Source organism: Clostridium sp. CM038 (assembly GCF_055081105.1).
Map to the genome: position 1 here is coordinate 2,136,933 of NZ_CM143651.1, position 115,343 is coordinate 2,252,275.

Annotated in this window: 111 protein-coding genes, 1 pseudogene and 1 other annotated feature (1 of these 113 only partly in view); of the genes and pseudogenes, 21 read left to right on the forward strand and 91 right to left on the reverse strand. The window is 31.5% G+C overall.

What is annotated here, in order from left to right; genetic code table 11:
- Nucleotides 1–89 precede the first annotated feature (89 nt).
- Together ACWJKS_RS09845 and ACWJKS_RS09850 are read right to left on the reverse strand one after the other, a co-directional pair.
- Nucleotides 90–233 (reverse strand): hypothetical protein, encoded by a 144-nt coding sequence (locus ACWJKS_RS09845; protein ID WP_462959479.1) that lies wholly within the window; start codon nt 231–233, stop codon nt 90–92.
- Between the two features lie 78 nt (nt 234–311).
- Entirely contained in the window at nt 312–551 is a 240-nt protein-coding gene (locus ACWJKS_RS09850) for a helix-turn-helix domain-containing protein (RefSeq protein WP_462959480.1), read from the reverse strand.
- 205 nt (nt 552–756) lie between these two features.
- On the opposite strand from ACWJKS_RS09850, the gene ACWJKS_RS09855 reads away from it, so the two are divergent.
- Nucleotides 757–1,122 carry a helix-turn-helix transcriptional regulator gene (locus ACWJKS_RS09855; RefSeq protein ID WP_462959481.1) on the forward strand — a complete coding sequence of 122 codons (366 nt, stop codon included), beginning with the start codon at nt 757–759 and terminating at the stop codon, nt 1,120–1,122.
- 12 nt (nt 1,123–1,134) lie between these two features.
- Complete coding sequence (locus ACWJKS_RS09860) at nt 1,135–2,625, forward strand: recombinase family protein (RefSeq protein ID WP_462959482.1); 1,491 nt, start codon at nt 1,135–1,137, stop codon at nt 2,623–2,625.
- Nucleotides 2,626–2,664: 39 nt separating this feature from the next.
- Here ACWJKS_RS09860 and ACWJKS_RS09865 read toward each other — a convergent pair.
- The 14 genes and pseudogenes from ACWJKS_RS09865 to ACWJKS_RS09930 all read right to left on the reverse strand — a co-directional run.
- Nucleotides 2,665–3,063 (reverse strand): annotated as a pseudogene (locus ACWJKS_RS09865) (sigma-70 family RNA polymerase sigma factor); the annotation flags it as partial.
- Nucleotides 3,064–3,213: 150 nt separating this feature from the next.
- Nucleotides 3,214–4,971 (reverse strand): penicillin-binding transpeptidase domain-containing protein, encoded by a 1,758-nt coding sequence (locus ACWJKS_RS09870; protein WP_165412734.1) that lies wholly within the window; start codon nt 4,969–4,971, stop codon nt 3,214–3,216.
- A 62-nt stretch (nt 4,972–5,033) separates the two neighbouring features.
- On the reverse strand, nt 5,034–5,669 hold the full coding sequence (gene udk / locus ACWJKS_RS09875; RefSeq protein ID WP_165412735.1) for a uridine kinase: 636 nt from the start codon (nt 5,667–5,669) through the stop codon (nt 5,034–5,036).
- The gene (locus ACWJKS_RS09880) at nt 5,669–6,901 is read right to left on the reverse strand and encodes a peptidase U32 family protein (protein WP_216302808.1); all 1,233 of its coding nucleotides are present in this window, start codon (nt 6,899–6,901) and stop codon (nt 5,669–5,671) included. The genes udk and ACWJKS_RS09880 overlap by 1 nt, the downstream gene beginning before the upstream one ends.
- Nucleotides 6,898–7,566, reverse strand: coding sequence for an O-methyltransferase (locus ACWJKS_RS09885; protein ID WP_216302807.1), 669 nt, complete (start codon nt 7,564–7,566; stop codon nt 6,898–6,900). Before ACWJKS_RS09885 ends, ACWJKS_RS09880 begins: the two co-directional genes overlap by 4 nt.
- Before the next feature lie 100 nt (nt 7,567–7,666).
- Nucleotides 7,667–8,665, reverse strand: a complete 999-nt coding sequence (mltG, locus tag ACWJKS_RS09890) for an endolytic transglycosylase MltG (RefSeq protein WP_462959483.1) — start codon at nt 8,663–8,665, stop codon at nt 7,667–7,669.
- Nucleotides 8,666–8,686: 21 nt separating this feature from the next.
- Nucleotides 8,687–10,510, reverse strand: a complete 1,824-nt coding sequence (gene typA, locus ACWJKS_RS09895; protein ID WP_165412739.1) for a translational GTPase TypA — start codon at nt 10,508–10,510, stop codon at nt 8,687–8,689.
- Nucleotides 10,511–10,758: 248 nt separating this feature from the next.
- Nucleotides 10,759–11,211, reverse strand: coding sequence for a Fur family transcriptional regulator (locus tag ACWJKS_RS09900; RefSeq protein ID WP_165412740.1), 453 nt, complete (start codon nt 11,209–11,211; stop codon nt 10,759–10,761).
- Between the two features lie 183 nt (nt 11,212–11,394).
- Nucleotides 11,395–11,652: a DUF1292 domain-containing protein gene (locus ACWJKS_RS09905; protein WP_165412741.1), complete on the reverse strand. Its 258-nt coding sequence runs from the start codon at nt 11,650–11,652 to the stop codon at nt 11,395–11,397.
- A 71-nt stretch (nt 11,653–11,723) separates the two neighbouring features.
- Nucleotides 11,724–12,143 (reverse strand): Holliday junction resolvase RuvX, encoded by a 420-nt coding sequence (gene ruvX / locus ACWJKS_RS09910; RefSeq protein WP_165412742.1) that lies wholly within the window; start codon nt 12,141–12,143, stop codon nt 11,724–11,726.
- Between the two features lie 76 nt (nt 12,144–12,219).
- Nucleotides 12,220–12,477 (reverse strand): IreB family regulatory phosphoprotein, encoded by a 258-nt coding sequence (locus ACWJKS_RS09915; RefSeq protein WP_165412743.1) that lies wholly within the window; start codon nt 12,475–12,477, stop codon nt 12,220–12,222.
- A gap of 183 nt (nt 12,478–12,660) precedes the next feature.
- Nucleotides 12,661–15,306, reverse strand: coding sequence for an alanine--tRNA ligase (gene alaS, locus ACWJKS_RS09920; RefSeq protein ID WP_462959484.1), 2,646 nt, complete (start codon nt 15,304–15,306; stop codon nt 12,661–12,663).
- 120 nt (nt 15,307–15,426) lie between these two features.
- Nucleotides 15,427–15,620 (reverse strand) — a binding site (T-box leader).
- Between the two features lie 80 nt (nt 15,621–15,700).
- Nucleotides 15,701–16,729 carry an AI-2E family transporter gene (locus tag ACWJKS_RS09925; protein ID WP_462959485.1) on the reverse strand — a complete coding sequence of 343 codons (1,029 nt, stop codon included), beginning with the start codon at nt 16,727–16,729 and terminating at the stop codon, nt 15,701–15,703.
- Nucleotides 16,716–17,222, reverse strand: coding sequence for a PRC-barrel domain-containing protein (locus ACWJKS_RS09930; RefSeq protein WP_165412746.1), 507 nt, complete (start codon nt 17,220–17,222; stop codon nt 16,716–16,718). The genes ACWJKS_RS09925 and ACWJKS_RS09930 overlap by 14 nt, the downstream gene beginning before the upstream one ends.
- A gap of 253 nt (nt 17,223–17,475) precedes the next feature.
- Between ACWJKS_RS09930 and nagZ the strand changes: the two genes are divergently transcribed.
- Nucleotides 17,476–18,696, forward strand: coding sequence for a beta-N-acetylhexosaminidase (gene nagZ / locus ACWJKS_RS09935; protein ID WP_462959486.1), 1,221 nt, complete (start codon nt 17,476–17,478; stop codon nt 18,694–18,696).
- A 73-nt stretch (nt 18,697–18,769) separates the two neighbouring features.
- Here the strand turns inward: nagZ and nifU (ACWJKS_RS09940) are convergent, their stop codons facing one another.
- The 5 genes from nifU (ACWJKS_RS09940) to ACWJKS_RS09960 all read right to left on the reverse strand — a co-directional run bounded on the left by nifU (ACWJKS_RS09940) (nt 18,770) and on the right by ACWJKS_RS09960 (nt 22,465).
- Complete coding sequence (gene nifU / locus ACWJKS_RS09940; RefSeq protein WP_187351419.1) at nt 18,770–19,165, reverse strand: Fe-S cluster assembly scaffold protein NifU; 396 nt, start codon at nt 19,163–19,165, stop codon at nt 18,770–18,772.
- A 165-nt stretch (nt 19,166–19,330) separates the two neighbouring features.
- Entirely contained in the window at nt 19,331–20,407 is a 1,077-nt protein-coding gene (gene mnmA / locus ACWJKS_RS09945; RefSeq protein WP_165412749.1) for a tRNA 2-thiouridine(34) synthase MnmA, read from the reverse strand.
- Nucleotides 20,408–20,417: 10 nt separating this feature from the next.
- Complete coding sequence (nifU, locus tag ACWJKS_RS09950; RefSeq protein ID WP_165412750.1) at nt 20,418–20,846, reverse strand: Fe-S cluster assembly scaffold protein NifU; 429 nt, start codon at nt 20,844–20,846, stop codon at nt 20,418–20,420.
- A 1-nt stretch (nt 20,847) separates the two neighbouring features.
- Nucleotides 20,848–22,032, reverse strand: coding sequence for a cysteine desulfurase NifS (gene nifS, locus ACWJKS_RS09955; RefSeq protein WP_216302804.1), 1,185 nt, complete (start codon nt 22,030–22,032; stop codon nt 20,848–20,850).
- On the reverse strand, nt 22,025–22,465 hold the full coding sequence (locus ACWJKS_RS09960) for an RrF2 family transcriptional regulator (RefSeq protein ID WP_165412752.1): 441 nt from the start codon (nt 22,463–22,465) through the stop codon (nt 22,025–22,027). Before ACWJKS_RS09960 ends, nifS begins: the two co-directional genes overlap by 8 nt.
- A 340-nt stretch (nt 22,466–22,805) precedes the next feature.
- Between ACWJKS_RS09960 and hisS the strand changes: the two genes are divergently transcribed.
- On the forward strand, nt 22,806–24,122 hold the full coding sequence (gene hisS / locus ACWJKS_RS09965) for a histidine--tRNA ligase (RefSeq protein ID WP_165412753.1): 1,317 nt from the start codon (nt 22,806–22,808) through the stop codon (nt 24,120–24,122).
- Nucleotides 24,123–24,309: 187 nt separating this feature from the next.
- Complete coding sequence (locus ACWJKS_RS09970) at nt 24,310–25,659, forward strand: aminotransferase class V-fold PLP-dependent enzyme (protein ID WP_462959487.1); 1,350 nt, start codon at nt 24,310–24,312, stop codon at nt 25,657–25,659.
- Between the two features lie 118 nt (nt 25,660–25,777).
- Here ACWJKS_RS09970 and ACWJKS_RS09975 read toward each other — a convergent pair whose 3' ends face one another.
- From ACWJKS_RS09975 to ACWJKS_RS09985, 3 genes are all read right to left on the reverse strand, one after another.
- Nucleotides 25,778–26,584 carry an AEC family transporter gene (locus ACWJKS_RS09975; RefSeq protein WP_462959488.1) on the reverse strand — a complete coding sequence of 269 codons (807 nt, stop codon included), beginning with the start codon at nt 26,582–26,584 and terminating at the stop codon, nt 25,778–25,780.
- Between the two features lie 100 nt (nt 26,585–26,684).
- Complete coding sequence (locus ACWJKS_RS09980; RefSeq protein ID WP_462959489.1) at nt 26,685–27,449, reverse strand: histidinol phosphate phosphatase; 765 nt, start codon at nt 27,447–27,449, stop codon at nt 26,685–26,687.
- Between the two features lie 199 nt (nt 27,450–27,648).
- Nucleotides 27,649–28,050 (reverse strand): hypothetical protein, encoded by a 402-nt coding sequence (locus ACWJKS_RS09985; RefSeq protein ID WP_216302799.1) that lies wholly within the window; start codon nt 28,048–28,050, stop codon nt 27,649–27,651.
- A gap of 135 nt (nt 28,051–28,185) precedes the next feature.
- Here ACWJKS_RS09985 and ACWJKS_RS09990 point away from each other — a divergent pair, with 135 nt between their 5' ends.
- Nucleotides 28,186–29,481, forward strand: coding sequence for an ABC-2 transporter permease (locus ACWJKS_RS09990; RefSeq protein ID WP_216302798.1), 1,296 nt, complete (start codon nt 28,186–28,188; stop codon nt 29,479–29,481).
- Nucleotides 29,482–29,620: 139 nt separating this feature from the next.
- Here ACWJKS_RS09990 and ACWJKS_RS09995 read toward each other — a convergent pair whose 3' ends face one another.
- On the reverse strand, nt 29,621–30,850 hold the full coding sequence (locus tag ACWJKS_RS09995; protein WP_462959490.1) for a serine hydroxymethyltransferase: 1,230 nt from the start codon (nt 30,848–30,850) through the stop codon (nt 29,621–29,623).
- A 418-nt stretch (nt 30,851–31,268) separates the two neighbouring features.
- Between ACWJKS_RS09995 and ACWJKS_RS10000 the strand changes: the two genes are divergently transcribed.
- Both ACWJKS_RS10000 and ACWJKS_RS10005 read left to right on the forward strand, forming a co-directional pair.
- Entirely contained in the window at nt 31,269–32,042 is a 774-nt protein-coding gene (locus ACWJKS_RS10000) for a threonine/serine exporter family protein (RefSeq protein ID WP_462959491.1), read from the forward strand.
- Nucleotides 32,039–32,464 (forward strand): threonine/serine exporter family protein, encoded by a 426-nt coding sequence (locus tag ACWJKS_RS10005; RefSeq protein WP_216302795.1) that lies wholly within the window; start codon nt 32,039–32,041, stop codon nt 32,462–32,464. The genes ACWJKS_RS10000 and ACWJKS_RS10005 overlap by 4 nt, the downstream gene beginning before the upstream one ends.
- Nucleotides 32,465–32,495: 31 nt before the next feature.
- On the opposite strand, the gene ACWJKS_RS10010 is transcribed toward ACWJKS_RS10005, so the two are convergent.
- From ACWJKS_RS10010 to ACWJKS_RS10100, 19 genes are all read right to left on the reverse strand, one after another.
- Nucleotides 32,496–32,783, reverse strand: coding sequence for a metal-sensitive transcriptional regulator (locus tag ACWJKS_RS10010; protein WP_216302794.1), 288 nt, complete (start codon nt 32,781–32,783; stop codon nt 32,496–32,498).
- Between the two features lie 73 nt (nt 32,784–32,856).
- The gene (gene aspS / locus ACWJKS_RS10015) at nt 32,857–34,638 is read right to left on the reverse strand and encodes an aspartate--tRNA ligase (protein WP_462959492.1); all 1,782 of its coding nucleotides are present in this window, start codon (nt 34,636–34,638) and stop codon (nt 32,857–32,859) included.
- A 57-nt stretch (nt 34,639–34,695) separates the two neighbouring features.
- Entirely contained in the window at nt 34,696–36,123 is a 1,428-nt protein-coding gene (locus tag ACWJKS_RS10020) for a coproporphyrinogen III oxidase (RefSeq protein ID WP_216302792.1), read from the reverse strand.
- A 56-nt stretch (nt 36,124–36,179) separates the two neighbouring features.
- Nucleotides 36,180–36,788 carry an MBL fold metallo-hydrolase gene (locus ACWJKS_RS10025; RefSeq protein ID WP_216302791.1) on the reverse strand — a complete coding sequence of 203 codons (609 nt, stop codon included), beginning with the start codon at nt 36,786–36,788 and terminating at the stop codon, nt 36,180–36,182.
- Nucleotides 36,789–36,798: 10 nt separating this feature from the next.
- Nucleotides 36,799–37,245, reverse strand: coding sequence for a D-aminoacyl-tRNA deacylase (gene dtd / locus ACWJKS_RS10030; protein WP_165412766.1), 447 nt, complete (start codon nt 37,243–37,245; stop codon nt 36,799–36,801).
- A gap of 36 nt (nt 37,246–37,281) precedes the next feature.
- Nucleotides 37,282–39,465 (reverse strand): RelA/SpoT family protein, encoded by a 2,184-nt coding sequence (locus tag ACWJKS_RS10035; protein ID WP_165412767.1) that lies wholly within the window; start codon nt 39,463–39,465, stop codon nt 37,282–37,284.
- Between the two features lie 128 nt (nt 39,466–39,593).
- Complete coding sequence (locus tag ACWJKS_RS10040; RefSeq protein ID WP_165412768.1) at nt 39,594–40,112, reverse strand: adenine phosphoribosyltransferase; 519 nt, start codon at nt 40,110–40,112, stop codon at nt 39,594–39,596.
- 76 nt (nt 40,113–40,188) lie between these two features.
- The gene (locus ACWJKS_RS10045; RefSeq protein WP_216302789.1) at nt 40,189–41,067 is read right to left on the reverse strand and encodes a DHH family phosphoesterase; all 879 of its coding nucleotides are present in this window, start codon (nt 41,065–41,067) and stop codon (nt 40,189–40,191) included.
- 245 nt (nt 41,068–41,312) lie between these two features.
- The gene (gene secF, locus ACWJKS_RS10050; RefSeq protein ID WP_462952967.1) at nt 41,313–42,179 is read right to left on the reverse strand and encodes a protein translocase subunit SecF; all 867 of its coding nucleotides are present in this window, start codon (nt 42,177–42,179) and stop codon (nt 41,313–41,315) included.
- 4 nt (nt 42,180–42,183) lie between these two features.
- Nucleotides 42,184–43,422, reverse strand: a complete 1,239-nt coding sequence (gene secD, locus ACWJKS_RS10055; protein WP_462959493.1) for a protein translocase subunit SecD — start codon at nt 43,420–43,422, stop codon at nt 42,184–42,186.
- Nucleotides 43,423–43,502: 80 nt separating this feature from the next.
- Nucleotides 43,503–44,867, reverse strand: coding sequence for a thioether cross-link-forming SCIFF peptide maturase (gene scfB, locus ACWJKS_RS10060; protein WP_216302786.1), 1,365 nt, complete (start codon nt 44,865–44,867; stop codon nt 43,503–43,505).
- A 56-nt stretch (nt 44,868–44,923) separates the two neighbouring features.
- Nucleotides 44,924–45,064 (reverse strand): six-cysteine ranthipeptide SCIFF, encoded by a 141-nt coding sequence (gene scfA, locus ACWJKS_RS10065; RefSeq protein WP_165412773.1) that lies wholly within the window; start codon nt 45,062–45,064, stop codon nt 44,924–44,926.
- 68 nt (nt 45,065–45,132) lie between these two features.
- A complete protein-coding gene (locus ACWJKS_RS10070) occupies nt 45,133–45,501 on the reverse strand; it encodes a TIGR04086 family membrane protein (RefSeq protein ID WP_165412774.1) in 369 nt (122 codons plus the stop codon).
- 92 nt (nt 45,502–45,593) lie between these two features.
- Entirely contained in the window at nt 45,594–45,884 is a 291-nt protein-coding gene (gene yajC, locus ACWJKS_RS10075) for a preprotein translocase subunit YajC (RefSeq protein ID WP_165412775.1), read from the reverse strand.
- A gap of 133 nt (nt 45,885–46,017) precedes the next feature.
- Nucleotides 46,018–47,142: a tRNA guanosine(34) transglycosylase Tgt gene (tgt, locus tag ACWJKS_RS10080; RefSeq protein ID WP_216302785.1), complete on the reverse strand. Its 1,125-nt coding sequence runs from the start codon at nt 47,140–47,142 to the stop codon at nt 46,018–46,020.
- Between the two features lie 25 nt (nt 47,143–47,167).
- The gene (queA, locus tag ACWJKS_RS10085) at nt 47,168–48,193 is read right to left on the reverse strand and encodes a tRNA preQ1(34) S-adenosylmethionine ribosyltransferase-isomerase QueA (RefSeq protein ID WP_216302784.1); all 1,026 of its coding nucleotides are present in this window, start codon (nt 48,191–48,193) and stop codon (nt 47,168–47,170) included.
- An 83-nt stretch (nt 48,194–48,276) separates the two neighbouring features.
- Complete coding sequence (ruvB, locus tag ACWJKS_RS10090; protein WP_216302839.1) at nt 48,277–49,275, reverse strand: Holliday junction branch migration DNA helicase RuvB; 999 nt, start codon at nt 49,273–49,275, stop codon at nt 48,277–48,279.
- 23 nt (nt 49,276–49,298) lie between these two features.
- Entirely contained in the window at nt 49,299–49,898 is a 600-nt protein-coding gene (gene ruvA, locus ACWJKS_RS10095) for a Holliday junction branch migration protein RuvA (RefSeq protein WP_165412779.1), read from the reverse strand.
- 206 nt (nt 49,899–50,104) lie between these two features.
- Nucleotides 50,105–50,881 (reverse strand): hypothetical protein, encoded by a 777-nt coding sequence (locus tag ACWJKS_RS10100; RefSeq protein WP_216302783.1) that lies wholly within the window; start codon nt 50,879–50,881, stop codon nt 50,105–50,107.
- 220 nt (nt 50,882–51,101) lie between these two features.
- Here ACWJKS_RS10100 and aat point away from each other — a divergent pair, with 220 nt between their 5' ends.
- From aat to ACWJKS_RS10115, 3 genes are all read left to right on the forward strand, one after another.
- Nucleotides 51,102–51,770, forward strand: a complete 669-nt coding sequence (gene aat, locus ACWJKS_RS10105) for a leucyl/phenylalanyl-tRNA--protein transferase (RefSeq protein WP_462959494.1) — start codon at nt 51,102–51,104, stop codon at nt 51,768–51,770.
- A gap of 169 nt (nt 51,771–51,939) precedes the next feature.
- The gene (locus ACWJKS_RS10110) at nt 51,940–53,001 is read left to right on the forward strand and encodes an IS30 family transposase (RefSeq protein ID WP_462959495.1); all 1,062 of its coding nucleotides are present in this window, start codon (nt 51,940–51,942) and stop codon (nt 52,999–53,001) included.
- A 232-nt stretch (nt 53,002–53,233) separates the two neighbouring features.
- Entirely contained in the window at nt 53,234–54,571 is a 1,338-nt protein-coding gene (locus ACWJKS_RS10115; RefSeq protein WP_462959496.1) for an MATE family efflux transporter, read from the forward strand.
- 184 nt (nt 54,572–54,755) lie between these two features.
- Here the strand turns inward: ACWJKS_RS10115 and ltrA (ACWJKS_RS10120) are convergent, their stop codons facing one another.
- The 6 genes from ltrA (ACWJKS_RS10120) to ACWJKS_RS10145 form a co-directional block, all read right to left on the reverse strand.
- Nucleotides 54,756–56,165, reverse strand: coding sequence for a group II intron reverse transcriptase/maturase (gene ltrA, locus ACWJKS_RS10120; protein ID WP_258280593.1), 1,410 nt, complete (start codon nt 56,163–56,165; stop codon nt 54,756–54,758).
- Nucleotides 56,166–56,706: 541 nt separating this feature from the next.
- Entirely contained in the window at nt 56,707–57,717 is a 1,011-nt protein-coding gene (gene splB / locus ACWJKS_RS10125; RefSeq protein WP_462959497.1) for a spore photoproduct lyase, read from the reverse strand.
- A 249-nt stretch (nt 57,718–57,966) separates the two neighbouring features.
- A complete protein-coding gene (locus tag ACWJKS_RS10130) occupies nt 57,967–58,200 on the reverse strand; it encodes a hypothetical protein (RefSeq protein ID WP_462959498.1) in 234 nt (77 codons plus the stop codon).
- A gap of 139 nt (nt 58,201–58,339) precedes the next feature.
- A complete protein-coding gene (locus ACWJKS_RS10135) occupies nt 58,340–58,819 on the reverse strand; it encodes an LURP-one-related/scramblase family protein (protein ID WP_216302780.1) in 480 nt (159 codons plus the stop codon).
- Between the two features lie 136 nt (nt 58,820–58,955).
- The gene (locus tag ACWJKS_RS10140; RefSeq protein WP_462959499.1) at nt 58,956–59,816 is read right to left on the reverse strand and encodes a methyltransferase domain-containing protein; all 861 of its coding nucleotides are present in this window, start codon (nt 59,814–59,816) and stop codon (nt 58,956–58,958) included.
- Nucleotides 59,817–59,820: 4 nt separating this feature from the next.
- Complete coding sequence (locus ACWJKS_RS10145) at nt 59,821–60,873, reverse strand: AI-2E family transporter (RefSeq protein WP_462959500.1); 1,053 nt, start codon at nt 60,871–60,873, stop codon at nt 59,821–59,823.
- 238 nt (nt 60,874–61,111) lie between these two features.
- On the opposite strand from ACWJKS_RS10145, the gene ACWJKS_RS10150 reads away from it, so the two are divergent.
- A complete protein-coding gene (locus ACWJKS_RS10150) occupies nt 61,112–61,372 on the forward strand; it encodes a glutaredoxin family protein (protein WP_165414609.1) in 261 nt (86 codons plus the stop codon).
- Nucleotides 61,373–61,690: 318 nt separating this feature from the next.
- On the opposite strand, the gene ACWJKS_RS10155 is transcribed toward ACWJKS_RS10150, so the two are convergent.
- A complete protein-coding gene (locus ACWJKS_RS10155) occupies nt 61,691–62,965 on the reverse strand; it encodes a DEAD/DEAH box helicase (RefSeq protein WP_216302777.1) in 1,275 nt (424 codons plus the stop codon).
- Nucleotides 62,966–63,372: 407 nt separating this feature from the next.
- Between ACWJKS_RS10155 and ACWJKS_RS10160 the strand changes: the two genes are divergently transcribed.
- From ACWJKS_RS10160 to ACWJKS_RS10180, 5 genes are all read left to right on the forward strand, one after another.
- Nucleotides 63,373–64,242, forward strand: coding sequence for an SDR family oxidoreductase (locus ACWJKS_RS10160; protein ID WP_462959501.1), 870 nt, complete (start codon nt 63,373–63,375; stop codon nt 64,240–64,242).
- 387 nt (nt 64,243–64,629) lie between these two features.
- Complete coding sequence (locus tag ACWJKS_RS10165; protein ID WP_462959502.1) at nt 64,630–65,508, forward strand: M15 family metallopeptidase; 879 nt, start codon at nt 64,630–64,632, stop codon at nt 65,506–65,508.
- A gap of 15 nt (nt 65,509–65,523) precedes the next feature.
- The gene (locus ACWJKS_RS10170; RefSeq protein ID WP_462959503.1) at nt 65,524–66,639 is read left to right on the forward strand and encodes an amidase domain-containing protein; all 1,116 of its coding nucleotides are present in this window, start codon (nt 65,524–65,526) and stop codon (nt 66,637–66,639) included.
- A gap of 41 nt (nt 66,640–66,680) precedes the next feature.
- Nucleotides 66,681–66,980, forward strand: coding sequence for a hypothetical protein (locus tag ACWJKS_RS10175; protein WP_165414604.1), 300 nt, complete (start codon nt 66,681–66,683; stop codon nt 66,978–66,980).
- Nucleotides 66,981–67,115: 135 nt separating this feature from the next.
- Entirely contained in the window at nt 67,116–67,562 is a 447-nt protein-coding gene (locus ACWJKS_RS10180; RefSeq protein WP_165414603.1) for an RrF2 family transcriptional regulator, read from the forward strand.
- An 84-nt stretch (nt 67,563–67,646) separates the two neighbouring features.
- Here ACWJKS_RS10180 and ACWJKS_RS10185 read toward each other — a convergent pair whose 3' ends face one another.
- The 12 genes from ACWJKS_RS10185 to hflX all read right to left on the reverse strand — a co-directional run bounded on the left by ACWJKS_RS10185 (nt 67,647) and on the right by hflX (nt 79,669).
- A complete protein-coding gene (locus ACWJKS_RS10185) occupies nt 67,647–67,859 on the reverse strand; it encodes a DUF3006 domain-containing protein (RefSeq protein ID WP_216302774.1) in 213 nt (70 codons plus the stop codon).
- A gap of 313 nt (nt 67,860–68,172) precedes the next feature.
- Nucleotides 68,173–69,234 (reverse strand): hypothetical protein, encoded by a 1,062-nt coding sequence (locus ACWJKS_RS10190; protein WP_462959504.1) that lies wholly within the window; start codon nt 69,232–69,234, stop codon nt 68,173–68,175.
- Nucleotides 69,235–69,486: 252 nt separating this feature from the next.
- Nucleotides 69,487–69,954 carry a hypothetical protein gene (locus ACWJKS_RS10195; RefSeq protein ID WP_462959505.1) on the reverse strand — a complete coding sequence of 156 codons (468 nt, stop codon included), beginning with the start codon at nt 69,952–69,954 and terminating at the stop codon, nt 69,487–69,489.
- A gap of 263 nt (nt 69,955–70,217) precedes the next feature.
- Nucleotides 70,218–70,958 carry a YebC/PmpR family DNA-binding transcriptional regulator gene (locus ACWJKS_RS10200; protein WP_462959506.1) on the reverse strand — a complete coding sequence of 247 codons (741 nt, stop codon included), beginning with the start codon at nt 70,956–70,958 and terminating at the stop codon, nt 70,218–70,220.
- A gap of 217 nt (nt 70,959–71,175) precedes the next feature.
- Complete coding sequence (gene ltrA, locus ACWJKS_RS10205; RefSeq protein WP_258280593.1) at nt 71,176–72,585, reverse strand: group II intron reverse transcriptase/maturase; 1,410 nt, start codon at nt 72,583–72,585, stop codon at nt 71,176–71,178.
- 487 nt (nt 72,586–73,072) lie between these two features.
- The gene (locus tag ACWJKS_RS10210; protein ID WP_462959507.1) at nt 73,073–73,738 is read right to left on the reverse strand and encodes a YigZ family protein; all 666 of its coding nucleotides are present in this window, start codon (nt 73,736–73,738) and stop codon (nt 73,073–73,075) included.
- A 59-nt stretch (nt 73,739–73,797) separates the two neighbouring features.
- Nucleotides 73,798–74,457, reverse strand: coding sequence for a HEAT repeat domain-containing protein (locus tag ACWJKS_RS10215; protein ID WP_220319532.1), 660 nt, complete (start codon nt 74,455–74,457; stop codon nt 73,798–73,800).
- A gap of 33 nt (nt 74,458–74,490) precedes the next feature.
- On the reverse strand, nt 74,491–75,897 hold the full coding sequence (gene pdxR / locus ACWJKS_RS10220; RefSeq protein ID WP_462959508.1) for a MocR-like pyridoxine biosynthesis transcription factor PdxR: 1,407 nt from the start codon (nt 75,895–75,897) through the stop codon (nt 74,491–74,493).
- Between the two features lie 26 nt (nt 75,898–75,923).
- The gene (locus ACWJKS_RS10225; RefSeq protein ID WP_462959509.1) at nt 75,924–76,820 is read right to left on the reverse strand and encodes a nucleotidyltransferase domain-containing protein; all 897 of its coding nucleotides are present in this window, start codon (nt 76,818–76,820) and stop codon (nt 75,924–75,926) included.
- A 73-nt stretch (nt 76,821–76,893) separates the two neighbouring features.
- A complete protein-coding gene (locus ACWJKS_RS10230) occupies nt 76,894–77,115 on the reverse strand; it encodes a hypothetical protein (RefSeq protein WP_165413405.1) in 222 nt (73 codons plus the stop codon).
- A gap of 154 nt (nt 77,116–77,269) precedes the next feature.
- The gene (locus ACWJKS_RS10235; protein ID WP_216302768.1) at nt 77,270–77,770 is read right to left on the reverse strand and encodes a hypothetical protein; all 501 of its coding nucleotides are present in this window, start codon (nt 77,768–77,770) and stop codon (nt 77,270–77,272) included.
- Between the two features lie 111 nt (nt 77,771–77,881).
- A complete protein-coding gene (gene hflX, locus ACWJKS_RS10240) occupies nt 77,882–79,669 on the reverse strand; it encodes a GTPase HflX (protein ID WP_220319531.1) in 1,788 nt (595 codons plus the stop codon).
- A gap of 121 nt (nt 79,670–79,790) precedes the next feature.
- On the opposite strand from hflX, the gene hpt reads away from it, so the two are divergent.
- Entirely contained in the window at nt 79,791–80,315 is a 525-nt protein-coding gene (hpt, locus tag ACWJKS_RS10245) for a hypoxanthine phosphoribosyltransferase (protein WP_165413402.1), read from the forward strand.
- A gap of 181 nt (nt 80,316–80,496) precedes the next feature.
- On the opposite strand, the gene yunB is transcribed toward hpt, so the two are convergent.
- Nucleotides 80,497–81,174 (reverse strand): sporulation protein YunB, encoded by a 678-nt coding sequence (gene yunB, locus ACWJKS_RS10250; RefSeq protein ID WP_165413401.1) that lies wholly within the window; start codon nt 81,172–81,174, stop codon nt 80,497–80,499.
- Nucleotides 81,175–81,392: 218 nt separating this feature from the next.
- Here yunB and ACWJKS_RS10255 point away from each other — a divergent pair, with 218 nt between their 5' ends.
- The 3 genes from ACWJKS_RS10255 (at nt 81,393) to ACWJKS_RS10265 (ending at nt 87,112) form a co-directional block, all read left to right on the forward strand.
- On the forward strand, nt 81,393–83,774 hold the full coding sequence (locus tag ACWJKS_RS10255; protein WP_220319530.1) for a transglycosylase domain-containing protein: 2,382 nt from the start codon (nt 81,393–81,395) through the stop codon (nt 83,772–83,774).
- A gap of 237 nt (nt 83,775–84,011) precedes the next feature.
- On the forward strand, nt 84,012–85,472 hold the full coding sequence (locus ACWJKS_RS10260) for an IS1182 family transposase (RefSeq protein WP_462952569.1): 1,461 nt from the start codon (nt 84,012–84,014) through the stop codon (nt 85,470–85,472).
- A 221-nt stretch (nt 85,473–85,693) separates the two neighbouring features.
- Nucleotides 85,694–87,112: an IS1182 family transposase gene (locus ACWJKS_RS10265; RefSeq protein ID WP_268064117.1), complete on the forward strand. Its 1,419-nt coding sequence runs from the start codon at nt 85,694–85,696 to the stop codon at nt 87,110–87,112.
- A 98-nt stretch (nt 87,113–87,210) separates the two neighbouring features.
- On the opposite strand, the gene spoVAE is transcribed toward ACWJKS_RS10265, so the two are convergent.
- The 27 genes from spoVAE to ACWJKS_RS10400 form a co-directional block, all read right to left on the reverse strand.
- Nucleotides 87,211–87,570, reverse strand: coding sequence for a stage V sporulation protein AE (gene spoVAE, locus ACWJKS_RS10270; RefSeq protein WP_165413399.1), 360 nt, complete (start codon nt 87,568–87,570; stop codon nt 87,211–87,213).
- Nucleotides 87,571–88,587, reverse strand: coding sequence for a stage V sporulation protein AD (spoVAD, locus tag ACWJKS_RS10275; protein ID WP_216303694.1), 1,017 nt, complete (start codon nt 88,585–88,587; stop codon nt 87,571–87,573). It abuts the gene before it with no gap.
- A 6-nt stretch (nt 88,588–88,593) separates the two neighbouring features.
- Nucleotides 88,594–89,046 (reverse strand): stage V sporulation protein AC, encoded by a 453-nt coding sequence (gene spoVAC / locus ACWJKS_RS10280; protein WP_165413397.1) that lies wholly within the window; start codon nt 89,044–89,046, stop codon nt 88,594–88,596.
- Nucleotides 89,047–89,252: 206 nt separating this feature from the next.
- On the reverse strand, nt 89,253–90,005 hold the full coding sequence (gene sigF / locus ACWJKS_RS10285; RefSeq protein WP_165413396.1) for an RNA polymerase sporulation sigma factor SigF: 753 nt from the start codon (nt 90,003–90,005) through the stop codon (nt 89,253–89,255).
- 10 nt (nt 90,006–90,015) lie between these two features.
- The gene (gene spoIIAB, locus ACWJKS_RS10290) at nt 90,016–90,444 is read right to left on the reverse strand and encodes an anti-sigma F factor (protein WP_165413395.1); all 429 of its coding nucleotides are present in this window, start codon (nt 90,442–90,444) and stop codon (nt 90,016–90,018) included.
- A gap of 13 nt (nt 90,445–90,457) precedes the next feature.
- Complete coding sequence (spoIIAA, locus tag ACWJKS_RS10295) at nt 90,458–90,793, reverse strand: anti-sigma F factor antagonist (RefSeq protein WP_165413394.1); 336 nt, start codon at nt 90,791–90,793, stop codon at nt 90,458–90,460.
- Between the two features lie 249 nt (nt 90,794–91,042).
- On the reverse strand, nt 91,043–92,344 hold the full coding sequence (locus ACWJKS_RS10300) for an acetyl-CoA hydrolase/transferase family protein (protein WP_216303695.1): 1,302 nt from the start codon (nt 92,342–92,344) through the stop codon (nt 91,043–91,045).
- A gap of 563 nt (nt 92,345–92,907) precedes the next feature.
- Nucleotides 92,908–94,281 (reverse strand): hypothetical protein, encoded by a 1,374-nt coding sequence (locus ACWJKS_RS10305; RefSeq protein WP_216303696.1) that lies wholly within the window; start codon nt 94,279–94,281, stop codon nt 92,908–92,910.
- A 470-nt stretch (nt 94,282–94,751) separates the two neighbouring features.
- Nucleotides 94,752–95,390 carry a nitroreductase family protein gene (locus ACWJKS_RS10310; protein WP_220285843.1) on the reverse strand — a complete coding sequence of 213 codons (639 nt, stop codon included), beginning with the start codon at nt 95,388–95,390 and terminating at the stop codon, nt 94,752–94,754.
- A gap of 72 nt (nt 95,391–95,462) precedes the next feature.
- Nucleotides 95,463–96,581: a 4-hydroxybutyrate dehydrogenase gene (locus tag ACWJKS_RS10315; RefSeq protein WP_216303698.1), complete on the reverse strand. Its 1,119-nt coding sequence runs from the start codon at nt 96,579–96,581 to the stop codon at nt 95,463–95,465.
- A gap of 76 nt (nt 96,582–96,657) precedes the next feature.
- Nucleotides 96,658–98,028, reverse strand: a complete 1,371-nt coding sequence (locus tag ACWJKS_RS10320; RefSeq protein WP_165413389.1) for an aldehyde dehydrogenase family protein — start codon at nt 98,026–98,028, stop codon at nt 96,658–96,660.
- Between the two features lie 100 nt (nt 98,029–98,128).
- Nucleotides 98,129–99,607 carry an acetyl-CoA hydrolase/transferase family protein gene (locus ACWJKS_RS10325; protein WP_216303726.1) on the reverse strand — a complete coding sequence of 493 codons (1,479 nt, stop codon included), beginning with the start codon at nt 99,605–99,607 and terminating at the stop codon, nt 98,129–98,131.
- Nucleotides 99,608–99,687: 80 nt separating this feature from the next.
- Complete coding sequence (locus ACWJKS_RS10330; protein WP_462959510.1) at nt 99,688–100,605, reverse strand: DMT family transporter; 918 nt, start codon at nt 100,603–100,605, stop codon at nt 99,688–99,690.
- Nucleotides 100,606–100,628: 23 nt separating this feature from the next.
- A complete protein-coding gene (locus ACWJKS_RS10335) occupies nt 100,629–101,936 on the reverse strand; it encodes an acetyl-CoA hydrolase/transferase family protein (RefSeq protein ID WP_462959511.1) in 1,308 nt (435 codons plus the stop codon).
- Between the two features lie 18 nt (nt 101,937–101,954).
- On the reverse strand, nt 101,955–102,227 hold the full coding sequence (locus ACWJKS_RS10340) for a hypothetical protein (protein ID WP_216303701.1): 273 nt from the start codon (nt 102,225–102,227) through the stop codon (nt 101,955–101,957).
- On the reverse strand, nt 102,227–102,514 hold the full coding sequence (locus ACWJKS_RS10345; RefSeq protein ID WP_216303702.1) for a NifU family protein: 288 nt from the start codon (nt 102,512–102,514) through the stop codon (nt 102,227–102,229). The genes ACWJKS_RS10340 and ACWJKS_RS10345 overlap by 1 nt, the downstream gene beginning before the upstream one ends.
- Before the next feature lie 93 nt (nt 102,515–102,607).
- Nucleotides 102,608–104,062, reverse strand: a complete 1,455-nt coding sequence (locus ACWJKS_RS10350) for a 4-hydroxyphenylacetate 3-hydroxylase family protein (protein ID WP_216303703.1) — start codon at nt 104,060–104,062, stop codon at nt 102,608–102,610.
- Nucleotides 104,063–104,392: 330 nt separating this feature from the next.
- Complete coding sequence (locus ACWJKS_RS10355) at nt 104,393–106,198, reverse strand: sigma 54-interacting transcriptional regulator (protein ID WP_216303704.1); 1,806 nt, start codon at nt 106,196–106,198, stop codon at nt 104,393–104,395.
- 157 nt (nt 106,199–106,355) lie between these two features.
- Entirely contained in the window at nt 106,356–106,766 is a 411-nt protein-coding gene (locus ACWJKS_RS10360) for a MaoC family dehydratase (RefSeq protein WP_165413382.1), read from the reverse strand.
- Between the two features lie 28 nt (nt 106,767–106,794).
- On the reverse strand, nt 106,795–108,099 hold the full coding sequence (locus ACWJKS_RS10365) for an acyl-CoA reductase (RefSeq protein ID WP_216303705.1): 1,305 nt from the start codon (nt 108,097–108,099) through the stop codon (nt 106,795–106,797).
- Nucleotides 108,096–109,208: a LuxE/PaaK family acyltransferase gene (locus tag ACWJKS_RS10370; protein ID WP_216303706.1), complete on the reverse strand. Its 1,113-nt coding sequence runs from the start codon at nt 109,206–109,208 to the stop codon at nt 108,096–108,098. Before ACWJKS_RS10370 ends, ACWJKS_RS10365 begins: the two co-directional genes overlap by 4 nt.
- 25 nt (nt 109,209–109,233) lie before the next feature.
- On the reverse strand, nt 109,234–110,592 hold the full coding sequence (locus tag ACWJKS_RS10375; protein WP_462961067.1) for an AMP-binding protein: 1,359 nt from the start codon (nt 110,590–110,592) through the stop codon (nt 109,234–109,236).
- The gene (locus tag ACWJKS_RS10380) at nt 110,589–110,711 is read right to left on the reverse strand and encodes a hypothetical protein (protein ID WP_258280665.1); all 123 of its coding nucleotides are present in this window, start codon (nt 110,709–110,711) and stop codon (nt 110,589–110,591) included. The genes ACWJKS_RS10375 and ACWJKS_RS10380 overlap by 4 nt, the downstream gene beginning before the upstream one ends.
- A complete protein-coding gene (locus ACWJKS_RS10385; RefSeq protein ID WP_462959512.1) occupies nt 110,708–110,950 on the reverse strand; it encodes an acyl carrier protein in 243 nt (80 codons plus the stop codon). Before ACWJKS_RS10385 ends, ACWJKS_RS10380 begins: the two co-directional genes overlap by 4 nt.
- A 75-nt stretch (nt 110,951–111,025) precedes the next feature.
- A complete protein-coding gene (locus ACWJKS_RS10390; protein WP_462959513.1) occupies nt 111,026–112,780 on the reverse strand; it encodes an Eco57I restriction-modification methylase domain-containing protein in 1,755 nt (584 codons plus the stop codon).
- 27 nt (nt 112,781–112,807) lie between these two features.
- Complete coding sequence (locus tag ACWJKS_RS10395) at nt 112,808–113,668, reverse strand: DMT family transporter (protein ID WP_165413377.1); 861 nt, start codon at nt 113,666–113,668, stop codon at nt 112,808–112,810.
- Between the two features lie 582 nt (nt 113,669–114,250).
- Nucleotides 114,251–115,343, reverse strand: the 3' portion of a protein-coding gene (locus ACWJKS_RS10400) for a transposase (protein ID WP_462959514.1). The gene runs 443 nt beyond the window's last position; 1,093 of the gene's 1,536 nt are visible here — the last part of the coding sequence; its start codon lies off the right edge, out of view; the stop codon is at nt 114,251–114,253.

Consider the following 115,343-nt stretch of genomic DNA (forward strand, 5'->3'; position numbering starts at 1 on the left):
TCCATTTTTCATTATATATTCAGCAAACCGTTCTTTGCTTCTTCTCATTGTTAAATGAAACAACCAATTTCTAATCTTTAGTGTGCTATTCATTGTGCTATTTTTTCTTTTTCTAACTGCCCACAACAATATTTATGTGCAATTTCAGTCAGTACATCATTTATTTCCCCAATCCTTTTTTGACGTTCTTCATCTGTTATATTGGGTTTTATTATTGTTATGGTCGGTGGCATATTAAACACCCCTATAATTGTTTACTTTTTATTTTTATGTTACGAGGAGTATGTTTATTCACTAAAAAATCAATCTCATCAAGAAGTTGTTGCTGTTTTTTTAATATCTCTGCATTCTTCATCTTTGCCCTCCTCATACATTGTTTTAATAATATTAATATCTATATCGTAAAATTGGGAAAGTCTTACTGCGTACTTCTCTGTTAAGCTAACCCTACCGGCTTCAATATCATTCAAATGTTTGCCGCTTATAACAACTTTGGCAACTACGAATTTTCGTTGAAACCCCTTGATATCTCGAAACTCTTTTAAATTCATTGTTGCGTTCACCTCCTATAACTATATTCTCACATATTGAAAGAAAAGTAAAATTGAATATTGTGTCATTTAAACAGAACAACACTCTGTCTCTTTAATTTAATACATTTTTCTACATTTCTCACATTATGAAAGAAAAATTTGTCACACGTATTCTCTTGAAATGTGAGAAAAAATAATATACTATAGTTATGAGGTGTTTAATATGAATAAGATATTTTCTGAGAAATTAAAAGAATATAGAACTGAATTAGGAGTTAAAAGAAATGAAAAAGTTGGTCAAGTGAAGCTTGCTCTTGAACTAGGCATAAGCAATGGCAGTATTGGGAATCTCGAAAGTGGTAAAAGAGTGCCTTCAAAGAAATTATTAGTGAAATTAGCCCAGCACAGTGGAAAGTCTTTAAGCTACTGGATGGATGGGGTTGAAGAATATGAAGCTCCAAACAGCGTGGACTTAGTTTTAGATAAAATGATTGAAAAAGGATTAATAAAAGATATCGAACTAAGTGAAGAGATATGGGATATATTAAAAAAAGCAATGATATTAGAAATTGAAAGGAAATTAAAATAAAAGGAGTTTAAAATGAAAATAGCACTTTATTTAAGAAAATCAAGAGCTGATGAAGAGATGGAACGCCAAGGTCAAGGTGAGACTCTGTCTAAACATAGAAAAGCTCTTTTAAAATTTGCAAAGGAACGTCAATTTAATATAATTGAAATAAAAGAAGAAATAGTCAGTGGAGAAAGTTTATTCCACAGACCTAAGATGCTAGAACTCTTGAAAGAAGTTGAATCCAAACTATACGAGGGCGTACTAGTAATGGATATGCAAAGATTAGGTCGTGGAGATATGCAGGACCAAGGGCTTATCTTAAAAACTTTTAAAGATAGTGGTACAAAAATTATTACTCCCCAAAAAACATATGATCTATCTGATGATTTTGATGAAGAGTACAGCGAGTTTGAAGCCTTTATGAGCAGAAAAGAATTGAAGATGATAAATAGACGTATGCAAGGCGGTAGAGTGCGCTCTGTTGAAGACGGAAATTACATAGGTACTAATCCTCCTATTGGGTATGATATAGACTTTATAGGCAGAGCTAGAACTTTAAAAGCTAATGCTCAAGCTGAAATAGTTAGGATGATATTTGATATGTATGTTGGCGGTAATGGTGCGGGTATGGTTGCAGAAAGTTTAAACAATCTAGGGTATAAAACAGCTAAGGGAAATGAATTTGAAAGATCGTCTATATGTTTTATAATAAAAAATCTTGTTTACATAGGTAAGCTAACTTGGAAGAAAAAAGAATTTAAAAAATCTATGATTGAGGGTAAAAAAAGAGATGTTAAAACTAGAGATAAAAAGGATTGGATAATAGTCGACGGTAAACACAAAGGAATAATTGAAGAATCTGTTTTTTATGCGGCACAGGAAATTATAAACGGTAAATACCACGTACCCTATAAGTTTATTAATGGTATGGCCAACCCTTTAGCCGGCATTGTTATTTGTGGAATATGTGGAAGTAAAATGGTGTTGAGAAAATATTGTGAAGGTAACCCGCATATTATGTGTAATAAAAAATGTGGCTGTACATCTGCTAGATTTGATTATGTTGAAAAAGCCATTTTAGACGGTTTAGAAGAATATTATAATGATTTTAAAATTACTATTGGAAACAAACAACAGAAGGATACAACAAAAGTTTATGTAAAACAAATCGGAGCACTGTCAACTGAATTGGAAATATTAAATAATCAAAAATTAAGGTTATTTGATTTACTCGAACAGGGCGTTTACGATAATAAAACTTTTCTCGAAAGATCTAATAATGTAGCAGAAAGAATAGATGATGATTTAAAACAAATAGAAAATCTTAAATCTATAATCAATAAAGAGAGAAGTTCCAAGGACATTACAAGGGAAATCAAATCAGTGCTAGATGGATACAATTCAGCGGATATAGAACTAAAAAACAAACTTTTAAAAAAAGTTTTATTAAAAGTTGAATATAAAAAGGTAAGGCCTCAAAAAAATGATAACTTTGCAATCAAGCTGTTTCCAAGGACTTAGATCTATTTTTATCCTTTATGTCTAACATGTAGGATACTATTCATTACCCTCTTTATCAATACCAATAGGGTCTTGCAGGTAAACCTCCCCTTTTGTTTTCTTATTATTGCGAATAAGCATAAGTATCTCGTTTTCTATGCACCTTGCAGCATAGGTGGCAAGCCTTGTTCCCTTACTTATATCAAAGGAATCAATGGCTTTAATAAGACCTACAGTTCCAATAGAAATCAGGTCATCTACATCCTTTCCTGGATAGGAATATTTTTTTACTATATGTGCAACTAGTCTTAGATTTCGTTCAACTAATACACCTTTAGCTAGTAACTCGCCGTCCTTTAACTTTTTTAAATAGGATTTCTCCTCTTCTTCACTTAATGGTTGAGGGAATGAACTACTTCCAGTTATATAAGCCGTCAAAAGTGTAACATTTCCAATCATATCTAATAAACAATTTATGAAAAACACAGATGTTCCTCCTAATAGAGCTTATAATATAATATGATTTATTTTACTAAAAGTGCCTGTACATGGAAATTTATTTTATTATTTTATAAATTTCTTTAGCTAATAACTTTCCTTCCGAAGTCCTTAATGCAGCCTCACAGGAGATGTTTTAATGGCGTTAACTACTTTTTTAAATATCGGAGCCGCTGTACCTCCACCTTCTTCATCTGCTACACCTTTTACATTACTCATCTCAATATTATTTACATAAACAACCATGGAATAATTTTTCCCGTTTAAATTGAAAAAGCCAACAAACCATCCATCGGAACACTTCTGACTTTCTTTTTTCCCATTTACTAATTTATTTACATAGTATGTAGTAGTGCCCGTTTTCCCACCTATATCCATGCCTTTAATTGAAGCCTGGGTTCCTGTGCCTTTGTTTACTACATCCATCATATGAAGTTTCACAGCTTCTGCAGTTTCTCTTTTTAATATGGTCGTATTTTTAGGGGTAATTTCCCCTAGAATTTTATTATCGTCATTTACGTATGCATCTATTATGCTTGGCTGAACATACACTCCATTATTTATAATAGTATTAGGAATACTCATGGCTTCTAGCGGCGTTATTCTAACATTCTGACCAATAGCTGTTTGACTTGTATCACCATCCGTAGGGTGTAATAAATCCGCCATGTCAAACTTACCACTGGCCTCTTGATGAATATTTAATACTTTATGTAACATCCCTTGTTTTTCTGCATAATCATATATATTTTTAAAACCTATTTTCCAACCTAGTTGAGCAAATATGTTATTAGAAGATTTGGCTAGCGCCTCTGCAACTGTAAATGTTTCTCCCTTAAAAGGCTCTTCTAGAAATATTTTAGGACTTACTGTATATTTTTTATAGTTATCTATTTTGTTCGTGTCTAAACCAGCTTCATCCACAATAACTTTAAAAATCGATCCCGGCAAAGCTCCATTAGTACTTGGATATCCTAAGTTCGCATTATAAGCGTTATCATCCTTTTGTACCATCGCCCTTATCTTTCCATTATTGCTCTCCATTACTACAACACCAATTTGACTATACTTTTTGTAGATTCCCTCATGAATAACAGCACAGGCTTTATCTTGGATTTCTTTATCTAAGGTAAGTCTTACATTAACATTGTTTTTAGGATTAATAATTTTGCCCGCAGCTATTTCGCCATTAACCCCTTTAGCAAATCTAATTTTTGTATAATCATTATTTTTAGTTTTATTGTATATTTCCATTTCCAAAGAATCAGTACCTTTGAATACATAATCACTAACGACTTTTTTAGATACAGGATCAACGTGTTCTTTATTGTATTTCGGGTCTATCAATACATTTTCAATTTTCCAATTCCTATCCTTGATCACTTCATTAGCTACATAGGTATAAAATCCTTTTACTTTTTTAATATCTTTAAGTTTATTATAAGTCACTTCATCAATTTTATATCTTATTTTCTCTCCATTACCATTACCTTTTATTTTTTCTAAATCATAGCCTTTATCATAGTTTCTTAAAGTAATAGTTAATGCTTGCATGTCATATTTGCTAGTATATTCATTAAATCTCAAATAATCGACAGGATCAATAATCGCATAGTAACTCACAGCATAATTCAAAAGATCTCGCCCATTACAGTCAGTTAAACTATATAGCGACCCATATTGTTCATCTATTGTATATTGTGAATTAAACATAGTTTTCAAGGGTTCAGATTTAAAATACATGTAATTCATGATTCTCCAAATTAAAAAACAAAATAATACCGTAAACACACCCATTACCGTCCAAGTTCTTTTTTTAATTTCACTTCTTTGATTTGAGTAACCAAAGATATTATTTCTACTACTCATAAAAAAACACCTCACCTAGGCTAATTCTCGCCTAGATTGAGATGTTTTATACTTCAAATATGTTATTTTTTCTTTTGCTGTTTCTGCAGTATTTGGCTTATATTAGCTGTAATTATATCTATAGCTACCTTATTATGTCCGCCTTCAGGTATAATAATGTCAGCGTGTCTTTTGGTAGGTTCAATAAATTGTTCGTGCATTGGTTTAACAACATTTAAATATTGATTTATAACAGAATCTGTTGTTCTACCTCTCTCGGTAATATCTCTTGTAAGTCTTCGTATAAACCTAACATCTGCATCTGTGTCTACATATATTTTAATATCCAGCATGTCACGAAGAACCTTTTCCTGGAGTACAAGAATCCCTTCAAATATAATAATTTCCTTTGGCTGCACGGAAACTGTTTCTTCTATTCTATTATGCATTTCAAAATTATATATAGGCTTTTCAATAACCTTTCCTTCTAAAAGAAGGTTTAGGTGTCTCACTAATAGTGAAGTATCAAAAGCATCCGGATGATCATAATTTGTTTTTATTCTTTCTTCAAAAGAAAGATTACTCTGATCCTTATAATAAGAATCTTGTGCAATCATTGTAATACATGTCTCATCAAAATGTTTATAAATTTCTCTCGCTATAGTGCTTTTTCCTGAACCCGTTCCTCCGGTTATCCCTATTAAAACCGGGCGATACATTATTCTTTCTCCTTAGATTTGATAAGTATATCATTCTCATGTAGTTTTTCTTTGACATTTACAGTGAATAACATCTGGGCACTTGGTGCAGCAGCTATGCTTTCGCCCTTAGAATTTCTCATATCATTAAGCACAATTAAAACATTATCTCCTACAGGCCTTAATACTTCAACAGTATCACCCTGGAATACTTTATTCCTTTGTTCCACTAATGCAATATTATTTTCCGAATGGTATTCGCGTACAATTCCAACTATATCGTAATCTCTAATATATGAAGAGGATTCATGTATCTGTTTATTGGGATCTCCAAAGTAGAACCCAGTATAATATTGTCTGTGACTCGGTTTCAAGAGGTTATCCATCCATTTTTTTTGAAATTTATAATTTACTGAATCCTTCATATATGTATCCAAAGCTTCTCTATAGGATTTACATACAGAAGCAACATAATATGAGCTTTTCATTCTTCCTTCTATTTTAAATGACGTTATCCCTGATTCTACAAGTTCCGGTATATGTTCTATCATGCATAAGTCCTTTGAATTCATTATGTAAGTGCCTTTATCATCTTCTATTATAGGAAAGTACTCACCATCTCTTTTTTCTTCCGTTAAGAAATATTTATATCTACATGGCTGGGCGCATTGTCCACGATTTGCATCTCTTCCCGTCATATAATTTGACATAAGACATCTTCCCGAATAGGCCATACACATAGATCCATGGACAAAAGCTTCAAGTTCACAACTATCCGGCAACTTTGCTCTAATTTCTTTAATTTCACCTAGAGACAATTCTCTTGCAAGAACAATTCTTTTGACCCCTTGCTTATGCCAAAAAATAGCTGATTTGTAGTTTACATTGTTAGATTGGGTACTCAAATGAATTTCTAAATTTGGTACAACTTCTCTAGCCGTCATAATAATTCCTGGGTCAGAAACAATAATAGCATCTGCACCTAGTTCATATATTTCTTTTAGATAACCTTCTAGGCCTTCTAAATCGTCATTATGAGGAAATACATTTAATGTAACATATACTCTTTTACCTTTGGAATGTGCAAAGTCTATACCTTCTTTTAATTGAACATTGCTAAAATTATCCGCAAAAGCTCTTAAATTCAATTTACTTCCGCCTAAATAAACTGCGTCTGCTCCAAAATTTATAGCTGCTTTTAATTTCTCCAAATTACCTGCCGGTGCTAATATTTCTGGTTTCATTAGTTTCATGCCTCCTTACTTCCCCCTGCAAACTTTCTTACTGTAACTGAGATACCATCACCCATTGGTATTACAGAAGTTACAAGGTTATCATTATTAGATACTAGTTCTAAATAGCTTTTCATACGTTTTATTATAGTGATTTTTCTACGTGTTGCGAGTTCTTTCGATGCAACCATTCCTCGAAAAAGTACATTATCAGCAATAAGAACTCCCTCTCTTTTTAAGAGTCTCAAGCAGTGAGGAAGAAAATGATTATAGTGACCTTTACCTGCATCCATAAAAATCATATCATATTCATCTTGGAGACTTTCTAAAATCTCTAAACAATCTCCTTTTAGAACAGTAATTTTATTCTGCATTCCGTATTTTATTATATTCGCATTTGCAATTTCTATCATTTTTTCATCTCTTTCAATAGTCGTAATTTCACTTAACCCACCGGAAGTTAAATTCATTAAAATAGAAGAATATCCTATAGCCGTGCCCAGCTCTAAAATTTTTTTAGGTCTATTTATAGTTATCATTAATTCCAAAAATTTAGCAGTTTCTTTTTGAACTATAGGGACTCTATTCTCGAGAGCAAATTTCTCTAGCTCATCTAAAATACCAACATTACTTGGAATGAGATCTCTTAAATATTGTTCCATATAATCATATGTTATCCCACTCATTTAATTTCCTCCAAAATTCATTAATGCACATAAAAACAAATAACAAGTCAACGATATAATTATACTGACTTGTTATTTATTCTCATGTGACTAACACTAACTAAAATCCTTGTGTTACATCTTTGACCTTTAAAAATTCATTATAGTCATCTGTAAAAAAATGCTTTCCATCATTACTTAAAACAAAGTATAAATAATTTGTTTTAGTAGGAGATAAGGCTGCTTTAATAGATTCTTTTCCTGGGTTACATATTGGACCTACAGGAAGTCCTGTCACCTTGTAGGTATTATAAGGTGACTTAACCTCTAAATCTTTATTGTATAATTTTTCCTTATGTTTACCTAAAGAATATAAAACAGTTGCACAAGATTGTAACTTCATGTCTTTTTTTAGCCTATTATAAAAAACTGATGCCACTTTAGCTTTTTCATTTTTATCACTAGTTTCTCTTTCAACAATTGATGCCATTATTATTATATCATCTAATTTCTTCATCTCTATAGGCGTTTCTATATTTATTTCATTTATAGTACTATAAAACTTATCCACCATTAATTTTATTATTGCATTTCCACTCATACCGGCTTTAAGATCATATGTAGATGGAAAAAGAAAACCTTCCAAATTAAATTTTCGGTTTTCTTTTTCCGTAATATAAGTAGGCAGCTTGTAAGTTTTACAGCTATCAATAAATTTTTCTTTGTTTATTATGCCTTTTTCTTGTAGCATATTTGCAATACTATTTATATCAAATCCCTCAGGTATTGTTACTTTAATAATGTCTTTTTCATTTCCTACAGTTGATAAAATTTTTATAAACTCCACAACTGTAACATCCTTTGGTATCAAGAACTTTCCTGTATGAACATTAGATTTTATTTTGTTTGATTTGATATAAAATTTTATAATACTTGCATTTTTTATAGCACCAATTTGGTTTAAATCATCTAGTACACTATACAAAGCGTCTCCATTTTTCACATTAACATAGATATCTTTATTAGTTTTAATAGGATGCTGTATTATCTTTTTATACTGAAAATTACCAGCTAATACGCAAACTATTGAAACCATAATTAATAGCACTATCTTTTTCATTAAACCACCCCATAATTTATGCTATTTGCTTTTTTTGCTAGTTGCTCTTTTTCTTTCTCCTGAATCTAATATTCTTTTTCTCATTCTGATATTTAGAGGAGTAATTTCAACTAACTCATCAACAGCTATAAATTCTAAGCATTGTTCTAGTGTCATTTGTTTTACTGGAACTAGTTTTGGTGATTCATCTGCTCCTGAAGATCTAGTATTTGTTAATTGTTTCTTTCTACAAATATTTATCTCCATATCTCCAGCTCTTGCACATTCTCCTGCAATCATTCCTGCATATACAGGCACTCCTGGTTCTAGGAAAAGAGTACCACGATCCTGAGCATTAAATAATCCGTAAGTAATTGATTCTCCTGTTTCAAATACAATTAAAGAACCTCTACTTCTATCTGGTATTTCACCTCTGTATTTATCGTAACCATCTAGAACGTGATTCATTATACCATTACCCTTGGTATCAGTCATAAGTTCACTTCTAAATCCAATTAATCCTCTTGATGGTATTTTAAATTCTAATCTAGTGTATCCATTTATAGCTGAAGTCATATTTACCATTTCTGCTTTTCTAGGTCCCATTTTCTCCATTACTACGCCCATAAATTCTTCTGGTACGTCAATTGTAAGGTACTCAATTGGCTCTGTTTTATGGCCATTTTCTTCTTTAAATATAACATTTGCTTTTGACACTTGGAATTCATATCCTTCACGTCTCATAGTTTCAATTAGAACTGAAAGATGAAGTTCTCCTCTTCCACTTACTTCAAAACCATCATCAATTTCTTTTACTCTTAAACTAACATTGGTTTCAAGCTCTTTGATAAGTCTATCTCTTATGTGTCTTGATGTAACATAAGTTCCTTCTTTTCCTGCAAAAGGAGAATTATTAACCATGAAATTCATAGTTAGTGTAGGCTCATCAATTTCAACGAATGGAAGAGCTTCTGGTTCATTAATATCAGCTATTGTCTCTCCGATGTTAATGTCTGGAATACCAGAAACTGCTACTATATCACCAAGCATTGCTTCTTCAGTTTCTTCTCTTTTAAGACCTTTGTAAACAAAAAGAGCTGAAACTTTAACATTGTTTATTGTGCCATCTTTTCTTATAAGTGCGATAGGTTGATTTCTTTTGATTGATCCTCTTTCGATCTTTCCTATTCCAATCTTACCAACATACTCATTATAATCAATAGTTGAAATAAGCAATTGAAGTGGCATATCTAAATATCCTTCTGGTGCCTTTACATTCTTTACTATAGAATCAAATAATGGTTCCATGTTGTCACTTACATCATCAACATTTAATTTAGCAAATCCTTCTCTAGCAGAAGCATATACCACTGCAAAATCTAATTGTTCATCATCCGCTCCAAGTTCAACAAATAGGTCAAAGACTTCATCAAGAACATGTGTAGGACGACCATCTTTTCTATCAATTTTGTTTATAACAACGATTGGCTTAAGGTTTAATTCTAATGCCTTTTTTAAAACGAATTTAGTTTGTGGCATTGGACCTTCATATGCATCAACTACAAGAAGTACGCTATCAACCATTTTAAGTACTCGTTCAACCTCTCCACCGAAGTCAGCGTGGCCAGGAGTATCAACTATATTTATTTTAATTCCATTATGCATTATTGCAGTATTTTTAGAAAGAATTGTTATTCCTCTTTCTTTTTCTAAATCGTTAGAGTCCATTACTCTTTCTTGCACTTTTTCGTTTTCTCTAAAAACATGGCTTTGTTTAAGTAAACAATCCACTAGTGTTGTCTTACCGTGATCTACGTGAGCAATTATTGCTATATTTCTAACATCATTTCTTGTAAATAAATTCATATTAATCCTCCAATTTTTTTTCGTAAGTTAAACATATTACACAAACAAAAATTGGATACGTCTTTAAGTACCCAACTTTCGCATTTACTATACTTATTTTAATGTTATCTTGCAAAAAAGTCAACTATGTATAGCATTCATTATTAAAAAAACGATACATTTACTTAAATTACATCATTTACTTGGTTTTTTCATCACATCATCCCACATAAATACAAATGCTTCCTCTGTAGGATTTATCGTTTACATTATTTACAAATACACTTGTCACAAACACCATAGAATTTCAAACTATGATCTTCAATCTTAAAGTTATATTTTTTTTCAACAATAGTCTCTAATTCCTCTAGTAAATCTCCCTGCACCTCTAATACTTTACCACAGCGATTACATATTAGGTGATGATGTTGATGTCTCTCATTTTCATGGTTAAGTTCATATCTACTACAGCCATCATCTAAATCAAACTTTCGAATTACACCCATTTCTTCTAAAAGTTGAACTGTTCTATAAATTGTAGCAAGACCTATTTCTGGACAGTCAGATTTAACCAAGTCATATAGTTCTTCCGCAGTAAGATGGCTACCTTCACTCTTAATTATCCCATTTAAAATAGCCCTTCTCTGCGGAGTAAGCTTATAGCCCTCTTGTTTTAGAGTTTCTTTTAAACTCTCAACGCTCTCTGGAGATACCTTTGACATATATATACCCCTTTTCTACAAACATCATTTGACTCATAGATAAAATTATATTAAGTATACTTTTATTTTAATCCTTTATTATAATATTGTCAATTGATAATCATTTAGTTTTAAGAAAATAGGTTAATTAGTTTGAAAATATATTAAAATGTCTTAATTTAGAATCTTTTTGCTTAAATACTATTATAGTTCTCCTGAAGAAATTGCGTCATACGCCTCTGAAATCATTTCAAACTCTTCATCATCATCTATTGTAACTAAAATATCCTCACCCTCTGCGTCCTTATCTATTCTTAGTGCAATTGCATCAATATCTTCTTCACCAGTTGGCGCAACTATAACATATTCCTTATCTTTAATGTCCAATTTCGTTAGTACGTCAAATTCTATTTCTTTACCCTCTTCATCATATAATAATACGGTTTCAACATTGTTATCCATTTTATTTTCTCCTTTCAATTTATGCAATCAATAATATCTTAATACCCGTTGCATATTTTTGTAAATTTCTTTTATAGATGTGTGCCTAAACTATCTAAATATCCTTGTAAAATGAATGTAGCCGCAATTTTATCTACAATCTTTTTTCTTTTTGATCTAGATAAATCGCCCTCGAGCATTACTCTATTAGCAGCTACTGTTGATAATCTTTCATCCCACATTTTCACTTCTAAATTTAATGTTTCTTTAAGCTTTTCACAAAAACGCTGAACCTTTTCCCCTTGTGGTCCTATAGTTCCATTCATATTTTTAGGGAGGCCTGATACAAAACTTTCTACATTGTATTCCTTACATATTTTAGAAAGTTCCTCTATATCTAGAACTATGCTTTTCCTTTTAATTGTTGTAATTCCCTGTGCTGTTAATCCTAACGGATCGCATACAGCTACCCCTATTGTTCTGTCTCCAATATCTAACCCTAATATTCTCATCCAAATGCTCCTTTAATAATAGCCTAGCTAATGTACACCATTAACTTTAAAAAATAAAATGCCCCCTATGGGCATTTTACTTTTTTATGTCTAGATAAGATTTCAAAACTTCTTCCAATATCTCATCTCTCTCTAGCTTTCTTACCATCGCTCTTGCTCCATTGTAGTTCGTTATATATGTCGGATCTCCTGAAATTAGATATCCTACCATTTGGTTCACTGGGTTATAGCCCTTTTTTATAAGTGAATTATATACGTCAGTCAAAATAGTTTTTGTTAAATCTTTTTTATCTTTTACAAAATCAAATTGGACTGTATTTTGATTATTATCCATTATATACACCCCTTTCCTCATCATACGCTAAACACTAAAATTTATCCCATTTGAATACGCTAGGAAATCATTTGGTAATATAGTAAATTTTTTCAGTTGTAATAAGTTCCATAATTACATACTAACTATAATTAAATTACTTATTATTAATTATATTATAAAACAACTATTGCAAAAAGTATACTATTTTACCAATCTTTCAATTATAGAGCATACATTCGTTATTGCTTCATCTAATTTTTCGGGAAGCTTTCCACCTGCCTCTGCCATGTCAGGCCTTCCACCACCGCCACCACCAGCGATTTTAGCAACTTCTTTAATTATTTTCCCACAGTGTATTCCTTTATCTATTGCTGACTTAGACGCCATTGCAACAAATTGTACTTTATCGTCTGTACAGCTCCCTATTACCACTACACCATCAACAATCTTATTACGAAGTTTATCAGCTAAATCTCTTAAAGCATCTCCGTTTATATTTTTTACAGCTCCCGAAATCACTTTAACACCTTTGACCTGTTTAATATTCTCTAAAATTTCATCTACTGAAGAACTGGCTAATTTTTCTTTTAATAATACTATTTCCTTTTCTTTGTATTTTAATTCTACCAATTGAGTTTGTAATTTATTTATTATGTCTTTTTCTGAACATTTTAATGTACTTCCAATATATTTTAATAAATTACTTTTATCTTCTACATATTTTATAGATTCACTACCAGTTATAGCTTCAATTCTTCTAACCCCTGCCGCTACTCCTGCTTCAGATAAAATTTTAAATAATCCGATTTCGCCTGAATTTCTAACATGAGTACCGCCACATAATTCCTTACTATACTCTCCTACAGATACTACTCTAACATCTCCTTGATATTTTTCATCAAATAATGCTATAGCTCCAGTTTCCTTAGCTTTCTCAATGGTCATAACCTCAGTCTCCACCTTATACGCCTTCATAATATTGTCATTTACAATTTTCTCAACTTTAGCAATCTCTTTCTCAGTTAGTGCAGAAAAATGAGTGAAGTCAAACCTTAATATATCTTCATTTACATAAGAACCTGATTGATGAACGTGATCACCTAAAACTCTTTTCAGCGTTTCTTGTAGCATGTGAGTTACAGTATGATTTTTACAAATTTGAGCTCTCCTATCTTCGTCAACCTTAAGAGTTACTATTTCATCTGCTATCACTATTCCTTCTAACACCTCAATAAAATGTATTATTTTTCCAGAAATATCTTTTTGGCAATCGTATACTTTTGCTTTAAAATTATCATTAAAAATTATTCCCTTATCTCCAATTTGCCCTCCCATTTCTGCATAGAAAGGAGTATCTTCGGTTACAATAATCCCTTTTGAACCCTTTGAAAGGTCCGTAACATGCTCTTCGCCACTAATTAAAAATTTAGCCTTAGATTCCAATTGTATTTTATCATATCCATCAAATTTTGTTTCTATATTTTTAGGAATTAAGTTCATTGAACTTTCTCCACTGCCCATATAATTTGACTGTACTCTAGCAGCTCTTGCCCTTTGCTTTTGACTTTGCATTGCAGCATTAAATCCTTCTAAATCAATTTTTATACCAGCATCGCTAAGTATTTCTTCTGTAAGCTCATATGGAAAACCATAGGTATCGTATAATTTAAAAGCTTTATCTCCACCTAAAATTTTATTGTTATTTTTTTGAAGCTCTTCTATGTAAACTTTTAAAATATCCATACCAGAATCTATAGTTTCTAAAAATCTTTCCTCTTCAATTTTTATAACTTTCTTAATATAGGATGATTTTTCTTTTAATTCTGGGTATGCTTTAGAGGAGTTTTCAATAACAGTATCGCAAAGTTCACTTAAAAAAGTATTTTTAATTCCAATTAACCTACCATGCCTTGCCGCACGCCTTAGTAGTCGCCTAAGAACATAACCTCTTCCCTCATTAGACGGAAGTACACCATCACTTATCATAAAGGTTGTGCTTCTAACATGGTCTGTTATAACTTTTAAAGATATCGACTCATTACAGCTATCGCCACATTTCACGCCTGAAATTCTTGAAACTTCTTCTAAAATATTTTTTATAGTATCTACTTCAAATATACTATCTGTGCCTTGCATTATGCCAGCTATTCTCTCGAGACCCATACCTGTATCTATATTAGGATTTTTTAATTTGTTGTAGTTACCATGCTCATCCTTATTAAATTGAGTGAACACTAAATTCCAAAATTCTATTACTCTATCTTCATTGCCTGCCTTAATAAACTCTTCTTCCGTTTTTATTTGGCCGAGTTCTACATTTCTATCGAAGTGTATTTCTGAACTCGGTCCACAAGGTCCTTGACCTATTTCCCAAAAATTTTCTTCTTTTCCTAATCTAAAAATACGTGAAGGATCAACATCAGTATTTTTAATCCATACATCAAAAGCCTCATCATCCTCTAAATATATAGTTATATATAAATTTTCTTTTGGTATTTTCAAAACCTCTGTTGCATATTCCCAAGCCCATGGTATAACCTCTTTTTTGAAATAATCACCAAAAGAAAAATTTCCAAGCATTTCAAAGAAAGTGCCATGTCTTGATGTCTTTCCTACATTCTCAATATCTCCTGTCCTAATACATTTTTGACAATTAGTTATTCTAGTATTAGGTGGTGTTTTAATTCCTGTAAAATATGGTTTAAGTGGTTGCATACCCGCATTTACAAGCAATAAACTGCTGTCATTCTTAGGTACTAGAGGAAAACTTTCTAGTCTAAGATGCTCTTTACCTTCAAAAAAATTTAGAAACGATTCCCTAATTTCATTTAATCCTAATTTTTCCATAATATCTCCTCCGATTGTTTATAGACTGTGTTAACACGATCTATTTATGCTAATTTTATATATAGAATTTTAAAATTCATAATTTTCTAAAATATAAAAAAAAACCTTCACTTCCCTAAAGCAAGGGACGAAAGTTTTCCGCGTTACCACCCTAATTATATCACTATATAATTAATAACAATTAATTACACTGCAATATCTCTCAACAAAATAAGGTTCAAAGACAGCTTCAATATGGCTATCAAGAAGTTTTCACCCTCCACTTCCTCTCTAAATGACTAACTATATTTACTAATTCTTATCATTACCTGATATTAACTTATATATACTATAGTACATTTTACCTTAATACTTCAAGATATGCAAATTATAAATAAAAATATATTGCTTATTCCTAGAATAGATAATAGTTTAAGTCCTCATATATAACTTTTATCACTACTCCTAGTGGCACTGCTAGTATCATACCTAAAATCCCTCCAACCTTCCCACCTATAACCAACAATAATATTACTGTTAATGGGTGCATACTTATACTATCTCCAATTATTTTTGGTGACAATATACTTCCTTCGATTTGTTGAAGTGCAAATAGCCACAACGCTGTATATAAAGCTATTTTTGGAGAGTCAAGCAGAGCTATTAAAATGATAGGTATTACCCCAAATATAGGTCCAAAGTAAGGTATTATATTAAAAATTCCATTTATCAATGAGAGCATCAAAGGAAAATCAACTTTCATAAACATTAATATCAAAAATGTAGCAATGGTTATAATTCCACATAAGATAAATTGACTTATAATATACCTTCCTAATACTTTATCAATATCCGCTATGATTCTCTTTATTATATTTCTGCTCTCTGGTGGAAAAACTATCAATGCCTTATTTATCATATTTTCACTATCGCATAAAAAGTAATATACTATTAAAGGCGAAACCATGTAAGTTAATATATTCTCACCGATGCCCATGATAGAATCTAATATTTTATCAAATATTAGAAGTATTTGAGCATTTGATTTTTGGTATATAGTAGTCATAATACTACTCATGACTCTGCTTCTATTTAATACTTTTATTTTCATATTTGCATTAATTAAATATTTTTGCAAATCATTTATTGCCTTATTTATGTCTAAACTTTCTCTAAATATTGATGGAATTACCACTATAAACGTTAATAATACTAAACTTAATAAACCGACTATTATTAAACAAGCAGAAGCTTTTTTATTTACTCCTTTTCTAATTAAAAGCATATATAATGGTTTTAGTATATATGCCACAATGAAAGAAATAAAGACTAAATTTATTAATTGTTTAACAATAGGGATTTTTATTAACATAAAGAGTACAACTACAAAAATAATAATACTGAGAATCGTAATAGCTAACTTCTTTTTGCTAATTTTTTTCATCGGCTTTTCCCTCCACAAAGAAGTTATGTGGCATACTTTTAAAACATGATTCATCAAAATTGGGAATGTAGAGAATATTTTCTTCTCCAAGTATTAGTTCATTTATTAGCATTATTCTTTTCCCTCTAAGTAAATTTGTAATAAATCCAGAAGACACTATAATTCCTTTTATTTCAAATGTATCACATGAAAAAGTAATATCCTCCACCATACCAAATACATTGCTACATTTATCTATTACATCCATATTAATAAAGCTATGTAAACATAGATATTTATTTTTCTCTACTTTTTTAACTACCATATGCTTATTAAAATATATGATGTCTTCTTTTAATACACTTAAATTTTTATGGAAAAGTTTATAAGGAGATATTACAAATCCGATTACCTTTCCTTTATTAAAATCCATTAACAAATCTCTGATAAACCCAATTTTCTTGCCATCCATACTAACAACATTCATAAATATAAAATCTCTGCTTTTAAACATATTATCTCCTAAATGAAAAAAATTTAATTATTATTTATTTATAGTTATATTCTCCAAATAATCTAAGAATTATTACATATACTAAAAATAATGTTAAAGATTAATATTTTGTAATTTTACAATTTCTTATATTAAATTACTGTTAGCCCTATTTTTTATATTTGCTCTAAATAATATTTTTAATAATAATTTTACTCTTTAATGACTTCTTTACCCTATTAATTTTATTAAAAGAAAGTGGTGAAATTTTGTAATGAAAAAATTAGTTATAAGTATATTGTTAATTGGTGGTTTATTTTTATCTGGCTGTAGTAATTCAAATTCTAACCTTAGCCCTAATATTAATTCTAAGGATGAGGTTGTTAATCCTAAGCCTGAAAATATTGATGTAGTTCAAAACAAGATTGATGCTATGAGTTTAGATGACAAGATTGGTCAGTTAGTAATTGTTGGGCTTGATGGTTATACAATGAATAATAATATAAATAATTTGATTAAAGACCATAAAGTTGGTGGATTTATTTTATTTAGAAATAATGTAGCTACTTCTAATCAATTAGTTATCCTGATTAACTCACTAAAAACTACTAATTCACAAAACAAAACGCCTCTATTTATTTCTGTAGATGAGGAAGGTGGACGGGTATCACGAATTCCAAATGAAATTAAAAAGATTCCATCCAATCAAGTTATAGGGGAAAAGAACGATGGTGCCTTAAGTTACAACATTGGGAAAATTATTGCAGAAGAACTTAAAACCTTTGGATTTAATATGAATTTTGCTCCAGTACTCGATATAAATAGCAACCCTAATAATCCTGTAATAGGAGACAGAGCTTTTGGGAGTACCACTGATATTGTTAATAAACTAGGCATTAAAACCATGGAAGGTATGATAGATAACAATATAATTCCTGTGGTAAAACACTTTCCTGGCCATGGGGACACTTCAGTTGATTCCCATGTAGGCCTGCCTGTAGTAAATAAGGATTTAACAAAACTTAATGCTTTTGAACTGACTCCTTTTAATGAAGCTATAAAGAATAATGTGGATGCCATTATGGTATCACATATATTACTTAATAAAATAGATTCTGTTTATCCTGCGAGTATGTCAAAAGTTATTATAACCGATATATTAAGAGGAACTTTAAAGTTTAGCGGTGTAGTCATTACTGATGATATGACCATGGCGGCCATTACAAAATATAATGACATTGGCGATGCTGCCGTTAAATCATTTAATGCTGGAAGTGACATTATCTTAGTATGCCATGAATATGACAACGAGCTAAAAGTAATTAATTCACTAAAAGCTGCAGTACAAAATAATGTAATATCAGAAAATAGGTTAAATGAGAGTGTATATAGAATACTGAAACTCAAAGAAAAATATATTATTAATAACGCTGCAATAAGTTCAATAAACATTCATGAAATTAACAATAAAATAGAAAACTTATTGAAAGAGTAAATCAAAATCAAACTACATGGGATTAACACCAATGAAGTTTCATTAAATCATCTCCTGCGTAGCTGAAATATATTTATTTTAAATCATTCTTCCAAGGCTCAAGCATGCATGACTCTCTATAATTATTTATCGCATTATGTATAGTTTGTTCTGCAAGCACTGAGCAATGTTGTTTTAAAGCCGGTAATCCTTCCAGAGCTTCAATAACTGACTTGTTGGTTAATTCCCATGCCTTCTCTAAGTTTTTACCCTTTATAAGCTCTGTCGCAATGCTAGATGATGCAATAGCTGAGCCACACCCAAAAGCCTTAAACTTAACACTAGTTATTATATTATCCTCAACCTTTATATAAATCTTCATTATATCCCCGCAATTAGGGTCCCCTGCCTCTCCAATACCGTTAGCATCACCTAATATACCCATATTTCTTGGACTATAAAAATGCTCCATAACCTTATCACTATACATCATAATATTGCTCCTCCTTTTATAAACAAAATAATAAAATTATCACCTTCAAAGCTGAAATTTCACTATTTAAAATAGTTACAATTATCCACTATAAATACAGAGGGATACCTAGTTTTTTAACTAAATATCCCTCTGCCTAAATTATAAACTAAATTAGTACACCTATAAAATTTCCTCGATTATCCCTCCGCCAACTACTAAGTTTTCTGAATAGAAAACTACTGATTGGCCTTTGGTTATAGCTCTTTGTTTCTCATCAAAAACGACCTTCACTCTATTATTTTCCAAAGGAATTAAATTAGCTAATTGAGGTTTTGCAGAATATCTAATCTTAGCCGAAACTCTTAAATTTGAGGTGAGCTTATCGAAGAGAATGAAATTTAAATCTTTTGCTATAAGCTCAGTTTTAAAAATATCCTCCTCATCGCCTATTATTACTTGATTAGTTAGAGGGTTAATGTCAGTAACAAAAACAGGCTTACCTACCGCTATCCCAAGTCCTTTTCGCTGTCCTATAGTATAATACACTATTCCCTTGTGTCTTCCCATAATTTCCCCTTGCTTATTAACAAAGTTACCTGGCTTTATTTCTCTACCACTATACTTCTTAATATAAGCTCCATGGTCATTATCAGGTATAAAGCAAATTTCTTGGCTGTCCCTTTTTTTAAAAACCTCTAGTCCAATTCGCTCTGCAATATTTCGTATTTCTGGTTTAGCATAATCTCCACAGGGCATTAAAGTGTGACTTAATTGCTCTTGAGTTAATGTATACAATGCATAAGTTTGATCTTTTCTATCATCTTCTGATTTTCTAAGAATATATCGATCGTCTTGTTTTTCAATTTTAGCATAGTGACCTGTAGCTATATAATCAGCCCCAAGCGCCTTCGCTTTTCTTAAAAATTCTTCGAATTTAATCATCTTATTACATACAATACATGGATTAGGCGTTCTACCTTCCATATATTCATCAATAAAGTTATCAATAACATTTGTCTTAAAAACATCCTTAAAATTCATAACATAAAAGGGTATATCTAGTACGTCTGCAACGCGCCTTGCGTCATTTGCTGCAGAAATAGAACAACATCCGCCTTCATTTTCTTCATAATCCTGATTATCTGGTGATAGCTTCATCATAATTCCTATAACTTCATATCCTTGCTCTTTCAAAAGATATGCAGCTACGGAACTATCTACTCCACCACTCATTCCGATAACTACTTTTTTCTTCATTTAATATCACCTATTCTCCGTGTACTTCACCATGTATATCGTCATGTTCTACGAAATCCCATACTTCAAGTCCAGCCTTACTTCTATAATCATTAATTGCTTTGTGAATAGCTTCTTCAGCAAGTACTGAGCAATGCATTTTTATTGCTGGAAGTCCATCTAACGCTTCAGCCACAGCTAAATTTGTAAGTGTCCATGCATCATCTACAGATTTACCTTTAATAAGCTCTGTTGCCATACTTGAAGATGCTATAGCTGATCCACAACCAAAAGTTTTAAACTTTGCATCTACTACTATATTTTCTTCTACTTTTAAATAAACTTTCATAATATCTCCACATCTAGCGTTACCAACCTCACCAATTCCACTAGCATTTTGAATTTCTCCTACATTTCTTGGGTTAGTAAAATGGTCCATAACTTTTTCACTGTACATCATATTAATTTTCCCCTTTCTTTAAGTAGTCATCCCATAGCGGGGACATATCTCTTAATCTTTGGATTATTTTTGGTATTGTTTCTAATGCAAAATCTACTTCTTCCTCTGTGGTAGCATCACCTAATGTTAATCTTAAGGATCCATGTGCTATCTCATGCTTAAGGCCTATTGCAAGTAACACGTGAGATGGGTCTAAGGAACCCGATGTACATGCGCTTCCACTTGACGCTGCAATGCCTTTTGCATCTAACATCAATAATATAGATTCACCTTCTATAAATCTAAAACATATATTCGAATTACCTGGGAGCCTTTTTGCTCCTATTGGTCCATTTAATCTTGTGTAAGGTACTTCTAATAATCCATTCATAAGCTTATCTCTTAAATACACTAGCTTTTTATTATTTTCTACCATGTTTTCTACAGCTAGTTCAAGAGCTTTACCAATTCCCACTATGCTAGCTACATTTTCAGTACCTGCTCTTCTATTTCTTTCTTGTCCACCACCATGTATTAAATTATCTATTTTAATTCCTTTTCTTACATATAAAGCTCCTATGCCCTTAGGTCCATAAAATTTATGACCAGCAAGGGATAATAAATCTATATTCATTTCTTTTACATCAACTGGAATATGGCCTACTGCTTGAACTGCATCCGTATGAAAAAGTATTTTTTTACTTCTACATAATGCGCCTATTTCTTTTATTGGTTCTATTGTTCCAATTTCATTGTTAGCGAACATTACAGATACTAGAATAGTTTTATCTGTAATAGCATTTTCTAAATCTTTAATGCTAATAAATCCGTATTCGTCAACTGGTAAATATGTAATTTCAAATCCATTCTTAGCTAAATATTCGCAAGTATGTAATACTGCATGATGTTCAATTGTTGTTGTTATTATATGATTTCCCTTTTGCTTATAAGCAGAAGCTATCCCCTTTATTGCCCAGTTATCTGCTTCAGAACCTCCACCAGTAAAGTAAATTTCATTTTCGCTGGCGTTTAGCGCTTTTGCCACCTTGTCTCTTGCGACATCAATAGCTTTTTTAGTTTCTCTTGACAAAGAGTAAATTGATGAAGGATTTCCAAAGTATTTTGTAAAATAAGGAATCATCGCGTCCAAAACTTCTGGTTTAGTATAAGTGGTTGCAGCGTGGTCCATGTAAATTGATTTATTCATTATCTTTCACTCCTTTAATTAATGTAATTTCATTGTAATCATCTACAATATCTTTTAAAGTTATTGATGACGTTACACTATCTATACTATTTTTTAATTTCTTCCATAATAATCTAGTAGCACAACAATCAATATTATTGCATGCTCCGTCTTCTAAACAATTTGACACCTCAATTGGACCTTCAAGTACATCAAGGACGTCTTGTATAGTTATTTCCTCTGGTTTTCTATTTAGTATGTATCCACCCTGAGCTCCCCTTATACTTTTAATAAGTTTAGCGCGCCTTAGTGATGAAAATAATTGTTCTAAATAATATTCGGAAATATTTTGTCTTTCTGATATGCTTTTTATAGATACAGGTTGTTCTCCATAATTTATTGATAAATCCACCATGGCTTTAACCCCATATCTTCCCTTAGTAGATAATTTCATTTAATCACTCCTTCAAAGTAGAGTGTTTTGCTATACTTTCTAAAATAATGATATCAAATCCTAGTAATGTTGTCAACTATAAATAACTCAATTTTTCATTATTATTCCTATTTATAAGCTAAATCATTGAATTATTCATTAATAATCCATATATATATCCATAATGCTCAAATTTATATATTATGAGACGTATTTAATCTTATAACTAAAAAAGTTCATATTCATCCTTGAAGTATTTAATTATATATAGTATAATTTAAAAAAAGCTTTGGAAGAATATCACCCACGTAGGTACATCACTTGCGTGGGGTTTTTTATATTTTTATAGGAGGTATTAAAAATGAAAAATGAAATTGTAAAACCATCAATTTTACCTGGCTTCATGGAGTTACTGCCAGCAGATCAAATTCAATTCAACAAATTAGCAGATACAATAAGGGAAACATATGAGAGCTTTGGGTTTATGCCCATAGACACACCAGTAATAGAGAAATCAGAAATACTCCTAGCAAAGGGAGGCGGAGAAACCGAAAAACAAATTTATAGATTTTTAAAGGGTAGTAATGATTTATCCCTTAGATTTGATTTAACAGTGCCACTCGCGAGATATGTGGCTCAAAATTTTAGTTCTTTAACTTTCCCATTTAGAAGATACCAAATCGGTAAGGTATATAGAGGAGAGAGAAATCAAAAAGGACGTTTCCGTGAATTTTACCAATGCGATATTGATATTGTTGGAAGCAACAGTTTAAGTATTTTGAATGATGCTGAAATACCTAGCATTATTTATTCAATATTCAACAATCTTGGATTTAAGAATTTCACAATAAAAATAAACAATAGAAAGTTATTAAATGGTTTTTTTGAATCTTTAGAAATCCAAGATAAATCTGAGGTTTTAAAGACTATTGATAAAATAGATAAAATTGGAGTAACAACCGCAACCGAGGAACTCTTAAATAGTGGTTTAAGTAAAGAAGTCGTAGAAAAAATTCTTGAATTCATTAATATCAGTGGAAGCAACGATGATATTTTATTATTATTAAAGAATTTAAACATTTCTAATTCAAACTTTAAAGACGGTGTATGTGAACTTTCAACAGTTACTAAATACATTAAATTATTTGGAGTTCCTGATGATAATTTTAAAATAGATTTAAAAATATCCAGAGGCCTCGATTATTACACAGGCACTGTTTATGAAACATTTTTAAACGAATACCCTTCTATAGGATCTGTATGCTCAGGTGGACGCTATGATGATTTAGCAGGGTATTATACAAAACAAAAACTACCAGGAGTAGGGATATCAATTGGTCTTACTAGATTATTTTATCAATTAAATGAAGTTGGATTCTTTAAAAATAGCACTACCTCTTCAATAACAAAAGCACTAGTAATACCATTAGATAATAATATTGATTATGGAATTTCTCTTGCAAATGCGTTAAGAGATAAGGGCGTAATCACAGAAATATACCTTGAGGATACTAAACTTGTAAAGAAGCTTGGTTATGCAAATAAACTAAACATCCCTTTTGTACTTTTAATCGGTGAAACGGAAGCTCAAAATAAAACTGTTACTATAAAGAATATGCTCACTGGTGAGCAAATAACTTCTGATTTTGATGGTGCTCATAAAATAGTTAATATATAAATCATTAACTCACAAAAAGTAATATATTTTCGCAAAATATATTACTTTTTTTATGAAACGATCGTAGACTTTAAATCATTACCTACAAAGCTGCAATAGCTCCTCCTGAAGTTTTCTCTTTTTTTAGTCACCTTTTCTTCGTAAGACTAATACTATATACTGTAAATAATTTTACGAGGAGGATTATATGTCTAGTAAAGATAATAGTCCAAGCTACAGGGGTTTGATACTTGGCATAAACAAAAAGGTACCCCTTATATCCGGAAAAAATGTTACTGCAATTAATTTTGATAATGCAGCAACTACACCTCCCTTTAAATCTGTCATGGAAGATATTATTGATTTTGCTCCGTGGTATTCCTCCATTCACCGTGGTGAAGGGTATAAGTCTCAACTAACTACTAGATTATATGACGATTCTAGAAATATCGTCAGCAAATTTGTTAATGCTGATTTTAATAATACAGTCATTTATGTTAAAAATTCCACAGAAGCCTTTAACAAGCTTTCCACCCTATTATACGATCCATATGAAAAAAATGTTATTCTAACAACGGATATGGAGCATCACTCAAACGACCTACCTTGGAGAGATAAATTTATTATCGATTATATATCCGTAGATGCGGATGGTCGCTTGTCCTTAGATGATTTAGAATCTAAGTTAAATAAATATAATAATCATATAAAATTAGTTACAATTACAGGTGCTTCAAATGTAACTGGATATAAAAACCCTATTTATGCTATCGCTAAATTAGTTCATAAATTTGGTTCAAAACTACTTGTGGACGGTGCACAATTAATACCCCACGCTCCTTTTATTATGAGTAATAAGAATTCAGAATATAATATAGATTTTTTAATATTCTCTGCTCATAAAATGTATGCCCCTTTTGGCACCGGTGTATTAATCGGTCCTAAAAATTTCTTAGATAAATGTGAGCCCGATTTAGTAGGCGGTGGCACAGTAGATATTGTTACTCATGATTTTATAAAATGGGATGACTCTCCTCAAAGGCATGAGGCTGGTTCCCCCAATGTTATAGGATCTATAGCTCTAGCATCTGCCATTAAAACATTGAATAAAATTGGTATGGACAACGTGGAATGTATTGAAAAAAAATTGACCGCATACGCTATTTTGAAAATGAAAAATATTCCAAACTTAAAAATCTATTGTGATACTTCTAAAGGAGTTGGCCGGGTTAGCATAATCCCCTTTAATATTTGCGGAATTCACCACGCCTTAGTTGCAAAAATACTTTCCTATGAATGGGGTATTTCAGTGAGAAGTGGGTGTTTTTGTGCTCAGCCATACCTTGCTAAGCTATTGAATATTTCTAATGAGTTTACACTTAATCTCATAACAAATCCTGATTTATGCCGTCCTGGAATGGTTAGAATCAGTTTTGGACTGTATAACACTTACTCAGAAATTGATACCCTAGCTTATGCTCTAAAGAAAATTTCATTAAACAAAAATTTTTATGTTACCAAATATGAAAATATGAAAAAAACCCTTTTTGATGTATAACTTCTAAACTCATTTACCGGTAAATAAAAATAATATACTTTAGTTTTTATCTGAAATTACAAAAAGACAAGTCTCATTATGCGGAGCTTGTCTCTTCTTAATTTTGTTTTTATTTACCCTATAAAAATAATATTACTATAGGTATAGTTATCCCAGAAATTATTGTAGTTATAAATACGCACTGTGATGCTAGCAACCCATCTCCACCGTATTTTTCAGCCATTATTCCAGTTATTACCGCTGCCGGCATTGCTTGCAGTATAACACATATGTTAAGTAACAATTCATCTACCTTTGAAAATTTTAACACTACGTAAACGATCATTGGAACTATTAAAAGTCTAACTACTGTAGCATAGTATATAGAAAAATCAGAAAAGATATTCTTAAATTGCATTTCCGCAAGCATTGAGCCAATAATTACTGCTATAAGCGCTGGATTTACCACTTCTTTCCTCATTGATTTAAAATCTTTTTCGCCAGTGTATAGCGTTATCCCTACTGTCCACACTAAAATGTTAAATGCAATATTGAAAATTGCTGCATAAAAAATGCCCTTTCCTCCATAAATGCTTTCAAGCACTGGATAACCCATAAACCCCGTATTAGAAAAAATTGTTATGAACCTAAATACTTGCTGTTTGTTTTTAGGAAGCTTAACGAAAAATATCTTACTAATAAATATTAAACTTATGTGTATTAAAAAAGAATATATTAAAATCTTTTGGGCATTATTAACCATCTCTGCTTCATATTTAATATTAAATGATGTAACTATCATAAATGGCAAAGTTATATTCAATAATAATTCCGATAGACCTTTATCAACTGCCTTATTAAGAAACTTCTTTTTCTTAGCATAAAAACCTACCGCCATAACAAAGAACAATGCGATAACTTGATTAATTAATTGGCTATTTTTCATTTTTGTCCTCCTTAGTTCAAAACATATCAGTAATTTACTATTAACCAAATAAAGGGGGACACTTATCAACTATTCATTAAAATAAAATACTTTTTCGCATTTAAATGTATTCCATTTTTCTTTTTTTAAAATACACCGGCTTGAGGTTACATATCTCGCATATCCTAGTAGCTTCTAAGAATCTTTTCCCAATATCCTCTGCATGATGAGCATCTGATCCTATGGTTACATATTTTCCTCCTATTTGGTTGTATGCTTTATAAATATTAAGCAAATTAATATATGCTTCCTTATTTCCTAATCTTCTAGTATTGATTTCCATTATTTTTCCATTATTTACTATAGCTTTTAAAACGTCATTTATATATTGATTAAATTCATGATAATGTATTTCCTTATCATTGAAAGTGGCATATCTAGATATATAGTCAATATGTCCTAAACTATCAATAAAGTCGTACTGTTTTATGCAATCAATCATACTTGAAAAATATTGCTCAAAAGCTTCTTTTTTAGTTTTACCTTCATAAAATTTCGGATTGAAAACATCTTCTCCTTTGGCTACATGTATAGATCCAATTATATAGTCAAAAGGATATTTACGAGCTATTTCTCTATTTTCCTCTAGGCAGATTAGTTGCATACCTATTTCAATCCCAAGCATAAACTTGCTACTTCTATACTTTTCATAATCATTAAGATATTTATTTATATCAAAAACAAAACCTGTTCCTGTTGGAAATTTCAAATCTAGATGCTCTGTAATAGTCATTCCTATTCCATTTTTCCTCGAATGCTCTAGAGCATACTGAATCTTCATTTGGGAGTCTGAAGAAAATTCTGTATGTATATGTGAGTCATTCATAAGCCATCCTCCTAGTATTCCTATATATAATGTAAAAGCTATTATTTACTTTTATCTATTTAATTGTATCATAGTTTATAAATATATAATTTTCAGTTAAATCATCTCCTGAGATTATGCACTAAAAAAAGGGATTATAAAATGTAATCCCTTCGTCTTCTTATGACTATTTAAATTTTAATAATCTACAATAAAAACTTTACCCTTTAACTCTATGATTCGTTTTTAATGTATCTCCTCCACCAGAGATTGTGGCATCATATGTTCCAGCCATAGTTCCCATGCTAACAACCCAATCAAATGTAGTAACCCCTGTACCATCAGTAGTACGCCATTGAATGACAGAGACTGTTTTATTTGCTAATTTATAAGAAGTCTTTATGTTGTATAATGTATTCGGTGTTCCTTGTATTGTTATAACACCTGTTTCTCCACGCTTAACAACTGATACCTCACTTATAATTTTTAATTGACTTTGAGATATTACAGATTGTTTTTGTGACATATTTAAATCTTCTACCATTGTTGCTACCTCAGTAGTACGATTGCACCCTATCATACACATACCTATTAATAAAACACATGCTATCTTAATTTTCATAACTCCACCTCTTCTTATATATTAAGATGCCCATATTCTTAATTATATATTTCAGTAAAATATTTTATAATTTGTAAATATATGTTATAATTTCATTTGCAGGAACAATAAAATTATAATGGGAGGATCATGTAAATGATTGAAATTTTAGATCAATTTAGCTCTACGTCTGGCCAATCTATTAAACTTATTGCTATCACATTATTTATTTTTGGAATTTTACAATGTTTCCTAGGGTATAAGATATTAAAATTTTGGATTGCTGTTTTTGGATTTTTAATATTTGGTATGCTAGGGGGATTAGTCAGCGTATTTATTATAGGAAGCTTAGGAGCGGGGATATTTTTCGGATTGCTATTCGCTATAGGAGGAGCTTTTATATCATTAAAGATATATAATGTAGGAGTTTTTACTCTTTGTGGTCTTATGGGATTTTTATTAGCTTATATGCTGACACAAAGTATTGCATTATCAATATTTACATCATTAGTGGTAGGTATTTTAAGTATATTTTTTGTAAAAACTGTAATTATTCTCTCCACCAGTGTTTCAGGTGGCTTCGCGGCTGGCATGAGTTTACTTATAATACTTAAAGCAGATAGTGATTTAGCTAATATACTTCTTAGTGTAGCCATTTCTATAGTTGGAGTATTGGTACAATTAACTTTACACAAAAACGCGACTAATTCAAATTCATGCTTCTCAAAAATTAACTCATCGCAGCCTAAAAGTCTTCCACTAGGAAATACTTTCTCTTCGAATATAAAAAACATAATAGAAATGGATAATTCCCTTGTGGCAAAAGAAGCAACTGGGGTAACTTTTGATGAAGTTTGTCAAAATCTTCTTGAAGTGCTTTATTCCTTTAAAGTCTTAAAAACTATTATGCCATTTATAGATTTCATTTTATATTTTGTAAGTTTTATATCCATTGCAATATCCATTTTCACTGACTTTATATGGATTAACAGTAGCGTAACAATATTATTGCTTGTAGGTGCCTTGTGCTTTATAAATAAAAAGTACATTGCTCTTTCTCTATCATTTGTAGTTATTACTATCTCGAAATTAATCATGTTAGCTAGCTCTTTGCCAAAAATACAGCATTCCAAATATAGTACTCCTTATGAATTAATAGACACGGCAATTATAGGATATATTGCATTTGAATCAATAAAGCACCTTTTAAAATCAGACGAGGGGATTTTATTAAAGAATAAACTACAAAATTTATTTCAAAAGCGAAATCACACTAACCATAATACTAACACATCACCTCAATCTGCAAATGGAATTAAAATCATGATAAGATGCCCAAATTGCACCGCACTTAATAGTGAGACTTCTGAAATCTGTAATAGTTGTGAATCAGTATTAATAGTTAACGATACTGCTGTGAACGACGCTGAAACCCAAGATATAAATGTGTAAAATCACAGAAACTAAAATATAAAAGTAATCAATAGTAATGTATAATGGAGTTAATATTTCTACTGCCATATTTTAATAAAGGGCACCTGCCAATAAGCATATGCCCTTCTCTACACACAAATATTATGTTTCTATTCCCCTAGTATAACGGGAATTTGCTACATAATTGTACTACTTTTTCTCTAATTGGTTCTAAGTTTCCTTCTCTATTTTCTAGAGTTTCATTTATAAGTTCAGCTATTTTTTTCATTTCTTCTTCTTTAAATCCTCTTGTAGTTACAGCAGGCGTACCAATTCTTATGCCGCTTGTAACAAATGGACTTAAAGTTTCATTTGGTACAGTATTTTTATTTACAGTAATACCTACAATATCTAATAACTTTTCAGCTGCTTTTCCAGTAATATCTTTGTTTGTTAATTCAATAAGTAAAAGATGGTTATCTGTACCTCCAGATACTAATTTAAATCCATATTTTGAAAGTTCTTCTCCCAATACCTTTGCATTTTTAACTACTTGGTCAATGTAAACTTTGAATTCTGGTTTAAGAGCTTCTCCAAAGCAAACAGCTTTAGCTGCAATAGTATGCATTAATGGTCCACCTTGCATTCCTGGGAAAATAGACTTGTCTACTTGTTTTGCATATTTTTCTTTACATAAAATTGCTCCACCTCTAGGTCCTCTTAGTGTTTTATGTGTTGTAGTAGTAACAAAATCAGCATATGGCACTGGAGACTCATGTGCTCCTGTTGCAACAAGTCCTGCTATATGAGCCATATCAACAAACATATATGCGTTTACTTCATCGCAAATTTCTCTAAATGCTGCAAAATCTATAGCTCTTGGGTAAGCAGACGCCCCAATAACTATCATTTTAGGGTTACGCTCTTTAGCTAAAGCTCTCACTTTTTCATAATCTATAGTTTCTGTTTCTAAATTAACACCGTAAGGAACGAAGTTATATAAAATCCCTGAAAAATTTACTAAACTACCATGAGTTAAGTGTCCACCATGACTCAAATTCATACCTAATACTGTATCTCCTGGCTTAAGCACTGAAAAATATACAGCCATGTTAGCTTGAGAACCTGAATGAGGTTGCACGTTAGCATGTTCTGCTCCAAAAAGTTCCTTCATTCTATCACGAGCTAAATTTTCTATTTTATCAACTACTTCACAACCACCATAATATCTTTTAGCAGGATATCCCTCTGCATATTTATTAGTTAATATAGAACCATTTGCTTCAAGTACAGCTCTGCTAACAACATTTTCAGAAGCTATTAGTTCAATATGATCCTCTTGCCTCGCATTTTCCTCTTTAATAATATCGTAAACCTTCAAATCATTGTTTTTTAAATATTCCGTCATGTCATATCCTTCCTCTCATCTTTTAGATTAAACAATTCACTAAACCGGTTTCATTAATAATTTAAAATAAATAAGAATAATACTCTAAAATTATATAAATATGTATTATACTTATATTATAAAAGTTAATGGCATATTTATCAACAAGAATATGAAAATCTTCTAATTTTTTTAATAACTATAATTATTATAGGATTTTCACACTTCTAATTCCATGGTCATATTATACACGTTTATGTATACGTATCAATTTACCTACTACAACTGCTAATAAATAATAATAATTTTTCAACTAATAATTATTTAATAGATTTATGGTATATAATAGTGTAGAAATTTTATTATATGCAATACAAAATTAAATATTTAAGCCTTATAATAGTCTACAAAAACTAATTTTATATTGAAAGGAGATAACATGCATATTGATGATATCATTCATGTAGCTACTGAAGCTGGTAAAATCATATTAGAAAATGGTGGAGAAACCTACAGGGTCGAGCAAACAATCACTATGATATGTAAATCCTATGGCATACCAATCACTGAAAGTTTTGTTACCCCTACTGGTATTATGGTTTCCATAACCAATAGTGAAAATAAAACTATATCATTAATTAGAAGAATAAATGTTAGAGCAATTAACCTTGGTAAGGTTGCCATGATTAACAATCTATCTAGAGAATTAGTTTCTAATCCATTATCTATGAGTGATATAAGAAAAAAAATTGATTATATAAATAATTTACCACCTTATTCTCCGAAGACCACCACATTTTTTTCTGCTATCTGCGCAGGATTTTTTACTTTACTTTTTGGTGGAAATTATAAGGACTTTTTTGTAGCCCTTATAATTGGGGCACTTATAAATTGTTTAAGTTTATTTTTAGAAAAATTAGATGTAAATAGCTTTCTAAAATACATGCTTGGTGGTTCTTTGGCTTCATTCATAGCCCTCTTAGCCAAGTCTTTATGTCTAGTAGGTAATATGGATACTATAATAATAGGATCTATAATGATACTAGCACCTGGCATTGCCATAACAAATGCAATAAGGGATACTATTGCTGGTGATTTAGTTTCTGGTATCTCTAGGACAATAGAATCTTTATTTATAGCCATTGCTATAGCTGCAGGCACAAGTATAGTTTTCAAAACATGGTTCTTATTATTTGGAGGTACTCTTATATGATTGTTAATTCTTTTTATGCTTTTTTAAGTTCTCTTAGTTTTGGAATACTATTTAATATTAGAGGTAAAAACTTAGTAATCGCCGCCCTTGGTGGAGGCATAAGCTGGTTCACCTATCTTCTTGCCTCAAGACTACAAGCTTCCATAGTTTTCTCATTATTCTTTGCCTCCATGGTTGGAAGTATTTACTCAGAAATAATGGCAAGAATATATAAAAATCCTGTGACTATATTTGTAATCTGCGCAATTATACCACTTGTACCCGGTGGTGGAATGTATTATTCTACTCTCGAGGCCGTAAAGGGTAATTTTAATGCTGCTCTATCCAAAGGTGCTGAAACTTTATTTAGCGCAATTTCAATTGCAATTGGAATTGTATTCGTATCCTCCATAAGTTCAATTTTCAAAAAAATAAAGAAGTAAAATTTAGTATCAAATTTTACTTCTTTATTTTTTACTTTAAAAACATAAGGAAAGTTGAAACTAACTCTTCGATTTTTTTTTCCTCTATTGCATCCTCTTCATGTATAAGACAGTTTTTTGTATATCTCTCTAAAACAAGAGCACCAACTTTATTCATAGCAGCTCTAGCTGCAGCAACTTGCACCAATATGTTTTTGCAGCAAGCTTCGCTGGAAACCATCTTTTCAATACCTTTAACCTGACCTTCAATTTTTCTTAGTCTCACTTGGATATCTTTTACTAATTCATCATTCATTGTTTTTTCTTTTTCATTTATCATTTTACCACTCCCCTATACAATATAGTGGACAATTGACAGTTAGTCACAAACAAATAAAAAATAAGCCAGTATCCTATTTCTCCGTGGCTTTTTTGATACCAAGTTCTTTAAGCTGTTTATCATCAACCATATTTGGAGCTTCACTCATTGGACAGTAAGCATTTTGATTCTTAGGAAATGCTATTACATCTTTAATGTTTTCAGTTCCTGCTAAGAACATTATCATTCTATCTAGTCCAAAAGCAAGGCCGCCGTGTGGTGGTGGACCGTATTTGAATGATTCTAGTAAGAATCCGAATCTTTCCCATGCTTTTTCCTGCGTAAATCCCAAAACTTTAAGCATAGTTTCTTGCAGTTTAGAATTATGTATTCTAATACTTCCTCCACCTAATTCTTCTCCGTTTAAGACTATATCATAAGCTTTAGCACGAACTCTGCCTGGCTCACTTTCTAGATACTGTAAATCTTCATCCATTGGCATCGTGAAGGGATGGTGTGCAGCAACATATCTATTTTCTTCTTCGCTATAATCAAATAATGGGAACTCTGTAACCCATACAAAGTTAAATTCTTTATTATCTTTTAAAATTTCAAGATCTTTAGCTACCTGTAATCTTAATGCCCCTAAAGACTGCAATGCAACGCTATCTTTTTCTGCAACAATAAGTACTAAATCTCCAGTTTTGGCGTCTACCTTATTTATAACAGATTGCATTTCTTCATCACTTAAAAATTTAGATATTGGCGATTTAATTCCATCTTCTTTATATGCAATCCAAGCAAGTCCTTTTGCTCTATAAGTCTTAACAAATTCACCTAATTTGTCTAACTTCTTTCTTCCCATATCTGCAGCATTACTAACCTTTATAGCTCGTACGCTGCCGCCATTATCTATGGCACCTTTAAATACTACGAATTCACATTCTTTTACCTCTTGGGTAATATCTTTTATTTCCATTCCAAATCTTAAATCTGGTTTATCTGATCCATATTTATCCATAGCTTCTTTATATGTAATTCTTTTTATAGGAAGTTTAACATCCTCATTTACAACTTCTTTAAATACTTTTTTAATTAAAGCCTCATTAACAGCTATAACATCTTCTTCTTCAACAAATGACATTTCTATATCTATTTGTGTAAACTCTGGTTGTCTATTTGATCTTAAATCTTCATCTCTAAAACATCTTGCTATTTGGAAGTACTTATCATATCCAGACACCATTAATAATTGTTTAAACAATTGTGGTGATTGTGGAAGTGCATAGAACATTCCTTTATAATTTCTGCTTGGGACTAAATAGTCGCGAGCACCCTCTGGAGTACTTTTTGTGAGCATAGGTGTTTCTATTTCTAAAAAACCATTCTCATCTAAAAAATCGCGAACAACCTTAGTTGTTTTATGGCGTATCATAAATATTTTTTGCATATCTGGTCTTCTTAAATCAAGATATCTGTATTTTAGACGTACGTTTTCTGAGGCATCTAAACCTTCTTTTATATATATAGGCGGAGTTTCTGATTCCGATAATATCTTTATGTTTTCACCTTTAACCTCTACAAGTCCTGTAGGCATATTTTCATTTGGAGACTGTCTTCTAATAAGTTCCCCAGTTACAGCAATACAGTATTCTGGTTTCACTAAATCTGCCTTTTGAAAAGCCTCTTTATTTATTTCTTCTCCAAATACTAATTGTAATAAACCTGTTCTATCTCTTAAGTCTATAAAAACAAGTCCTCCTAGATTTCTTTTTCTTTGAACCCAACCCATTACTGTTATTTTATTTGATATATGCGATTCCCTAAGATCACCACACATATTGGTTCTCTTTAAACCATCTAATGCTTCTGCCATTTTACTTCCTTCCTCTCTAAATACTATTTTTATTACTTATTTGTCAACTCTCAATTATCAATTATATAAAGTATTGAGCAGTTCAATTTTTTTATCAATCATCTCATCTACTCTTTTTACGTACTCTCTAACATCTTTGATATTGGCAAACCTTTCATGTCTGTTTTCCTCTAAAAAAACAACTTTACAAACTGCATCTGCACCAAGTGCAATAACTGTCTGTTTCTCCTCAATCATTTGAATATTGTATATTCCTTCTTTTCCAGGCGTTGTATATCCAATATTTTCCATATTGCCCACCATATTTTTCTGCCTATACATATAATACGGTTTCATATGAAGTTTTTTAGATAATTCAACAGTGTGCTCATACATTTGGTTTAATTCTTCTTGAGCTGGAACTTGAAACCTATAATTATTAAGCATATTTTCATGGAGTTTTGAAGCTCTTTTTATGGACATTCCATGAATTGTAATACTATCAGGTTTCATTTGGGATATTTTATCGCAAGTTCTTATTATATGTGAAATCTTCTCTCCCGGTAGCCCTACTATTAAATCCATATTTATATTATCAAAGCCTAGTTCCCTTGCCATAGCAAATTTTTCGTTAACACTATTTACAGAATGAGTTCTCCCAATCAATTCCAAAGTATCGTCGTTCATAGTTTGAGGATTTATGCTTATCCTATGTACTCCATACTTTTTCATTGTAGTTAACTTTTCAAAGGTAATACTATCTGGTCTTCCGCATTCTACTGTAAATTCACTCACATTATCATTTTGAATAAAAGCTTCATAAATACACTTCATTATAAATTCAAATTGCTCATCATTTACGGAAGTTGGAGTACCACCTCCAAAATATACACATTCAATGTTAAGCTTCTTACCTTTAACGTAATCACTTATCTCTTTAATTTCATGCGACAATGCCTCAAGGTAAGGTTCTACTATGTTTTTGCAACTGCTTATAGGATTAGATGCAAATGAACAGTATAAACAACGTGTAGGGCAAAAAGGCATACCAATATAAACACTTATATTGTCTTTCTCTTTGTTTACAATATTTTTTTCAAACTTTGCAACATCAATACAAAGCCGCGCCTTATCTTCCCTTGTAATATGTTTTTCTTTAAATTCAGCTATGATATCCTTCTCAGAAATATCCTTTTGGAGTAGCTCAAGAGCTCTTTTAGAAGGCCTAATTCCTATTAAAGTTCCCCACGGTAGCTCACGCGTTGTATCCTTTGAAAAATATAAGAAAACAGCTTTTTTAACCTCTTCTTTAAGTTTGTATAATTTATTAATTGTGTACTCAAAACTTTCAAAACCCTTTTGTATAACTACCATATCTTCTTTTACTTCAATATTAAAATCATAATTTTCTTCAACAAATTTAATATCTGGAAATAAAAAAAATAAATTTATGATTTGATATACATCATAATTAAATTCTGCGTTATTTAATTTTACCTTAATCATCCTAACTCCTTAATGAAACATAGCTTATAAAATTCCTTGTGCTATTATCCCTTATATTAATTCTGTAAAAATGGATTGTTTAATTTTTCATTATTTATCGTGCTACATGGTCCGTGACCAGGATACACTATAGTGTTCTCTGGCAGACATAAAAGCTTTGATTTTATACTAGTAATTATAGTATTAAAATCTCCTCCTGCAAAATCTGTTCTTCCGATTGAACCTGCAAAAAGAGTATCTCCGGTGAAAGCACAGTTTTTTATTAAAAAGCTCATACCACCAGGTGTATGTCCAGGTGTATCTATACATGTAATTTCCAAATTAGAAATTCTTATTATATCCCCATTCTTTAGTAACTTATCTGCTCCACCTTCAATAAGCGGCCCAAACAAATTTACGCCTTTAGTTATTAAATCATCGTCTTTTTTACTCATACACACTACTGCATTTGTGATGGTTTTAAGCTGCGCGACTCCTGATGTATGATCTAGATGTCCATGTGTCAATAGTATATACTTAACTTTTGCACCTATAGTATCTATGGCCTTAACAATATCATCCACATCTCCACCTGGGTCTAACACTATCGCTTCATTGGTGTTTTTATCCATTACAATATAACAATTTGATCCATATATTCCTGTAACAACTTTTCTAATTTCCATTTTAATCCTCCTAGAAGTCTTTTTTACTCTCTAAAAGTAAGGTTACTGGTCCATCATTCTGTATATAAACCTGCATATCTTCTCCAAAATCTCCAGTTTTAACTTTACCTAACACTTCACTACACTGCTTAACAAATTCTAAATATAATATTTCAGCTTGCTCTCCACCAAGAGCTCTCATAAAATTTGGTCTTCTACCTTTTCTGCAATCTCCATATAACGTAAATTGAGAAACTACAAGAAGTTCCCCCCCTACGTCTATTAATGACTTACTCATTTTCCCATCTTCTTCAAAAATCCTCAGGTTTAATATCTTATCCTTTAGGAATTTTATATCATCCTCCGTGTCGCCTTCGCAGATTCCAAGTAAAACATTTAATCCAAAACCTATTTCACTAACTAATTTACCACTAACTTCAACTTTTGATGATTTAACTCTTTGCACTACTGCTCTCATAAATATTCCTCTCCTAAATTAAGCAAAACAATTCTCTTAATTTTTTATTCTATAAACTTCCATTACACCCGTTAACTTAGTGATTTTCTTTTGTAGTTCTTTCAAATTCTCAATATCAGCAACTCGTAGCTTTATATTTATTAAAGCCACATTATTTTTTAAAGTTTTTGCATTGATTGAGTATAATTGTGTTTTTGTAAGCGTTATTATCTCCATAATATGAGACAATAGTCCATACGTATCATCAGCTTTAATTTGAATCTCGGTAATATAGCCTTTTCCTTCGGGCGCTCCCCAGCTTACCTCAACCACTTTATTTATTTCACTATTTATTAAAGCTTCAACATTTTTGCAATCGCGTCTATGAACAGAAACTCCTCGTCCCTTAGTGATGTACCCTACTATTTCATCACCTGGAACTGGATTACAGCACTTAGCAAACCTCACAAGTAAATTGCCCTCACCCTTAACTATTAGACCTTGGTAATCCATTATTTTTTTATCATCTTTACATTCACTCTTGGTTATCTTTTGCTCAATGTCCTCAATGGTCATATTCTCTTGCTTGTTTTTATTTTCAAAACTCTCTCTCAACCTATTAATTACAGTTGGAGGCATAATATCTCCCACTCCAACATAAGCAAATAAATCGTCTACAGTTCTAAAATTATATTTCTTATATATTTTTTCTATTGCTTCGCCCTTAGCAATTTCTCCAAAATTATATCCTTGTCTCTTAGATTCCCTTTCTAATAATTCTTTACCTTTTTCAATACTCTCATCTCTTTTAGCCTTTTTAAACCAAGCTTTTATTTTACTCTTAGCTTGATTGCTCTTTGTAATATTCAGCCAATCAATACTAGGTCCCTTAGGCGTAGATGAAGTTACAATTTCAACTATTTCTCCAGTTTTCAAGTGGTATTCTAAAGGTACCATTCTTCCATTTACTTTCGCACCCATGCACTTATGCCCTATATCTGTATGAATTCTATAAGCAAAATCAATTGGCGTTGCGTCAAGTGGTAAATTAATAACCTCACCCTTTGGCGAAAATACAAAAACTTCATCTGAAAACAAATCAGTTTTAAACCCTTCCATAAACTCTTCTGCGTCAAAAGTTTCCCCTTGCCACTCAAGAATATCCTTAAGCCATGAAAATTTAGGGTCAGAATTTTGCTCTCCACTGCCCTCTATCCCCTCTTTATACTTCCAATGAGCTGCAATGCCATATTCTGCTGTTTTATGCATCTCGTATGTTCTAATTTGTATTTCAAAAGGTTTCCCGTGCGGTCCTATCACCGTTGAATGTAATGATTGATACATGTTGGGTTTTGGCATTGCAATATAGTCTTTAAACCTTCCAGGAATTGGTTTATACACAGTATGCACTATACCTAGAGCTGCATAACAATTTCCAATATCATTTACTAAAATTCTAACTGCCGTTAAATCAAAAACTTGATCTAAAGTCTTATTTTTAGTAACCATCTTTCTATAAATGCTGTAAAAATGTTTTGGTCTTCCATCCATTTCAGCTTCTATTCCAACAATATTTAAGTTGAACTTTAATTCCATCACTATGTTATCTATATTTTCTTCTCTCTCAGCTCTTTTTTCTGCAATTTTTCTTACTAAATTATAATATTCGTTCGGATTTAAATACCTGAGTGATAAGTCCTCGAGTTCCCATTTAATCTTAGACATTCCAAGTCTGTGAGCGAGAGGTGCATAAATATCCAAAGTTTCTTTTGCCTTTTGTTTTTGCTTTGCAACTGGCATATATTTAAGCGTTCGCATATTATGAAGTCTATCTGCAAGCTTAATAAGGATAACCCTAATATCCTTTGCCATGGCTAAGAGCATTTTGCGAACATTATCAGCTTGTTCCTCTTCCTTAGTCTTATATTTTATTAGTCCAAGCTTAGTTACACCCTCCACTAAATTTGCTACTTCTATGTTAAACTCCCTGCTTACATCATCAAAAGAATATACGGTGTCTTCAATTACATCATGAAGCAAACCTGCAACAATTGTGCTAGTATCAAGTCCCATCTCTGCTAAAATGCAGGCTACTTCTAATGGGTGCACAATATAAGGCTCACCCGACTCTCTCTTTTGCTCTTTATGTGCAGCGTAAGAAAAATTAAAGGCTTTAATAATAAGATCTTTGTCTACAGCATTACAATTAGTTTCAATCTTATGTAACAATTTTTCTAACATGCTTATACACTCCTAAAATCAAAGGCTGGTTAAATAACCAGCCAATACTTTTTACTAATATTATATAATATCTTGTAGGATTTTGCAATTTTAATTTAGTAATTCACTACACTAAATTTAAATAAGAACTAAATATCATATTTTACAAGAGACTTTATATCATAACCCTGCAATTTGTCTTTTCCATTAAGCTCTGTTAATTCAATTACAAAGTTTAAGGAAACAACTTCTCCACCCATTTGCTCTATAAGTTTTGTTACTGCTACAACTGTCCCACCCGTCGCAAGTAAATCGTCGACTATCGCTACTTTTTGTCCAGGCTTTATTGCATCTTTATGAATTTCAAGTTTATCCGTGCCATATTCAAGGGCATACTCAATTTCTATTGAGTCATAAGGTAACTTACCAGGTTTTCTAACTGGTACAAATCCTGCGCCAAGAGCATAAGCCACTGGTACACCGAATAAAAACCCTCTTGCTTCTGGTCCCACTATAACATCTATTTGCTTATCTTTTAAATATGCTACCATACCATCTATAGTGTACTTAAGTGCATTACCATCTTGTAGTAACGTAGTTATGTCTTTAAAACTGATACCTTTTTTCGGAAAATTTTCTATTATTCTTATACTATTTTTTAAATCCACAGTTATTCCCCCTAAAGTAAAATCAAGGTATATACTTCCACTTATATAAGTGGGAGACTTTCCTTCTAAATTGTCGTTAAAATACGAGACTATTTTTTAGTTCATTATCTAAGTACTTTGATATCTGTAGTGCTCTATTTTTATCTGTGGTAATAAATAACTCAACAACAATTTTAGCATTATCCATTCTTCCAACAGGATTAATTGTAGGCATTACCTTTAATGCCAATTTCAATACTGTATCTTCATTAATAATCTTAATATTATGAGTTTTTAGAAGTGCACAAATTCCATAATTATTGGTGCACTTTAATTGCTTTATACCTTCCTCTGCGATTATTTTATTTTCACTTTCAAGCTTTGTTTTACTATAACTAGTACCTATCATTACCAAATCCATATATTTATTTATGGACTTCATCTTGTAGTAAGACGAAATTGCTTGCGCTAGTTTAAATGTAAGCCCTGAAGCACATAATCCCTTGAATGGATAATTGCAACCCCTCTGTTGTGGATCCACAACAATAGTGTCAGGAACGTTTTTAATAGGTTCATGAAAATCTGTGACTATAACATCAATTCCTATGTATTTACATGATTCTATTTCACTGATAGAATTGATTCCACAGCCTAATGTTATTATAAGTCCTGGTCCTAAATATTTTATATGATTATTAATATCTTTTTCATTTAAATCACGGTTTTCACTTAGTTCACTTGGTATAAAATACTCAACATCAGCATTTACAAACTTCAGTACTAGCATCAATAAAGAAATTGCCGTAATACTATCCACATCATAAAAACCATAAAGGACAATTTTTTCTCTCTCATTTATAGCTTTGACAACTCTATATAATGCAGCTTCCATTCCTTTTAATAAAAATGGATTATACATATTGTAATCTATATAGCTATTTTTATTCATTTGCATGTTTTTAAGATAATCCAGCATAAAAGCTCCCCAAAGTTAATAAAAAACACATTGGTATAATTTAAATTAGTTTTTTTAATAAATACAAAAGTATTATATTCCAATGATTCCCTACTCAATAATTGATTTTAAATTTTCTAATTTCCTTTTATAAAAATAAAAAGCAAAGAAGTAATTAATACATCATACTTCTCTGCTTTAATTTTTAACCATTTGAAACAATCCTTAGCTTAGTTATCTGTTACATATTAGTAATCTTAAGCAGCTTAGACTGTTGCTTTCTTACTTCTTTTTTTAAGCAACACCCAAACAGGACTTGCTATAAAAATTGAAGAATAACATCCAACTAATATACCGATTATTAATGGTAAACTAAGCTCTCTTATAGATGGTACAAATATATATACCGCAATTATAGTAAATAAAGTTGTAGCAACTGTATTTATTGATCTTGCCATGGTTTGTGTAATACTGGCATTAGTAATATCTTCTATAGACGCTTTCCTCATATTCTTTTGATTTTCTCTTATTCTATCAAATACAACAATAGTATCATTAATAGAGTAACCAACTATAGTCAGAATAGCCGCTATAAACGTTGCGTTTACCGGTATTTGGACTACTGCATACACTCCAACCATAATTAGAATATCATGTAGTAATGCAATTATGGCTGCAACTCCGAATTTAAATTCAAATCTTAATCCTATATACGCTAGCATACAAATCATAGCAATAATTAAGCCCCTCATAGCTTTTGTCTGTAATTCACTACCAACAGACGCGCCTATCGTATCTTGTGCAGTTAATTCACTAGCTTTAAACTCTTTCTTAATTTCTTTTAGCATGGTTGCTGTTTCATCAGCAGAAAGAGCATCACTTTTTATGGTTATTTCCAAATCCTTACCATCATCTAATGTTTTTGATAAGTATTCACCCTTTGCGTGCTTATCAATTATTTTATCTACATCGGCTTTTTTAAATTCCTGCTTCATATTTATAGTAAGTGCTGTACCACCTTTAAAATCTATACCTAAGTTTAGCCCCTTTGTTACCATGAACCCCATTCCTATTACAATTATGAATAGAGACATAGCAAACCATAGTTTTGTTTTTTCAACTATTTTTAGCATATGCTTACCCCCTTTTCACGCCAAAATGAGATGTCTTACTTAGTAGTCCCATTTCGACAGCTAATTTTAATAAGAATTTAGTGCTAGTAAGTGCTGTAAATACACTTATACCTATACCTATCATCAATGTAAGTGCAAACCCTTTAACTGTGCCTGTTCCAACTGTATATAGAACTAAGGCGGCAATTATAGTTGTGATGTTTGAATCTAATATTGATGACAATGCTCTATGAAAACCAGCATCTACAGAGGCTTTTATTGATTTTCCGGTTTTAAGTTCCTCTCTTATTCTTTCAAATATTAACACATTAGCATCTACTGCCATACCAACTGTAAGTAAGAATCCCGCTATCCCTGCAAGTGTCAAAGTGGCATTAATGGCTGAGAATGCTCCAAGAACTAAAACCACATATAAAATTAAAGATATACCTGAAATCATACCTGGTACTCTATAATATAAAAGCATAAATATTAATATAACTAATATTCCTATAGCTCCAGCCTTCATGCTTAATGGCAATGCATTTTTACCTAAAGTAGCTCCAACTGTTTTAACGGAAACAGCTTTTAAAGTTACAGGCAATGCTCCTGATTTAATAATTTGAGATTTTGTTGTAGCTTCTTCTAATGTCTTGGTTCCTGAGATCATAGCCTTACCGTCTGTTATAACTGAGTCTACTGTAGGATCTGTTAGCACCTCATCATCCATATAAATAGTAATTGACTGTCCTAAAAACTTCTTTGTAGCTACTGCAAATTTATTCTTCCCTGATTCATTAAGTTCAAGCCCTATAGTAGGTTTATTATCTTGACCTATGTATGCAGTAGCATCTTTTACATCTTTACCAGTAAGAATTGTCACTTTATCAGGACCAACAAATTTAAGCTCTCCTGATTTTGCAACAGTATCAAGAATTTCTTTAGAATCGAATTTTCCTGGTATATCAATTCTAATTCTATTATCACCTTCTTTGGCAACTAGTGTCTCACTAACTCCCATTTTGTTGACTCTCATAGATATAAGTTCAATTGTTGTGTCCAATGTTTTTGAATCAACCTTCCCACCTTGAACTTCTTCTAAGACAGAAATTCCACCCTGTAGATCTAACCCTTTATTTATTGTTTCAGTAAATGGTTTAAACCTATAATTTCCTATTTCAAGTCCATAGAAACCTGCAAATGCCAATACCCCCACAACTAAAACACTAGTCAGAAAAAGCATCATACTTTTTTTCTTTTTCATCTTTATCACCCCTTCGCTGCATATTCATAAGTGAATTATATTATAATTCACTAATTTAGTCAATATTTGTCAAAATAATTCTACTTATTCATAGTTTTTGATTTTAAAGCTATAGCACATTCTATCCTTTTCTTTTGCATCTTGCATCCAAGTTCATAAGGAATATGCATATCTCCGTTAAAGTTAAAGTTATTTGCTTGGCATCCCCCACTACAATAAAATTTGGCCCAGCACTGCATACATGTAGGTTTGTTGTAAATATGTGCTTCTTTAAACTCTTGCACAATTTTTTTATTAGTAATTCCATTATATATATCGCCCAGTATATAATCTTTATTACCAACAAATTGATGGCAAGGATATATTTCTCCTTTAGGGGTAACTGCTATATATTCATGACCCGCTCCGCATCCAGAAATTCTCTTATAGACGCATGGTCCACCTTTTAAATCTATATTAAAATGGTAAAATTTAAATTCATTTCCATCCTTATGTCTCTGAAGCATATCCGTATATAATTTATCATATTGCTCAAAAATGACTGGTAAATCTTCTTCTCTAATTGAAAGTTCATGTTCCTTTGGTAACACTACTGGTTCTATAGATATTTCTTTAAACCCTAAATCTGCCATATGTTTTACATCTTCAAAAAAGTCAGTATTTCCTCTGGTAAAGGTTCCCCTCGCATAATAAGCTTTTGACTTATCTCTCATATCAACCATTTTTTTGATGTTAGGAAGTACCCTATCATAGGAACCGCTTCCATCAACTCTTACTCTAACCTTATCATTAACAGATTTTCTACCATCTATGCTAAGTACTATATTGCCCATATTTTCATCCATATATTTCATGATCTCATCATTAAGTAATGTAGCATTAGTTGTCATTGTAAATCTTATACTTTTTTTATATTTTTTTTCTTGCACTTTAGCATATTCCACTACTTCTTTTATCATATCAAAAGCCATGAGTGGTTCTCCACCAAATAAATCTATCTCAATGTTTTTTCTGGTTCCAGATTTTTCCAGAACAAAATCTATTGCTTTCTTTCCAACTTCCGCTGACATTACTTCTCTAGCGCCATGATACTCACCCTCATCAGCAAAACAGTATTTACATCTTAAATTGCAATCGTGTATTACATTAAGACATAAAGCTTTTATGTACGACTCCGCTTGTCCACTTTCTTTTGCAATTGATTCATATAAATCTTTTGTGTATAGCATTTCTTCCTGTATTAAACTTTGAATTTCACTATACGCTTCCTCAATATCTTCTACATTATATTTATCTTTTAAACTTTCTATTAACTCTTCTTTTTCCCCAAGGGAAACCTCATCTAAAAGATCATAAACTATTTCATCGACTACATGTAGCGCTCCAGAATTTACATCTATTACGTAGTATTCTCCATTTTGGATATATTTATGAATTAATGACAATTTTATTCCTCCTAACAAATTTAAAGCAGTAACCTTAAGTTACTGCCACATTAATATTATTCGTTTTCACAAGCTAAGTTTGCTACTGTGCAAGAAGTTTTACATGCTGATTGGCATGAATTAGCACATTCTTTGCATCCTGGTTTTTTCAAACTTTCTTTAATGCTTGATTTGTTTATAGTTCTTATATGTTTCATTATTATTCCTCCATATCGTAAAGTTTCTGCATAATTATATCATAATATCTTAGCTAAATAAAGTATTCTTATAGATTTATTCCAAGCATTCCTGAAAAAGCACCTGTGCCTAGAGCTAAAGCTGTTCTTACTACTTCCCTCATACCTATAGCAGTGCTTCCACCACCAACTACTTTAACTAGGTATAAAACTAACATGTAAGTAGCTGCCACCATGATACCCATTAGCCAACCTTTTTCTCCAGCTTTTTTTGCAGCAAATACAGATCCATAAAGCACACTGACTAATGTTATTACAATGTAAAAAACGGATGTTACCTTCATGCTAGCTGGTAAAAAGGTTGTTATTATAGAATAAATCACTAATATAATTAAGGTTAAAATTGCAGCCCTAAATACTCCTTCTGCAGCATAAGAATATTTTTTTTTGTTTTCCATGTATATCCCCCCTTACTATAGATTTCAATATTGTTTTCATTGAAATCTATAGTATTAATTATGATTAAAAAGGGGGGTTTATTACTAATTTTCTACTTTTTCTCTACTACTTCATCACTGTTTAAATTTATAACTGTGCCTATTCCACTTTTTGATAATTTAATTCTAGCTCTGTCTGGACCACTTTCCAATATAATGTAGTCATCTTGAATGTTGATTATTTTTCCCATTATACCGCCCTTAGTCATTACTTCATCATTTAATTTTAAATTATTTAAAAGTGTAGCATATTTTTTCTTTCTTTTGTTTTCTGGTATAAATACTACTAGATAAAATACCGCAAGCATTAACACTATAGATATTAAAGAACCGAATTGTCCCATTTATGTTCCCCTCCTTTCAATAATTTTTTTTTAAACTTATAATAAAATAATTTCCCATAAACTTAATCCCTAAAGAACCACAACATCCCTTAGTACATTTATAGGTTAATCATATTATAGTAAATAATTATATTTACTCATTCCACTGAGCAAGTTTCTCAGCCTTAAACTCTTCAAAACAATCATTATCAATGGCATCCCTAATGTCTTCCATAAGTTTATTATAAAAATATAGATTATGAAGCACGCAAAGCCTCATGGCGAGCATCTCTTTTGCCTTAAATAAGTGTCTTATATAGGCTCTTGTATAGTGCCTGCAAGCAGGACATTGACATCCTTCATCAATCGGAGCGCTATCCAGCTCAAATTTAGCATTCATTATATTTATTTTACCATCACTCGTAAAAACATTTCCGTGCCTACCATTTCTTGCTGGCAATACACAATCAAAAAAGTCTACTCCCCTAGATACTGCTTCTAAAATATTACTTGGATATCCCACTCCCATAAGATATATTGGTTTATCCTGTGGTAAGTGTGGAACAACTGCATCAATGATTCTGTACATCTCTTCATGAGTCTCCCCTACTGCAAGTCCTCCTATAGCATAACCATCTAGGTTCATTTTACTAATTGTTTTAGCATGTTCTGTTCTGATATCCTCACAAATACCACCTTGATTTATTCCAAACAACATCTGTTTGTTATTTATGGTGCCCTCAAGAGAATTTAATCTATCCATTTCAGTCTTACATCTAATTAGCCATCTTGTAGTTCTTGCTACTGAGTCTTCTACATATTCTCTAGTAGATGGGTTTGATATACATTCATCAAAAGCCATGGCAATAGTAGATCCTAAATTGCTTTGTATCTGCATACTTTCTTCTGGCCCCATGAATATTTTTTTTCCGTCAATATGTGAATTAAAGTAAACTCCTTCTTCTTTAATTTTCCTCATTTTAGATAGAGAAAACACCTGAAACCCACCGGAATCTGTAAGAATAGGTCTATCCCAATTCATAAATTTATGAAGTCCTCCCATTTGCTTTATAACCTTATCTGTTGGCCTTAAGTGCAAATGATAGGTATTAGATAATTCTACTTGGCAGTTGATTTCTTTTAAATCCATAGTGGAAACAGCGCCCTTAATAACTGCCTGAGTTCCCACATTCATAAATACAGGTGTTTGAATAGTTCCATGAGGTGTTGTAAACTCACCACGTCTTACTTTACCACTTTTCTTAAGTAATTTATACATATTTACCCTACTTTCTATACAATAATTAATATAAAAACATTGCATCTCCAAAACTAAAGAATCTATATCTTTCTTTTACTGCCATATCATATGCACCCATAATTAAATCTTGGCCCGCAAAAGCGCTAACTAACATTATTAACGTGGATTCTGGCAAATGAAAATTTGTTATTATTGCATCAACAATTTTGAATTTATATCCTGGATAAATAAATATATCTGTCCATCCGGATTTTTCCTCTACTCTGCCATTATCATCTGCTATACTTTCGAGTGTTCTATTAGATGTAGTACCTACTGCAATTACTCTGCCACCCGTCTCTTTTACTTCATTAATTATCGCTGCTGCTTCACTACTAAGCATATAGTACTCTGAATGCATTTCATGTTCTTCCACTGTTGCGGCTTTTACAGGTCTAAAAGTACCCAGACCTATATGAAGTGTTACAAATACAATTTTAACACCCTTAGCTTTAATTTGACTTAGCAACTCATCTGTAAAATGGAGTCCTGCAGTAGGGGCTGCTGCAGATCCTGCAGCTCTTGAAAATACAGTCTGATATCTTTCTTTATCTTCTAATCTTTCAGTTATGTATGGTGGTAGCGGCATCTCTCCGAGTTTATCTAAAACCTCTTCAAAAATTCCTTCGAATTCAAATTCCACTATTCTACTTCCACCCTCAGAAACACTCATGACTGTTGCCTTTAGTTCTCCATTTCCAAAAACAAACCTAGCTCCAATCTTTGCTTTTTTACCCGGTTTAACTAAGGTTTCCCAGTGATTAACATCTATTCTCTTTAGGAGCAGGAATTCCATTTTACCTCCTGTTTCCTCTTTCATTCCTAAAAGCCTTGCTGGTAAAACTCTGGTGTCATTTAGCACTAAGCAATCTCCTGGGTTTAAATACTCTATTATATTTTTAAACTGTTTGTGCTGTATTTCCTTATTTGTTTTATTGACTACCATAAGCCTTGACTCATCCCTTTTTTCAACTGGATGTTGAGCAATAAGCTCCTTTGGTAAGTCAAAATAAAAATCCTTTACTTTCAAAAAAACTACATCCTTTCTTTAGCAAAAATCATTCAAACTTCATCATTAAATACTGTGAATTGTTTTAGATTTTTATGCTTATTCTATTTTTTAAAAGGCCTATTCAAATGTTGATAAGCCTTATTAGAAGCCATCCTCCCCCTTGGGGTTCTTATTATAAATCCTTTTTGAATTAAATAAGGTTCATAGACATCTTCTAAAGTTCCTAATTCTTCTCCTATAAAATAAGATAAGGTCTCTATGCCTACTGGTCCCCCATTAAAATTATCTATAATAGCTTCAAGCATTTTATTATCTATTCTATCAAATCCTTCGTCGTCTATTTCAAGAAGTTCACAAGCAGACTTTGCTAAATTCAAATCAATAATTCCATTCCCCTTAACATCACAATAATCGCGAACCCTCTTAAGCAAACGATTAGCAATTCTCGGAGTGCCTCTTGAACGTCTTGCAACTTCAATTGCAGCATCTTCCGTAATATCTACTTTTAAAATAGATGCAGAACGAATTACTATCTCTTTTAACTCACCTTGCGTATAATATTCCATGGCGCTTAGCACACCAAATCTATCACGAAGAGGTGCTGTTAATAGTCCAATCCTGGTAGTTGCACCTATAAGTGTGAACTTAGGCAAATCTAGTCTTATAGATTTTGCTGAAGCTCCTTTTCCAATTACAATATCTAAAACATAATCCTCCATAGCAGGATATAATATTTCTTCTACAGCTCTATTAAGTCTATGTATTTCATCAATAAAAATAACATCATAATCGCTCAAACTAGTTAAAATAGCTGCCAAATCCCCTGCTCTTTCAATCGCGGGCCCGGAGGTTACTTTTAAGTTACCCTTCATTTCCTTTGCAATAATGTTGGCAAGTGTTGTCTTACCAAGCCCAGGAGGACCATATAAAAGCACATGATCAAGAGCTTCTTCCCTATTTTGAGCTGCTTTAATGAATATATTTAATTTTTCTTTAATCTTTGGTTGACCAATATACTCTCTAAGTTTTTGGGGTCTTAGCGAATACTCTGCTTCCATATCTTCTTCAATGACCGATGAAGTAATAATTCTTTCCTCAATATCATCCATAGTGTACTCCCACCTTAGTTCATCAAATATTTCAAACAATCTTTAATCATATTTTCAAGTGATTGTTCTTTACTTATAGCTTTTAATGCTTTTTCTGCTTCCTTTTCAGAATATCCAAGGGAAATAAGCGCTCCTAAAACCTCTATAAGTTTTCTATCATCTTCTAAATTACTACCTGAAATTTGTGATAAAGTGTTAGCTGCTGACTGTTCAATATGAATTTTTTCTCTGAGCTCTAGAATTATTCTTTGAGCAATTTTCTTGCCTATTCCAGGTGCCCGTATTAAAGTTTTTTCATCTCCCGACACAATCGCATATTTTAAATTTGTAACACTGCAAATAGAAAGTAATGATAAGCCAGCTTTTGACCCAACTCCATTTATACTAATTACAAGGCTAAACATCTCTATCTCTTCTTTTGTTAGAAATCCGTATAGTCCAATAAAATCTTCTCTAACAATTTGTTTTATATATAATAATACATGCTCGTTAGTTTTGGGCATCTTTGCCATAGTACTTCCAGAGGTATATATTTTGTAACCCATGCCGTTATTATCTACTACAATATAGTCCTTATTAATGCCTACAAAAATTCCATTTATATATTCGTACATATATTTCCTCCTTGATGCTTTCTTCGTGAATATAAATTATTAATTGCTATCATCACATTTTTATAAAGGCTACATAACACTTTACCACCTAAACGGTATTAATTCAATAATTAAGATGCATGAAAATAAATAATAAGTCAAAAAACCTTAAGAAATACATTTTTCCTAAGGTTTTAGTACATATTTTTTTATTTCACATTAGGATGTTAAGACTTTAATAAACCCCTAGCATAATCAAAAGCCTTTTCGGGTGTTTTAAATTCTCCTTTTTCATATTCGGCGCTTTCTTCCGCATCCTTACTACCATCACTGTCTTTACTATATTTTCTACCGCGAATTAGGTCATCCACCAAGCCATCTTTCTCTTTCAAATCACCTATCTTGACATATTGTAATTCCCCTTTGTCTCGAGCTTCAAAGTCATATTTCTGCTGTTTACCATTTGCTATATAAACATTTGAATTAAATAGTTTATGAGCTGTTATGTCTCCATTTTCATCTGTTTTATAAATTGTTACAAGGTCCTCATATACTCCCAAAAAATACCTGTTAGCATTGTAACTGTACCTATTACTATTATTAACAAAAACTATTTCATCATTACTCATACTAAAAACTGTGTAACCTTGGTTTTTAAAAAATTCATTAAGTTCTAACTGTGTTTTTTTGTTTAGCACATCCGAACCATTAAATTGTTTTTCGAGCACCATATTTCTAACTTCATTGTCTTTATATCTAATCTTAAACATAAATTTTGTATCCTGAGATACCCTAACCAATTTAGTATTCACGGACGTTTGCATTAAATTATTTTTGTCATTATCATTAATACTTTTCGCAGTGAATTTTAAATATGGCAATTTGCCACAAGCTTCAAGCTTTAAATCATTTTTATTCATATAGTGATTAAGAGAATAGTTAGCACCAACGAAAGTTATTAAAATTATTGTAAATATTGAATATAAAATTTTTCTGTTTTTCATATTACCACTCCTTATTTGAAATTATGTCCATATAAGGGGGTATTCATTCAATAAATTGAAAAATATAACTTAAATATCAATTTCCTATAATCATAAAGGTGAAATGTATGTATCAATGAGACAGATAGTATATAATAAATTTTACAGACCCTTAGTTTATGTAATTAAATCATCTCCTTCGGAGCTGCAATATTAATATATACCTTGAAAGGAGTTTATTATGACGATTTATAGATTATCAAATGATTTAGTATTCCCAGATCCATCTCTAAGCGACGCGGATGGACTTTTAGCCATTGAAGGCGACCTATCTCCCGAGAGATTACTACTTGCGTATTCTAATGGAATATTTCCATGGTTTTCAGAAGACGAGCCTATACTTTGGTGGTCACCTGATCCAAGATTTATTGTTTATCCAAAAGATATTAGAATTTCACATTCTATGAAAAAACTACTTAAAAAGAGTACATATAGGGTTTCCTTTGATACTTGTTTCAGAGATGTTATATGTAATTGTTCTAATACAAGAAAAGAAACAGGTACATGGATTACAAATGAAATGATTGAAGCTTACTGCAAGCTTCACGAACTCGGCTATGCCCATTCAGTGGAAACCTGGTACAAAGATAAGTTAGTTGGTGGATTATACGGCATAAGTATGGGAAAATGTTTTTTTGGTGAATCAATGTTTTCAACTATGGATAATGCCTCTAAGGTAGCCTTTACTACTCTAGGCAAGTCATTGGAAGAAAAAGGTTTTTCTATGATTGACTGTCAGGTTCATACAACTCATTTGGAAAGTTTAGGAGCAGTTTATATTCCAAGAGAAAAATTCTTGGAACTTATGAAAAAAGAAATTTCAATAAACCCTTTAAAATTGTGCTTTTAAGTTGCACAATTCCTTAATTATTCAAGCTCTAAAACTTCTTACAAACAGAAACACTGAAGCGGTAAGTTGTATAATGAAATGACCGAAGAGTAACAAAAAATAAAGACTCAAGAGAAATACTCTTGTATAATGTTAAGTGACTAAACCAACATATACGGGAGGATTTCAAATGAGTCAATTAGATTTTATCACACAGAGCAGAAAAGGTAAACACATAACATACGAGGAACGCATAAAGTTAGAAGCTTTACACAAAATGGGACTTAATTCAACTCGTATTGCGGAGCAAATAGGTGGGCGTTCAGAACGTACAATAAGGCGTGAAATTGCTAAAGGAATTGTAGAACTATTGAATAGTGACTTAACCACTCGAATGGAATATAGCGCAGAAATTGGGCAGTCAGAGCATGACAAACAAGGTGCCGCTAAAGGTCCTGCATTAAAAATAGGAAAAGATCACAAATTGGTGAGGTACTTAGAAAAAGCTATTGGTATAGATGGCGAATCTCCGTATGCAGCTATTCAAAATATCACAAATAAAGATCTACAATTTGAAACAACTATTTGCTTCAAAACTGTGTATAACTATTTGGATAATAATTTGTTTTTAAATATAAGTAACAAAGATCTGCCTGTTAAAAAGAATGCTAAAAAGAGAAACTATAAAAAAATAAGATCAGCGTATAACAATACCAAAGGAACTAGCATATCGGAGAGACCTGCAGCGGTAGCTGCACGTGATGAGATAGGCCATTGGGAAATGGACACTGTAGTTGGCAAACAGGGTACAAAAACTGTCTTAATGGTGTTAAGTGAAAGAGTAACTCGTAAGGAGTTAGTCTTTAAAATACCATCTAAATCACAGGCGGCTGTCGTGAAAGAATTGGACAAATTGGAGCGTAAAATGGGAATGTTATTCTCAAAAACATTTAAAACAATCACCTGTGATAACGGCTGTGAGAACCTTGATTTCGAGGGTATTGAGAACTCAGTAAGAAATAAACGAAAGAGAACTAAAGTGTATTATGCTCACCCATATAGTTCATGGGAGCGAGGCACAAACGAAAATATCAATAAAATGATACGACGATTTATCCCAAAAGGTGTGGATATTTCAGCATTCTCTAAAAAACAAATTATGCAAATACAGCACTGGATCAACAATTATCCAAGAAGGATTTTCAACGGTTTATCTGCCAATATGATGGAACAGAAAACCATTACAACTTAACATTATATTTTTCTTCAAAATTTCGGACATTTTATATTGCAATCTACACAGAAACACTGAAGCATGGAAACGCATTGACAAACTCCAAGTATTATAATATGATTAAATAAATATTGCTTAGGTACTTTTGTCACCGGATAAATTTACTGAAATCATAAGCGTTAGGAATTCATGCCGTTAGGTCTTAGGGTATGAATCGCCTAATGCTTTTTTTTGTTAGGAGGATTATAGTATGAAAACAAAAATTAACAGCATTAATAAATTATTTTTCAAATATGTGTTGTTAAATGTAATCAGCATGATAGGATTGTCTTTCTACATATTGGCAGATACGATTTTTGTATCAAGAAATATGGGTAATAACGGTTTAACTGCATTGAATTTAGCATTGCCTATTTATAGTCTTGTGAATGGTATCGGTTTAATGCTCGGCATGGGAGGTGCCATAAGGTATTCCATCCTCTGCGGAGAGGGAAATTTCAAAAATGCAAGCAAGACCTTTACGCAAACCATCTATATGGCTCTTGCCTTTGGGTTCCTATTTACGGCAGTCGGAGCATTCTTCTCTGGTGATATTGCGAGACTGCTAGGTGCTGATGCAGAGGTAATGCCAATGGCAAGTTCATACCTAAGAACAATACTGCTATTTTCCTATGCTTTTATGGTAAACACTGTGATTGTTTGTTTTGTACGGAATGATAACAATCCGAAGCTCTCGATGATTGCCATGCTTGCAGGAAGCTTTGGCAATGTCATTCTTGATTATATTTTTATATTTCACATGAATCTTGGTATGTTCGGCGCCGCATTTGCGACAGGTCTTGCCCCTATCATAAGTATTGGCATACTGTCTATCCATCTTATACAGAAGAAAAACCGTTTTAAATTAGTAAAAACATCCTTAAAAAAGAAGTATGTAAAAAAAATATTTTCGCTCGGATTACCGTCTTTGTTCACCGAGGTATCTTCAGGACTCATTATACTTTTGTTAAATATTGAAATTTTAAATCTCATCGGAAACATCGGCGTTGCAGCATATGGAATTATCGCTAACCTTGCTTTAATTATTGTCGCTGTTTTTACTGGTATTGCACAGGGTATACAACCCATTTTGAGTATAAATTTCGGTACAGGAAATAAAGACAATATAAAGAAAGTATTCAGATACGCTGTGATACTTGCATTTTGTATTGGCTTCGCTTTCTATATTGCAGGGGCGGTTTACCCGAATGTTATTATCCAACTGTTTAACAAGGAGTATAATGCTGCGCTTGCTGATATGGCGACACAAGGTATAAGGCTGTATTTTATTTCCTTCTTCTTCATGGGTTTTAATATTCTAACGTCTTCATTTTTTGCTTCTATTAATCAACCTGCAAAAGCATTTACCGTTTCTCTTGCAAGAGGTTTTATTACTGTTATCCCTTTGATTTTCATTCTTCCGCATTTTCTGCAAATGACAGGAGTTTGGTTAACTATTCCGTGTGCAGAAGTGATTACCTTATTGTTGAGCTTATTCCTTATAAAGAATTATCTCAAAGATGATATTTCTATGCATCCGCCAATTTGACATACTATCACGCTCCATTCAATAGCCTTTATTTTATTATAAAAGCAAAAGCTATCGAATATTATACAATATACACTATAGAGTCAGAAGCTAAAAAAATCGAGTAGGAGCTAAATAATTAATTTATTTAGCGACCTCTCACACCACCGTGCATACCGTTCGGTACACGGCGGTTCAATAGAAATTAATGTTTTAATAAATATGTCTCAGATATAGAAACTAATCCTATATTTTTAAGGTATTTATTGGTCAATGTTTTGTTTAATATAGGGCTATTGGATGTTCTCCAATAGCCTTTCCTTGTATTTGCATATTGCAAAGCTTTATTGTTTGGTATTCCTAATTTAACAAGGTTCCCATATTTTGTTTTAATCTTTTTCCATTGTTTCCAAAAACACATTCTAATTCTTCGCCTTAACCATTCATCAAGTGTTTTAAGAATACTTTTAATGTCTGCAATAGCAAAATAATTTATCCATCCAACTATCACTTGCTTAAGTTTCATAAACCTATATTTCATGCTCATCGCATTACTTCTTGAAGTTAATTCTTTTAGCTTTGCTTTGAATTTGATTATAGGTTTTTGAGGAACTCTCATTCTGTATTCACCTTTTGCTCGGTAAAATGAAAATCCTAAAAATTTAAGTTTCCAAGGTCTATCTACTGTACTCTTTTCTTTATTCACTCTAAGCTTTAACTTTTCCTCAATAAATCTCGTAATACTCTTCATTACTCTATTTGCTGATTTCTCACTTTTGACGTATATATTCGCATCATCAGCATATCTACAAAAGTTTAGTCCTCGTTTTGTTAGTTCTACATCGAGTTCATGTAACATTACGTTACTTAATAATGGGGACAAAGGCCCGCCTTGAGGTGCTCCTTCTTCTGTATTCATAAATACCCCATTTATCATCACTCCACTTTGTAGATACTTTCGTATCAGAGAAATTACTCTACTATCTTTAATATCTTCCGATAGTATCCTTATTAATTTATCATGATTTATCGTATCAAAGTATTTAGAAAGGTCTATATTCACCGTCCATGTATGTCCAGCATTAATATATCCCCTACATTTTTCAACAGCTTGTTTTCCACTTCTTAAAGGTCTAAAACCGTAACTATTATCAGAAAATTTCTTTTCATATACTGGTATTAGAGTTTGTGATATCGCTTGCTGAATAACTCTATCTAATACAGTAGGTATTCCAAGTAGCCTAATTCCACCGTCAGGTTTTGGTATTTCTACCCTTCTTACGGCTAGAGGTCTATATCTACTTTCTAATAATGATTGCCTTAATTCTTGTCCATGCTCTTTTAGATAATGTAGAAGTTCATCTACTGTCAAACCATCAATCCCATGACTTCCTTTATTGGCTTTTACTCTTTTATATGCTTTATTCATATTATCTCTCGATAATATCTGCTCGAGTAAACCATTATCATATTCATTCACATCGTTTCTTCCTTCTTCTGACATAGAGGAAATACTATGCACTTCTACATTACCTTCGAGTTCCACTCTATTCTCTCGTAGAGAGCCTTCTTTATGAAGTTGTCTGCTTTTATCATATTTTCTCGTATCCTTCAAAATTCCAAAACCTCCTATTGTTCAGTCCTTCCCACGCTAACGCGTTTTGCATGGTACTATGACGTCTGCTGACTTCTGATAGTTCAGCCATACATCACTGTATGGGTTGTTATTTCTAAATTCATATCCACAACTTACCTATCAGATCTCCCCGGGTAAGAACGCAATCTTTCACTCCATCTATCTGCTACATTTACACCACTTGTTTCGAATAGTTTTGGGCTTCGTTTTGTATTGCAAACTTACCCACAAGCATATGCCTTATATGTAGTTTCTGTTCGTCAGACCGGAGTTTGGCCGCCAACTTCCTTCAGATTCCATCTCACGATGGACACCCTTGTCTTAAGCTATGCACTTGGCACTATTAACCCGTGCTAGGGACTTTCACCCATTAGATTGCGCCCATGCCGGGCGCACAATGAACGGCACCCTGCACGTTGTGCAGGGTGCCGTTCATAATATAATAGTGCAGTCTTTTATTATGTTAGAAATCAACACTACTCTTAATAGTATGCTACCATCTTATCTTTGGTAAAGAATACTATGTAAAATATTCAATTATTGCCTGCTTAAAATTATTATTTATAAGTTCTGAGATATAATTTTTAATATCCTCGCTGTCTGGTTTTTTATAGACATATTTGAATTTTCCATACGGCCCCCATTTCAATTGCCTTTTTTCTTCATTCAGATCAAGCTTAGTATTTTTAAATCGTTGAACTATCAACTCCTTTGCCGCTTTAGTAAATCTATGTTGAATAAGTTCAAAGCTTACTTCCCCAGTATAATCACCTAGTGCTATTTTTAGTGTTTCAAATAACTCCTTATATTCCTCACGCCAATTATCATATATCATGATAGGTGCAATTATGAATCCTATTGGATATCCAGCAGCAGCAATTTTTTTAACTGCGTCTATTCTCCCCTTAAAACTAGAAGTATTGTGTTCGAAATTATCTATTACATAACGCGAATTTAAAGTAAATCTGAATTTTGTGTGCTTGTTATGTTTTAGCTTTAAAAATGGATCAACATCATTAAATTTCGTTACAAGCCTCAATCTACCATTGGAACTTTCTCCAAAGAACTCTATGCATCTTTTTAAGTTCCCACTTAAGTGTTCAAGCGCAATGGGATCTGTTATACTTGCACATTCAAAGGTCGTAATATTCGGCTTGTTATCCTCTATATAAGTTTGTATATTCTCTAAAATTTCTTCAATATTCATAAAAATCTTCATGAAAGGTTTTTCACCTTGAGTAGTCTGAAGATAGCAATATTCACAATTTGCAGGGCATGAACTTGATAGTGAAAATTGATAATCAGCAGATGGTTTGCAACTCGATAATTTTTTTTGACCGTTTATCGTAAAAAGAACAACCTTTTTAGACATTGCAAAATTTTTTTCATGTGATCCACAATCTATTATTACTCTTTTAGAATTAACTATGGGTACCTTTAAGCTTTCTAAGTGCTCTATAACTTTTTTTGCTGCATCATATTTCAGAACTTTAGGATCTATATATGCAATGTCTGGTATAAATAACTCCATTATCCTCACCTCATAAGTATTATTTTATTAAACAAAGTTATTTATACATCTCAGCTCCTTTATAGTCTTCCTTATTTCTTATTTCTTACTTATTATCACTTAAAAGCACACAATAATTATTGCACCTACTGATTCCATAATAAAACCGCGGTTTTATATTTACCATAGTAACCAAAATATAGGGAGAACGGTATAATAAATATATACCGTTCTCCCTATGTTTCAGTGATTTTACAAACTTAATATTTTTTATCTAGTGTTGTATTTATTGATCACCTTATTTTTTAATTTTTTCCCAAGGGTTTCTCCTATAAATCTATCAATCATTTCTTCCTTAGTAGCTTTACCTTCTATAAATATGTTAAATTTCTTGCAAAGCTTGCCTAGGTCCCCTTTACTTATATCACAAGTCTTAATAAAGCTTTTTGCAGTTTTAACACTAGTCATAGCTATTATACGTTTATACATTTCATCATTAGTCATGGATGCACCTCAAATTTCTTATTTATCAAATACATTATATCATCTTAAATAACATCAATAAATCATTTCTAATTAAATTAATAAGTTTTTTTTAAAAAGTCTTCTAGAAATCGAATATTTATGATATTTACCCATTATTTTATTTTTTATTATCATGCAATACTTGATCAATTACAATTACCATTGCTAAGGTAAACGCATAATTTTCTTCTTCATTGATGGCAATTTCATAAGTATCTCCCCACGAAAGCCATTTTTTGTTTATTTGCGCAACTATACTACCATTTTTCACTATTGAAAAATCATGAGCAAAGAAGTCTCCTTCAATCTCGTAATTACCCATATCGCTTTCTATATGGAATTTATTACTAAATAAAGTGAATTCTTTTTTCACTTTGGCAGCATAGTTTCCGCTTAAATATATATTATATTCCGGCAGTAACTTAAATAACTTCTGCTCAATGTATATAATTTCATTATTATTCATATCATAAATTCTAAGTTTATTTCCAAATGAAAAAATCTTTCCTTCTACATTGAATACATCATTACCTGAAACATCTTTAATACTAAAACTGTCACCTATTGAGAATATCTTTTCTCGGATATAAAACTTCACACAAACTCCCCCAATAACATTTATTCCTATATATTTTATTATACATTATAAATATAGTTCCATTAGTTCTAATTTGATTTTACCAAAACCTACATGCATTATCAATAAAACTAAGAAGTTCAAATGGAGGATACGGTTAATTTTTTTCATATATACTTATATTAAAATGGAGCAAAGTTGATAGCTTTGAGGTATCATTAGCTTTTTCTCTCATTGCATTATCAATAGTCCAATAGTAAGGAGTCATTGCAATAAGACTCTTTATATCTTCAGCATTTCCGACATCGATGCCGTACTTAACTTCCACGCTCTGAGTTAACTTAAATCCATCAAATGTTGTTACTTTTTCCTCATGTTTTCTAGCATTTACATATAATATTTCTTTTAAACCATATAAATGTTGAACTCCAGGAGTTATAACAACTAGCTTACCGTTATCCTTTAGAACCCTATTAAGCTCAGTCTCATCTGAGGGTGCAAAATTTCTTATAATGATATCTATAGTGCCTGGCATTATGGGTAGGTTAAAATTACTACCTACTATAAATTTTATTTTTTTATCTCTCTTAGTTGCATAAGTAACTGCAGCTTTCGAAATATCTACGCCAAAAAAATCAATTTCTTTATTTCGGGTGTAGCTAGCTTCTTTTCTATGTATGGCTTCCTTTAATCTGCATAAAAAATATCCTTCTCCACACCCAGCATCAAGTATATTTATATTATTTCCATTTATATTTGATATTATTACATCATTTAGTTTATCAGAAAAAGTGTGATAATACCCTTTATTTAAAAAGTCTCTACGCCCTTCCATCATTTCTTTGCAGTCACCAGGGTCTTTTGTTTTCTTTTGATTAGCAAGCAAAAGATTAATATGTCCTTTACTTGCTATATCATAACTATGATTATTTAAACATACATATTGTTTTTCATACTTTTTTAAACTTAAGTTGCATACGGGACATTTTAATATAGATTCTTTATTTTCTATTGTCACAAAATCACTGCCTTTCTTTAATTTTCTTTAATTTTAGAATGGTTTTTTCGCTAAACTCTACTCCAATTGAATCTAATATAAACATAAATATTGGGATTCCAAGGAGTAGACCCCAAATCCCCATAAAATGCTCTGACACTATTAATGTTACAAAAGTAAAAAATATTGGAAGATTGGTGGTATCAGACATAAACTTTGGGTTTAAAATATAACTTTCAATAGCATGAATTATAAAAATCATAATAAGCACAAATATTACTTTAACTAACCCGCCCATTTTAAAAGCAATTAAACATAGGGGAATTAGCGAAATAAATAACCCCGCCACTGGTATAAGACTTAAAATAAATATCATAAATGCAAGAGCGAATAATTTCGGAAATCCCATTATAGTTAATCCTATCACTGATAATACTGTATTTGCAATGGCTATCATTATTTGAGCCTGTATTACTTTACCAAAGGAATTTAAAAAATTATTACCAAAATAGCTCAAATAATTATATGCCACAGATACTTTACTATATTTAAACTTATGTACAAATTTTAACACGCTGTCCTTCTCTAATATAAATACTAAGCTTAGTAAAAATGCCATAAAAAAATTAAAACTCCATTTTCCAAAATTAGTTACAAAAATCATAATACTTTGAATACCCGATTTAGCATAATTTGCAATATTAATTTGATTAAACATCGGTGCTAAATACTTCGTAAATCCTTTTGTATTTTCAGAAAAATTAATATATTCCATCTTGCCTAAAATAGATATACTTTCAGAAATAGCAATTGGTATATATTTTACTGCTAGAAGGACTATTGTTACTGTCATAAACATATATATAATTATAGTAATAATAGTTGGATTTACTTTTACTACTCTGTTAATTTGCTTAACTAATAAACTTTGTAGACTATTCACTAAATAAGTAATCATAAATGTTAATAGAATCAAATTAAAAATGGATCTTATTAAATATGCAAATAATATTATTGCTAAAAGCAATAGCATTTTCTCTACGGTTTTTCTATTAAATAACTGTGTTATTGTTTGCATTTAAGGCGCTCCTTCATCTTTTTTATTGTTTTTTGTTAAAATTTATTGAAATTTATTTAAACATTATTTTAATTTTTTCGCTATAATAAATTATTTTTCGGCTATTTCATTATATCAAATTGTTTAACTTATTTCTATTAATTACTATGTACTAAATTTAAAATTTTATAATACACGAAGAATAAGAAAAATGGTGTATAATATATATACTAATAAGAAAGTTTGGTGATGATAATAAATGAAACCTGTAATTATGTTTGTAACTGAATGGTGTCCATATTGTAAAAAAGCACTTACTTGGATGGACGCTATAAAAAAACAAAATCCAGAATACGCTGGTATTGATATTAAAATAATTGATGAAGAGCTTCAACCGGATATAGCAAAACAATATACATACTATTATGTCCCTACCTACTATGTTGACGGAGTTAAAGTTCATGAAGGCGTTGCCTCTAAAAATATTATTAATGGTATATTTGAAAAGGCCTTAAAATAATTTTAATAAACTAAAAATGTAAGAAGATAATTTTAAATTATCTTCTTACATTTTTTTAATTTCATGTATATCTTTTTAATCGCGGGATATACTATTATTGTAGTCGACAAACAAACATTAAACTTATAAAAGGGAGATGTTAGTTATGTTAATAAGTAAACCACTTGTAATTTTAAGCGTAGGCAATATTGCTGGGGCTAAAAATGGGGACTACTAAGTAATTCCGTATGAAAATTAAAATACGGAGTTATAAATCCATATTTTATATGGATTAGTAAAGCCAATGATTATTTTATATAATCATTGGCTTTATGTTTTTTATCTTGTTGATCTAAAATTTTTAGGCTGCTGACTCCCACCCTGATTTCTTCCATTTCTTCTAGCATTGCCTGATTGTTGAGGCTTTCTTGTTGAAGGTTTATTTGCCTTATCATTACTTGCTATTACAGGTTCATTACTTGCAGGATAAGGATGATCTTCAATTACTGGTATTGATTTTGATATAACCTTTTGAATATCCTTAAGAAAAGGTTTTTCTTCTTCATCGCAAAACGAAAGTGCAACTCCACCAAGTCCTGCCCTACCAGTCCTTCCTATTCTATGAACATAAGTCTCTGGTATATTTGGCAAATCAAAATTGATTACATGAGATAATTCATCAACATCAATACCTCTCGCTGCTATATCTGTTGCGACTAATACTCTTGTTATACCCGACTTAAAATTATTTAAAGCAAGTTGCCTAGCACTTTGAGATTTATTACCATGAATAGCTTGTGCTTCTATTCCTACATTGTTAAGGTCCTTCGTGATTTTATTTGCACCATGCTTTGTTCTTGAAAATACTAAGGCAGAAACTATGGACTTATCTTTTAGCAAATGAATAAGTAGCGGTTTCTTATCTTTTTTATCCACAAAATATACTGATTGTTCAATAAGCTCAATGGTAGATGAAACAGGTGTCACTGCTACTTTTACTGGATCCACAAGAATAGAATCAACTAGCTTTGAGATTTCTGGTGGCATAGTTGCTGAAAATAACATAGTTTGTCTAATTTTAGGTAGTTGCGCTATAATTTTTTTTACGTCACGCAAAAATCCCATATCAAGCATACGGTCTGCCTCGTCAAGTACAAACATTTCCACATGGTGTATGTTAATGTATTTCTGTTGCATTAAATCGAGTAATCTACCAGTAGTGGCAATTAAAATATCTACTCCATCTTTTAAAGCATCAGTTTGTTTTTTTTGTGATACGCCTCCGAAAATAACTGCACTAGTAAGATTCATGTGTTTACTATAGGCTGTAAAACTTTCTCCAATTTGAATTGCTAGTTCCCTAGTAGGTGCGAGTATTAAGGCCTTTATATTTTTAGGTCCCTTTATAACTTTTTGCCTCCCACAAAGAATTTGCAGTATAGGAATAGCAAAAGCCGCTGTCTTTCCAGTGCCTGTCTGAGCACAGCCTAGAAAGTCTTTTCCTTCCAATATAGTAGGAATTGCAGCTTCTTGTATAGGCGTAGGTTGCACATAACCTTCAGTTTTTAAAGCCTTGTTTATTGGTGTAATAAGATTTAAGTCTTCGAATAACATTTTTTTCTCCTTTGGAAGTGGCTGTCTTTGACTTTAAATGTCACAAATCACTGATATCCTGTTATGAATTTTCCCGAAAATTGGAAACAACAACTTTCTTACATGATTATATTGCATCTAAGAAACCACCCTTTTATTAGTGATATGAGCATATTTAGGCTGATTTTTCTTCATTTAGCTCCGACTTTGTAGGTCTATGATGTATAAATAAATATGTTTCTTTTATATCAACTTCAATCTTATAACTGTTTTAATTCAACTATTCGTTGCACTCATATTTTTTTATTATAACATATTTCGACTCTTGTTGCTATTCTTCTATTTTCCATAAATAATGTTGAATATAAATGTTAATTTACCACAAACTATATCTACAAAATATTTTTTTTACAAAAGGAGACATTTATATGAATGAAAACTTTAATTACCCTATGAACGTACCTGAGCAAAAACAAGATAAACAACCAGGATTAGAAACGCTTATGAATCCAAGACCTATTTTTGAAAATTTAAATTGCATAGGTTCTGGAAACTTAATGAATAAAGTTGCCTTAATTACAGGTGGCGATAGTGGCATTGGAAAAGCAATTGCTCTTGCATACGCCAGAGAAGGAGCTGACATAGCCATAGTATATCTTGATGAGCATGAAGATGCAGAAGAGACAAAAAAACTTATTGAAGCAAAGGGTAGAAAGTGTATTTTAATTGCCGGAGATATAGGAGACGATACCTTTTGCAATGATGCTGTAAATAAAATAATAAAAGAATTTAGCAAATTAGATATTCTTGTGAACAATGCCGGTGAGCAACATCCCCAAAATAGTATTGAAGATATTACAAAGCAGCAACTAGAGAAAACTTTTAAAACAAATATTTTTGCCATGTTTTATATGGTTAAAGCTGCATTACCCCATTTAATAGAGGGTGCTACTATTATAAATACTTCATCGGTTACAGCCTACAAAGGCCACGAAACCTTAATTGATTACTCCTCAACTAAGGGAGCAATAGTTACCTTCACCCGTTCTTTAGCTCTTTCATTAGCAAGTAGAAAAATACGAGTTAACTCAGTGGCTCCAGGCCCCATATGGACACCTCTTATACCGTCTTCCTTTAGCGCAAATGAGGTTGGTAAATTTGGGAGCAACACTCCTATGGGAAGGCCAGGTCAACCTGTAGAACTCGCTGAAACTTATGTGTTTTTAGCTTCCGAAGGTTCTTCATTTATAAGCGGTGAAACTATTCATGTAAATGGCGGCAATATTATAAATGGTTAATACCTGGTATCATCCAGCTTACAAGTGGCATGTTTCTTATCATAACTAAATAGGAAAATACAAAATAGGCGTCAATTTTTTGAGGCCTATTTTGTTCGCTTTGTGGTACCTTTATTTCTACCTCTCTCCTTTTGCAATTTTTTTAAAATTTATAATTATTTTATTTCTATTGGAAATAGCTTCACTTAATTTGTTAATATATCCACACATATAATAATAGTACATTGGCAAATATATATACCAATAGTATTATTAATAAGTAATTTGATCCTTGTATATTTTTTAAAAATTTCTTAAAATAATTTATTTTTTAAGGAGGAAGATATTATCAAAATCAAAATTTTTACTTTCACACTTTTTGTTAGTTTACTTCTTAATATTTGCAATATGACAATAGCCTCGGCTACAAATTTTACTTTTACAGATCAAAACGCTAATAAGTATAACATAATAATGAAGCAAGACCTACTCTGCCTAATGATAGCTTATCCTGAATATATTACAAATATTGAAGAAAATAATGGACACGTATATTTAATAATGAAGTCTGGAAAAAAGTTATGCTATGACGACAAGAAAGAGAAAAATTCACAAGAAAAACTATCAAACCCAGATCTTCAAGACACGTTAGATCAAATTTATCCCCTTTCTCCTGTTAAAAGCATTATGGAGTCTAATTTTGATCCTGGTCGCTTTCGGTCCTACGACTTATTATCAGAAGTTTATGGCACTTCAAAAAAAGCTATAGAATCCAAACTTACAAAAGTCAAAGTAGGTTATAGTAATTTTCAATTCAATAATAGTAGTAGTGCATCCGATTCACTGCAATCTGTTATGAGTGAGCTAATTCCTCTTTCAGAAAGAAACCAAAATGTAAGAAGATGTCTTCTTCCCTGTAGTGGAACTTTTAATTATCGCGTAATTGCAGGTACAAATCGATTAAGTCCTCATTCTTTTGGTATTGCTATTGATCTTGCTAGTGATAAAAGTGATTATTGGAAATGGGCATCTAAAGAAGCAGGTGAAAACAGATTATCCTCATATCCGAACGAGCTTGTAAAAGTTTTTGAAAATAATGGCTTTGTTTGGGGTGGTAAATGGTCACACTTTGATATCTTACATTTCGAGTATAGACCTGAAATCATTTTAAAAGCTCGCTATTTTACAGGCAATGTAGGTTCAAAAAATGCTTGGTATGAAGGTGCACCATGGCAACAAGTGCCTATAAAGAATGCAATTGATAGAATCAATGCATTAATAAAATAATAGGAGTATAACATTATGAATTTTTGTAAAATTAAAAAATTACAATTATCTAAAAGTAACTTACTTATATTTATCATACTTTTTTTATTAATACAGTTATGTAGCAATAGTTACACATATGCTATTACGGATGATTCAAAAAAAGAAGTTACTAGTTATATAGATCAGATTTTTCAAAAAAGAAATAAAGCCCTACTTAGCAGTGATTTAAAATTAATACAGTCACTTTATAATATGGACACAAAATATGGAACTTGGGCATATGAATATGAAAAAAGAAAAATGGAGTATATTAATAATTGGGCAGAAAAACAAGGAGTTAAGTTTACACATATTATACCAACTGTAATTGTAAAAAACATTAAATGTAGCGATAATAATTTTTCAGTTTATCTATTATGTTCAACAGAATATAAATATGTATATGAAAATCAGCCCGGACTAGAAAATACATCTAGAATTGGAACCTATCACAATTTACAACTTATGAGTAAAGATGGTTCTTGGGTAATTTCTAAAGAGTGGTATAAAGATCCATTTGCAAATTCTTTAACTTTAGATAATATTAAGGCAGATTCTATAAAAAAATTTATACTATCTCAAAGCGCACGAGATCTATCTACCATAGATAAAAGAAGAGTAAATGCTGTAGAATATGCTGGTAAATATTGCGGGGCTGCAAGCACCTCAGAATATGAATACAAGTATAACAAAAAATATAGAAATTATAATCCTGAAGGTGGTGATTGTGCAAACTTTGCATCACAAATTCTTTTAGAAGGAAGCAAATTTAAAAAAAATCCTGCTTGGAACTACGACAAAAATGGAGCAACAAGATCTTGGCTAAATGCGGATGGTTTTAAAAACTATATGCTATATAGTGGTAGAGCATCAATAATTTCCTATGGCAGCTATGACAAAGTATATAAGGCTAGTTATAATCTCCTGCCAGGAGATTTTATTGCCTATGAAAAGAAAAATGACATAACTCATATTTCTGTTGTTACAGGCTCTGATTCAAGAGGATACTCCTTGGTCAGCTGTCATAATTCAGATAGAAATAAAGTTCCTTGGGATCTTGGATGGAGCGATAAAAACATTAAATTTTGGTTAGTTAGAGTTCATTATTAACAAAAATATTAAAACAATAAACTATAAGGAGGTAAATAATCATGAAAACTGAAGAACAAATTAAATCAGAAGTTACTAGGCAGGTTATTGATAGTATGAAAACAACTTTAAATGAAGAATTAACTGAGGTAGAGAAGGAATTTGAGGAAACTTATAAAAGCAAGCTTGAGCAAGAAATTCAATATACATTAGAACTTTCAGAAACAGGTCTTAAGCACAATTCAACCAAAAACATAAAAGTAGAAAATAAAAAACTAATACAGCAATTAGATAATATAAGAAGTGAAAAGGCTAAAGTTGAGAGCAAATTAAAGACATTAAATGAATTCGAAAATTTATAGTTCCCCAGAAAGTGTCGTTGTGGCATGGTTAAGTTGACTTATTCTTTTCAATATAGTAGTATATAGTTTGATGAATAAATATTATATTATGCATAATATGTATATTTTAGTGTAGATAAGGAGAATTAACTTACCATGAATATTTCTACTAAAGGAAGATACGGTTTAAGGGCAATGGTTGATATAGCTGTGCATTCATTTGGAGACTATATACCCTTAAAGGTTATCGCTGAAAGGCAGTCAATCTCAGAAAATTATCTAGAACAAGTGTTCTCAGTACTTAGGAAGGCTAATCTTGTAAAAAGTGCAAGAGGATCCCAGGGTGGTTATACCCTATCAAAAGAAGCATCAAAAATCACAGTAGGTGAAGTTTTAAGAACCCTTGAAGGTGATTTAGATATTACTGGAGATGATGGTGGCGCCTTAGGTGTTGATAAAACCATAAAAGTTTGTATAAACACTCTAGTTTGGCAAGAGGTTAATGAACAAATTAATAAAGTTATGGATTCAGTAACGCTACAAGATCTTGTAGAAAAATATAAAAGTCTAAATGATGAGTATATCTTAGACTTTATAATATAAATGAAGAATAACAGCACTTTGGAAATCCCGGTGCTGTTATTCTTCATTTATTTTCATTAACATAAAAGAACACCTTGATTAATTCTATTCCCATAAATCTTCAGTTAATTTTTCAATTTCTCTGATTCTTTTTTTAGTTTCCATTGTATCAATAGTAATCAAACCATTATCAATACTAAGTACGTCTCCTTCTTTAGCGCTATGAGGTAATTTAATCCTTTTAATATCAATCATAGTTCTATCTTCTTTTTCACATACTGCATAACAGCCAACAAATCTATCTATTATTATTTTCATACAATCAACTCCTTAACGAGGTGCCCCCCAAACGCTACATGGTTCATATCCCGCTTTTGCATTATTCAAATTTGTATGCATTTTATTTTTTTTTGAGTATCTACAACCATCACTGTGATACTTTTCACCTGTTCCAGTATATACTGTAACGCTCTTATTTTGAGTTATTTTGACTTTTTCTCAAGGGATGAATTACCACAGGGTGTTTAATATTAAACCTACCTTAGTGGATTGATAATTAATCAATCCACTAAGGTGTTATACCATCATTGAACAAATTTTATTCGAATATATATTGTACTAATTTATTATCCTATAATATATTTGTGATTTTTTTCATATATTTTGTTTCTTCTTCATCTTCAATTAGTTTTTTCGCCTTATCATTTTTCTTGTTATTATCAATTTTATCTTTTATACTTTTATCTAGATCAAATAAGTATGACCAGTCTTCTTCATTTATATTTTTCGGTCTATCCATCTGTAATTTATTGCATTTTAAAATTTCATTAATCAATTGTAGTTTTTCTTTATATTCTTCTCTCTTTTCGTCAATCTCAATTTTACCCTTTAAATCTAATACTATTATTTTAAAATCAATATCTTTAATCCAATCAGGTTTTTCCTTTTTAATTAATTCTTTCGGATTTTTAGTATAACAAAGTATTTTAAAGGCAAGTAATTCTAATCTATATGCCTCATGCTTTAACTCATAAATTTTTTTGTCTTCCAAATATTCTAGTGGATGATTATTTATAAATTCAATTGGAGACTTTATAGAATATAATTTACTTAATAAATTTTGTAAATACAACTCTTTTAAGAAATTATAATAATCCAGCCACTTATCTTCTAACATTCCATTTTGTTTTTTTTCTTTTAATAAATCCAGTATTTTATCTGTATTAAAATAATATTGACTAGCATTGTATTTTTTTAATAATATAAATACATCAAAAATTTTATTCTGTATTATATTCCATATATCTTGCTTAATATTTTGAGGTTTATTCAAACCTAAAAGCACTGAGAAATCATTGTAATAGTTTATTTCCAAAACTATTTTTTTGATTTGTTCCTCTAATACCTCTGTAGATTTTTTCAATATATAATCCCATTCATTGTTATTAATATAAGAAGGCTTATTATTATTTAAAAATTTATAGCATTTACTAAATTCAAGTTCTCTAATATTTCTAGGATTTTTGTTTTCTCCTACAAATTCATCTATAGCGACTTTACGGATATTTAACCATTTTTGTCTTGATACATAAATAGGTTTTCTTTTTTCTAATATTTTCTTACTTTCATAATATGCCTTACGTTCTAAATCATTAATTAACATATTTTTTAAGAAATTATTAAAACACTTCATCTTATCCACCTCGTATATAATTATTTTTTATCCGTTCTTACATATCCATATTATATCATAATTTACATAATATTTTCTAATTATGAAAAATTTGGTTAATTGATTTATCAACTTTCCTAGTAAACCTGATATTTTTGCAAACTAAAGAACGTAAGTAGTATTTCTCCTACTCTAATCGTGTAAGTCATCTCCTGCGAATCTGCAATATTAATGACTTCAGAAGGAGATTTATACTCCCACTAAGTTTTTGCTCTAATGTGATATAAATATTACATTAGAGCACTCTTCCATAGGGTCTCGTATATTACCATCCTTTTTGCACGACAAAAAAAGAAGCTCATCTCTAAGCTCCCCTATTATTCTACGGGTAATCTTACCCTCAATACTTTTCATACCTTTCTCAATTTCTTGGTTTATTTTATCAGCTTGTATTTGAGTAATTACACGATTTTTTACTAATGTACTTAATCTATTAATACTACCTTTAACTTGCGACACATTTTTTGTTACTTCTTCCATTACTTTATCTGACTGGGTTTGTGTTATTGTCTTAGCCGTAACTAATCCTTTAAGGGTGTCAGAATAAATTGTTTTTGTTGCTGTTGGAAGGATAGCTTTTTTAGTAGTATTAGTCGGCGACTTCATGGAATTACAAGCAGTAAATAGCAGAATAGATATACTAATTATTATAAATGTTGAAGCAATTTTTACATTCTTCATTTTTACACACCATCCTAATATTATTTATTCTTTATATTATTAGAATAATTGAATGAAAATATACTATTTTGCTACTATACAAATTGATCTTATGTTTGAATCATATTTTTCTGAAAAATAAAAAACCACCTCGAATAACAGATACATTGTGTATCTGTTATTGGAGGTGGTTAAATTCAGTAAAACATTGTCTTAAATTTTCTATGGTAACATGTATGTCATTATACAAACATCTAAATTTCTGATGATTGCCTGCAAACCATCTATCCCTCAAATTCCTCAGGGTACTCTGCATTGTGATAAACGTCCTGTACGTCATCATCATCTTCAAGCGCATCTATAAGTCTTTGCACTTTACCTGCGCCTTCTAGGCTAATAGGTATCATGTTATCTGGTATCATTGTAACCTCTGCAGAAGCAAATTCAAAACCCGCTGTTTCTAACACTTCTCTTACAGCTCCAAAAGTTTCTGCAGCTGTAATTATTTCAAATATTTCCTCTTCTGCATTAAAATCTTCTGCACCCGCTTCTAATGCTACCATCATTATCTCATCTTCATCCATAGTTTCATTTCTTTCTATGATGATTTGTCCTTTTTTAGCAAACATCCAGCTTACACATCCAGCCGCTCCCATGTTTCCACCATGTCTATCAAAAGCATGCCTTACAGTTGCCACACTTCTATTTTTCTTGTCCGTTAGCGTCTTAACTACTATAGCAACGCCTTCTGCTCCATAGCCTTCATAAACTATTTCTTCATAGTTTACGCCTTCAAGCTCTCCGGCACCTTTTTTTATTGCTCTAGTTATTGTCTCTAGAGACATATTATTAGATTTAGCTTTTGCAACTACATCTCTAAGATGAGCATTAATATCTAAATTAGACCCACCATTTTTAGCTGCCATTATTATTTCTTTACCTAATTTTGTGAATACCTTACCTCTTATAACATCAATCTTACCTTTTTTCTGTTGTATGTTATGCCATTTTGAATGTCCTGACATTTGATATCCCCCCCAACTAACTATTTTTCATATGAAATATTCTAACCTTCTCTAATAAATACCAATATTTCTATCAATTGGTTTTAAATACATTACATTCCCATTATATCATAGAAATAAAGCGTTTTTCAATCGAGTAGGAGCTAAATAATTAATTTATTTAGCGACCTCTCACACCACCGTGCATACCGTTCGGTACACGGCGGTTCAATAGAAATTAATGTTTTAATAAATATGTCTCAGATATAGAAACTAATCCTATATTTTTAAGGTATTTATTGGTCAATGTTTTGTTTAATATAGGGCTATTGGATGTTCTCCAATAGCCTTTCCTTGTATTTGCATATTGCAAAGCTTTATTGTTTGGTATTCCTAATTTAACAAGGTTCCCATATTTTGTTTTAATCTTTTTCCATTGTTTCCAAAAACACATTCTAATTCTTCGCCTTAACCATTCATCAAGTGTTTTAAGAATACTTTTAATGTCTGCAATAGCAAAATAATTTATCCATCCAACTATCACTTGCTTAAGTTTCATAAACCTATATTTCATGCTCATCGCATTACTTCTTGAAGTTAATTCTTTTAGCTTTGCTTTGAATTTGATTATAGGTTTTTGAGGAACTCTCATTCTGTATTCACCTTTTGCTCGGTAAAATGAAAATCCTAAAAATTTAAGTTTCCAAGGTCTATCTACTGTACTCTTTTCTTTATTCACTCTAAGCTTTAACTTTTCCTCAATAAATCTCGTAATACTCTTCATTACTCTATTTGCTGATTTCTCACTTTTGACGTATATATTCGCATCATCAGCATATCTACAAAAGTTTAGTCCTCGTTTTGTTAGTTCTACATCGAGTTCATGTAACATTACGTTACTTAATAATGGGGACAAAGGCCCGCCTTGAGGTGCTCCTTCTTCTGTATTCATAAATACCCCATTTATCATCACTCCACTTTGTAGATACTTTCGTATCAGAGAAATTACTCTACTATCTTTAATATCTTCCGATAGTATCCTTATTAATTTATCATGATTTATCGTATCAAAGTATTTAGAAAGGTCTATATTCACCGTCCATGTATGTCCAGCATTAATATATCCCCTACATTTTTCAACAGCTTGTTTTCCACTTCTTAAAGGTCTAAAACCGTAACTATTATCAGAAAATTTCTTTTCATATACTGGTATTAGAGTTTGTGATATCGCTTGCTGAATAACTCTATCTAATACAGTAGGTATTCCAAGTAGCCTAATTCCACCGTCAGGTTTTGGTATTTCTACCCTTCTTACGGCTAGAGGTCTATATCTACTTTCTAATAATGATTGCCTTAATTCTTGTCCATGCTCTTTTAGATAATGTAGAAGTTCATCTACTGTCAAACCATCAATCCCATGACTTCCTTTATTGGCTTTTACTCTTTTATATGCTTTATTCATATTATCTCTCGATAATATCTGCTCGAGTAAACCATTATCATATTCATTCACATCGTTTCTTCCTTCTTCTGACATAGAGGAAATACTATGCACTTCTACATTACCTTCGAGTTCCACTCTATTCTCTCGTAGAGAGCCTTCTTTATGAAGTTGTCTGCTTTTATCATATTTTCTCGTATCCTTCAAAATTCCAAAACCTCCTATTGTTCAGTCCTTCCCACGCTAACGCGTTTTGCATGGTACTATGACGTCTGCTGACTTCTGATAGTTCAGCCATACATCACTGTATGGGTTGTTATTTCTAAATTCATATCCACAACTTACCTATCAGATCTCCCCGGGTAAGAACGCAATCTTTCACTCCATCTATCTGCTACATTTACACCACTTGTTTCGAATAGTTTTGGGCTTCGTTTTGTATTGCAAACTTACCCACAAGCATATGCCTTATATGTAGTTTCTGTTCGTCAGACCGGAGTTTGGCCGCCAACTTCCTTCAGATTCCATCTCACGATGGACACCCTTGTCTTAAGCTATGCACTTGGCACTATTAACCCGTGCTAGGGACTTTCACCCATTAGATTGCGCCCATGCCGGGCGCACAATAAAAAAAGAAAAGTATATATACTTTTCTTACATGTGTTAAATCATCTCCTGCGGAGCTGAAATATTGTTAAAGGATAGTGTTTATAATTTCACTATCATATAATCTATGTTCTAATTTGAAGTACATTTTTGGATCTTCTTCATAAAACAGAGCTTTTCCTGAAGTAACCTGGGTTATTTCTGCCCTTAATTTTTCTAGATTACTAAACTGACAAAGTATTTTAATCCTCACTTTGTCAGTATACTCTACGTTCTCTATATAAAAATTTTCTTTAGCACAGACATGTTGTAGCTTCCCTAGTAAATCGTATTCAATAAGTATATCTATTGAAATACCTTCAACCTTTTCCACTACCCCTGCCTCTTTAATAGCTAGTGATGCACCTTTCGAATATGCTCTTGCAAGGCCTCCAGTGCCTAAAAGAATTCCTCCAAAATATCTGGTAACTACTACCGCTACATCTGTAATATCACTTTTTTTCAAAACTTCTAGCATAGGAATTCCTCCCGTACCTTGAGGCTCTCCATCGTCACTATACCTTTGTATCCCTCTATTTTCGCCAATTATATAGGCATAAACATTGTGTCTTGCTTGTTTGTGTTTATTTTTAACCGCTTGGATAAATTCCTTAGCCTCATCTTCGCTTTCAACCCTTTTTCCATGTCCAATAAAAACGGACTTTTTCTCTTTAAATTCAGCGATTGATTCATCTTTTATTGTAAAGTAACCCATTTTAATTCTCCCAACTATTACTGAATATTCCAAATAAAAATTTAATATCCCACTCTAATTTATATTTGCTCCATTAGTAATAAAAACCTCTCAGCAGCATCAATTATGTATTTTTTTTCTGTGTTGTCATATATGTATTTTATTTTTGTAATAGCTTTTTCACTTTTTATTTTACCTAGAGATTTTATTGCATAGCTTATTACTTGTGGATTCTCATCCTCTAAGGCTCTAAGTAATGCTCCTTCAGCTCTCGCATCTCCCATTTTACCCATAGCTGAAACTGCCATTCTCCGTACATTTAAGAATTTATGCACGGAAGCTTTGATTAAAATGTTTAAACAAGATTTTTCCTTTAATTCTCCTAATATCCAAACTGCGACTTCTTTATCTTTAGGGTGCATCTCCACATAACTCGTTTTTATTAGCTGCGTTAATTTATTTTTATTATCCTCTTCCAATGAATTCAAGAAATAAATTTTATCCTCTTTCCCTGCTTTAGCAATACTCTTAAAAAGCTCATCAGTATCATTGCTATGCACTAAAAATCTATATTTTATTTTACCATCTATAATGTGTTTTTGCACAATGGCATTATCCAAGTTTCTAATTTTACATATGGCTTCCATAGTTTTCCCTTCCAAAAACAAGAAATAAGATATCTCTTCGTTAGAATATTTACTAATGCACAACCAATCAACGTCCACTAATCCCTTTTTCAAAAGCTCCTCTCCTTACCTTGTAGCCATTTTTTTCTACTTTCCACTTAGTATCTCTGAAATAATATTAATTCCTTCTTCTATTTCTGGTTTTCTTATTTCTGAAAAACTTAATCTAAAGTAATCATTACCTTCTTTAGCATTTTTATAAAATAAAACCCCTGGTGTTATTAAAACTTTTCTATGCTTACACAAATAAAACAATTCCATGGAATTAATCTTCAAACCAGTAGCTATCTTAAAATAAAAATGAATTCCCCCTCCAGGGGTATAACAACTAGCCTTTGCACCCATGTTTTTTTCTATACAAGTTATCATAAAGTTATATTTGTCCTTATAAGCCATATTTAGACGACTTATATGTTCTTTCCAAAGATCCTTATTTATATATAAATCTAAAGCACGTTGCATAAGACTTGAAGTTGATATATCTGTGTTAATTTTGGAATTTTGAATATGCTCCTTGCATTTCTCTGGTGATATCATGTATCCGAGCCTTATTCCTGGTAGAAATATCTTTGAAAAACTCTTTATATAGATAACTCTATCAAATATGTCTAAGCTCTTAAAACTCTTATATTGCTTTTGGTCATATATTAGTTCAGATAAATAATCGTCTTCAACGATATAAAAATCATATAACTCTGCGAGTTCTAATATTCTTAGCTTTTTCTCCAAACTATAGGTGGCCCCTGTAGGATTTTGAAAATAACTCATGGCATAAAAACATTTTATCCTATTCTTTTTCAGTATCTCTTCAAATTGAAATAAATTCACGCCATCCTCTAACATATCAACTTCAAATATATTTGCCCTTCTCCATTTAAAGACCGTTAGTGCCCCACCATAGGTCGGTTTTTCTACAACAACGTTATCATGAACATTTATTATAGATTTTGAAACTATATCAATACCCTGTTGCGCACCTGAGAGAATCAATATATCTTCAGTGTTTACCTTATTGTCCCAAAAAAAACTACTTATACTATTTCTAAGTCCCTCATACCCCAAAGATTCCTTATAGGCAAATGCTTCCGTGCCATCTCTATCTAATACCTCATTTAATACGTCTTTAAAGACTGTTACAGGGAAATATTCACTACTTGTAATTTCTCCTGTAAAATCTATATATTTTTTTAGGTCTTGACCAGAAATTTTTTTTAAGGTATTAGAATATTCCTTTTTAAACTTACTGTTTGTATCCCTTCGTTTAGCGTAAGTTCCGCTCCCCATCTTTTGATACGCATAGCCCTCAGCTTCAAGTTTTTTATAAGCACTAACTACGGTAACATCATTAACCACCAACAGTTTTGATAATTTCCTTATTGAGGGTAATTTTTCACCGTCGTCAACCATATTTTCATCAATCATTTTTTTTATATGCTTTGATATCTCTATATACTTAGGAATTTCGGAGATAAATTTAATTTCATACTTATGCATATCTCAACCTATCTATCCCGAAAATGTTAAACAAAGTAAACATTTTGATTAAATAAGATTTTATCCTTGTTTATCTTAAAATCCCTAATTTCCTTTTTAATAATATTTCTTTCCCATAGTTTATTAAGCAACTCTTCCATTTCTATATCAAAATCCTTAAACAAATCCTCCGTCATAATTTCCTCAGCACTTAAAAACTTATCTTTTTCTCTCATATAGTTTAAAAGCAGGCTACAATTACTCTTAATACTTGAGTTTATGCTTTGTTCTAAAAATGTCATAGTTTCTTGAATTGTCTCCACTGTATTTGATTTTTCAAAAAACAATTTATCAACGCAAAGTTTAAAGTCTTCATTTAAATTAAGCGCCATAGTCATTACATCCTTACTAATCATATATCCCGACGAGTTGACAAATAATCTTGAATACTTCTCTATACATCTTATCGCAGTACTATAGGCCGTATATATACCATCACTTGATAAATATTTTTTACATACGCCAATATCTTTTAAGAGTTTTCCTAGGAAACACATTCCCCACCGCTCTCTATCTACATCCGGGAAAAATCTACCACCGTCGTACCTTACTGTTATATCCATATCTTTTGAGAATATAAGTCTTGAGGATGAGAAAATTCTATGTATATATCCGCCCTTTAGATTATCAGAATAAAGTTGTATGAATTTTTCCTTACCCATGAGTTTAATATGAATAGGAACACCCTTCTCTTGTGCATATATGTCCCTAATCTCACTGAATTTCTCCCTGACAATTACGAAAATATCAATATCTGATTCTTCCCACAAATCGCCTGTTACCATACTTCCAAAAACCATTACTGATAAAACAGATTCGTCGATTTTTATTCTATCTACTACACTATTAAAAGCTTTCTGATATTGCAAAATAGTTTTCATCATTTCCTTGCCTCCCCCAAGTTTTTATGTGCCTTATAATTTTAAAATATGTTTAGGTGTCTTAAAAATCAAATTCCTAAATGAATATTTTATTAACTTTAATTCTCTCATAAAAATCACAATTACTGCACTGATATATATGAACACAAAACTGATCTTTGTCATCAATCTCCATATTAGCAGTATAATCATCATAAAATTCTTGTATTATTCCTTTATCGTTCATTATAGCACTACATTTTTCACAATTACAAATATTCCTTTCTAAATTATTGCAAACAGGACATATTTTTTTCATGATATTACCTCCAAATTCATTATCATATCTATTTTTACCAGTTTTTATTATAATAATCTTAATAAAAAAAAGAAAAGCATATAATTTTCTAATAAAAAAATAAAGAGAATCAAGTTTAATATTAATAACCCTGTTCTCCTTATCATTATGAAAATTATTTACAATCATGCTTTGATAATTTCAGCATGTTATCAACTTTACATCTTAACACTTTAATTAAATCTTCAGAAATTTCATTAACGTCTTCAGCTAAACCTAGAGCATTTTTTATTTCTGAACTGCGTCCAAAATTTGTATTCGACATATTACTTGCAGCGGTTGAAAAATTAATAGATGCAAGGCCTAATGTATATAGAGTGTCTATTAACGGTCTTATGTCATTTTCAAAATACGCACTTGCTTTAAAATCTAGTTGCAATCTATCTAATTCGAATCTTAAAACATTTATATTTACAACCTTATCTGCTAATGATTTAACGTCAAAATTATTGGATATGTCACATATGTCACAGGTATCAAATTGACCATCATTGGGTACCTTATCTTGTTCATTAATATCATTTATAATTTTTTTAATTAGTTTATTGACGTTATACTGATTTATTTTTTTGTTTTTTCTCTTTTCATTATCTGGATTTGATTTTTCTTCTCCCATATCTACTCCTAAGTTCTTTGATAAATGCTTCGGACCTAATATTAAATTATATAAGATGCCCATTGACTTTATTACACTTATGAAGATTTTTTTATAAAAAAGAAATTTCAACTACACTAAAATATATTTTTCACACTTATTATAAACTTCGTCGTCCCCTTGTACTGACATAAGCGTTCCTTCTTCAATATACTCTTCTGTATCAACCTTTGATCCTCTATGCAAATATGCCACTATTGCCTGATCAGTATATGGAATAAGCACCTTAAATTTTTTAAGAGTATATGGAAGGTCTTTACAAGTTTCTTTTAGAAGTTCCTCCAAATTTGTACCATCTTTAGCCGATATTTCAATTGATTTCAAATTCTTATATTTTTCTTTGATTTTCAAAATATTTTCTTGTGAGGCTTTGTCAATTTTATTCAACACCAATATTGTTGGCTTATCAATTGCGTTTAATTCTCTTAGAACCCCATCTACAGCCTCTATTTGTAGTACTGCGTTTTCAGATGATGCATCTACCACGTGCAGCAACAAATCTGAATATACCACTTCTTCAAGGGTTGATTTAAAGGCCTCTACTAAATCATGGGGAAGTTTCCTTATAAACCCCACTGTGTCAGTTACTGCTGCCACTCTATTATCAGGCAATAGTAGTGCTCTTGTTGTTACATCTAGAGTTGCGAAAAGCATATCTGCTTCAAACACTTTTTCTTTTTGCACAATACTTTTTAATGCTGCTACATCGCATAATGCATTTCTAAGTGTTGATTTTCCAGAATTAGTGTATCCAACTAAAGATACTTTTGAAATGCTATCGCGACTTCTCTTTTCTCTTTGCACATTTCTAGTATTTCTTATTTTTTCAAGTTCTTTATTTAATTCATAGATACCTTCTCTTATTCGCCTTTTATCTATTTCTAATTTTTTCTCTCCAGGTCCTCTTGTTCCAATTCCCGCACCTGTTCTTGATAGTATAGTTCCAAGTCCTGTTAAACGTGGTAATCTATATTTTAATTGTGCAAGTTCAACTTGAATTTTTGCTTCCCTAGTTCTTGCTCTTCGTGCAAATATTTCTAGTATTAGTGTAGTTCTGTCTATAACTTTACATCCAAGTACTTCCTCCAAATTTCTAACTTGAGAGCCTGATAATTCATCATCAAAGATTACTATATTCGCTCTTATTGCTTGCCTAAGACCAGCTACCTCTTCTGCTTTACCTCTACCTATATATAAAGCCGAATCTATTTTATGTCTATTCTGAAGTACTGTATCTATAGTTTCTACATTACATGCTTTTGCAAGTTCTGCAAGTTCTACTAAATCATCTTCACTTTCTATTCCTACTAAAATAGCTCGTTCTGAATCATCCTCAACAATTTCACTTGTTTTCATTAATTTTTCAATATATCTAATTTTGTCTAAAATATCATATTCCATTACTTCATTTATAGTTATTGGTCCTATTTCTTCTTCTATTAAAATGCTCTTTTCTATTCCACAAAAACCTATGTTATACTTTAAATTCTCTTTTTCTCCTATACCAATAGCTACTATACAATCTAACTTTAATTTTGTTAAAGCTGACATATCCAGCGCAGATAATCTTGAATTACCATTTGGGTGAGTGTGTACTACTTTAACCCCCGATAATCGACCTTCTCTTATATCGATTATAGGCAATTCCACTGTACTACTATCACCAATTGCCATACTAATTATTTTACCTTTTCTATCAATTGCAGCGCTAATTTCTCTATCCAAATCTTTTGTTACCTCGACTAGTATGTCTACCAATTCTTCAGACAAAATGCAATCTTTGGAAACCGTTATATCGCAAGCATTTTCCAATTTATTTAAAATTGAATTTTTAACTCCACCAATATTTCCATATATCAACGTAAATCACTCCATTCTAATAATATTTAACAAGTATCCTTATACTTATACTTGACAACTTTCATATAATTTTATACCATTAGAGCATTAATGTAAATATATATAGAGGGTGGGATTAACATTGGATAATAAAAAAAGAAATATTCTTATAACTAAAGACCAAATTGATGAAAGAATAGAGCAACTTGGTGCTGAGATTTCGAAAGATTATTGCGAAAAAAAATTATATATTCTTTCATTATTAAGAGGTAGCTTTATATATACCGCAGACCTTGTGCGTCAAATTACTGTGCCTACAAAAATAGGATTTATGACAACTTCAAGCTATGGTGATGGTGAAGAGTCTTGTGGATCAATTAATGTTATAAATGATATTCCTGACAATATTGAAGGTTTTGATGTATTAATAGTAGATGATATTGTTGATACTGGAATAACTATGGATTTCGTTGTGGCTCACGTTAAGTCTTTAGGTGCCACCAGCGTTAAATCTTGCGTTCTTTTAGATAAACCACTTAGAAGAAAAATTGAGATAACACCTGATTATTGTTGTTTTGAAATTCCAGATCTTTTTGTAGTTGGGTATGGATTGAATTACGGAGATTACTATAGGAATATACCATACGTATTTAATTGGGAAGACTAATAACCTTCTATATCAGAGAAGTCCATATTAATGACATTTCAGAGGGAAAGTCGTTAATATTGCAGCTCCGCAGGAGATTATTTAATAACTCACTTTTTCAATACTTCTTAAATACATATTGTTAGTTTATAAAAATAAAGTACGTTATTATTAATAGCGTACTTTATTTTTTATATTTTTGTTAATCACTACCACTATTGCCCAGTTTAAAATCTGTACCATTTAAATCTAATTGAACTGCAGTATTAGGTGTTTTTCCCACTATAATAGTTTCAGCAATTGGTACTTCATTAGCTACTTCGATATCATTACTTTTTAAAGGCGCAATTACTTTAACGGTAGTTTTTACTTTAACATAAATTTTATGCCTTGTTTGATTTATACCTGCACTTTCAAACTCAGAAGAATATTTAGTTTCTACATGGCCTATCGGCTGCATTTTTATGGTTACTTTAGGGCCATAATAAGATAAAATACTATTTCTTGTTATATAACCTATTGGGATTTTCATACCAACCTCCCCCAATTTCATAAGTTCCTTTTGGGATTCTAAAGCAACATCACATGCTATTTTATTCATTTTTAGAGTATCCGCTTTTAGCATTACAATATTCCCCTGTGAATCTTTATCCACTCTTATAACCTGGTCGTAGTTAAATTGCTTGGAATATTCACTAATAATTGATCTATTTACAATCTCTGTAGCCTTTGCTCTCATTTCCGCATCCGCTACCGCCATTACCGTTGGCATTACGGTTTTATCAAAAATGTATATGAATATTGTAAAATTTATCATAATTATGGCTATAATTATTAATATCCTAACTTTAATTTTATTTTTGATATTTATTACCTCCATCTAAGGTTATATGCTATTATATGTAACTTTTTTACGGTAAAGAATTTAAATATCCAACTCAAACTCAATATTCTATATTAAGCCACATTCAAATAAATACCATGATTATATGGTATAATATTAAAAGCTAATTATAGTTAAACAAGATGAATTTTTAGAAGGCGGAAAGCTACTTAATAAGTGTTTTCAGCTCCTGAGAAATGCAAGGAGGATACTTAATGGAAAAAGAAGAACCTAATAAAAAAAAGAAAAAAGAAACTGAGAAACATGTTTTTAGAACCCTTGTTTTTACTTTTCTAATTATAGCCTTAGTAAGCAGTGTAGTTATTGGAGGAGCAGTTCTAGCTATGATTAAGACAGCTCCTATCTTAGATATTAATGAATTTTTAAAATTGGATGAGATTACAATGTTATTAGACGATTCTGGAAAGACTATGGATGAATATGTTATTTCACAAAGAAGAATTAATGTACCTATTAATAAAGTTCCGGTCATCCTTCAGGATTCATTTATAAGTATTGAAGATGTTAGATTTCAAACACACCCAGGTGTTGACTTAAAAAGACTTGGTGGTGCTATTTTTAATGATATAAAGATAAAAATAGCTGGTAGCGGTCAAAGTCTCCAGGGCGCTTCAACTATAACTCAACAATTAGTTAAGTATAGAGTGTTTTTAGAAGATTCTATGGAAAACAGAACTTCTATAAAGAGAAAAATTCAAGAAATGTCTTTATCCTTACAAATTGAAAAAGTTTTAACCAAGTCTCAAATTTTAGAGACTTATATGAACACTATTTTTCTAGGAGGAAATGCTCATGGTGTAGAAGCAGCCTCTCATCAATATTTTAACAAATCTGTTGAAGATTTGACCTTAAAACAATGCGCTTTTCTTGCTAGCGCTGCACAAAATCCTAGTGTTTCATATAATTTGGCATCTAAATCAAATAAAAATAAAGAAGCTTTTGATTCAAATAGAACAAAGGCCGTTCTTGATAATATGTACAATAGTGGCAAAATCAGCAAAGAACAATTTGATTCAGCTATGGCTGAAGATTTAAATTTTAGTTTTTCACAAAAAGATGCAAACAAAATGAACTATGAGTACTTCTCAAGACCTGTACTCCTACAGGTTGCTGAGGATTTAATGAAACAAAATAATATTAGTAAAAAGGAAGCATATTCAATGCTTATGTACGATGGTGTAAAAATTTATACAACCATGAATAGAGATATGCAAAATGCATCACAGAAACTAATTGATGATCCTATGAAATCAACGCAAGCAGGCCTCCAGGCAGCCTGTGTTATCACAGATTATCATACAGGTGAAGTTAAAACTATTATAGGTGGACGTGGTGACCAAGTTCCTATGTCTTATAACAGAGGTGCGTCGAATGACTACTTAAAGGCTCCTGGATCAAGCATTAAGCCACTAACCGTATATGGTCCAGCTATCGATTCAAAAACAGCTACAGCTTCTACTATTATTGAAGATTCACCTATACCTGAAGACATTGGCAAGAAATATTCTGCTCCAGGTACACCTCCTTATAATCCTAGAAATTCCCCGCTTGGATATAAGGGATATTTACCTCTTAGAGATTGCTTAAAATATTCTGTTAATGTTGCAGCTGTTAAAATTGAGGATATGATTGGTCTTAAAACTGGCGTTTCTTATGGCGAAAAGTTTGGGTTGCAGTTAGATGACCAAGATAAGAATAGTATATCTGCTATGGCCCTTGGACAATTAGATGGTGGTACTTATAAAGGCACTAATCCTCTCACTATGTCAGCGGCATATGGTGTTTTTGGTAACAATGGGCTACGTACAACTCCCAGATTATACACTAAAGTAGTCGATAGATCTGGTAAAGTATTGCTTGAAACAAAACTTGAAACAAAACCTGTTTTATCTCCTCAAAGTGCATACATTATATATGATTTATTAAAAGGACCTGTAAATCCTGGTGGTACTGGAACAAATGCTGTTTTTGGCGACATGCCAGTCAGAGGTAAAACTGGTACTTCTTCCGATTCTAAGAATCTGTGGTTTGTTGGTTTAACTCCATATTACTCTACAGCTGTTTGGATTGGAACCGATAAGGGAGATGAACTTAAAAATATTGGAAGTAATGATGCCGCTTCACTATGGGGAAATATTATGAAAAAAGCCCATACGTCTCTTCCAGTGAAAAACTTAGAAATGCCTTCTGGTATATCTCCCTATTCCGTATCAAAAGATTCAGGTGATATACCTACTGATTTAACTTATGCAGACCCAAGAGGCAATAGAGTTTACTCCGAACTATTTATTGATGGAACTCAACCTACATCCCTTGATAACATACATGTTTTGGCTAAGGTTATCAAAGACCCAAGTGGTAAATATGTTCTTGCATCAGAATTTACGCCACCTGGAAAAATTGAAACAAAAGTTTTTATAAAGAGAAATTATACACCTAATGTATTTCTAGAGGACTCTGCTTATGTATTACCAACAGCAGTTGACACCTTTTCAAATAATAGTATATTCCCCCCAGTTGCCACTCCTAAAGCTAGCATTCCTAAAACTAAAGGTAACTATTTTACTAAGCCTTAACACATAAATAAAAAACTACTATCAAATATTTGATAGTAGTTTTTTATTACAGACCGTTGACAAACATAAAATGTAAAACACTCTAATTTAAAATGAGGCCACTGAAAAACTATATGAAAAATCGTCATCTAATTAAAGATGGCGATTTTTTTATATAAAAGACTAAAAAACAAAAAGGAATTTTAAAAGATATGTCGAATTAGTATAGTAGAATAAAATAAAAGGGGCTAAACTATTATGCTAAAAGGACAATTGGAAATAAAAATAAATACATACCATAGCTTATATTCGTTAATTATTCCGAAAGATAACATTTTAAAGCAAATTAATGACCTTGTTGACTTTTCATTTGTTTATGACGAATTGATGATTAACTATAGTTCATCTATGGGTAGAGGTGCTATTAACCCCATAATGCTATTTAAATATTTACTTTTGAAAGTAATATATGAATTGTCTGATGAAGATGTTGTTGAAAGAACTCTTTATGACATGTCCTTTAAATATTTTCTAAATTTAGCCCCAGAAGAAACAAATTTAATAAACTCAAGTACACTAACTAAATTTAGAAAGCTTCGCCTTAAAGACATGAATTTATTGGATTTATTAATAAACAAGACTGTAGAACTTGCTATAAAAGAGGGAGTTTTAAAAAGTAAAGCAATAATAGTTGATGCTACGCATACCAAGTCACGTTATAACCAAAAGTCAGCAAGCGAGGAATTATTGAAACGTGCAAAAAACTTAAGAAAAACATTGTACGGAGTACATCCTGGTATTAAAGAAGAGTTACCTAATAAAGTTACAACTGGAGTACTTGAAGATATTCTTGAGTACTGCAAATTATTAATTGATACCATAAACGAGAAGCCAGAAACTGCAGCAAATCCAGCTGTGAAAACTAAATTAAACTACTTAATGGAAGCTATTAATGATGACTTAGAAAATCTAAAAATATCAAAAGATGAGGATGCAAAAGTGGGGCATAAAACTGAGGATAGTTCTTTTTTTGGATATAAATCACACCTTGCTATGAGTGAAGAACGTTTAATTACAGCAGCTGTTATTACAACTGGCGAAAAAAGTGATGGAAAGGAGCTCATAACCTTAATAGAAAAAAGCCGTGAGGCTGGTATAGATGTAAATGAAGTAATTGGAGATACAGCTTATTCTGAAAAGAAAAACCTAGAATATACAAAAGAAAATAAAATTGCATTAATTTCAAGACTAAATCCTGTAATTTCACAAGGAATGCGAAAAAAAGAAGATGAATTTGAGTTTAATAAAGATGCTGGTTTATTTGTATGTCCGGCAGGTCATATGGCTATTAAAAAAGCAAAACAGGGAAAGAAGAATGTTGGTAAAAATCAAGTGCTAACCTACTATTTTAATGTAGAAAAGTGTAAAAATTGTGTTCATAAAGATGGGTGTTATAAAGAAGGCGCTAAATCTAAAACTTATTCAGTTTCAATAAAGTCAAATACTCACAAAGATCAAATAGAGTTCGAAAAAAGTGAATATTTTAAAAAACGAGCTAGGGAACGTTATATGATAGAGGCTAAAAACAGTGAACTTAAGCACCAACATAGCTATGATGTAGCAATATCGTCAGGCTTAATTAGTATGCAAATTCAAGGTGCATTATCAATCTTCACTGTGAATCTAAAGAGAATAATTAAGTTGAAAAGCATGAAATAGGGCTTTTAAAACTTAATTATAAAATAAAAAGCATGAGATATCCAAAATATGAATATCTCATGCTTTTTCTATTCAAGCTTGAAAACTCTACTAAATAAAGAGTGCTTTTTTCAGCGGCCTCTTTAAAATTGGAGTGTTTTTTTTCATATTCAAAAAGGATTTTAGGACATCAATGTCGAATATATATAGTATACAAACTTTATAATTCGGAGGGCATTATTATGATTAATGAAAAGAACTTCACACAACAAAAACTAGAAATGGTGTATTTAGAAGATTTAGTTCCTAAAGACCATATTCTGAGAAATATAGATAAATACATGGATTTCTCTTTTATAAGAGAACTGACTAAAAAATATTACTGCTTAGATAATGGAAGACCTGGCGTAGATCCTATTATACTTTTTAAAATGCTGTTTATTGGGTACTTATTTGGAATAAAATCTGAACGACAACTTGTAAAGGACATTGAAGTAAATGTGGCTTATAGATGGTTTCTAGGACTAAGTCTTACTGATCCTATTCCAGATCATTCAACAATTAGCCAAAATAGACGTAGACGGTTTAAAGGTACAGATGTGTTTCAAAAAATATTTGACGAAGTAGTATTTAAGGCTATAAATCTTAAGATGGTAACCGGTAAAATACTTTACACAGACTCTACACACCTAAAAGCAAATGCTAATAAGCGAAAGCTTGTGAAAATTGAAGTTGAAAAAACGCCGAAAGAATATGTAGCTGAACTTAATAAAGCAGTGGAAGAAGATAGAATAAACCATGGTAAAAAACCTTTAAAGGAAAAAGAACCTGTTACCAAAATAAAAGAAACTAAAGTTAGCACAACCGACCCCGACAGTGGATATATGATGAGAGATGGCAAGCCGGAAGGCTTCTCATATTTAGATCACAGAACTGTCGATAGCAGACATAATATAATTACTGATGTGTATGTTACTCCTGGAAACATAAATGATGTTGATCCTTATATCGATAGATTAGATGTGCAAATAAAAAAGTTTAATTTTAATACAAAATATGTTGGTGCAGATGCTGGTTATGCTACAAATCTTATATGTAAAGAACTATATGAGAGGGAATTAAAATCTGTAATGGGATACCGTAGGTCTCCACATACAAAAGGAATGTACACAAAAAATAAATTCCAATATGTTAAAGAGCAGGACATTTACGTATGCCCTGACTTAAGGGCTTTACATTATAAAACGACAACAAGAGAAGGATATAAAGAATATGTTGGTAATGCAAAATATTGCGAGATATGTCCAAATAGAGCTCAATGCTTTTCTGCAAAAAGCAAGTTTAAAACTATTAGAAGACATGTTTGGGAAACGTATAAAGAAGATGTTGTAAAGTTCACCAGAACAGATAAAGGCAGAAATATATATAGAAGAAGAAAAGAAACTATAGAGCGAAGCTTCGCAGATTCAAAACAACTGCATGGGCTTCGCTATTGCCATATGCGTGGATTAGAAAATGTGCAAGAGCAGTGTCTGCTTACAGCAGCAGTGCAGAATATGAAAAAGATAGCTAGCCTGCTATCTTTACTGTTTTTTGATTTTCTAACTAAGAAGATAGTTGTTATTTTAAATTTATCCATAACTCAAAATGCTATCGCATAATTGCATGTAAAAAACCCAGTATAATAAAAAAATTATACTGGGTTTGTAAACAACCTGAAATAAAAAACTACTATCAAATATTTGATAGTAGTTTTTTATTACCCTTTAGTTTTAGGATTGAATAACAACGCCATAATATATCCAAAGAAAATTGCAGCAGTAATACCGCCCGCAGTACCCTTTATACCTCCTGTAAATGCTCCTATAATACCAACTTCATCTACTTCCTTCATTACACTTTTAGCTAAACTATACCCAAACCCAGGAAGAGGTATACTTCCACCTGCTTTTCCATATTTTATCACCACATCATATATATTTAATGCACCTAATATTACACCAGCAGTTACAAATAAAACTAGTATTCTAGCTGGAGTTAATTTAGTAGTGTCCATAAGTATTTGACCTATTATGCAAATTATCCCTCCAACTATAAAAGACATAATATAATTATTCATTTATTCACCCCCAAACTCTATTGAAACGGCATGAGCAATTCCTGGTATTGTTTCTCCTTGAAGCGGTGAAGTTGAACTTAAAAGTGCACCTGTGGAAACTAGTAGTATTCTTTTAAATTTTCCCTTTAGCATATTTTTTAGTAAGTACCCTGTTGCAACCACTGCAGAACATCCACAACCACTACCACCCGCGTTAGTTCCTTGGGTCTGCGCATCGAAAATTTCCTCACCACAGTCAATGTAATGACCCTTCATATCGTACTTATATTCTAGTAATAGTTTTTCTGTAAATTCTCTTCCTATAATGCCCAAATCTCCAGTAGCTATAATATCATAATCCGAAGGCTTTCGACCCGTGTCCATAAAATGTTGTTTAATAGTGTCTACAGCCGCTGGCGCCATTGCAACTCCCATATTATTCACATCAATTATTCCATAATCTTTGACCTTTCCAGTTGTAACATGGGTAACATATGGAAATTTACCTTTTTTTCCCAAAATCATTGCTCCTGCACCTGTAACGGTCCATTGCGCTGTTGGAGCTCTCTGACTTCCCATTTCCAGTGGCAATCTAAATTGCCTTTCAGCTGATGAGAAATGTGATGAAGTAGCTGCTATAACATAATTAGCCAGCCCACCCTCCATTATCATTGAAGCAACGCTTAAAGACTCTGCCATAGTTGAGCAAGCTCCATAAAGTCCTAGGAATGGTATATTCAAATCTCTAGCTGCAAAACATGAAGAAGATAACTGATTTAATAAATCACCTGCTAGTAGATAATTTATATCAACTTCTTTTAGTTTTGCTTTTTTTATGCCCTCTGATACAGCAGTATATAATAAACTAGTTTCAGCTTTTTCAAAGCTTTCAGTTCCATTAAGATCATCTTCTAAAATCCGGTCAAAATACTCTTTTAATGGTCCCTGCCCTTCCTTAGGCCCAACTATATTATATGTACTGATAATTCTAGGTTTACTTTCGATTTCTACTGTTTGAAGACCAATTCTTCTACCCATTTTAAATCACCACCTTAAAAAATAATATAAAATTCCTACAATTACAGATGACCCTATTCCATATACTAAAACGGGCCCTGCAATAGTAAACATTTTAGCTGCAACACCAAAAACAAAACCCTCTTTTTTAAATTCCATTGCTGGTGAAACGATTGAATTTGCAAACCCTGTAATTGGCACAACAGAACCTGCTCCTGCAAAATCACCTAGCTTATCATATACCCCTATGCCAGTAAGCACAGCTCCCAGAAAAACCATAACTATAGATACATATGTGCCTACCTCATCTTTAGGAATACCAATTCCAGAAAAAATGTCACTGATAAATTGTCCTATTACACATATTAAGCCTCCAACCCAAAAAGCATTAAAACAATGCAATCCTAAATTAGGTTTAGGGATGTTATTAGAATTAAGTTTATCAAATTTTTTTCTTATAGTTTTTTCTTCCACTTTCATGAAATGTCCTCCTTGTCGCTTTTAATAGTCACTACTAATCATTTATTATATTGTATTATGCAAATATAATATGCTAATTCTTTATGTTAGTATTTGCATTAATATTATTTTTAGTCAAAAAAAATAAGACGAATTTATAGATAAGGAACTTCAAAATTTAAAATTGAAGTTCCTTATTTATATCTCATCTTATACACTCACTTTTATTAGATCAACTTTTCCCTCATTATTTTCAAAACTTTTTTTTCTATTCTCGATACTTGTACCTGGCTAATCCCCATCATTTTTGCAACTTGAATTTGTGTATTATCTTTAAAATATCTGAGCATAATTATTTGCCTTGATTTTGCATCAAGTTTTCTAAGTGCTTCTTTAAGGGAAATTTTATCTAAAACCTGATTATCTTCTTCGTATTTTTCACTTAATTTATCTATTAATAGTACTGGGGCACCATCATCTTGGTGTATTGTATCAAATAAATACAGCATATTGCTAGCAGACTCTAATGCATATACTATATCCTCTTTTTCAATTTTTGAAAAAACCGACAGTTCATCAATAGTAGGCTCCCTCCCCAATTCTTTGGTTAGAGTATCTTTATCATAATGTAATTGTCTTGCAGTAATCTTAACGCTTCTACTTACTTTTATAATTCCATCATCTCTAAGAAATCTTTTAATCTCTCCCATTATCATAGGTACGGCATATGTAGAAAATTTCACATTATACTTAGTATCAAAATTATTAATTGCCTTTACTAAGCCAATACATCCAATTTGAAATATATCATCATACTCATATCCCCTATTAAGAAATTTTTTACTTATTGATGAAACTAATGGTAAATTCATTTCCACCAACGTATCTAATGCACCCGGTTCTTTATTTCTAGCCAATTGAATAAGTTGCATATTATCTTCATAAGTATAGTTTTCTTTTCTTACTATTTTTTGATCCATAATATTCCACCTAACTTAAAGGATTAAATATTTTTTTCATTATTATACTTGTTCCCCTACCTTTATCAGACTTTACTTCTAAACTGTCCATAAAAGTCTCCATTACAGTAAAACCCATACCTGACCTCTCTAAATCTGGGCGGGAAGTATATAATGGTTGCCTAGCGAGTTCTAAATTGTCAATTCCTTTTCCTACATCTTCTATTATCACTGTTAGTTCAGTTCCATTAATAATAGCTTCTATATTAATCATTTCCTCTTCATTATCATATCCATGAATAATTGCATTAGTAACTGCTTCTGATACTGCTGTTTTAACGTCGGTAATTTCTTCAATTGTAGGATCTAATTGTGAAGCGAATGCTGCTACTGCTACTCTTGCAAAACTTTCATTCTGCGATTTACTTAAAAATTCAATTTTAATTCTATTGTAACACATACTAATCCCCCCACTAAATGTTGTTTACAGCTTGTTCAACGTCATCATATGACATAATAATCTTAAACATTCCTGACAATTCAAATACTCTTTTTACTGAAGATTTAATGTTAGTTACGCATACTTTCCCATTTTTCATATGTAACTTTTTGTATCTTCCAATGACCACACCAATACCGGAGCTGTCCATGAACGTCACATCTTTGAAATCCATAATTAATTTATTGTAGCTATCTCGTTCTAAACGATCATCTATAATGTTCCTTACTTCTTCAGCACTATGATGGTCTAGTTCTCCAAACATGTAAACTATCAATTTGTCCTCGCTATTTTCAAAATTTAAATGCATTTTCTTCCCCCCAAATCATTTTAAATTAAAATATTTTTTCAGTATTGCCTAAATAATGTACCTTTATTCTATATTCTATAACTTACATGATTTTCCTTCTTTTTTTATGTAATATTTTTTCATTTTTTTATGTTATACCCATTTTTATTAGATACTACAGTAAAATATGAAAATAAAAAGAAGCAGGATGACTAAATACAAAGTCACTGCTTCTTTTTACTATATCTTTAGTGTTTATTATATATTTTACTAAAACTTACAGTTAAATCTTTTTTCCCATTCCTCAATAAGTGAAGGTCTAAAGTCTGGATGAGCAATATTTATGAGCGACCTTGCTCTATCTCTTAATGTTTTACCTTTTAGCTCCGCAATACCATATTCAGTAATTACGTATTGTATTTCGTTTCTCAAAGTTGTAACCGCTGCTCCTTCATCAAGCAAAGGCGTAATTCTTGAAATCTTTCCTTTGCTTGCTGTAGAAGGCATTGCAATGATAGATTTACCGTCCTTTGCCATACTTGCACCTCTAATAAAGTCAACCTGTCCACCTGTCCCACTAAACTGAGTTAATCCAATAGTTTCTGCATTTACCTGTCCCATAAAATCTACTTGAATAGCAGAATTTATACAGACCATTTTACTGTTTTTTGCAATTATAGCCGGATCATTTACATAATCTACAGAATACATTTCAACCATTGGATTATTATCAACAAAGTCATAAAGTCTTTTAGTTCCCATGAGGAAAGTTACTACTATTTTCCCTGGATGAAGTGTCTTAGCTTTATTTGTTATAACTCCTGTTTCAACAAGTTCAACTACTCCGTCTGAAATCATTTCCGAATGTATACCTAAGTCCTTTTTATCCTTTAAAAACAAAAGTACTGCATCTGGAATAGCTCCTATTCCAAGTTGAAGTGTGGAACCATCCTCAACTAAAGAAGCACAATACTCTCCAATAGCTTTCTCAATATCTCCAATTTTAGGAGGATTAAGCTCTATTATTTGATGACTTACTTCTACAATATAATCAATATCAGAAATATGTATAAAAGAGTCTCCCATAGTTCTTGGCATTTTATTATTTACTTCTGCAATTACCATTTTTGCACATTCCGTTGCAGTCTTTGTATAATCAACAGATACACCGAAACTACAATAACCGTGTTCATCTGGTGCTGAAACTTGAACAATTGCCACATCTATTGGCAGATAGCCCTTCTTAAATAGCTCAGGTATCTTAGAAAAAAAACAAGGTGTAAAATCTGCTCTTCCATCTCTAATGGCTTCTCTTGTAGGAGCACCTGCAAATAAAGCATTGTGCTTAAAATGTTTTTCCATTCCAGTATTAGTATACTCAGCTTTTCCCATAGGAACCATGTGTGCAATTTCAACATTTTCATAAGCCTTACAATTAGCTACCATTGCAGCTATAATCTCTGTTGGCTCTCCACAAGCATGTCCTGTAACTACCCTATTTCCGGACTTTATTTTCCCTGCCGCTTGCTGCGCCGTAATCACCTTTGATTTATAGATTTCTTCTAAGTTCATACCAATCACTCTCCTAAATTATAAATTTTTGTTTTGACTATATATTAAATATTTTAATATCATAGTTTCAGTTTTTAAGGAAACGTTGTTATAAATAAGGTTATAATATTTCTTAAAATTTGTATTAGCACATTTTTGTTAGTATTTCAATGGATTATTGTGATTTATTTCACAAATATTAGAAAGCGAATTTACAGAAATTTATAAACTCCTGCATAATATATATACTAATATTTATTGTTCTTCCTGCATTTTTTAAAGTTGTTCATTTTCACACCAATTCTAATTGGCTTATCTTTCCACTTATTATTCTTTTAGTATACACTAATTCTCTTAACTTGTATACCTAAATAAGGTTCTTTAATTATATCTATAACCATATTTCCCATGTATTTATTAAAATACATCAGTTTGAAACTTCATAACTCTTATTAGCCTTTTTTATTTTGTACAAAACTTAACAAAATAAAAAAGGCACTAAAACATAAAATAAATAGAAGCAGTATAATAAAATGTAAAATCACCTCGCTTCTATTCCTTTTATTCAAAAGTCTTTCTCTTGCTTATGCCTCCAATTCTTCATTTTCAAACAGCATAACATCAAATTTTGGTTTATTTCCTGATTGAATGATTATACAAAGTACAATGCCTGCTGCTAATCCCCAAGCTGCCCCTCTTGTTGCAACTACAGCAGCCATAACACCTGCAATACCTAGATCATTTGCTGTACGCGCCTTCAAAACTCCTACCCTTATAGAAACATACCCCTGTATTAGCATTGTAGATGCTAGTGCAATTCCTAAGATAGGTTTGCATAGGGAAACTATTGGTAAGAGTAAATATCCAGTAAGCGTACCGAATCTGAAGGAACCCGCTCCACCAAATATCGACTCCATAGACTCCTTGCCATGTTTATATCTTTCACAAATAACAACTTGCATTGCTGCCCATAGTGGTCCACACATTGTAAGATCTGGTCCTATTACAGACATTAGCATGTTACGAAGACCAAATATTATGTGAGATCTGTTCGGATTATAATCTATAAGTTCATCTGGTCGCTCCTTCTTACAGTCTCCTATTAACGCTTGAGATTGTATCATATCACCAAATAAAACTATATATGCAGAAATAACCATCGGTAGAGCATTTATAAACATTTTGACTGGAGGAAACCCTATATCTTTAGAAAAAAGGGTCCATTGTGTCCATAAAACTCCAAAAGCTGGTTTTGTTATACCCCATTCTACCTTAGGCCAAGCTGTTTCCCCAACTAAAGGCGCAAATATTATCGCAAGTGCTATAATTGGTAGTATGCCTAAATTAGATATTGCTTTTAAAATTTTATTTTTATTGCTAATACTTTTAAAATGATTTGAAAATAAAAGGTAGAAACCTAACCCTACACAAACAACAATAGAAATTGGAAATTGATCAAAACGAGCACCTTTTACAAATATAATATTTACAGCTGCAATACCAGCTCCAATTATAATGCCGGACTGCATAGCATTAGGAACAATGTGAACTATCTTCTTACCAAGTCCTGTAGCACCTAATAATAATGCTAAAGCTCCTAGACTCATTTCAAATGCAATTAATGCTTGTATTCTTTCAGGTCCTATGGCATAATCACTTACATAAAGAATGAGAAGTGGAATGGCTGGTGTAACCCACCCAGGCACAACTGGATCCCCTAAAAATACATGTGCACAATAAAATATACCATTTAACACAACAACTGCCATTGCTACTTCAAAAGGCATTCCTAAAAATTCCTGGAGCATTGGAATAGCTCCAAGACAAACCGCACACATCAGTAATCCTTGAATATAATCTGCCATTTGAAACTTATAGTGAATTCCAGGTATTCTTATCTTAAAAGGACCTGCAGGTATATATGGTTGTTCTTTCACAAACTCTTTTTTAATAGACATAAATTAACCTCCGATTTTATTTCCTACCACTTGTTCTGCCGTAATGACCTTTGATTTGTAAATATCTTCTAAGTTCATACCTATTACTATCCTAAATTATATTTTTTTTGTTTTGACTATATATTATCTAATTTAATATAGCTTTCACTTAGTGAGAAATCGTTACCAAAACCACTGTCATTTTAATATGTCTGAATGCATTTTTCTTAGTATTTCAATGAATTATTGTGATTATTTTCACAAATATTAGCAAAAAAATTTACAAATCCCTGTATAATACATATATCTTATTATTTAGTATATACTAAGTATCTTAACTTGTATACCTAAAAGAAATTCAGCATTTCATCTAAAAAAGCGCGACCCAAGAACATGAAAATAAATAGAATCAAGATAATTAAATACAAAATCACCCTGCTTCTATTCATTAATTTTTAGTAAAAATCTTTGGTATCATCAATAAGAATTTTTTAGAGTATAACTGTAATAACTTCATCCACAGGCTTTCTACGAGGGCTTTTATTTTCCTCTTCTAATGGTAATCCAATAGGGGTTAATGCCATTAATGAATATTCTTCTTTTTTAAAATTAAGCACATCTCCAATTTCTTTTGCAGCATAATTTGGACCTGTCATCCAGCATGTGCCATAGCCAAGACTCGCTGCTGCAAGTAATAAGTTTTCCATTGCGGCCGATGCTCCCTGTATTCCTGGTGCAGTATTAAAAAGTTCTTGTATATCATCTGCGCTTTCATTAATGGCCTTAAATTCTTCAAATCCTGTTGGTTTATAATTTCCAGCATATACTAGAATTAAGCAAGGAGCATTCCTAAATGCAATATGGTATTTTAAAGATTTAGTGAAAATTGCCTTAATATTTTCATCTACAATTTTAGATGCTATTTCTGAATTTTTATCTTCCACGACTTTTACAATTTCATTTATCTTTTCTTTATTTCTAATTATTACAAAGTGCCAATTCTGAACATTTTTACCCGATGGAGCGTGAATAGCCGCTTTAATAATCTCCTCTAAATCAATCATAGGAATAACTTCGTCCTTAAATTTTCGTATACTGTGTCTTTTATAAATAAAATCTAAATTCGACATGGAATACCTCCTAATTTTATATTGTATATCATATACTATAAAGAGAGAGGTTTAACCCTCTCTCCTTATATTTTAATACAAATTCTTATAAACGTCTCTAATTTCATCTCTGCTTAAAGGCACATAATTATTAGCTAAAAGTCTTGCCTGACCTACAATAACGCTATCCGCAAAGCCTTCAATATCTTCTACCTTCATACCGTAGTCTTTCAAAGGTTTTCTAGTTAATAATTTATCAAGTATGCTGGCAAGTGCTGCAAATACATCATCTTCACCATTTACATTTAAAATATCTGCAAGTATTTTTTTAATATCTTTAATTTTACCATTTGGATTTTTCTTATTATAAGTTCTAAATACTTCAACAAACATCTGGTAGTTTGCTTCTCCATGAGGAACGTGGTAAGTTCCACCAAGTGGATAAGAAAGTGCATGAACAGCACCAACTCCTGTGTTTCCAAAAGCAATACCAGCATAGTTACTACCTATTACAAAATCTTCAATTATTTCTTTTCTGTATTCTTCACCTTTTTCAATTATTTGAACGTATCCTTTTAAAATCAATTCCATTGCTTTAACACTAAATAATTCTGTGTATGGATTAGATTTTGGAGATACATAGGACTCAATAGCATGAATCAACGCATCAATTGAACTAGCAACAAAAAATCTGTATGGTAGTCCTTTAACTAGTTCTGGAATAAGTACTGCATGATCAGCTAATAATTCATCTGTAGCAAGGCCCATTTTTGTATGTTTAGCTTTAATTTCAGCTATAGATAAATTTGTAACTTCTGAACCCGTTCCAGCAGTTGTAGGAACTATTATAAGCTCTTTATCCTTTATAAGTGGAACTTTTTTCTCAAATAAATCTAATGCTGTATTATCACCTTTTATTACAAGAAGCTTTGCTATGTCAATAACACTACCGCCACCAACAGCAAAAATCCTTTTAAAAGTTTTCCCCTTAATAGTAGCGAGAACTGCATCAATTATTTCATCTGAAGGTTCTCCAACTCCATATTTTTCTAGGAAAACTACTTCAGCGTTAAGATTTAGGCTTCCGAAAAAAGGATTATATATAAATTCATTTGATAATACAAAATCTCCTTCACCGATATTAAAGGTTTCAGCAAAATCCTTTGCTGTATCAAACTTATGAATTTGTGACTTAATTGAAAATAATTTCATTATTTTACCTCCTATTTAATTTAATTTAATTTAGGAAATTAGGTTTCAACATAAATTGAAACCTAATAACTCTATATTATTTTGACCAAATTTCCTCTATAGTTGGAACCTTAGCATCCTTATTGAAATATCCTATTCTTGATATATTTATTAAGTGGTAATACGTAAAGTTTTCAGATATTGAATTATTTCCCCAAGATCCACAGCCAAGAGTTGTAGATGGATTGAATCCATTATTGAAACTTCCACCCGCTCCTGTTGATGATGTTTGATTAACAACTAATCTACTTATAGGTAATTCTTTTCCTGCATATTCAATATGATCATTATCATTTGAATGAACCGCTGTAGTATGACCTGCGCCTTCATATAAAAGGTTAGTTTTAGCTAGTTCTACTGCTTCTTCAAAAGTATTGTAAGTCATTGTGATCATAAATGGGAACATTTTTTCCTTGTTAAGTACATCTAGTGATCCTATTCCTTTAGTTTTTAGTATAACTACTTTAGTATCTTCAGGAACCACAACTCCTGCCATATCAGCAATAAATTGAACTGATTGACCAACAAGTTTGCCATTTATACTTCCACCTGGGAACATAACCTTTCTAAACTTATCAATTGTTGCTTCATCTTCAATGTAGTATGCACCATTATCAACAAATGCCTTCATTATTTCAGAATGTTTTTCAACTGGAGCAATAATTGATTGTTCTCCAGAACAGATGATACCATTATCAAACTTTCTTCCTGCTATAATATCTTTAGCGGCTTTATCAAAATCATAATCTCTATCAATAATAACTTGAACATTTCCTGCTCCTACTCCGAATGCTGGTTTTCCGCTTGCGTAAGCAGCCCTTACCATTCCCATTCCGCCAGTAGCTACAACTGTATCAGCAGCTGCCATTAATTCTCCAGTTAATTCAACAGATGGTTCTGATATTATTTGAATTAAATTTTCTGGTGCTCCTAGTTTCCTTAATTCATCATTCATTAGTTTAACAGCATGTGCTGAGCAATCCTTAGATCTTGGGTGTGGAGCAACAATAATTGCATTTCTTCCTTTTAATGCAAACATGGCATTACACATAGGTGTAACTATTGGATTTGTAGTTGGTGTAATAGAAGCTATAACTCCCTTTGGCTTAGCAACTAGTACTATTCCTTCTTTTCCTTCTTCTGCTCCAATGATATCTACAGATTTTTTACCTTTTAAACTGTTCCATATAGTCTTTGACTTACCCATGTTCTTAGCTACCTTATCTTCATAAACTCCCATTCTTGTTTCAGTTACCGCTTCTTTTGCAAGTATTTCAGCATTATCAAATATAACCTTACCAATAACTCTAACTAAATCATCCACCTGTTCTTGATTATAATTTGCAATACCTGCTTGAGCTGTCTTTGCCTTAATCATCATTTCATTTATATATGCCTTGTTATCCATTTTATCTTCCTCCTATTTGTTTTATATTGTTTTATATATTTATATTTTTTTTTATATTAACTTACTATTAGATTATCATATTATTTAACGAAAATACATTTTATAATTCTTTATTCATCTTCATTGTACCTGTTTCCATAAACCTTACATGCCAGGATAGCGCATCACATAACACATGAGGGGTATGCTTTCCAGCACAACATTCTGCTTTCTCCAAGTATTCCAAAAGTTGTGGCCTATAGTCCGGATGAGCACAATTATTAATAATCGCAACTGCCCTTTCCTTTGGGCTCTTACCTCTTAAATCTGCGGTGCCTTGTTCAGTAACAATTACCATAACATTGTGTTCTGTATGATCTACATGCGAAACTATTGGAACTATTGAAGATATATCTCCACCCTTGGCTATAGATTCTGTTGTAAATATGGTTAAAGAAGCATTTCCTGCAAAATCTCCAGAGCCACCTATTCCATTCATCATCTTTGTACCCATAACATGAGTTGAATTAACATTACCATATATATCAACCTCTAAAGCTGTATTCATAGCAATAACTCCAAGCCTTCGAATAACTTCTGGATTATTACTTATTTCCTGAGGCCTCAATACAATTTTATCTTTTAAACTGCCAACGTCACGTCTAAAAGCTTCCATTCCAGTTGGTGAAGGGCTTAATGCTGTAGCTGAAACCATTTCTGCTTTGCCACATCTTATAAGATCAAGCATAGAATCCTGTATTACCTCTGTATAGCAGGTAAGCTTTTTCAAATTAGTTTCACAAAGTCCTGCAAGCACTGCATTCGCTACATTCCCAACTCCTGATTGCAAAGGTAATAAATTTTCTGGGAGCCTTCCTTCTTTAACTTCATTTTCAAGAAAATTTATTAAGTTTTTTGAAATTGCTTTAGAAGTTTCATCAATAGGTTTTAACGCTCTTGTTTTATCAGATGTATTTGTCATCACAACTGCAGCAATTTTTTCAAGTTTACAAGGTATATAAGTTGTTCCAATCCTATCTCCCGGATGTGTTATTGGAATTGGCTTCCTGAAGGGAGGATTTTCTAACGTATAAATATCTGCAATACCTTCTAATGACAATGGCTGATTTTCATTAACTTCAATAATAACCATATCTGCATTTTCCACATAAGTAGCTGCATTCCCCACTGCTGTTGTAGGGATTATGTTGCCTTCTTCCGTAATTGCCAAAGCTTCTATAATTGCAACATTAACTTTAGGTAAAAATCCATAATTTACAAATTGAGGCATACAGCTTAAATTCATATCAATATACTCTGTAAGCCCTTTATTAATGCAGTTTCTTAAATTGCTGTTAGTTTGATAGGGCATTCTTTTTGAAATTATACCCGCCTCAGTCCAAGCTCCATCTATTTCTGCACCAACAGACGCACCTGTATACAATGTGAGTTTCATTTTTTCGCCAGTACTTTTAACTCTTTGCGCAAGAGCTAAAGGAACATCCTTAGGATAACCTGATGGAGTAAACCCACTTACTCCAACTACCATTCCATCTTTTATTAGACCCGCTGCTTCCTGCGCAGAAACTACTTTTTTCATAACTTCTTGACTTCTTATTCTTGCATTTTCCAAAATTACACCTCCAGTTTATATTAACTGTAAAAGATTATCTTAAGTATTTAGTTAGTAACTACTTGAGAAATCTCTGAAGCTCGCTTAGATTTAAATGCAATATACGAGCTCACAATAATAAATCCAATTCCTATAACTATATTTAATTCAAGCTTCTCTCCAAGTATCATTACAGCAAGCATAGTAGCTAAAGCAGGCTTTATTAAAAATACTAAGGATGCTGTAACTGCTGATGTTAACCTTATTGCTCCAAGGTAGAATACATATCCAAGTGCCTTTATAAATAGGCCCATGTACACGAGTACTAAACCTGCATTACCATCAATTCCTTTGAATATAGGTCTTCCTGTAGCTAAAAGTATTATTAATACAAAGAATGCTCCAATATAGAATGCTATACAGTTAAATACATAACCACCGTATTGATTTATTCTAATTTTGCTAATTACTGTAAATAGCGACCAGGCTATAGCTGCACCTAATGCAAGTGTTATTCCTAACAAATTAGAAGATTCACCATTCATTCCTGCTACCATTTTTGATGGATTGAAAATTATAATAACACCTAAAATACCTACCAAAAGAGATATTAATGTTGCTTTATTAATTTTTTCTTTTAAAATTAAATAAGCAAAGGGTACTGTAAATATCGCATTTGAACTAAATATAACCGCTGAAGTTGAAGCTAGAGTATATTTACCTGCAAATGATAACAGCGCCATTGAGATGGGTATACATAGTGCACCATTTAATGCAAAGTAGCCAACATCATTTATACCAAGCTTTAACTTCTTAGTTTTAATATCTTTTATTGCAAATGGAGTTAATAGTATTGCGCCGATTGTGAATATTAGAAATGTAATTTGAAATGAATCCATTCCATTTTTTACTAGCATTTTATTTGCAATTTCCTGAGTGCTGTATAGTAGAGCAGTTAGAATAATATACACATAACCTTTCCTCATTTGTTTCCCCCTATAATTTGCATTTAATTTTGGAATTTGGCTTTAAATCTCTTTTCCCATTCTTGCATAAGTGAAGGTCTAAAGTCTGGATGAGAAATATTTATGAGAGACCTTGCTCTATCTCTTAATGTTTTACCTTTTAGCTCTGCAATACCATACTCAGTAACTACGTATTGCACTTCGTTTCTCAAAGTTGTAACCGCTGCTCCTTCATCAAGCATTGGTTTAATTCTGGAAATCTTTCCTTTGCTTGCTGTAGACGGCATGGCAATAATAGATTTTCCATCCTTTGCCATAGCTGCACCTCTAATAAAATCAACTTGTCCACCAGTTCCACTAAACTGAGTTAAACCTATAGTTTCTGCATTGACCTGCCCCATAAGATCTACTTGAATAGCAGAATTTATACAAACCATTTTATTATTTTTTGAAATTATAACCGGATCATTTACATAATCTACAGAATACATTTCAACCATTGGATTATTATCAACAAAGTCATAAAGTCTTTTGGTTCCCATAAGGAAAGTTACTACTATTTTCCCTGGATGAATTGTCTTAGCCTGATTTGTTACAACTCCTGTTTCAACAAGTTCAACTACTCCGTCTGAAATCATTTCCGAATGTATGCCTAAGTCTTTTTTGTCTTTTAAAAATAAAAGTACTGCATCTGGAATAGCTCCTATTCCAAGTTGAAGTGTGGAACCATCCTCAACTAAAGAAGCACAATACTCTCCAATAGCTTTCTCAACATCTCCAATTTTAGGAGGATTAAGCTCTATTATTTGATGACTTACTTCTACAATATAATCAATATCAGAAATATGTATAAAAGAGTCTCCCATAGTTCTTGGCATTTTATTATTTACTTCTGCAATTACCCTTTTTGCACATTCCGTTGCAGTCTTTGTATAATCAATAGATACACCGAAACTACAACAACCGTGCTCATCTGGTGCTGAAACTTGAACAATTGCCACATCTATTGGTAGATAACCATTTTTAAATAGATCAGGTACCTTAGAAAAAAAACATGGTGTAAAATCTGCTCTTCCTGAGCTTACTGACTCCCTTGTAGTTCCCCCTACAAATAATGAGTTATGTCTAAAGTGTTTTTCCATGCCTGGCTTTGCATATTCACTTTTACTCATTGCCACCATATGTACGATTTCAACATTTTCATAAGCCTTACTATTAGCTACCATTGCAGATATAACATCTGTTGGCTCTCCGCAAGCATGTCCTGTAACTACCCTATTTCCTGACTTTATTTTCCCTGCTGCTTGCTCCGCCGTAATAACCTTTGATTTATAAATTTCTTCTAAGTTCATAATTATCACTCTCCCCAATTACAAAACTTTGATTTTGTCTATAATATTAAGCAATTTTCTGTTATCGTTTTCACAAGTTATATATACTTTTTCATATTTAGCTTCAAGATTTTGGTGACTCGCACAAGCACTGGTACATCCACATAAAATAACAACCACATCATAAATAATCCCGTGTTTTGCCGTTTCAATACTGTGCGCTTTGCCAATATATTTCTTTAATTTTGACACTACCCCTGGCCTATCATAAGTTGGATTACATCCTCCACAATATTTAATACCAATTTTCATTAATTCCCTCTATTACCCTTACTTAAAAATTTTCTAGCTTGTTCTAATAACTCTTCGCTTACTTCATTTTTAAGTATTACCTTTTTAATGCTAGGAATTGCTTCTTTAAGTGCAACTTCAACCACATCTTCAATGGTAAATTTTGCAGATAAACATCCCTTACATTGCCCCAAAAGCTTAACCTCAACTATTCCATCGTCGAAGCTAACAAGTTCAATATTTCCATAGTGATCTTTTAGCTTTGGTCTGACATTCATCTCAAGGATTTTTTCAATTTCAGCAAACATTACGTCACTCCATTCTTTTAAATATATGCGGGGTGGGTTACCCCTTATATATTTAAGGTTTTCATATTATGAAAAATGTATTTTATAAATAATTTATTCTTTTATTCTAGCTATCACTTTTGCTAAGGCCTTTTTATGGGCTAAATTGCTTTGTCTTGCTATCATTATTCTTTGAGCCTGTGGTGAACCTGCACCATGCATTGATTCTGTTCTGTAACCAACTGCCGCGGTTCCAAGTGCTAAGTTTTCTATTAATCTTAATATTCTCATTCTATTTTCAGTTGAAACAGATGCAACACCTTTTAAATATTTTTCAAGATAAGGTCCGGTTATTGGATCTTTAAAATCTTTATCTGCAGGCATAGTTACCATTAATCCTCCAGCGATATCTTCAGCAAGTCTTACTATTTCATATGGGAATCTTGTAACATTTTGCTTACATACATTAGCAAGTAACAAATCTATTATATAATTACCTGATTCAGTTTTATGACCTTCTGCAGAACATGCAATTCCACAAGCGTATAGTGTTTCATTTAGGTGAGTCATTTCTATTAATTTATCTTTAATATGTGATACTCTATTAGTTCCATTATAATCTGCTGCAAGTGCCGTAGCGCCAATAAGCACATCACCTACGCCAACTTTACATCCGCCATAACTTTGTCTATGGTATCCTGCAAATCTTTCAACAAGCATACCTGCAAATTCTGTTTCTCCATTTAAGAATATTCGTTCATTTGGTACGAATACATCATCAAAGATAGTTAAAGCTTCTACTCCACCATAATTATAATTTCCAACATCGATATCTGCGCCTTCTTCACTTTTTCTTGTATCGCAGGATTGACGTCCAAGAATCATAATAATGCCTTCTGTGTTTGTTGGCACTGAAAATGATACTGCATAGTCCTTATCCTCTGGTCTCATAGCAATAGTTGGCATAACTAAAACTTCGTGAGAATTACATATACCAGTTTGATGAGCCTTTGCCCCTCTGACTACAATACCATCAGGTCTTCTTTCAACTACCCTAAGATACATATCTGGATCTTCTTGTTTTGATATTGATAGACCTCTATCTCCTTTTGGATCTGTCATTGCTCCATCTACTATTAAATCATTTTCGTGAATATATTTTAAAAACTTTTTAAATCTTTCATGATACTCCGTTCCACAAGCTTTATCTATTTCATAAGTAGTACTATATTCAGAGTTAAATGCATCCATGCCAACACATCTTTGGAAGCATGAAGCGGTTTTTTGTCCACATAATCTTTGCATTTTAACTTTTTTAACTAGATCCTCTGTGCTTTGATGTATATTAGCAAATCTGTTAATTTTTTCACCTGTAATTATTGAAGTAGATGTCAATAAATCTTCATATTCAGGCATTTGTGCCAAATCATAAGTCATTTTAACTGAATTCATTGAAGGCCTAATTATAGGGTTATCTACTACATTTTCTACTTTTTCTCCAAACATATAAACTTTTAAATTCAATTCTCTAAGACTTTCTACGTATTGTTCGCCAGTCATTAATCCCATTAAAACCATTCCCCTCACATGTGTATTTTATGTAACTTTACATTTACATATGTAGCAATACCTGTGCCAAAGTTACAAATATGTGATATGTTTTCTTAAATACTATTATATTAATGTATTTTAATGAATTATTGTGATTGTTTTCACAGATATATTTATAAAAAAAATAATATATCTGTGAAAACAATCACAAATATATTATTTTTTATTAATATCTGTTGCATAAAGGCAACAGATATTAGAAACTCAACCGACAGAATTCTATAAACTCGTGCATAATATATGAGATTTAGAAGGTAATTACTTGTTTTTGCATTTTTGCAACACGTTTCATTTTTGCAACGCTTCTTTTCCAAAATATTTTTTACGCTTTCTAACAAAAGTAGAGGCATCAATTCCAAGTATTTTTGCAGCACCCCTGACATTACCAGCATTATCAAACGCTTGGCTAATAAGTTTAGCTTCAACTTTTCCAACTGCCTCTTTTAAATTACATGCATCCCCGCATTCAATATTTCTCTCCATAACATTCGAAGAGGTTTTAATCGACAAATCACTTTGGAATATTTTATCACTACTACTCATCACTATAACCCTTTCTACAATATTTTTAAGTTCACGGACATTACCCGGCCAACTGTAATTATAAAGTGTATTCATCGCCTCAATCGTGAAAGTTTTCTCAAAGTTATATTTTTTATTTAATTGAGATAAGAAATGTTGGACTAAAGGAACAATATCCTCTTTCCTATCCCTTAGTGGTGGGATAGTAAGAGGGACCACATTTAAACGATAATATAAATCTGATCTAAATGATTTCTCTTTAGTCATATCTTCTAAGTTCCTATTAGTAGCTGCTAATACTCTTACATCAATTTTAATTGATTTAACCGACCCCACTCTTTCCACTTCGCCCTCTTGGAGTACATTAAGTAGCTTAACTTGTATATTCAAAGGAAGTTCTCCAATTTCATCCAAAAAAACTGTCCCTCCATCTGCTACTTCAAAAAGTCCCATTTTGCCTTCCTTATTAGCCCCAGTGAACGCCCCTTTTACATATCCAAAGAGCTCAGATTCTATAAGATTTTGAGGGATTGCTCCACAATTAATTTTTATAAAATTTTTATTCTGTCTCGTACTATTTTTATGTAAAAACTTAGCGATTTCTTCCTTTCCAACTCCAGTTTCTCCTAATATTAAAACAGTAGTATCCACACTAGCTACTCTTTTAGCAACCTCCAATAAATCTATCATCGCTTTATCCTTAGCAACCATATCTGACAAATTTAAATATTGAATTCTCATAGTTTCTATCTCTGAATAATACTTTTCTGTAAGCTTCCTATTTTTAGTTAGCTGTTCTTCTAATTCGTATAATTCCGTTATATCTCGTACATTTGTAACCACCATGCTTATATTACCCTTATCATCAAATATAGGATTACTAGAAACCAATACTTTTTTACCAGTACTAAATTCCTGCTCAATGGTATTAGATTTTCTATTTTTTAATACCATAAGAGTAGCTGATTTAGATATGTATCCCTCTTTTTCAAGTTCATACATATTCCTATTAATCATACCTTTTCTTTGTATACCTGTTATGGTTTCATAAGATTTATTAATCTTTAACGTATTAGCTTTACCATCGGTTATGTAAATACCATCAAATGACGATTCAATAATTGCATCTAATTCTGTGCAATTAAGGATTGCATTGCCACATTCTTCCGTACAATTTAATCTTTGCTTTAGCTCACTTATTTTTTCTGATTGATTATCAAAACCTCGCTTTAACATATTATTCACACTAAAACAGCCAACAAATTTACCAACTGAATTTTCAACTCCCAAATAACTTTCCTTCGCATCAACATAATCCTGTATTTTATCATCCTCATTGATAATATTTTCTTTACCACGTGAAAGATATTTAATACATATATTAGGGCTTGTACCCTCAATAAAATTCTTAATTATGTCATTTTTCGTTATAACACCAACCAAAATTTCTTTTTCATCTAATATAGGTATAACTTCAACTTCATTATTACTAAATAACTGCGACGCCTCATAAAAAGTATTATTTTCTTTAAGTATGAAATCACATTTTATCATAACATCCCTTACTTTCATAAAAACACCTCTCAATCTATAAAAAATTAAGCTATTCATTATTTATAGATTACATAGCTTAATTTTATTATATCAGAAAAAGCATAATTTAATGTGACTATTCAACTACTGTTTTAAGTAAAACGTATATATGTTATGCCATTCTTTCAATTATAGATTATCTTAATACTAAAACCTCAGCTTTTCCCTTTATAACTATTTCGTCTTGTTCATTTAGACAAAATGTGTCAAGTAATAGTATTTTCTTTTTTTCATTTATTTCAGTTATAATAGCCTTCGCTTTGATTGTATCCCCAATTCTTACTGGTTTTAAAAACTCGAAGCTCTGCCTTAAATATATATTACCGCCTCCAGGTAATTTTGTTCCAAGCAAAGCTGAAATCATTCCTCCAACTAATTGTCCATGAACGATTCTACCCTTAAAAAATGATTTTTTAGCTTTTTCCTCATCCATATGCACATAATTATAATCTCCAGTAATTCTTGCATAAGATTCTACTTCAGCCTCTGTAAATCTCTTTATATACTCCTCGCTTTGACCTACATAAAAACTTTTAAAATCTGCCATTTTCTCCCCCCCCATTGCAAAATAGGATTTAAATCATTCCCTTTGTATTAAGGGAGCACCACCTAACTAATTCGCTTATTATTAAACTTCCATCCCATGGAGAATCATAGAAATTCATGTATCCAATTTTCACAACTCTATCTACTCCAAAAGTCGTCACTCTATCTGCAAACTCTAAAGTCTTATTACTATTCTTTGAGGCTATCCCAATGGTTTGTATGTTTTTAGTAATTAAAGGGCATACATCCAATATATCATCCACCTCTTTTATAAATATAGTTCGTCCTGTAATTGCTTCTTCAAGCTTTACTTCACTATCAATTAGTATTGTATATTGAAGTCCCTTACTCATATAAGTAAGCTTATTGATACTTAGTAGATATTCACCTCTTTTATTAATTATTTTAGCAGCTATAGCCTCCTCTAAATCTAAATTAGTATATCTTTTAGTAATCTTCTCAAATTTCCGACTTAATATTTTCGCTATTTCTTCTACAGTTAGTTTACTTTTCTCTAAAAACAATACCTGAGGTGAAGAACATGATTTTTGATTAAATGCAATTATATCTGTAACCAGATTTTCTAAGTATTCTTCAAAGTCATCACTTTCAATAGCTGATCTATCAAAAACTGCAAAAGAATACTTAGGCCCAAAAATTAAATCCTTACAAGTAGTTTTTTTAGGTAAAAGAGAAATAGCATCTACTGCTGTTTTATTACCCCAAACTATTCGTGCATCGGCTTTTAAAGACATTTGAGAATTAAGATACTTATCGCCACTATTAAAATAAACAAGGGCAATATTTTTCAATATAATCTTAGAAGAATAAGTTTCCCCGCCATACTCAACCTCAATATTGTCCAAAAGTTTTAATAGTTCATATACTGTACTGACACTTTCTTTAGATACTCTTAGGATATTACTATTTTTGCATATTATACTCTGAATCACTGAATAGATACCTAGGGTAGGTACATTCCCAGCCATCCAATGACACACTAAACCCTTTGGCTGTGCTTTGATGTATTTTTCATTCTCTACCTGCACAAAATTATTTAGATATTCAATATTTGATAAGTTAAGTTTTAACTGTTTTTCCATATTTATTTTCTTTAAATAAAAACATAAGAACGGAACCCCTTCCATTCTTAATATTTCTCTGTTTATTGCAATTCTCTTGCTATATTCATTTATAATAAGTATTATAACTTGCACCGGAAATTCATGAAGTTTATTGAAATTCTTATTTAAGCAAGTTTCTAATTCATGAAAGTCCTCAAATTTTAGTCCCTTTTCATAAAACTCTCCATTTAGCTCGTAACAATTTATCATTTACCTACCTCCCTTTCTGCAAATGTATCTCCACAGCCTCTAATTTCAGCCTTGTCTACTCGTGACTTAAATCTAAAATACTTGCCTCGTCTACCACAAGGGCAATCATCCACGCCTATAAATTTCCCAATATCCTCAGTAAGAATAGCCTGCGATGGATAGCTAGAGCCCAAAACACTCATAACCTCTATAAGCCCTTCTTCACCAAAATTCACTTCTTCTAAAGTCTGTATATCCCTTATAATAACCTCTGCAAAATTTGGTACATGCTTATGCCCACACTGGCAATCAATAAAAACTACTCCTAACTGTTCCACCATTCCATAAAAGTCTATAATATTATCTTTACTTGTGTTAAATATCTGCGCAGCAGTCTCTGAAAACACTTCCTTTTCCACCTTTTCAGAAATAAGTTTTTTCCAACCTCCGCTATGTAACAGCTTTAACTTTGGCATGTCTAATTTTATTCCTTCCTGCTTTAATACTTTTAAAAATTTCGACCACACTATATAAGTAAATCCATAAACTAAAACTTCCTCATCTTTATATTTTCTTTCAAAGTCGCGAAGCCTATCTATATTTAATTTAAGTTCCCCTTCTTCTTTATCCATAATATAAAACATCTTGCTCGCAAAAGTGCTTACCCCTCTAATAGCAGCACCACGTGCAGTCATTCCATTCCCTCTTTTATTACTGTCTGCGTTATCTATAATAAGCATCGGTCTTCGCATTCTTCCTAAAAAACTTGTTAACGTACTTATTAAAGCTTGCGTTTGTCTTATTGAAGTCTTTTTATCCAAATATATTTTACTAGGAACTCCTGTGGTGGTAGCACTAGATTGTAACACCCTAACTACTTGCTCCTCCTTACATATTCTGAGATGGAAAGATTTAAACATATTTACAGGGATATATGGTACCTGTTCTAACGTTTTAATTTTATTAATGTCTACATTTAATTTATTATACATAGCTTTTATACTTAAATTTTCCTTATTGTGTTCTAATTGAGGTAACATAATATTTAAAAGCAACTTTTCCTTTTTTTTCAGCTCTATATTAAACTGCGCTCCAAGCACTAGTTCATCTATTAATTCTAAATCCTCCACTTACTTCACCCTCTTACTATTTCTTTTACTTAAGCTCCTTGAGCTTTTTTATTAAAATTTTGCCAGAAGAATTTTTGGGAAGTTCTTTTAAAAATTCTATATACCTTGGAGTTTTATATGATGGTAACTGATTTTTACAAAAGTCTAATATATATTTAAAATCCATATAGTGGTTATCTTCTGTTAATACTACAAAGGCTTTTATTGATTCTCCTAAAATATCATCTTCCACTCCAATAACTGCACATTCCACTACCTCTGTAATTTGTAATATTATGGCTTCTATTTCCTTAGGGCTTATTCTAATCCCACCACTTTTAATAATATTTTTTTCTCTTGAAACTATATATATATACCCGTCATCATCAACTTTTGCTATATCCCCCGTGTATAAGTATCCTTTCTTTAGAACTTTATCCGTTTCTTCCTTATCATTAAAATATCCCTTCATTATGTTTCCACCCTTGGCAACAACCTCACCCGTTTCTCCAGATTTCACTCGCTTTCCTTCACTATTTAAAACCAAAAGCACCGTTCCTTTAATTCCACGTCCTATGGAATTCATCTTTTCATTAATTAAATATGACGGTAAATATGATAACCTTGCCGTAGCCTCAGTCTGACCATACATTATAAAAATTTCTACTCCTTTTAGAATACCTATAAGCTGTTTAATAAAATTCTCTGAGAGCTTTCCCCCAGCTTGAGTTATGTACCTTAAGGTTGGAAGTTTAGTATTCTTTATATCAGTCATTCTAAGCAGTATTTGATAAGTGCTAGGGACCCCTGAAAAACCTGTGCAACTATACTTATTTATATCCTCAACAACTGTTTGCGGAAACATAAATTTATTGTTAATTACAAGGCTTCCCCCTACCCTAAAGTGTGTATGCAAAATTGAAGTCCCATAGCAATAATAAAAAGGAAGTACTGTTTCCACTCTATCTCGCTCTGTAAGTTTCAGGTATTCTATTATAGAATTTGTATTATACATCAGATTATAATGAGTAAGCATTACCCCTTTAGGATTTCCTGTGGAACCGGAAGTAAAAAGTATTACAGCCACATCTTCTTGTATATCTATATCCTCACTATAATTGTTTTCATGTGCATAAGTAAAATTACATTCAATGATATCTGTATAAATTTCAACGTCTTCACGAACCAATTGCTTTATTTTTTCAATAAATTTATTTTGAGTGAAAATCAGCTTAATATCTAGAGAGTCTACAATATACTTTATCTCATTGCTACTTAAAGCTGGGTTAATAGGAACACAAATAGCTCCACTTTTAATTATTCCAAAATAATTTTCAATGAAAAAATCAGAATTTTCTGAAACCAGAAGTACAGCATCCTTTTTAAAAAATTTCTTGCTTTTTATAAAAGAAGCTTTTTTTTTACATTTTTAAAAATTTCCTCATAACTTATTTTATCTTTAAAAATTACAGAAGTTTTATCCAGTTTTGATGAAAACTCAAAAACATAATCTGTAAATGTCATATCTGAACACCATATTTTTCAACTATCTTCTTAATATCACCTATGGTATACATTCTGGAGATATCCACTACATCTAAAGCTATATCAAAAACTTCCTCTAAACTTGTTATAAGTTCTACATGGCCTAAAGAATCCCAAGATTCTATTTCATCTGGTCCAAAATCATCATTTGTGTCCTCTACTTTTTTGAAATCAAATAAATCACATAACACCTTGTTTAGTTTTTCCAAATTGCTCACAATAATTCCTCCTAAATATTAATAATTTATTTTATATACAGCAAGATATATGCCAACTTTTCCATCAAAAAAAGATTATACTTCCCCAAGTATAATCTTTTTTTCTTCTTCACTAAAGTGAAAATAATCATATAAATAATTTTCATCTTTACCCTTAAAATCTATAATAATTGGGATGCATAATTTCATTAAATTATTTGGGTAATACTCATAAGCATCTTCACCTAGTTTTTTTGCAAAGGTCTTAAAATAGAATTCATAGATTTTACTATTTAATAGATATAATAAAAAATCATAGGTAAACGGAACATTTTCTTTTAATATCAATGCATATACATCCGCACTAAAATAACTTCCCTTGTCAAGAGCAAATCTATTACTGCTTGCCTTAAATGGAAAAACTATTTTTTCGCCTTCAAATATGTTTTGATCTCTACCCCATTGAAGTTCATACCATTTTCTAATACCCCTTTGGCATTCTCTTCTTTTTAGTAGCTTTTCCTTCTGCAATTCAATATAGGCTATAGCATTATTATAATCATGCGTGTTATGGATTAAATCTGAATATATTATGTAACTATCTTGTCTTGAAACTTCATTTTTTTCTATGTAACTACTCTTAATCCAAGGTTTTATTATATTTTTTTCAATATTTCTCCTTAGAGCAATATCATTGGTTACTACAAACGCTTTGTCACACCCAGTTATTACTCCCTGATAACTATTACAAATATTACTTAAGTGAGTAAAACTTCTTTGCTCTATTTTATTTATTATATTTCTATCCTTTTCATCTATTAGAATCCAACCCTTGTCATTTAATTGACTTTTATTAAGAAGAAAACTATTAAATTCATTCCCACTTTTTAAAAATACACTGTTATAAAATTCTTTTTTATGTTTGTTTTTTACATTAGAAGGTTTTATAATTTCAATTTTACTATCATCATTTTGACAATTCGTTATACACATTATTACAGGATCTATCCCTACGTTTTTAAATGGTCTTCTCCCGTAAAAATCTATAATTTTGTCTATCGTGCATAGTTTTTTTAAAACCTTCCTTAAATCCTCTCCACTAGGTGATTCTAAAAAGTACCTCGAAGTAATAAAAGTCAGCTTTCCCTTCTCGTTTAAGTCTTCTAATGCTTTTTTGAAAAAACAATAGGATAGATCTCCTTTATCTCTATACACTTCTTTATATCGAATTTTTAAATAAGCTGCGTATTCATTATCTATAGATTTTTTACCCACATAGGGTGGATTTCCTATGAACACGTCATATTTATGTTCACTTTCATATAATAAAAAATCCTTGTTAACAACATTACTGGCTATGCTCCCCTGACTTAAATCATATAAATCTATAATCAGGATTTTCACAGCTATATCATCAATATCAAAGCCATACAAATTATGTGTTATTATATGTTCATCAATGCATTGAACATTTAAATTCAACCCATTTTTCTCATTTATTAGGTTTAAATTATCCTTATATAAATTTCTAAGAAATTTAAAACAGCAAATTAATATATTGCCAGTTCCACAAGATGGATCCACAATTTTTATGTACGGATTCTTTATTATCTGTTCTGCTTTTATGGTGTTTTCTATCATATAAGAAGTTATAGGTTCTGGAGTGTATACTGTGCCTTTTTCTTTATTATTTTTAATAAACTCATAATAAACTTCACCAAAACTTTTTCGCTGTGTTCCTTCTATTTCCCTTTTATAATTTTTTAAAGCAGTTATTTTGAACATATCATCTATTGGGCTTAAAATAACATTATGTAATTCACATATTTTCTGTTTTACCAAGTCAAGCATTTATTATCTCCATTCTATATAATTAAATTATTCTTTTGTTAATATCACGACTGACATAATAATCAATATACTTCCAATTACAATTCTAACTGATATAGGTTCTCTTAAAATTAGTATTCCTAGTATTAACCCAACTATAGGCTCAATAGTACTAAGAATTGAAGCATTAGAAGGCCCTACTATTCTAACCCCTTCTAAGAATGCCATTAAAGCCACCACTGTAGATATGAATGCTAATAATAAAATTGCCACAAGTGCATAAAAGGAAATATGCATGTTAAAATTACCAGTAGTGATTGCTGCTATAAACATAATAACAGCAGCTGAACACGAGATATAAAAAGTTAAAACATAACTGTTGATAGCTTTAATTTCTTTAAGAGATACTCCTAGCACATATATTGAATATAGCAGCGAAGCCATAGCTGCCAATATTATTCCTTTTAAATTAAAGCTAACACTTCCCTTATCGATTAAAACATAAATACCTATTAAGGAAATAATTAAAGAAATGATTTTTCTAGCTTTTATCTTTTCTTTATAAAACATATATGACAATAAAGTAATAATAGCAGGGTGTGTATATAAAATCATACTCGCCAATCCAATACTAATATAATTGTAGGACATAAATAAACTACAAGATGTAAGTGAATATCCAAACATACCTGTGGTTAATACTAAAAATAATTGTTTTTTAGTTAATTTTAAAGATATGCCTTTATATTTCAAATAATATAATAACATAATTGACGCAAAAAAAAACCTAAGCGCTAATGTGGTATATGTATTTGCCCCTCCTCTATATGACAATTTTGCGAGTATTGGCATAAACCCAAAAGCAATTGCAGATAAAACAATATATAAAATTCCTTTTGTTTTTTCCATGTTAATCCCCCTTGGTATATTAAATCGTCTTCGCGAAGCTGTGGTCTTAAGTAAATAACAATTTAATAGCTACTAAAATTGTACCATCTTTATGTTAATTTTTCATCATTTAAATAAATTTTTTACAAATAATCGATATATCTATAAACGAGCGAGTTAGCTAACAGATTGCTCATTTAAAATTAATGTCAACTACCCTAAGCCATTTTTAAAATCTTGAAGTATATTATTTTTAATATAGGCACTTTTCCAATAATCTTTACAGCTATTCATAGCTATTTTAAGAACCCAGTTTTAAATCTTCCTTTGATATAGTAAACAAATTTGCATACTTATTTTGTAATATATATTTTAAATAGATTATTTGGTGGGAAAACAAATAGTAAATAAGTTAAGTTATGGTTATACTATTAAGAGTGTACTCGAAAAACAATAATTAACAATTCCCATATTTGAGGAATAAAAGTATTTATTTGGATGAAATGCTATACTTGAATTAATAGTAGGCATGACAAAAAGGCTTTTTTATACACTATTTTAAAAAAGCCGTAGGCTGGTTATTGAGTTAAAACTGATTATAAATTAGGCAGCTATTTTCTTGAAAACCGGGAAGATATCAGCAATTGTTACCTCTTTTTCATTAGCCCAAGCATCTATAAAACAGCAAAATGCACCAAGAAATACTCTTGTTATTCTGCGACCAACGGAATAGATAATCGATTTTTCAGCATGGAAGTCGTTGTTTATTCTATCCCAACACCTTTCAGTAGTTGAACGTCGTTTATAAAGAGATTTCCATTGCTTTGAACCTCTTAGTATAGGAGTAAAATATCTTGGATTATCTAATGTTTTAGTGTAATAAATTTTCTTGCTTTTAATAGGACATTTTTCACAGTGGTCACATTGAACTGGGAATAACCATTTATGCCTAAATTCCTTACGGACGATTCCCCAATTACGAAGCTGATGTCCACAAATTTTCCCATGAGGAATGCCCTTATCGTCAAGTTCAACAAAATCACTGCCTGATGAAGGTTTTAAAGAACGTGAATTTAAATCAATAATAGGATTTATTCCATAATGCATGCATAAAAGATAAAATGCATTAGCATCATAGGCAGAATCTAAGGCTACGGAATAGAATTTAATTTCAGGGTATAAATCTACAATCTCTTTAAGTGCATAAACACCGGTAACAGAATCATGCCGTGCTGCACTAACAAATTTAATATGGATAGGTAGGCTGTAAAAACTATCACAGGCAGTGAACCCGTGATAAGTTTGACCATAGTAATAGTGTTCATTAAAGCTATCCCAACCCCAGCTAGCACTGGGATCGGTAAACTTTCGATAACAAGCACAATGCTCTCCTGGTTTAAGTTTGCAATCACAAACTTTTTTACCATAAGGCGAAGCCTGTGTAGGCATACAAGTTCCATCACCAGCAATATTTAGTTTAGAAGGGTCACCCAAAATGCCCATTGATAAGGAAGGAATAACAAATAATTCCTTAAGTATGTTGTTCATTTTGGATTCTATTCTGTCAGAAAGCTTAGAATTATCATATTTTAAGATTCTTTTAACTAAACGTTCGACTACACCAGATTTGGAGTTATTCATCTTTTGGTTTTTCTTTTGTTTTTTACTTGGTTTACGTTTCAATTTACGCAGTTTG

Bases quoted from the DNA above. Each gene is read 5' to 3' on its own strand.
- ACWJKS_RS09845 (WP_462959479.1), bottom strand. From the start codon at position 233: ATGCCACCGACCATAACAATAATAAAACCCAATATAACAGATGAAGAA.
- ACWJKS_RS09850 (WP_462959480.1), bottom strand. From the start codon at position 551: ATGAATTTAAAAGAGTTTCGAGATATCAAGGGGTTTCAACGAAAATTC.
- ACWJKS_RS09855 (WP_462959481.1), top strand. From the start codon at position 757: ATGAATAAGATATTTTCTGAGAAATTAAAAGAATATAGAACTGAATTA.
- ACWJKS_RS09860 (WP_462959482.1), top strand. From the start codon at position 1,135: ATGAAAATAGCACTTTATTTAAGAAAATCAAGAGCTGATGAAGAGATG.
- ACWJKS_RS09870 (WP_165412734.1), bottom strand. From the start codon at position 4,971: ATGAGTAGTAGAAATAATATCTTTGGTTACTCAAATCAAAGAAGTGAA.
- udk (WP_165412735.1), bottom strand. From the start codon at position 5,669: ATGTATCGCCCGGTTTTAATAGGGATAACCGGAGGAACGGGTTCAGGA.
- ACWJKS_RS09880 (WP_216302808.1), bottom strand. From the start codon at position 6,901: ATGAAACTAATGAAACCAGAAATATTAGCACCGGCAGGTAATTTGGAG.
- ACWJKS_RS09885 (WP_216302807.1), bottom strand. From the start codon at position 7,566: ATGAGTGGGATAACATATGATTATATGGAACAATATTTAAGAGATCTC.
- mltG (WP_462959483.1), bottom strand. From the start codon at position 8,665: ATGAAAAAGATAGTGCTATTAATTATGGTTTCAATAGTTTGCGTATTA.
- typA (WP_165412739.1), bottom strand. From the start codon at position 10,510: ATGAATTTATTTACAAGAAATGATGTTAGAAATATAGCAATAATTGCT.
- ACWJKS_RS09900 (WP_165412740.1), bottom strand. From the start codon at position 11,211: ATGTCAAAGGTATCTCCAGAGAGCGTTGAGAGTTTAAAAGAAACTCTA.
- ACWJKS_RS09905 (WP_165412741.1), bottom strand. From the start codon at position 11,652: ATGGATAACAATGTTGAAACCGTATTATTATATGATGAAGAGGGTAAA.
- ruvX (WP_165412742.1), bottom strand. From the start codon at position 12,143: ATGAGAATATTAGGGTTAGATATTGGAGACAGAACAATAGGGGTAGCT.
- ACWJKS_RS09915 (WP_165412743.1), bottom strand. From the start codon at position 12,477: ATGGATAATAATCAAAATACAGTCCAATTTGATTTTGTAAAAGATAAA.
- alaS (WP_462959484.1), bottom strand. From the start codon at position 15,306: ATGGAAAAATTAGGATTAAATGAAATTAGGGAATCGTTTCTAAATTTT.
- ACWJKS_RS09925 (WP_462959485.1), bottom strand. From the start codon at position 16,729: ATGAAAAAAATTAGCAAAAAGAAGTTAGCTATTACGATTCTCAGTATT.
- ACWJKS_RS09930 (WP_165412746.1), bottom strand. From the start codon at position 17,222: ATGTTTAAAAGCAGAGATTTTATATTTATGAATGTTGTTAGTATGGAT.
- nagZ (WP_462959486.1), top strand. From the start codon at position 17,476: ATGAAAAAATTAGTTATAAGTATATTGTTAATTGGTGGTTTATTTTTA.
- nifU (WP_187351419.1), bottom strand. From the start codon at position 19,165: ATGTATAGTGATAAGGTTATGGAGCATTTTTATAGTCCAAGAAATATG.
- mnmA (WP_165412749.1), bottom strand. From the start codon at position 20,407: ATGAAGAAAAAAGTAGTTATCGGAATGAGTGGTGGAGTAGATAGTTCC.
- nifU (WP_165412750.1), bottom strand. From the start codon at position 20,846: ATGATGTACAGTGAAAAAGTTATGGACCATTTTACTAACCCAAGAAAT.
- nifS (WP_216302804.1), bottom strand. From the start codon at position 22,032: ATGAATAAATCAATTTACATGGACCACGCTGCAACCACTTATACTAAA.
- ACWJKS_RS09960 (WP_165412752.1), bottom strand. From the start codon at position 22,465: ATGAAATTATCTACTAAGGGAAGATATGGGGTTAAAGCCATGGTGGAT.
- hisS (WP_165412753.1), top strand. From the start codon at position 22,806: ATGAAAAATGAAATTGTAAAACCATCAATTTTACCTGGCTTCATGGAG.
- ACWJKS_RS09970 (WP_462959487.1), top strand. From the start codon at position 24,310: ATGTCTAGTAAAGATAATAGTCCAAGCTACAGGGGTTTGATACTTGGC.
- ACWJKS_RS09975 (WP_462959488.1), bottom strand. From the start codon at position 26,584: ATGAAAAATAGCCAATTAATTAATCAAGTTATCGCATTGTTCTTTGTT.
- ACWJKS_RS09980 (WP_462959489.1), bottom strand. From the start codon at position 27,449: ATGAATGACTCACATATACATACAGAATTTTCTTCAGACTCCCAAATG.
- ACWJKS_RS09985 (WP_216302799.1), bottom strand. From the start codon at position 28,050: ATGAAAATTAAGATAGCATGTGTTTTATTAATAGGTATGTGTATGATA.
- ACWJKS_RS09990 (WP_216302798.1), top strand. From the start codon at position 28,186: ATGATTGAAATTTTAGATCAATTTAGCTCTACGTCTGGCCAATCTATT.
- ACWJKS_RS09995 (WP_462959490.1), bottom strand. From the start codon at position 30,850: ATGACGGAATATTTAAAAAACAATGATTTGAAGGTTTACGATATTATT.
- ACWJKS_RS10000 (WP_462959491.1), top strand. From the start codon at position 31,269: ATGCATATTGATGATATCATTCATGTAGCTACTGAAGCTGGTAAAATC.
- ACWJKS_RS10005 (WP_216302795.1), top strand. From the start codon at position 32,039: ATGATTGTTAATTCTTTTTATGCTTTTTTAAGTTCTCTTAGTTTTGGA.
- ACWJKS_RS10010 (WP_216302794.1), bottom strand. From the start codon at position 32,783: ATGATAAATGAAAAAGAAAAAACAATGAATGATGAATTAGTAAAAGAT.
- aspS (WP_462959492.1), bottom strand. From the start codon at position 34,638: ATGGCAGAAGCATTAGATGGTTTAAAGAGAACCAATATGTGTGGTGAT.
- ACWJKS_RS10020 (WP_216302792.1), bottom strand. From the start codon at position 36,123: ATGATTAAGGTAAAATTAAATAACGCAGAATTTAATTATGATGTATAT.
- ACWJKS_RS10025 (WP_216302791.1), bottom strand. From the start codon at position 36,788: ATGGAAATTAGAAAAGTTGTTACAGGAATATATGGATCAAATTGTTAT.
- dtd (WP_165412766.1), bottom strand. From the start codon at position 37,245: ATGAGAGCAGTAGTGCAAAGAGTTAAATCATCAAAAGTTGAAGTTAGT.
- ACWJKS_RS10035 (WP_165412767.1), bottom strand. From the start codon at position 39,465: ATGTTAGAAAAATTGTTACATAAGATTGAAACTAATTGTAATGCTGTA.
- ACWJKS_RS10045 (WP_216302789.1), bottom strand. From the start codon at position 41,067: ATGCTGGATTATCTTAAAAACATGCAAATGAATAAAAATAGCTATATA.
- secF (WP_462952967.1), bottom strand. From the start codon at position 42,179: ATGCTAAAAATAGTTGAAAAAACAAAACTATGGTTTGCTATGTCTCTA.
- secD (WP_462959493.1), bottom strand. From the start codon at position 43,422: ATGAAAAAGAAAAAAAGTATGATGCTTTTTCTGACTAGTGTTTTAGTT.
- scfA (WP_165412773.1), bottom strand. From the start codon at position 45,064: ATGAAACATATAAGAACTATAAACAAATCAAGCATTAAAGAAAGTTTG.
- ACWJKS_RS10070 (WP_165412774.1), bottom strand. From the start codon at position 45,501: ATGGAAAACAAAAAAAAATATTCTTATGCTGCAGAAGGAGTATTTAGG.
- yajC (WP_165412775.1), bottom strand. From the start codon at position 45,884: ATGGGACAATTCGGTTCTTTAATATCTATAGTGTTAATGCTTGCGGTA.
- tgt (WP_216302785.1), bottom strand. From the start codon at position 47,142: ATGTATAAATTACTTAAGAAAAGTGGTAAAGTAAGACGTGGTGAGTTT.
- ruvA (WP_165412779.1), bottom strand. From the start codon at position 49,898: ATGTACGAATATATAAATGGAATTTTTGTAGGCATTAATAAGGACTAT.
- ACWJKS_RS10100 (WP_216302783.1), bottom strand. From the start codon at position 50,881: ATGAAAAACAGAAAAATTTTATATTCAATATTTACAATAATTTTAATA.
- aat (WP_462959494.1), top strand. From the start codon at position 51,102: ATGACGATTTATAGATTATCAAATGATTTAGTATTCCCAGATCCATCT.
- ACWJKS_RS10110 (WP_462959495.1), top strand. From the start codon at position 51,940: ATGAGTCAATTAGATTTTATCACACAGAGCAGAAAAGGTAAACACATA.
- ACWJKS_RS10115 (WP_462959496.1), top strand. From the start codon at position 53,234: ATGAAAACAAAAATTAACAGCATTAATAAATTATTTTTCAAATATGTG.
- splB (WP_462959497.1), bottom strand. From the start codon at position 57,717: ATGGAGTTATTTATACCAGACATTGCATATATAGATCCTAAAGTTCTG.
- ACWJKS_RS10130 (WP_462959498.1), bottom strand. From the start codon at position 58,200: ATGACTAATGATGAAATGTATAAACGTATAATAGCTATGACTAGTGTT.
- ACWJKS_RS10145 (WP_462959500.1), bottom strand. From the start codon at position 60,873: ATGCAAACAATAACACAGTTATTTAATAGAAAAACCGTAGAGAAAATG.
- ACWJKS_RS10150 (WP_165414609.1), top strand. From the start codon at position 61,112: ATGAAACCTGTAATTATGTTTGTAACTGAATGGTGTCCATATTGTAAA.
- ACWJKS_RS10155 (WP_216302777.1), bottom strand. From the start codon at position 62,965: ATGTTATTCGAAGACTTAAATCTTATTACACCAATAAACAAGGCTTTA.
- ACWJKS_RS10160 (WP_462959501.1), top strand. From the start codon at position 63,373: ATGAATGAAAACTTTAATTACCCTATGAACGTACCTGAGCAAAAACAA.
- ACWJKS_RS10165 (WP_462959502.1), top strand. From the start codon at position 64,630: ATGACAATAGCCTCGGCTACAAATTTTACTTTTACAGATCAAAACGCT.
- ACWJKS_RS10170 (WP_462959503.1), top strand. From the start codon at position 65,524: ATGAATTTTTGTAAAATTAAAAAATTACAATTATCTAAAAGTAACTTA.
- ACWJKS_RS10175 (WP_165414604.1), top strand. From the start codon at position 66,681: ATGAAAACTGAAGAACAAATTAAATCAGAAGTTACTAGGCAGGTTATT.
- ACWJKS_RS10180 (WP_165414603.1), top strand. From the start codon at position 67,116: ATGAATATTTCTACTAAAGGAAGATACGGTTTAAGGGCAATGGTTGAT.
- ACWJKS_RS10185 (WP_216302774.1), bottom strand. From the start codon at position 67,859: ATGAAAATAATAATAGATAGATTTGTTGGCTGTTATGCAGTATGTGAA.
- ACWJKS_RS10190 (WP_462959504.1), bottom strand. From the start codon at position 69,234: ATGAAGTGTTTTAATAATTTCTTAAAAAATATGTTAATTAATGATTTA.
- ACWJKS_RS10195 (WP_462959505.1), bottom strand. From the start codon at position 69,954: ATGAAGAATGTAAAAATTGCTTCAACATTTATAATAATTAGTATATCT.
- ACWJKS_RS10200 (WP_462959506.1), bottom strand. From the start codon at position 70,958: ATGTCAGGACATTCAAAATGGCATAACATACAACAGAAAAAAGGTAAG.
- ACWJKS_RS10210 (WP_462959507.1), bottom strand. From the start codon at position 73,738: ATGGGTTACTTTACAATAAAAGATGAATCAATCGCTGAATTTAAAGAG.
- pdxR (WP_462959508.1), bottom strand. From the start codon at position 75,897: ATGCATAAGTATGAAATTAAATTTATCTCCGAAATTCCTAAGTATATA.
- ACWJKS_RS10225 (WP_462959509.1), bottom strand. From the start codon at position 76,820: ATGATGAAAACTATTTTGCAATATCAGAAAGCTTTTAATAGTGTAGTA.
- ACWJKS_RS10230 (WP_165413405.1), bottom strand. From the start codon at position 77,115: ATGAAAAAAATATGTCCTGTTTGCAATAATTTAGAAAGGAATATTTGT.
- ACWJKS_RS10235 (WP_216302768.1), bottom strand. From the start codon at position 77,770: ATGGGAGAAGAAAAATCAAATCCAGATAATGAAAAGAGAAAAAACAAA.
- yunB (WP_165413401.1), bottom strand. From the start codon at position 81,174: ATGGAGGTAATAAATATCAAAAATAAAATTAAAGTTAGGATATTAATA.
- ACWJKS_RS10255 (WP_220319530.1), top strand. From the start codon at position 81,393: ATGGAAAAAGAAGAACCTAATAAAAAAAAGAAAAAAGAAACTGAGAAA.
- ACWJKS_RS10260 (WP_462952569.1), top strand. From the start codon at position 84,012: ATGCTAAAAGGACAATTGGAAATAAAAATAAATACATACCATAGCTTA.
- ACWJKS_RS10265 (WP_268064117.1), top strand. From the start codon at position 85,694: ATGATTAATGAAAAGAACTTCACACAACAAAAACTAGAAATGGTGTAT.
- spoVAE (WP_165413399.1), bottom strand. From the start codon at position 87,570: ATGAATAATTATATTATGTCTTTTATAGTTGGAGGGATAATTTGCATA.
- spoVAD (WP_216303694.1), bottom strand. From the start codon at position 88,587: ATGGGTAGAAGAATTGGTCTTCAAACAGTAGAAATCGAAAGTAAACCT.
- spoVAC (WP_165413397.1), bottom strand. From the start codon at position 89,046: ATGAAAGTGGAAGAAAAAACTATAAGAAAAAAATTTGATAAACTTAAT.
- sigF (WP_165413396.1), bottom strand. From the start codon at position 90,005: ATGGATCAAAAAATAGTAAGAAAAGAAAACTATACTTATGAAGATAAT.
- spoIIAB (WP_165413395.1), bottom strand. From the start codon at position 90,444: ATGTGTTACAATAGAATTAAAATTGAATTTTTAAGTAAATCGCAGAAT.
- spoIIAA (WP_165413394.1), bottom strand. From the start codon at position 90,793: ATGCATTTAAATTTTGAAAATAGCGAGGACAAATTGATAGTTTACATG.
- ACWJKS_RS10300 (WP_216303695.1), bottom strand. From the start codon at position 92,344: ATGAACTTAGAAGAAATCTATAAATCAAAGGTGATTACGGCGCAGCAA.
- ACWJKS_RS10305 (WP_216303696.1), bottom strand. From the start codon at position 94,281: ATGTCTATTAAAAAAGAGTTTGTGAAAGAACAACCATATATACCTGCA.
- ACWJKS_RS10310 (WP_220285843.1), bottom strand. From the start codon at position 95,390: ATGTCGAATTTAGATTTTATTTATAAAAGACACAGTATACGAAAATTT.
- ACWJKS_RS10315 (WP_216303698.1), bottom strand. From the start codon at position 96,581: ATGAAATTATTTTCAATTAAGTCACAAATTCATAAGTTTGATACAGCA.
- ACWJKS_RS10320 (WP_165413389.1), bottom strand. From the start codon at position 98,028: ATGGATAACAAGGCATATATAAATGAAATGATGATTAAGGCAAAGACA.
- ACWJKS_RS10325 (WP_216303726.1), bottom strand. From the start codon at position 99,607: ATGAAAAAAGTAGTTTCTGCGCAGGAAGCAGCGGGTCTAATAAAAGAT.
- ACWJKS_RS10330 (WP_462959510.1), bottom strand. From the start codon at position 100,605: ATGAGGAAAGGTTATGTGTATATTATTCTAACTGCTCTACTATACAGC.
- ACWJKS_RS10335 (WP_462959511.1), bottom strand. From the start codon at position 101,936: ATGAACTTAGAAGAAATTTATAAATCAAAGGTTATTACGGCGGAGCAA.
- ACWJKS_RS10340 (WP_216303701.1), bottom strand. From the start codon at position 102,227: ATGAAAATTGGTATTAAATATTGTGGAGGATGTAATCCAACTTATGAT.
- ACWJKS_RS10345 (WP_216303702.1), bottom strand. From the start codon at position 102,514: ATGTTTGCTGAAATTGAAAAAATCCTTGAGATGAATGTCAGACCAAAG.
- ACWJKS_RS10350 (WP_216303703.1), bottom strand. From the start codon at position 104,062: ATGGGATTAATGACTGGCGAACAATACGTAGAAAGTCTTAGAGAATTG.
- ACWJKS_RS10355 (WP_216303704.1), bottom strand. From the start codon at position 106,198: ATGAAAGTAAGGGATGTTATGATAAAATGTGATTTCATACTTAAAGAA.
- ACWJKS_RS10360 (WP_165413382.1), bottom strand. From the start codon at position 106,766: ATGGCAGATTTTAAAAGTTTTTATGTAGGTCAAAGCGAGGAGTATATA.
- ACWJKS_RS10365 (WP_216303705.1), bottom strand. From the start codon at position 108,099: ATGATAAATTGTTACGAGCTAAATGGAGAGTTTTATGAAAAGGGACTA.
- ACWJKS_RS10380 (WP_258280665.1), bottom strand. From the start codon at position 110,711: ATGACATTTACAGATTATGTTTTTGAGTTTTCATCAAAACTGGATAAA.
- ACWJKS_RS10390 (WP_462959513.1), bottom strand. From the start codon at position 112,780: ATGCTTGACTTGGTAAAACAGAAAATATGTGAATTACATAATGTTATT.
- ACWJKS_RS10395 (WP_165413377.1), bottom strand. From the start codon at position 113,668: ATGGAAAAAACAAAAGGAATTTTATATATTGTTTTATCTGCAATTGCT.